Raw genomic sequence first — 97,572 nt, 5'->3', positions numbered from 1 at the left:
AAATGGACCGTTATATAAATCCGGTAATACCAAGGGTTTTGATTGACGGTCCATTTTGCATAAAACATAAAACCCATCATTTTTTTGAACTTATGGGACACCCTCTTTTTAATTAACTTTCGGCTCTTGTTCCATTTCCCAGAGCTTTTCAAAGAAGGGCTGTCCTTTTATTAGGTTTTCGCATAAGGACAAATGCTTCCCGGACCATCCGTTTCTCGTTTCTTCATATAAGTTCTGCCATACTTCTTCAAATGACATTTGCTGCGTTTTTTGATATTCTCCAGGATTCCACTCCGTGTACCAGTAACGGACTTGTGCAACATTTTTAGACGTATGAAGCTGATCTAAGGCCATGAATAACAATTGCTTTAATTGCCGTTCTTTTCTTGTCAATCCTCTCATCGTCTCTGGTGACGGTGATAAAATATGATGTTCCTTATTTGTTAGTTCTCTTTCATCAAACTCATATACTGTCACATCTTGTTCTTGAATCATTTCATACACAAGTTGCTCTTGCCTTGGAATCAAACGACTCTTGCGAATAGGAATGTGATATCCCATTGTATCAACGGCTAGGATTTCTTGCCCGTCTGTTACCACAAAACAATATTCTAGTTGAATTCGCTCATGGTTTTTCCGGATATAAGCTTTTTGATAGACATCGTTTAGTAATTGTTGAGGTAACTCGGATAAATCATTTTCAATGTAATGAAACAGAAGTGGCTGAACTTTCAATAAAGGAGTCTGGTCAAGCAGTTCAACGCAATCATCCTTACGCCACTCATGAAAACTGCAAACATTATAACCATTTTCCTCACCTTCGAACCAATTAACCCATACATCATGAAGATACAGCATTTTTACCCCTCACTTACTAACTGTTTATTAACAATCAGTATAGGCAGATAAAGGTAATTTTATTCCAAATGATGTTAATTGATTTTATCTTTTCTATTATGGCTTCTTGTTTGCGGAGGCATAGAAATGGCCAGATAAAGAAACAAAAATCCACACAACGATAAATAACATTCAGGTCTTTCTTTTATATAAAGTAAATACTCCTGGTAACTGTATCCGGCTGTTAATAAGTTCAAATAAGCAATGACACTCACTCCTCCCACTACAGCAAAACCAAAGCCGGTTAATAATAAGAAGAATCGAATCAATCGTCTTCAAACCCCATCATCGCTCATCTCTCCCTCTGTCATCCTTGTCCAGTTCTTTACTATATTCTATGAAGAAACGGATAAAAGATGTTCGTTATAGGGCAGAATGGATGTTTGTTCTCTTTCACTTTTTCTTTTTTGACATGCCACGATGAAGGCGGAATAGCCAGAATATGCAGCTCCCTCTGCAACCCGCCTCTAAATCTAGCATTTTATTACATTTTGGGTTTGTGTCCTTGATTGTAAAAAGCCTTTCTTTACATTTGCAAGCCGGATTTCGCCGCTATTTCTTCTGCAGGAACATGCAGCAGTTTTCCTGATGGGAGCTCCCGGGCTTCCGTATATCCTGCAACAAGATGAAAGCCTACGCTGTAACCGACCATTTTCGGATACCATCTCATTCCGTACAGTAATTCATCATGTTTTCTCTCTTCTTTTTTTATATGTCGGTTTGGTTTAATGTATTTATTCCAATAATGGGCAGCCTGCTTCCGTTGATAATAATTTGTCCATGGTGCAAGATATTGCTTTCCTACTTGCTCCTTGACGGCATGCTCCGCTAACCCTTCCATCACTAAAGTATCGAGCAGGGTTAGCTCACCTTCTTTTTTCTTCATTGCCTTTAAACGGCAAATATGATGATACTCATGTGTCAAAACGGCCAGCAGTTCATTCTTCTCAATATCCTCATTTGCGAACAAAAACAATTTATCAGAGAATGCTACCCCCGACTTGCCGTTAAACTCCCTTTGAATACGACGATTCATAGAATTAGAGGGAAATAACAAAACAGGAATATCCGGACCGCTCCATAATGTTTGAAGCTTGTTATAGTGAGGAGCTATCATTTTCCACAAGTTTTGTTTAGTAAAAGCTTCAATTCGCATTGGCGGTTCTTTTCCTACATGAAACATGCCATGGCTCACTAATAAAGGGATCACTTCCTTTGCCGATACTTCCGGAAAATAAGCGGTTAATTTTTGAACAAAAGAATGAGGTCGCTTTACGAGTTCAGCCAGCCACTCGTCTGTCGCAACAATTGGCATAACATCTTCCTTTCTTAAAGATTCTTCTCTTTATCATATGAGGTCTTATTCTTTAATTACCTAATTATATGAATCCACATAAATAATGTAACATGGACAAAAGCGGTCCATGTTACATCATTTACGCATAAGGCTTCGCCCATTTCCCTTACGGGCCCTTGCCGAAGCCTTATACGAGAACCTTTGTAAGCTCATTCAAGATGAGAGAACAGAAAGGCGCGAATAAAAGAAAGCCCGGTGACAGAGGTTAAAAAATTAAATGGGACTCATATATATAAATCCACGTAAAGAATTTGCCAGTTTACATGAAGCTCCCTTGCCAAATGCTTATACGAGAATCCGTGTAAGTCCATTCAAGCTGTAAGAACAGAAAGGCCTCGAATAGAATAAAAGACAAGGGCTGATGCTGAAAAATTAAATGGAATGCCAAAAAAAGAGGCTGGTCTGTGAAGCAGCAAGAACAAGCTTCACAGACCAGCCTCCCGAAAATAAATCCTCGAGAGAGATTCCGGACCAATCAAGGGATTGCCGGACAGTCCCCTTTAACCTTCGTATTTTTTTAAAATAATAGTTGCGTTATGACCGCCAAAGCCAAGGGAGTTACTTAGCACTGTTTTCACTTCCTGTTTACGCGCTTCATTTGGAACGTAATCCAAATCACAGTCCGGATCCGGTGTTTTATAGTTGATGGTTGGAGGAATGATTCCATTTTCAATGGTTTTAACACTGAAGATAGCTTCCACACCGCCGGCTGCACCAAGCAAATGACCTGTCATGGATTTAGTTGAGCTGATTGCAACTTTGTAAGCATGGTCTCCAAATACTTCTTTGATAGCCATTGTTTCGTATTTATCATTGTACTCTGTGCTTGTTCCGTGTGCATTGATATAATCGATATCACTTGGCTGCAATCCTGCATCATTAATCGCCTGACGCATTGCACGAACGCCGCCTTCTCCGCCTGGAGCTGGGGCCGTAATATGATACGCATCGCCTGTGGCACCATAACCAACGATTTCAGCATAGATTTTTGCACCGCGTGCTAATGCATGCTCCAGCTCTTCTAAAACAAGGACACCAGCACCTTCTCCTATGATAAAGCCGTCACGGTTTCGATCAAACGGGCGGCAAGCCGTTTTTGGATCCGGGTTCGTCGAAAGCGCTTTGTTTGCACAGAATCCGGCTACTGACATTTTCGTAATAGGCGCTTCTGTTCCACCTGTCACCATAACATCCGCATCACCGCGTTGAATGACTTTAAACGCATCCCCAATAGAGTTTGTCCCTGTCGCACAAGCCGTTACCGTACAAGAGTTGATTCCTTTTGCACCTAGGGCAATTGATACTTGTCCGGCTGCCATATCCGGAATCATCATTGGAACGAAAAACGGGCTGACACGACGATACCCTTTTTCCAAAAATGTTTCATATTGACTCTCAAACGTTTCCATACCGCCGATGCCTGAACCGATCCAAACTCCTACTCTTGGGGCAATTTCTTCTGTAATATCAAGGTTGGCATCTTTGACAGCCATTAGTGATGCCGCTACTGCATATTGTGTAAAGCGGTCCATTTTTCTCGCTTCTCTTTTATCAAAATAATTTTCCGGTTGAAAATCTTTTAATTCTGCTGCTACTTTTGCTGAATACTCATCCGGGTTCAATCTTGTCAACGGCCCAATGCCTGAAACACCCGCAATAGCATTATTCCACGCCGTATCTACATCATTTCCGATTGGTGTTACTGCTCCTAGGCCTGTTACAACTACGCGCTTTTTTTCCACGTCACTCACATCTCCTTATCTAAATTTATCCATATATAAGCTCATGAATGATTATTTCCCCCAGCGCATGGCGATTGCTCCCCATGTTAGACCACCGCCAAAGCCAACCATTACAATGACATCGTCCTCTTTTATTTTACCATTTTCCAGCTCTTCCACGATTGAAATCGGGATGGAAGCCGCTGAAGTGTTTCCGTATAAGTGAACAGTTTTCGACATTTTTTCTTCCGGCAGTTCTAATCGTTGTCTTGCCGCTTCCATGATGCGGATGTTGGCTTGATGCGGAATTAAAAAGTCGACGTCCTCCTTAGACAATCCTGCTTTTTCCAATACGTTGATACTGGATTCTCCCATTTGGCGAACGGCAAATTTAAATACTTCACGTCCGTTCATGAAAATGTATTCATCCTGATAAAGGTGCTTTGCTCCTGTACCATCTGCTCCAAGTTCAAATGCCAAAATACCATGTTCTTCACCGACAGGCCCCATTACTACAGCTCCAGCTCCATCACCGAATAAAACAGCCGTGTTGCGATCTTCCCAATTCACGATTTTTGAAAGCTTTTCTACTCCTACTACTAATACGTGTTTATAGACGCCGCCTTCAATAAACTGCTGTGCCGTGATCATACCATACATAAAACCTGCACATGCCGCACTCAAATCAAAAGCCGCTGCTTTCTTGGCGCCAAGCTTTTCTTGAATCATGCAGGCAACAGAAGGGAATGGATAATCAGGGGTAACAGTCGCCACAATGATCAAATCAAGATCTTCCGCTGTTAAACCAGCATCCTTCAACGCTTTTAACGACGCTTCATACGCCATATCGGACGTATCGACCTCATCTGATGCAATACGCCTCTCCTGAATACCCGTTCTTGTACGAATCCATTCATCAGAGGTATCCATCATTTTTTCTAAATCAGCATTTCTTAAAATTTTTTCCGGTAAATAACGTCCAATACCGACAATCCCAGCGTTCATATTAACATCTCCTTTATTGGAAGGGTAAGATCTGTTTTATACATTCTATTATCAATTATTATGACTTGGTACTAATTTTAAGTTATTTTTTTTTATTTGTCTAGGTGTTTGTCCTGTTCACTTTTTTCTTCTCTTTCATATAGTAGTATTGTCGGCAGGATAAGTTTAGTCATTTCCAAAGAATAGAGGTGAGAGCATTGGAAGAGAAAAAGGACCCTTTTACACAATTGATGTTTGGCAGCCACAGAAAAAGCAAAGAACAAGAAAAGCAAACAAAGGAGGACTTCTCCCCTGGCACGGATTGGAATCAACTCATAAATCAAATTCAAGAAATTGCCGCGTCCATACAAAGCTTGAAGCCATTAATTAAAGAATTCTCTCCTTTACTCGATCTTTTTCAAAAGAAAAACAAATAAAAAAGCTATCTTCGATTTAAACGAGATAGCTTTTTTATCATTATTATTGAGAGTTCTCCTTTAAAGCATCTTGTTTGCCAAGTTCATACGCATCAGCCATTACCTTCGTTAATAAAGACATCATCGGCTGGAGATGCTCCATGCTTAATTCAATTCCTGTTTGATCCAGTAATTGCTTTGCTTCCGGCAAATACTTCATCGCAATCTGCATAAACTGCATATTTTGCTGTTCCATTTTTTCGCCCTCTTTTCCAGTGATTTTTGCAACCAATATCATATCATATTTCTACGTACATCACCTATTGGCCATTTAAGGTTTTTGATTCGGAAGCTTGCCTGTTTCTTTATATTCTTCAATGTATTTTTCCAGTTTATTCCGATACTCCTCCTTAACCAGCGGGCTGAATTCCCCCATAGAGATAACCCCGTCCTGGAAATCATAAAATAGGGTTCCGGACTTGAGTTCTCCGGCATTAAATTGTTTGGCCACTACCTCATACAGTTGATCAACATGCTGGACTGTACTCGTCAGCACGGTGTTCTCACCTAAATCAGACTGTTCCGATACATAACCAATTGCATAAAGCCCTTTTTCTTTTAGATTTTCAATTAACGGAACATTGAAACCATCTCCAGCGGGATATACAACATCCACTCCCTTTGCTGTCATTTCTTCCAAAAAGACAAGGGCTGTCTCTATATCGTCCCAATGTTGAACAAATTTCACCTCTACCTCTACATCGGGGTTTTCGTATAATGCTCCCTCAAAAAATCCATTGACCTCAGGCTGCCATTCGAATGCGGAAATGACACCAATCTTGTCTGTCTTGGTCATTTTTCCAGCAACCATTCCTCCAAAAAAACCCATAGCATGCCCTTCAAAATTCAAGCTTGTCACGTTTTTCCCCTTTGCCTCTCCGTTAAAGCAAACAAAATGGATGTTTGGATAATCCTTGCTGATTTTATTGAAATACTGTGCATATTCATCGCCATGACCGAATATTAAATTCACGTCACGCTCGTTAAATTCCTTTACAGCCCGTCTTACAACCTCTTCTGAATCCATGTGTTCTTTATAAAACACGTCAGTATCGAAGGAGGATTGTATTCTCAGCATCCCGGTATAGCCTTTGGTTCCCCATACTTGATCATTGATTGTTTCAGGAACTAAAAGACCGACGTTTTTTAGTTCTCCTTTTATAGGTTGTCCACAACCAGATAAAAGCAGGAGAATAAAAACGAATAACCAAATCGGCTTATTCATTTTTGTACCTCCTTTAGCAGTCACGCTTTCACCAAAATATTCACCCTTCATTGTACCCTGCTAAATTAAGGTTTGTAAAAGAAAATTTTCCAATGCTCTTTTTCACAAAAAATGATAGTGTGAGAATAATTGCCTTGTATGATGTTTTTGCCGTTGGACTCCCTCCCGGATGCTTGTATAAGGCGCAAAAGGTTTCTCCCGTCTATTTAGGCCGTCTGTTATTCCCTCAAACTTGCTCTCTCTGGGTTCATAGGAAATGTTCAATAAATCCGCCCCTTGTTCCCATTGCGAGTGTTGACCGCTGTATAAATGAATAATAGAAGATGAAGGTGAGGCATCCGTACACTTTGCGACAGTGTAAACTACATCATCAATAAACAGTACATCCCTTCTATCTTCCTCCACTTCAATAGCCTTCTCCTCTCTTGTTACAAGCTGGATACATGCCTGCTGATAAGCAGCTGAAAAAGGCTGCCAAGGTCCATACACGGTCGGAACACGTATAATGACGTAGGAAAGAGCTGACTGTGTAAACTTAGTGACCATCTTTTCAAAATGGAAAAACAGTCTCCCTTCTCGATGGTCGGGATTAGGGATAATTTTTTCTCCAATGACTTCTTGTTTTGTACCATACACACGAAGGGAAGAAAGAAAAACAAGTTTTGCTTTGGACTGCAAACAATAGGAAATACAGTCAACGAGCGCTTTGTGCCCCTGCTTGATTTTTTCACGAAAAAAAGAGGCATCCCGGAAGTCTCCTTGATCGAAAAATGTAAAGTAAACCGCATCAAATTGTTCTTTTGGATAGAATAATGGTTTCTTCTCTTCCATTCTCTCGCTGGTAAAGTTAGCGTTTCTTCCTAAAAACAGCTCCATTTCTTCTTGAAGTGCTGTTTCATAGTCATGGGCCTGATGGATATACCCCGTTACCTCTAATCCCTCTTTTAAAAAATGATCACATAAACAAAACCCCACAAACCGATTGGCTCCGATAACTGCTACCTTTTTCATCACAAGTTCCCCCGTCTAAATAAAATAGCCTCTTAGATATGTATAATCAAAGAGGCTTTGTTATAACACTTTTTCATTTTCTTCAAAGAAATGGACAAGTGATCTTTCAAATAAATACTTCTGTTCAGGCAAGTAAAGAGAAAGAGCGACAGGGGAACCGAGTTTTAGGCGGTGCTCTTCATAATGTCTTCTGTGAAAAATAGGGTAAGAGCTTATGTTATTGGTCATTGCCCATATTTTAACGGGAATTGTAGATTGGTAGTCCGTTAATTGTGGCAGTTTGTTTAGAAACTCATTTAGCTCCTCTTCTTCTATCCCGTAGGCCTGCCTTATCTCTTTTATAAGTTGTTTATAGAAAAGCTTATTTTGCTTTTCATGCTCTACATGTGCTCGAAAATCCAAACATGGGTTTAGCAAGGCCATACCTCGGAAGAAATCTTCATTGCTTTCCACCAATCGAAGGGCCAGCAACGCTCCCATTCCTTCTGCCAATACATGTATCCGTTTATTTAAAATCTCTTGTTTCATGACTAAATGATAAAGCTGTTTGGCTAATCGCAATGATTTATCGCTTCCCCAATGGCGGCCGTATAAATTAGAGTAAAATACCGTATATCCTTTATCCAATAAATATCGGACAAGCTGCGAGCGCCCGATATGTTGTATCCATAAGCTTGTAGATCCCTCTACAAAATGATCCTTGTCTCCTAATACCAATACGCCAAATCCATTCGGTCTTTCAGGAAGATGAACAACGTTCCATTGATTGTCTAAACTAAAAAAGCGGGCATTCATTCAATTCGTCCTCCGATTCATTAACTACTTCTTTCACTATTTACATTGTATGAACGAAATTAAAAAAAGAAAGGGGGAATGCCCATTTGTAATAGCTATCCCTCCCTTTCCTCCAAATTTTTCTCTTTTTTTAATCGTTCTAATGTTTCCATGCCCAATTGTGTTAAATTGGACGCTTCCTGTTCAAGAAGCAGATCAAGTTCACTCATTTCTTCTTTTTCCATCACTTATTCACCTGCCCTATCTACTTTCACTTTCTCTTTTTTACTATTTATTTCCTTTATCGATTATTAGTATATGTAAAAATTTTACGAAAATAGCCTTGTATCAGAAAAGAAATCACAAAGAACATACAGGCTACTTATTACTTGTCTTCCCCTTTAATCGACGTGAGTGAAGTGTAGTTTATTCAAAAATATACAAATAATTCTCAACAGTACTCTTTTGTCCAATTCCTCATTTCTCCCTTTTAATTTTATTGAGCTTTTTGTACTGTCAAAATATCATTTATTAACTCTTGGATTTATGATAAAATATAAACAAACTGTTTGTAAGATGAGGTGAAAAAAATGCAATTTCTTTCGGCTATCTTTTGGGGCTTTTTACTTGTAAACATGGCTGCTTACGTTATTAGTTCCATGCAAGGTGCTACATACAATTTTGCAACCGCTTCTATTTTCTCTGTGGTATTTGCAGTGCTTGTAGTGTTGATTGGTACACTTATTCCGAATGATCCAGTTGATCACCATTAATAATTATATACATTCAATTTAATGGTTCAACATCATTTGTCGTTTTGAGCGTTATTTATAGCTTTTCTGCTCCGACAGCCTTGAATAAGCGAAAAAAGGCTCTTGTATAAGGCTTCGACAAGGGCCCGAAAGGAAAATTGGGGAAGCCTTATGCGTAAAAAATGGGGCATGGATGGCTTTTTATTCATGTCCCATTTTTTATGTGGATTTATATAGTAAAGAGGAATAAACCCGCTTAGCCTCATAGGGCATGGGACTGGACAATTTCAAAACACAATCTATGCTTTCTGATACGGCAAAAAAGAAGGTGGGGCAACCCGGGGAAATCCCTCGATTGCCTCACCTTTCTTTATGACCATCGTTTATGTTAATAATAGGAAAATCATGGCCGTTTAACTTGGCTTGCTTTTTCTGCCGCGCTTCTCATTTCTTTGACTGGTGATGGTGTTCATAAAACGCTCGAATGCCTGTTGTCCTTGATTGTTACGTTTGAAGATTCCTGCATGTTCAAGAATCGTCGCAAATACTTTTCCGATTTCTTCCTGCAAAATGGAAAGGGCATTTTCTTCTGAAAGCTCTCGATGCTTTTCTTTCAACGCCTTTGCCCACTCTAAATGCTTGACGATGTCTTCATTCTTCTTGATTTCCTCTTCAAAGTTTTCTGCTGTAAGAACTGATGCCAATTCATGCATTTCTTCCTTTAAACGACCCGGCAAAACGGCCAGACCCATGACTTCAACTAATCCGATGTTTTCCTTCTTAATATGATGCACTTCAGCATGCGGATGGAAAATACCAAGCGGATGTTCATCGCTTGTGCGGTTGTTGCGCAGTACTAAGTCGATTTCAAATAACTCACCGCGCCTTCTCGCGATTGGAGTAATCGTATTATGCGGTGTTTCACCCGTAAAGGCAAAAATGTCCACTTCAGCATCACTATAATGCTTCCACTCTTGTAAAATATCATCCGATAATTGTATAAGGTCTTCCCGATCTGCGCTTTGTAAACGAATAACGGACATCGGCCATTTCACAATACCTGCACGAACGTCCGGATAGTTCGCAAATGTAAACTCATGCTCAATCTCTGCTTTTGCCATTGGAAATTCATGATGTCCACCCTGGAAATGATCATGGGTTAAGATTGAGCCGCCCACGATCGGCAAGTCAGCATTTGACCCAAGAAAATAATGCGGAAATTGATTGACAAATTCCAATAAGCGTACAAATGTTTCTTTTGAGATTTTCATTGGCACATGTTCGCCCGCCAGTACGATAGCATGTTCATTGTAGTATACATAAGGCGAGAATTGTAAGAACCATTGCTCATTATTGAGTTCAACTGGAATGATGCGGTGGTTTTGGCGGGCCGGATGATTGACGCGTCCCGCATAACCGGCATTTTCCTTGCACAATAAACACTTTGGATAAGAGCTTTGTTTCATATTTTTCGCTGCTGCAATCGCTTTTGGATCTTTTTCCGGCTTCGATAGATTAATCGTCATTTCTAAATCTCCATATTCGGTTGGAGCGAGCCATGCTTCATTTTTAGCAATGCGATCTGTACGAATATAATGAACGTTTTTTGAAAATTGATAGAAAGAGTTTGTTGCCGATTGCGGGCCCTCTTTTTCATATCGCTCATAAAATTGACGGTTCATTTCAGAAGGAAGCGGAACGAAGCTTGCCATGATTTTTGTATCTAATAAATCGCGGTATGTAACCGTGTTCGCTTCTAGACGTCCGTTCTCAGCCGCCCAGTCTAAAATCGCTTCTAAAATTGCCACTGGTGTGTCCAGCTGTTGTTTTTCTATTTCCACTGACTCAAACTCGTCAAGTTCTAATACTTCTAGTATCCTGTTGCGGACAACGTCTACATCCCATTTTGTAATGAGTTCTTTATTCAACCCGTACTGAATTAAGCGCTCAATTTGTTCATGAATGCTGATAGCCATTTAATCGTGCTCCCTTCATTTTGAAATGAGGAAAAGAAAAAAACACATGATATTCATTCTCTAAAGACCTTTGGATCAGCCGGTTAGGCGAGCTTGCTGTGCATTCCTTCCTTGTCCGGCTGCAGCTCCTTCTCAGAAGTTCCAATGCCTCTCAAGCCTTAACAGTCGCTTCCGCTTTTCTTATTGTCCAGCTGCAGCTCCTAGCCTTTCGGTCATTTCACTTCTTCCCACGGAACGAAAAAGCCGTTCCTCTGTCAGAAGTTCCAATGCCTCTCAAGCCTTAACAGTCGCTTCCGCTTTTCTTATTGTCCGGCTGCAGCTCCTAGCCTTTCGGTCATTTCACTTCTTCCCACGGAACGAAAAAGCCGTTCCTCTGTCAGAAGTTCCAATGCCTCTCAAGCCTTAACAGTCGCTTCCGCTTTTCTTTAATAACCTTCCGGGTGCGTCTGGAACCATTTCCATGCGCTTTCGATCATTTGTTCAAGTGTTGTATAGCGCGGCTGCCAGCCTAGTTCTTTCATTGCTTTTTCAGAAGAAGCCACAAGTTTTGCCGGGTCTCCCGCACGTCTTGGTGCTACTTGTGCCGGAATCGGATGACCTGTTACCTTACGTGCCGCCTCGATGACTTCTTTTACCGTAAAGCCGTTTCCGTTTCCTAAGTTATAAGTACCGCTTGTGTTGTCACGGTGTAACTTCTCGATTGCTAAGATGTGGGCATCCGCCAAGTCAGTCACATGAATGTAGTCACGAATGCATGTACCATCATGCGTGTCATAATCTTCACCGAAAATGCTGATATGCTCGCGTTTTCCTAATGCTACCTGCAGGATGATGGGAATTAAGTGTGTTTCTGGTGTGTGATCTTCCCCGAGCTTTCCCGCCATGTGTGCGCCCGCCACGTTAAAATAACGCAATACAACATATTTTAGGCCATATGCTTGTTCAGACCATTTCAACATCTTCTCGATCGCTAATTTTGTTTCACCGTAAGGATTGGTCGGCTCTGTCGGATCATCTTCTAAGATGGGGAAGTTTTTTGCTTCACCGTATGTTGCCGCTGTTGACGAAAAGACCATTTTCTTTACATCATGCTTCACCATTGTACGAAGCAGGCAAAGGGTACCGTACACGTTATTGTCGTAATACTTTAACGGATCTTCTACACTTTCTCCCACTAAAGAATCTGCCGCAAAGTGAACGACTGCCTCAATACGGTTATTAGTAAAAACCTCGTCTAAAAACGTTTCATCACGTAAATCGCCGATACAAAGCTTGGCACTTTCTAATACAGCTTGTTCATGGCCTTTTTGCAAGTTATCTACCACAATCACTTCTTCGCCTTTATCAAGCAACTCCGAAACCGTGTGACTCCCAATGTAACCTGCTCCACCACATACTAAAATAGCCATTGAATTTTCCTCCTCACATGTTAAACCGTTTCAGCAGTCAATTCCTTTGCACCGCTTCCTACTTGTACAACGTAGAAATTCGCTGTTAATCCGGTATTGTCTGTATAGTGTTTTCCTGCCTTTTCTATAAAGCTCTCAATTTGATCATTTTGCACAATGCTGATGGTACATCCGCCAAATCCGGCCCCTGTCATACGTGAACCGATAACACCTTCTTGTGCCCAGGCAGCCTCCACTAATGCATCTAGTTCTTTCCCCGTCACTTCATAATCATCCCGTAAAGATTCGTGAGATTGCTTCATCAACTCACCAAATCCGTTGATATCACCTTTTTGAAGCTTCACGACCGCTTCTTTTGTGCGAGTATTCTCGTAGACTGCATGTTTTGCTCGTTTACGATCGATGTCACTCTGAATAAGGTGCTTATGCTGCTCAAATTGTTCTGGTGTTAAGTCTCCCAATGATTCAATCGTTAATTCGGCTTGCAATTGTTTTAATGCCCGCTCACACTCACTGCGTCGTTCATTGTATTTCGAGTCCGCCAATCCCCTTCTCTTATTCGTATTGGCAATGATTAGAGAAGCATGCTCAAGTTCAAGTGGACTATACGTATAATCTAAAGTTTGGCAGTTTAATAAAACGGCATGATTTTCTTTTCCCATTCCAATGGCAAATTGATCCATAATACCACAGCTTACACCAATGAATTCATTTTCTGCCTGTTGGCTCATTTTGACCATGCTGATCATATCTGTATCTAATTGGAATAACCCCTTTAATAGTACTGAAGTTGCCAATTCAATGGAAGCCGATGAAGATAATCCTGCACCATTTGGGATATTGCCGTAAAATAAGACATCAAACCCTTTCTCAATGGCATAACCGTATTTTTGGAATATATCGATGACTCCCTTCGGATAGTTCACCCAATCATGGGCTTCTTCATACTGGAGGTTCTCAAGCGAAAACTCGATTACACCCAGGTTTTCAAAGTTGCTGGAATACATTCTCACCATGTTGTCTTCCCTTTTCTTCGCAATTGCATATGTGCCAAGACTTAACGCACATGGGAAGACGTGTCCGCCGTTATAATCTGTATGTTCTCCGATTAAATTAACCCGGCCCGGTGCAAAAAACACCCGAATTTGATCTTCTGATGCCTGAAATATTTTCATAAATCGATTAATTAAATTTTCTATCATTTTTATCACCTATCTATTCTATCAATGTTCAGTTTAAAATAATCCACTTCCGAAAACGGATACAACTTCATTTTATGATTCCGTTTTATCATTTCCAACAGAAGACTCCTACCTCAAGGAATGCGAAGGGCGCAGCCCAATGAGTAGGTGGGAGATGAATGGCGGTTGACATTAGCCAAAAAAAACAGTGAAATCACTTCCTGAGCTAAAGAAGCATTACTCTTTTTTGAAAGAAGTAGATAGTATTGCCTTGCAAAAGTCAGTAGAGAATTTAGCTGATTCCTATGACCGCTATTATAAAAAGCAAAAAAAGACAATAAAATGGGTCTCTTTTTGCTTTTTGGTCCATTTTTAAGCTTTTTTTATCACAAATGTATCATCTTCTACGTCAATGATCACTTGATCATGATCATGAATGGTTCCTGCAATCAGATCACGGGCAAGCTTTGTTTCCACATGCTTTTGGATAAAACGTTTTAATGGTCTTGCCCCGTATATAGGATCAAACCCTGCAGTTGCAATATAATTTTTTGCTGTATCAGTCAGGTGGACTGAAATATGACGATCAGCCAATCTTAATTCAAGATGCTGCAGCAACTTTTCTACAATGCCTTTTACTTCACTCGTCGTGAGTGGCTTAAATAAAATGACATCATCTACACGGTTTAAAAATTCCGGGCGAAAATGGCTGCGCAGCTGGGCCATTACTTGCTCTCTCGCACCCTCCGTAATCTCCCCTTCTTCTGTCACGCCGTCCAGCAAGTAGTGGGAGCCAATGTTAGATGTCATAATAATGACAGTGTTTTTAAAATCCACCGTTTTTCCTTTTGAGTCGGTCACACGCCCATCATCCAGAATTTGCAGCAGCACATTGAATACTTCCGGATGAGCTTTTTCAACCTCATCAAGCAAAATGACAGAATAAGGATTACGGCGAACTGCCTCTGTTAATTGCCCTCCTTCTTCATAGCCGACATAGCCCGGAGGTGCACCAATTAGACGGGACACGGCATGCTTTTCCATATATTCAGACATATCGATGCGAATGATATGTTCTTCACTATCAAATAAGGCCTGGGCCAACGTTTTCGCCAACTCCGTTTTCCCTACTCCCGTCGGTCCAAGGAAAATGAAAGAACCAATCGGACGACTCGGATCTTTTATGCCGGCACGGGCACGCAGTACCGCATCTGTTACAAGCGAAACAGCTTCTTCCTGTCCGATGACACGCTCATGGAGGATGGATTCAAGACGAAGCAGCTTTTCACGTTCTCCTTCTACCAATTTAGAAACCGGAATCCCGGTCCAGCGGCCTACAATCTCTGCAATTTCTTCTTCTGTCACTTCCTCGCGCAGCAAGCGGTTGTCACTTTGTCTCTCGGTTGAATGCTGTTCCATTTCTTTGATTTCTTTTTCTAACGATGGAATGATTCCGTGACGAAGTTCAGCCGCTTTATTTAAGTCATATCGATTTTCTGCTTCTTCTAAATCCCTCTTTGCTCTTTCAAGCTTTTCTCTTACTTCCTGCACTGTCTGAATTGATTTCTTTTCTTGCTCCCATTGAAGTTTCATGGCATCGGCCTTCTCTTGTAGATCGGCGATTTCTTTTACAATGGCTTCCAGCCGCTCTTTACTTACTGGGTCTGTTTCTTTTTGCAGTGCGGCTTCTTCAATTTGCAGCTGCATGAGCCGTCTTGTGACTTCATCAAGCTCAGAAGGCATCGAATCGATCTCTGTTCGAATGGTGGCACACGCCTCATCGATTAAATCAATTGCTTTATCGGGCAAAAAGCGATCGGTGATATAGCGATTGGACATCGTGGCTGCCGCTACAAGGGCACGGTCATGAATGTTGACTCCATGATGAATTTCAAAACGCTCTTTTAGTCCACGTAAAATAGAAATCGTATCTTCTACGGTCGGTTCACTCACTAATACTTGCTGAAAACGCCGTTCTAAAGCAGGATCCTTTTCAATATACTGCCGATACTCATCCAGAGTGGTTGCACCGATACAGTGAAGCTCTCCACGTGCAAGCATCGGTTTTAATAAATTGCCTGCATCCATCGCTCCCTCTACACGACCTGCTCCTACAATCGTATGAAGTTCATCAATGAATAATAAAATGTTCCCTTCGCTTTTCTTCACTTCTTGCAAAACTGCCTTTAGACGTTCTTCGAATTCTCCCCGAAATTTCGCTCCCGCTACGAGCGCTCCCATATCAAGCGCAAAAATTGTTTTATTCTTAAGACCTTCTGGTACATCCCGTCTAACAATTCGCTGGGCCAGCCCTTCAACGATCGCGGTTTTACCGACCCCAGGTTCCCCGATTAAAACAGGATTGTTTTTTGTTTTTCTCGATAAAATGCGGATCACACGGCGAATTTCACTGTCTCGGCCGATAACAGGATCGATTTTCCCCGCACGTACTTCAGCAACTAGATCACGGCCGTATTTTTTTAATGCTTCATATGTAGCTTCCGGATTTTGACTTGTCACGCGCTGATTCCCCCTGATCGATGTTAATACTTGCAATAAACGATCTCTCGTCAGCCCATTTCGCGAAAACAGCTGGCCAATATCTGAAGATGATGATTCCGTTAAGGCTAAAAACACATGCTCAACAGAGACATATTCATCTTGTAATCGCTTTGCTTCTTCTTCAGCTTTTGCTAATACTTGCTGCAGTCTATTTGTAACATAAATTTTTCCTGATTCAGTACCTGATCCCGTGACAATCGGGCGTTTTTTCAAGAGTTCATGCAACTGTTCTTTAAATAAGTCGACCGAGACATTCATGGATGCTAAAATTCTTGGGCCAATCCCTTCGGACTGATTCACTAAAGACATTAATAAATGACCTGTGTCAATTTCCTGATGATGCTCTTTTACTGCAAGAGATTGAGCATCCAGCAATGCTTCCTGCAACTTTTGCGTCATTTTGTTGATGTCCATTAAATATCCTCCTATCAAAAAATGTCTGACCTTTTTTGACCTTTATATTTATTATACCCGTTTTTGCACAAAAAAAAAACTCGTCGATCGACGAGTTTTTGACAATTAGGGCTTGCGCAAATATGTCCAATGGCGATTATGATTGGATGTTTCAGGGAAGCGGTCTCCTGCTTTAAGTTTTAGCTTTTGCGGATTTTTCACGTTGCTTCCCGTTTCTCCGATTTCTATATAAATGCCGTTATTCGGCGCCTTCTGGCCAGGTGTAAAGTGGCGGTTTTGACCCATTGTTAGTGCCTCCTTTAATAAGGTGGTTCACTCATTATCTTATCCGCTTTTCGTTTTTTCATGAGTATACATGCTTCCTTTATGAAGAAAAGCGTGCTTTCCAACATTTTACCTTTAAAACGAAAGAAAAACGTCCAGAAAATACATTTTCTCATCAGTTTTCCTTTCGTTTTATTCAAATGGGCCAAAAATCAACACTAAACTTTAACACAACCTTATTTTAAAATAGTTTATTTAGGAAAGAATAGCTTGTAATAAGGCTTTTTGGACATGCATTCGATTTCCGGCTTGTTGAAATACAAAGGAACGAGGACCGTCAATCACTTCTGCCGTTACTTCTTCGCCTCGATGGGCCGGGAGACAATGAAGGAACAGATAATCACTTTTTGCTTGTTTAACTAATTCTTCATTAATTTGATACGGGGTGAAAACAGCCAGGCGTTCTTTTGCTTCTTCTTCCTGCCCCATACTTGTCCATACGTCCGTATACAATGCGTCTGCATCTTTGGCTGCTGCAACAGGGTCATGACAGATGGTAATGTTGGCACCTGTCACTTTGGCCACCTCTTGTGCGTATTTGACGACAAATTCTTTCGGTTCGTACCCCTTTGGACATGCAAGTGTAAAGTCCATTCCTACTTTTGCACAAGCAATCATAAGTGAATGAGCAACGTTATTGCCGTCTCCAATATAAGCCATTTTCAATCCTTTAAAGGCCTTCTTATGTTCATAAACGGTCAACAAATCAGCCAGTGCCTGACATGGATGAAAATCATCTGTTAAACCATTGATGACGGGAATAGAAGCATGTTTAGCAAGCTCTACTACTTTTTCATGTTCAAACGTGCGAATCATAATAACATCAATGAATTCGGAAAGAACCCTGGCTGTGTCTGCAATGGTTTCTCCTCTTCCGATCTGTAAATCGTTTCCGTTTAAGTAAAGGGCATTTCCCCCTAGTTGGAGCATGCCGGCTTCAAATGAAACACGAGTGCGAGTAGAGGATTTTTCAAAAATCATTCCCAGCGTTTTCCCTTTTAAGGAAGAAACGACCTCACCGTTTAAATGCTTTGCTTTCAGCTCAAGGGCACTCTCCAATAAATAGATAATCTCATTTGTCGATAAATCCATTAACGTTAACAAGTTTTTTCCCTTTAGCTGGATTTGTTCTTTCTCAATTGACACTGCTCCCATCATATGGTCACTTCCTTTACTTGTTGATCGTTCTGTTTCCAGTTTTGTAATGAACAAACATCGTATTGTTTCTGTTTGAAGGCTTTTATGAATAAATCTACCGTTTCTTTTTCTGTCATGACGAGTAACCCATGCTTTAAGGCGGTTAAACGTCTTTGCTTGGCTTCTTCCCCCGTGCCTAAACTTATAAAGAGCAGGGCTTCCTGTTGGGAAGCCCAACGGTTGATGTCATCCTCTTTTACTACTTTTACACCATGTTCTTTAAGTTCGTTAAGCCATTGCTCATCGGTCTCGCCATCCACACAAATTTGATTTGCTTGAGGATGAGCCATTAAATAACTATAAAATACTTTTAAAGCGGCTTCCTCCATGGTTGAGGCAATGGCAATTCCTTCACCTGTCGATTTCATTTCCGGCCCAACAAGGGGGTCGACTCCTGCCAGTTTATTTGTAGAAAAAACCGGAAACTTAATGGTTTGGTAAGAAGGGGCTGACAATAACCCGGTTTTTCCATGAATTTCTGTCAAAGATTTCCCAAGCAATATTTTTGTCGAAAGCGCAATAAGCGGTATACCTGTGACTTTGCTCACGAGGGGAACAGTACGACTTGCTCTTGGATTCACTTCAAGAACGAGCACATCGTCACCATCTACTAAATATTGAATGTTCATCACGCCTTTATAGGAAAGTTTGCAGGCGATCTTCTTAGCATACTCGACAATTTTTTCCTCAACCGCTTTGTTTAACGTTTGAGATGGTAAGTAAGCATAGCTGTCACCGGAATGTACACCCGCTTTCTCTACGTGTTCCATAATGGTCGGAACGAGAATATTCTCTCCATCTGTCACTACATCAATCTCCGCTTCCTTTGCTGGTAAATAAGCATCAATTAAAATCGGGTAATGACCAGGTTCAATCATTTGGATATAGGAAGCCAATTCCTCTTGACCATAAAGAGTCATCATCCCGCGTCCGCCAATAACATAGGAAGGACGAATCAGAATCGGAAAACCGATACTCTTTGCTTTTTCCATTAATTCTTGCTCGTTTTCGGCCATTTCCCCTGGTACATGTGGGATATTCAGTCCCTCAAGCAATTGGTAAAATTTATCGCGATCTTCCAATGCATCAATGACTTCTTCAGTGACCCCTAGAATGGAAACGCCTGCTTCTGTTAACCCTTGCACGAGTGAAATAGCGGTTTGCCCCCCATATTGAACGATAACATGGTGAACGCCTTCCGCTTCGAGTACGTTCAACACGTCCTCTACCGTAATCGGCTCAAAGTACAAGCGATTGGCTACCTGAAAGTCGGTGCTTACCGTTTCCGGGTTATTATTAATTAAGATCGTCTCATATCCTTCTTCTTGTAGAGCATAAACACCATGAACGGAACTGTAATCGAATTCGACTCCCTGGCCGATCCGAATGGGACCAGAGCCGATGATGGCTACTTTCGTTTTATCCGACTCCAACAGTTCGGTCTCCCCGTAATAGCTGGAGTAAAAATACGCAGTTGTTGATTTAAACTCTGCTGCACATGTATCGACCATTTTATAGCTTGGAACAATCTGCAGTTCTTTCCGTTTTTGGCGAACTTCCTGCTCTTGAACATTCCAGATAGAAGCAAGATATTCGTCCGCAAACCCTTTTTCTTTTGCCTGTTTAAAAAGCTGAGGATCGATCGTCTGGAAACTTAACGTCTTTAGCTCTTTTTCAAGCTCAATTAATTGGGCAAAATGTGTTAAATAAAAGTAATCGATTTTCGTGATTTCATGAATATGTGCTACCTCATATCCACGACGAAGCAGTTCAAAAATCACAAATAAGCGTTCATCGTTTTGTTGACTTAATTTTCCGGTTAATTCTTGTTGCGGACAATCCTTCAAGGCCGGAAGTTCCAATCCATTCACGTTTATTTCCAACGAAGAAATCGCCTTTTGCAAGCTTCTTTCCAGATTGCGGTCAATCGCCATGACCTCGCCGGTTGCTTTCATTTGCGTTCCCAATTTGCGATCAGCCTGTGCAAATTTATCAAACGGCCAGCGAGGAAACTTCACTACCACATAATCCAATGATGGCTCAAAACTTGCATATGTGTCGCCGGTTACCGGATTCAAAATTTCATCGAGCGTGTAGCCAACCGCTAATTTGGCTGCAATTTTCGCGATTGGATACCCGGTTGCTTTAGAAGCAAGAGCGGATGAGCGGCTGACACGAGGATTTACTTCAATCAAATAATATTGTTTGCTTGCCGGGTCGAGAGCAAACTGAATATTACATCCGCCGATGATACCCAGTGCGGAAATAATTTTGATGGAGGCTGTCCGCAGCATTTGATATTCTACGTCTGTTAATGTTTGAGAAGGAGCCACCACAATAGAATCCCCTGTATGAATACCGACAGGATCGATATTCTCCATATTGCAAATCGTAATGCACGTGCCATTTCCATCGCGCATCACTTCGTATTCCACTTCTTTGTAGCCGGCAATGCTTTTTTCAATCAAGCATTGGTGAATGGCACTTTCACGAAGGCCATTTGCTGCTAAAAACGTTAGGTCTTCTGTGGTATAGGCAATTCCGCCGCCTGTTCCGCCAAGGGTATAGGCAGGGCGGACAATCACCGGAAATCCGATTTCTTCGGCAAAGGCAAGCGCTTCTTCCACTTTTGTCACAATTGTACTCGCTGGTACGGGTTCATTCAGTTCCTTCATCAGCTGACGGAAATCTTCCCGATTTTCTCCCTTCTTAATGGATTCAATCGGTGTTCCAAGCAGCTTCACCCCATGCTTCTGCAAAACCCCTTTTTCATGCAGCTCGAGTGCCAGATTTAACCCCGTTTGGCCTCCCAATGTCGCCAGCAATCCATCCGGCTTTTCTTTTTTCATGATTTTATCTACACTATCTACTGTCAGAGGCTCAAAATAAATAACATCTGCCACATTTTCATCTGTCATGATTGTTGCCGGGTTATTATTGACCAGGATGACTTTGTATCCTTCTTCTTTTAAAGAAAGGCAGGCTTGTGTTCCTGAATAATCAAATTCTGCTGCCTGGCCGATAATGATAGGCCCTGAGCCAATGACTAAAATGGTTTTTAACGATGTATCTTTAGGCATACACTTTCTCTCTCCCTGCTTGCTTCACGAGTGTTAGAAATTCATCAAAAATGTAGCTGCTGTCGCTAGGGCCCGGATGTGCTTCAGGATGATACTGCACGGATAAAACCGGTAATGTTTGATGCATAAATCCTTCGACAGATCCGTCATTTACATTTTTAAAACGCACTTTCAGTTTCGTATTTTTTATGCTTTCTTCATCTACCACATAGCTGTGATTTTGAGACGTCATATACACTTTCTTCTTTACCAGATCGATCACCGGCTGATTGGCGCCACGGTGGCCGAACATTAATTTCTTTGTTTTTCCTCCGCATGCAAGGCCGATCAATTGATGGCCAAGACAAATTCCCAATGTCGGATAAGATTCGATTACTTTTTTCAACGTTGGGAGCTGGAAGTTCAATTGGACCGGGTCTCCAGGACCGTTAGACAACACAATTCCATCCGGCTTTAATTCGGTTAATTGTTCCAAGGAAATGTGATAAGGCACGACCGTTACTCGACATTGGCGCTCCACCAGCTCTTGTAAAATGGATTTTTTGTAGCCAAAATCGATGAGAACGATATGCTTATCTCCGCTTCCGTATGTTTGTACACTGGGAGTCGACACTTCCTTTACAATAAGACTTTCTTGTTCTTTAAAGACACCCGGTAAAGCGGATGTTTGTGCCGAAACGAAAGCTTGCATCGTGCCTTCATTTCGAATGCGCTTGACAACCGCGCGCGTATCGACATGTGTAATAAGCGGAATGTTCCATTTTTTTAAATACTGCTTTAACGTATATGTGGCTTCATAGTGAAAACCTTGATCCCAGCACTCGTAGACGACGACACCGGCGACATGGGGTTTTTTGCTTTCGTAATCCTGCTCATTGATTCCGTAATTTCCGATAAGCGGGTATGTGAACACAATAATTTGATTTTTATACGACGGGTCTGTTAACACTTCTTGATAACCTGTCATGCCTGTAAAGAAAACAATCTCTCCTGTTATCTCTTTTTTTGTTGATGTATCCTCTAATGTTCCTTCAAACGACTCGCCGTTCGCTAAGTGAACATAACCTTTCATAATAAGCCTCCGAACGAATTTTTATTTATTTAATAGAATTTTTATACATATATATTATAAAAAATCACCACTGTTTACAATGAAATTTTTTCGTGGCAGCACACATTCTCAATAATCGTTAATGCTGTATTCATTTCTTCCATAGTGACAGTTAACGGCGGCAGCAAACGAATAACGGATGGACCTGCCCCAAGGACAAGCAATCCTTTTTCTCTCATTTTCCCGATAAGCTCACCCTGCTTCTCAGCACATTCGATTCCGATTAAAAATCCTTTTCCTCGAATATCCGTGATAAATGGGATGGACGACAACTTCGTTTGGAGTTCCTTCATAAAATAAGCTGCCTTTTGTTCCACTTCTTTTAAAAAGGCTTCCTGGAAGATGACGGTCAATGTTGCTTTTGCCGCTGCTAATGCAATTGGATTCCCTCCGAATGTCGAACCATGGGATCCAGGACCAAACGCTTCTTTTAAATGATTTTTACCGATAAGCGCTCCAATCGGCAATCCACTTCCTAATCCTTTTGCCACTGTGGTAATATCAGGTGATAATGAATAGTGTTGATACGCAAATGGCTTTCCTGTGCGTCCAATACCTGTTTGTACTTCATCGACAATAAACAATGAACCATTTTCCTGACAAAGCTGCTGGACCCCTTCCAGAAATTCCGCTTCCGCCGGAACGACTCCGCCTTCTCCCTGGACAATTTCAAGCATCACTGCTGCTGTTGTTTCATCCATTTCTTTCTTTACAGCTTCTATATCGTTATAAGGTACATACACAAATTCCTGCAGCAATGGTCCGAAGCCTTCGTGTATTTTTGCTTGGCCTGTTGCCGACATAGTTGCAAACGTTCGACCGTGAAATGATTTTTTGAAGGTAATGATTTTATGGCGTTTCGTATACTTTCGTGCCAATTTAATGGCTGCTTCATTCGCTTCCGCACCACTGTTACAGAAAAAGACGGCATCCCCGCATGAATGCTGGACAAGCAATTCCGCCACTTCTTCTTGAACACTCACATGAAACAAATTCGATACATGCCATACTTGTTTCAGCTGTTGTTCAACCGCTTCTTGTACAGCCGGATGGCGATGTCCTAAGTTGCATACAGCAATACCGGAAATAAAATCCAGATACTTCTGGCCGTTTTCATCCGTCAATTTTGTTCCGCTCGCGCTTTTTACTTTCACATCAAATCGTTGGTATGTTGGAAATAAGTAACTCATCTGCCGATCCCTCCGTTTCTTCTTTTCCATATTTGATAGTGGTACCTATCCACTCTCCGTTTTCCGTCATAAATGAAGCTTTGCCGCTTACAATCTGCACCTGATGAAGAGATGGCGATAAAGCTTTGATTGCCGCTTGCACTTTCGGGATCATTCCGCCGTAAATAACTCCGCTTTTCATCAGTTGTTCAACATCAGCAGGGGTCACTTCGGGCAGCAGCTCATCGTCTTTTAAAATCCCTTGCACATCTGTGACAAATAGAAGCTGCTTTGCCCCAAGCGCCTGCGCGACCGCACCGGCTGCCAAATCAGCATTAATATTAAAACTTTCTCCCTCTTTGTTCACTCCAATAGATGAGATGACCGGTACATATCCTCCATCCATCAAATGATTGAGCAACTGATCATTTACATCTACCACTTCGCCTACATACCCTAGTTCCTCATAGTTGATGGCTTTCGTTTCGAGAAGCATTCCATCACAACCTGACAACCCTACACTATTCAACCCATATGTTTGCAGAGAAGTGACAAGCTGTTTGTTTACTTTTCCGGCTAACACCATTTTGACCACATCCAGCACTTCTGCAGATGTTTTGCGTAATCCGTTAACAAACTCGGATTGGATATTGAGCCGCTTTAATAATGCTGCAATATCCGGTCCGCCGCCGTGAACGATCGCTAGACGATATCCTTGATCCGCCAAAAAGGATAGACTTTGAAAAAAAGAATCGCTTAACTCATTCATAATGCTTCCACCGCATTTAATCACAATTGTTTCCTGATTTCCCATTATGTCTCTCCCTTATGTGCGATAACTCGCATTGATTTTCACATAATCATATGTTAAATCACAGCCCCACGCTACTCCATTTTCCTTTCCTTCGTAAAGCTGTACGGTAATGACTATTTGAGATTGCTGTAAATAGGTTTTAGCTGCTTCTTCATCAAACGCTTGAGGCTGACTGTTTTTCAGCATATTAATTTCTCCCATGCTGACATCCACTTTATCAGGATTGACTTCCACTCCGCTGTAGCCAATTGCTCCAATGATTCGCCCCCAATTTGCATCCGCTCCATATACAGCTGTTTTAACAAGATTAGACCCAACAATTTGTTTGGCAATTTTATTGGCATCTTCTTTTGTTTTCGCTCCATTGACTTGAACTTCAATTAGTTTCGTGGCCCCTTCTCCATCACGGGCAATTTGTTTTGCCAAATCTTCACATGTTAACTTTAGCGCCTCATAGAACTGGAACCACTGCGGATGACTAGGCGTTAACGGAGCATTTTCGGCCATTCCGTTTGCCATGACAATGACCATGTCATTTGTCGACGTATCTCCATCCACTGTAATCTGATTAAATGTCTTATTGGTAATGGAGCGCAAAGCTTCCTGCAGCACATTGGAATCGATTGCTGCATCTGTTGTAACAAATCCAAGCATCGTCGCCATATTTGGATGAATCATTCCCGATCCCTTTGCAGCTCCTCCGACAGTAATCGTCTTACCGTCAATCACCGTTTCATAGCAGGCTGTCTTCATGACTGTGTCGGTTGTTAAGATGGCTGTTTGGAACTCCTCTGCAGCACTTTGATCATTGCCTGGCTTCAAATTTTGAATGCCTTTACGGATTTTATCCATATTTAACAACTCACCGATGACTCCAGTAGAAGCAACCGCTACATAATGAGGCTCTAATTGAAATTTCTCCGCAAACAGCGTTCTCATTTCATAGGCATCTTTTAACCCCTGTTCACCTGTACAAGCATTTGCACACGCACTGTTTACAATGATACCTTGCAGCTTTTGCTCTGCCGCAATACTTTCTTTTGTGACATGAAGCGGAGCTGCCTGAAAGCTGCTTTGTGTATAAACTGCCGCACAGCTTGAGGGTTGCACGCTCACAATTGCTCCTACATCTTTTTTCTCATAACGCAGTCCAGCATGCACACCTGCCGCCAAAAATCCCTTTGGCGTCACAATTGTTCCGTTCTCTATCTTCTTTACCGTTGTTTTCTCTTCCGTCTTAATCACACTTATTCCCCTCTCTTATTTCTCTTATGGATAAACAGGAATAAAGTTTAGACCTGTCTGCTGTTCATATCCCATCATGATATTAGCGTTTTGCACAGCCTGCCCTGCCGCCCCTTTTACAAGGTTATCGATCACTGACACGATGGTGATACGATTCGTTCTCTCATCAAAAGCAACTCCGATATCACAATAGTTAGATCCGCATACCTCTTTTGTTGACGGGAATTTTCCTTTTTCTCTTATTCTTACAAATGGAGCAGCTTTATAACTTTCTAGATAAAGAGCATATAAGTCTTCAAGTGTCATCCTGTCTTTTGCCCGTGCATATACTGTGCTCATGATGCCTCTTGTCATCGGCACCAGATGTGTATTGAAAGTAATTGGTTGGATGTTTTCATTCCAGCCCTTCAACACTTGCTCGATTTCCGGAATATGCTGATGCTGATTGACTTTATAAATTTTAAGATTTTCATTTGCTTCGGCATAATGTGTCACACTCGATAAGCCTTTTCCGGCACCAGAAACCCCCGATTTCGCATCCACAATAACTGAATCTTCTTCAATCAACCGACTCTTTACAAGGGGAGCCAATGCTAACAATGTAGCAGTCGGATAACAACCCGGATTGGCAATAAAGGAGCTTTCTTTCACCTCTTCGGCAAACCACTCGGATAGTCCGTACACCGCTTGATGTAAATAAGACTTTTTAGCAGAAGGCTTTTGATACCATTGTTCGTATAGATCTTCTTCCTTTAAACGAAAGTCACCGGATAGATCGACTACCTTAAGCCCTGCATCAACTAAACCTGGAACAAGTCGGCTCGAGATTCCGGATGGAGTGGCAGTGAACACTAAATCCACTTCTTGTGCCATTCGGTTTGGATCGATATCTTGCAAACGCCAACTTTCATGCGATAAATGTGGATAAATATCCTTTATCATCGTTCCTTCCTGTGAAGAAGAATAAACTGAATAAATATGAAAATGTGGATGGGAAGAGAGCAATCTGATCAATTCTATCCCACCATAACCTGTCGCTCCAACGATACCTATCTTACTTTTTTTATTCATTTTAAACTTTTAACGCTCCTTCATATCTATTAAATTACTAATCATTATAATACTGTATAAAAATAAAATCAAATGAATATTTAGTTATTTTTTTAATTTTTGGGCTTCTGTTGTAAACTACACGTCTTTCTGTCTGTTTTTTAGTGTATTTAAAATTTGTAAGGATACTGATTACCCGATGACATTGAACTTTTTGTTCATGGGAGCCGCCATTTCATGTCAAATTGCATGCTGAATGATGACAATAGATAAAACTTTTCCATAAAAGTAAAGTTTTGTGATTGATTGAAGACTTTTGAATCATCCGGAACAGCGTCAGCCATCATGGAAAATCGATTTAATCCAAAGGCTTTCCTAACGATACATTCAGTTTTAAAAATTTTTGAGCTAAGTAAGCTGCCTCGACGATCATATCCCGCTTTAACGAATCCCCAACGCAATTTTTGCATAACGCGACATCCGGTCCTTACTCCAGGGCGGATTAAAGGTAATGCTTACTTCCACATTCTTTACTTCCGCTAATGGAAGTAGTGCTTTTTTCACGTCTTCTGTAATTGTTCCGGCAAGCGGACATCCAATAGACGTAAGAGTCATGGTTACAATTGCCGTTCCTTCTTCCGTTAACTCTAAATCATATACCAATCCTAAATTGATAATATCTACACCTAATTCCGGGTCTTTCACTTCTTCTAATGCTTCCATTATCTTTTCTTTTATTTTTTCATCCATTTTCTATCCTTCCTTCCAGAATACGTCTTCCTAGTTACTTTCATTACACACATTTTGCTTATTATACGCATAGGAAAAATTTACGGATTGCCAAGTCTGCCAAGGGGGAGCATAGAGGATAATCGTTCTTTACTTATACTAAAATTCGCTTCTTTATCGCTCCCTGCTGCTGTGCTGCCCATACGTTTCGTAATGTATAAATAAAAAGACCTGCGGGACACATAAATATAATTGTGTTAAAGTAAAATTAACTGATCAATACCGTTGAAAGGAGCTACTATGAGCACGAAACCGCATTTAATCGCACTTGATCTAGATGGTACATTATTAACCGATAAAAAAACGATTTCCCCCAAAACAAAAGCCATCCTCGAAAAAGCGAAACAAGAAGGGCATATCGTCATGATTGCGACAGGCCGCCCTTACCGTTCAAGCTCCATGTATTATTCAGAGCTGCAATTGAATACTCCTATTGTGAACTTTAACGGTGCACTTATTCATCATCCTCTCCAACAAACATGGGGTGTGCACCATAGCCCGCTCCACCGTCATACAGCCTATGATATTGTAGAAGCTATGGACAATTATGAGATTAACAACATTCTTGCTGAAGTGATGGACGATGTATATTTGCATTATGATGATCGGGAATTAATCGATGTTATTAATTTAGGGAATCCAAAACTTCAAACAGGTGACTTGCGTGTTTACTTACAGCATGATCCTACCTCCATTTTAATCCATGCTGACGAATATCATGTGGACGATATTCGCCGGCACTTATCGGAAGTGCATGCAGAAGTGATTGAACATCGCCGCTGGGGAGCTCCCTGGCATGTGATTGAAATTGTCAAAAAAGGATTGAATAAAGCAGTCGGTCTTCAAAAAGTGGCCGATTACTACAACATTCCCCAAGAGCGAATCATTGCATTCGGTGACGAAGATAACGATTTGGAAATGATCGAGTTTGCCGGTCATGGTGTAGCCATGGGAAATGCAATTGCCCAGCTAAAGAACCTTGCAAGAGAAACCACGCTGTCAAACGAAGAAGACGGCATTGCCCTTTACCTGCGAGACGTATTAAAACTCTAATATCCCATTTCCTAAAAGCCTGATCGCCGACTGATTAGGCTTTTTATATATATAGGATGCTTTCCTGTTGACCGGATTACTCGGAAAAGGGAATTTTTTATGGCTATAGCTCTTCAAAAACTACACAAACTACAATTGACACAAAGAATAGTGTCAATTTCGTTCAAATCAAGGAGGAATGTGTAATGGGTAGAAGCAATAAATCAAGACGCTTTGTTCAGCAAGGTGCTGACGCGGTTCAACTTCATGATCAGCGAATCCCTTACCGTATGACACTGGCAGAAGCTGAAAAGCTGAAAGCCAAAAATGGTCAATCCTCTTTTAACGGAGGTCGTGCGTGATGGCAGACTCTTTATTTCAGCAGGCAAAACAAGTCTTCACTAACGTTAGGGGAGCATTTTCTTCCCCCGGCGAACAAAAACAGCAATCCTCTAATCATGGACAAGCCAACACGGGGAAGTCAAATAAAGAAGGTTCTTTTGACATGGGGATGATACAATCCCTTTTATCTGGAAGCATGTCAACAGGGGAGCAACACCAGGGTCAGCAGTCACAGCAAGAACCGCAGGCAAACCACCAGAATTCTTCTTCTCCTAGAAATCATAACGGGAAGATGGATATCGCAGGAAGCGTGGTTTCTTCTCTCATGAATCAAGCATCACCAGGGGAGCAAGAACAAATTCAGCAATTCCAGCAAGCATTGGGTATCGAAAATCAGACTGGTGACTCAGCCTTAACTAGTGGAGGTCAAACAAGCATTAAGAGCCCCCAAGCTAATCAGACAGACCATTCGGCCTTACTCAATGAGGATCAAAAGAGCATTAAGAGCCGGCAGGCTGATCAGACAGATGACTCCGCCTTAGTCGATCAGGGGCAAATGGGCATTGCACAAGAAACTCTTTCTTATGCTGCCAGCCAAGCTACTCCCGAAGAAAAAGCACAGCTAGATGGGTTAGCAGATCAGTTGGAGGGCAAAACAATGTAAAAAAGTCCCGAAAGCCTGTTTTCCAGGCTTTCGGGACTTCATATTAAAAGCTATTTATCCATTTATCGGGATTTCACTTTCTAGTCTTTACGGAAGAACCCCAAGATCCCTGTTGTCTGCACAACATTTGTAAATGCATTCGGATCTACTTCTTTAATAATCCGCTCCAAATCAAACAACTCATATCTTGTAATGACGATAATCATCATTTCTTTTTCTTCGTTTGTGAAGGCCCCTTTAGCTGGAACAGTTGTAATTCCGCGTACCAATTTAGCATGGATCGCCTTTTTCAATTCCGCACCTTTTTTTGTAACGATCATAGCCGTTAGCTTTTCATGACGAGTATGAATGGCATCAATCATACGTGTAGAAACATATAACGCAACAAGAGTGTATAAAGCTTTCTCCCATCCGTATATTAATCCTGCTGTTCCGATAATGACAGCATTGATGGCAAAAAAGTATGTACCGACCGGTTTATCCTTCATACGAGACAAAATCATGGCGATAATATCAAGTCCCCCAGTTGAAGCTCCCCACTTTAATGTGAAGCCGATTCCTACAGCAGCAATGACACCGCCAAACACCGAGTTCAATAAAATATCTTTGGAAAGGGGGTAAACGGGAAGCAATTCCAAAAATACAGTTGTTGCCGCAACACTTAAAAAGCTATATAAGGTAAACGACTTCCCTACTTTCATCCAGCCTAAAATCGCGACGGGGATATTAAACAAGAGCAATAAAATACCCGTTGATACGTGAATGGGCGTGTAGTCCGACAGCACATTTGAAATAAGCTGGGCCGCGCCGGTAAAGCCGCTGGCATAAATATTGGCAGGGATTAAAAATAAGTTTAAGGATAACGCACTCAGTAAGGCCCCGAGCAAAACAACAATTAATTTTTTCGTTTCTAACCAAACCATAAGAATTTCCTCCCGTCAAGCATATACATCTAATAGTAGTATGGTCTTTTCATATTAATTCATTAATAACACTTATGTATGGCAGAATGGATTTAGAAAATTGGCGTATACCAAACCCGCCAAGCAAACATCGTCCGTTTTATCGTACCCGCAACAATCCTCCCCTGAAACAACCGTCCCGTCATCTTACAATAAAAAGCCGTACATTTATGCGCTGATCAGTCGAAAAAATTGTATGTTTGCCAAACAATCTGTAAACTATTCATATCATATAAAAGCAATAGGAAGGTGACAATGATGTCAATTAAAATCGTAACGGACAGTGCAAGCGATCTGCCATTGCATTTTTTCCAGGAGCATGATGTTCAATTGCTTCCCCTTCGTGTTCATGTTAACGATAAAGAGTATTTAGATTTAGAAACTATCCAACCGCATGAAGTATTTGAATATATTCGCCACGGTGCACATCCAAAAACATCCCAGGCTGCACCTAATACAATTTACGATACATTTGAATCGATTGTGAAAAATGGGGATGCGGGCATTTATATTGCATTCTCCTCCCAACTATCCGGTACATACCAGACGTCTGTCATGATGCAGCAAGAAATAAAAGAAAACTATCCCGATGCTAAAATCGAGGTAATCGATACGAAGTGTGCTTCCCTCGGTCAGGGACTCGTCGTTCATTACGCTGTCCAGCTGCTTAAGCAACAGTTGCCGTTTGAAGAACTTGTTGAGAAGATTAAAGCTTACAGCCATCACATGGAACACATCTTCACGGTCGACAATTTAGATTTCCTTGCAAAAGGCGGCCGTGTCAGCAAAACATCTGCTTTTGTCGGTGGCCTTCTCAATATTAAGCCCCTGCTTCACGTCGAAGACGGAAAACTCATTCCAATCGAAAAGATACGCGGACGTAAAAAAGTTTTAAAACGAATGGTTGAACTGATGGAAGAGCGCGGGCAGGATTTAGCTTCACAAACAATCGCCATCAGTCATGGAGATGACGAACATACTGCACTCGAACTCAAACAGCTCATCACAGAAAAGTTCGGCTGTCAATCCTTTATCATCAACAGCCTCGGTTCAGCAGTCGGTTCTCATGCAGGACCAGGTACAATTGCTCTTTTTTTCTTGAACGATACGCTGTCATAAGTTGCCTACATAAATTAGACACTCCAGGCTAACCTTAATATCATCACCAGGTTAAAGGAGTGATTTCGCATGACAAAATCTCACACAAGCGACAATGATAAAAAAGCAAGAGATAATAATGCAAAACGCCATGAAAAAAATATTATGAGAGAGCATAACCGTGAATTAGGGAAAAATTCTTATTCAAAAAAAACCGATCACCTGTAAATAAAGAAAAGGGGGCTCAACCAAGAGCCTCCTTTTTATGCTGTAAAAAGCTTTTTGTCAAATAAATCGTCACGAAAATTCTCAGTTTTATGGATTTTCCACGATGATTCATTTGATTTTACGCCCAAAACATATGCCTTTCCGTGTTCCGGGGCAACCCCCTTTCTTTTTATTTATCACCTGTTTCTTCTTTCTTGATATAAGTCCAGCCTTCTTCTTGATACACTTTGTTCTCCTTCATGAGTTTTCCAAGAGCGCGCTTAAAAGCAGCCTTGCTCAGATTGAAACGCTCGCGAATGTCTTCCGGAAAGCTTTTATCCCAATAAGGCATCGCTCCTCCCCTGTTTTGCAAGTAAGCATAAATTTCATCCGCATCTTCAGACATGCTGTCTTGTTTTCGAGGTATTAATGATAAATTTAATGTTCCATCTTCTTTTACATGAATAACACGTGCTTGTACTCTCTCTCCTAAACGAGGCTCTTCCTTTCGTTCCGTTTCATGAATAAAGCCCAGATAACCTTCATCCGTGATTAAAAACGTTCCGACTCTTAACACACGATAAACGGTCCCGGTAAGGCTTTTATTAAACAAAGATGCCGGCGCTTCTTTCGCAATTTCCTGCATGACATCTTCTGTTGCCGGCTTCCCGTATAAAAGACCGCGTCTTGTCACTTTGATCGTACAATATAACAAATCCCCTTCAGCCGGCCATAATGACTCAAGGGCAGGCAAATCATTTTTTTCTACCAGCAAATCCTTGTTCAGGCCGATATCTACAAACACGCCAAGACCCGGTTGGGTTTCAACCACCTTTACCCACTCATACTTCCCTTCCTCAATAGTCGGAAGCGTCATTGTAGAAGCCAATCTTCCTTTTTGATCTAAATAAACAAAGACTGCGGCCTCTTCTCCTTCTGCCAGCTCCTTTGTCGCTTCATTTCGATGAAGCAGCACTTCTTCTTTTCCGTCCGTTAACATATATCCTAAAGGTGTTTCACGTTCTACATGAAGCACCAATGTTTTTCCAGGTTGTAATTTGCTCATTGTTTCGATCCTTTCTTCCTTTCAAAATACAAACATATGGTGATTGTACCAATTCCTGCTCAGCCATTCAACTTTTGGCACGGTTGTACTTAATGTAGAAGTTGTTTATAATGATTGCAAGAAAATTTTTACAAATGAGGAGGAACATATGTCTAAAGAAAGCTCATTTGATATTGTGTCCAAAGTTGACTTATCTGAAGTCACGAATGCGATCAACATTGCCATGAAAGAGATTCAAACTCGCTACGACTTTAAAGGAAGCAAAAGTGATCTCTCTCTTGATAAAGAAGAGATTGTGCTCGTTTCAGATGATGAATTCAAACTGAATCAGCTGAAAGATGTGCTTCTTTCCAAACTGATTAAACGGGGTGTCCCAATAAAAAACCTATCGTACGGAAAAATAGAAAATGCTTCCGGCGGAACAGTGAGACAAAGGGCAACATTAATCCAGGGCATTGATAAGGAGAATGCCAAAAAGATCAATACGATCATCAAAAATGCGGGCTTAAAAGTCAAAAGCCAGATTCAGGATGACCAGCTGCGTGTGTCCGGAAAAAGTAGAGATGATTTACAAAAAGTGATTGCCGCAATTCGCGAAGCCGATTTGCCAATTGATGTTCAATTCATTAACTATCGTTGAACAAAAGCGCAAGCGCCTTGCTCAGCCCCGACAAGCGTGAAGGGCCCGCCGGTGAAGTTGTTCTTTGACTTCATTGACAGGACCGAAGCGACTCGAGGGGCTAGGCGCTGGAGCTGGACGATCACCCAATCACTCACAAAGTGATCGACGGGATGAAAGTTTATAATTTTCCAAACATGAAGAAACAAAAGGAGACGACACACCGTCTCCTTTCGTTTTTTGTTTTACTCCTCTTCCTAAGGAATGTAGTCTACCTGCGCGATATCCTCCGAAAGGATAAAGGAAACTTCCATCAGCGGGGGCCTTACTGCCCGTTAATGTGGGATAAAATTTTTTTACCTTTCCATACTAACAAGGGAACTATTAGACAAGGAGGAAGAACAATGGCTAACCAACAAAACCAACAACAAACATTCCCGCCCCAACATCAAAACAGGCAGCCGGGAATCGAGTCCGAGATGAATCCGATTCCTGTTGCAATCAGCAGCCAATACAAGGCAGCAGGAAAGCTAAAAGGAAAAGTGGCTATCATTACAGGCGGTGATAGCGGAATTGGCCGGGCCGTTTCCTATCATTATGCGAAAGAAGGAGCCAATGTGGTCATCGTTTATTTAGACGAACATCAAGATGCAGAGGAAACGAGAAAACAAGTAGAACAGTTTGGAGCCCAATGTTTACTTCTTGCCGGAGACATTGGAGATGAATCTTTTTGTGAGCAAATCGCCAAAGAAACAATCGCCAAGTTCGGAAAAATTGATATTCTTGTCAATAATGCAGCGGAGCAACATCCAAAAGAAAGCCTCCTGGATATTACGGCAGAGCAGCTTCAACAAACATTCCGCACCAATGTGTTTTCACTCTTTTATTTAACTAAAGCTGTCCTTCCATACTTAACGTCAGGCAGTTCCATTATTAACACGGCGTCTATCACGGCTTATGAGGGAAACGAGCAGCTGCTTGACTATTCCTCTACAAAAGGGGCCATCGTCGCGTTCACTCGTTCTCTCTCCCAATCACTGGTTGGAAAAGGTATTCGCGTCAATGGAGTCGCACCCGGTCCCATTTGGACGCCGCTCATTCCCTCTACTTTTGCAAGCGAAAAAGTATCAACATTCGGAGCCGACACCCCAATGAAACGGGCAGGTCAACCTCATGAAGTCGCAACAAGCTACGTGTTTTTAGCAAATGATGATTCTTCCTATATAACAGGGCAAATGATTCATGTAAACGGCGGAACGATTGTAAATGGATAATCAAAAAGCCTCCCGGAGGCTTTTTGATTTCGTCTTTCCTTACACAGAAGTCTCAGCGAGCTCTTCATTTAATCGTTTGCAAGACTGTCGCTCTATCATTTGGTAAGGGACTTTAATCTGCTCGACTACTTTATAAGGAGATTCAAATTGATCGATCAGACACCGAACCGCCTGATAGCCAAGTTCGAAAATATTGATATTGATAGATGTTAAAGCAGGACGGGCAAGCTCGGCGATTAAAAGATTGTTGAAGCTCACAATGGAAATATCACCAGGGACGGATATACCCATTTCATCTAATGTGTTCAATACGCCAAGTGCCATCAAATCGTCCGCCACCACTAACGCCGTTGGACGCTTTTCAAGCGACATCAGCTTGCGAACCGCTTCTTTTCCGCCTTCACGTAAAAATTCTTGGTGGATGACATATTCATCGCGATATTGCAGGCCCGCAGCACGAATAGCCTTGTCATAGCCCGTTAAACGGTCAATTGTTACAACAAGGTCCAAGTCCCCGCCAACAAACGCAATTCGCTCATGGCCCAGCTTAATCAAATATTCAGCTGCTTCACGGCCGGCACGGAAATTATCATTATCCACAAACGATACGGTCTCCCCTTCTTTAAACGGCTTTCCAATAACCACACATCGAACATCATGTTCTTGTAAATAAGGTAAAATCATATCATCTACTTTCGAGTATAAAAGAACAATGCCATCTACTCGGCGGCCTTGTACCATTTGAACAACTTCCTGAAAAATTTCTTCTTCTGTTTCTCCTGTGGACATATATATAGCATGCTTTTTCTCATGTGCGCCTATACTAATTCCTCTGATGACTTCCGGAAAAAATGGATTTTGAAATACTTTGTCAGCAGAGCTCGGCATTACAACGCCAATCGCTTGTGTCGATTGATTCGCAAGGCTTCGCGCAATAATATTGGGATGATAACCTAATTCTTTCATTGCCAATCTGACACGCTGCTTCGTTTTCTCACTGATCCGCGAGCTATTTGCGATTACTCTTGATACCGTCGAAGGTGCAACTTTTGCTAAATTGGCGACGTCCTTAATGGTCACGCCCATACAAACACACCCCTCTCCCAATTTTATTGATTCCATCATAACATGATTTCAGGTAAAGCCATGTTAAAGTCTGGTGTTACTGCTTCAAGCTACACTACTAAGCGGGATCTCCCTTTACTTGTTTCTTGCTCTTCCACGTTTCCAGGCTAAATAGATAAAAGTCATAAAAGCTCCATAGACTACAACGAGAGCAACAACAAACTTCATGTTTAATCCTGTTTTATCAGCCAATACATAAATATTGGCCTTTTCCCGGTCAAGCGCTATGCGATACCCTTCTTTTGCGGGACGAATAATATCATCTTCTAACAATCCCCTTAATTCTTTCTCTTCTCCAAGCTGTTTTGTTCCTAAATCGATTATTTGTGTTTTGGATGTATTATTGATCGCAATAACAGCCGTCTCACCCTTATACTGACGTTTATAAATCACCATTCCACCTTTTTCATATAACCGTTCAAATGTCCCTCTTCGTAAAGATGGAAGCTGATTTCTAACCTCACTGAGTTTTGTCACATAATCAATCAGCTCTTTATCCACACGGAAATTCATCATCCGATGGTTATCGGGCTTTTCTCCACCGTCTAAGGCGATTTCTGTTCCGTAGTAAACAGTTGGAATGCCGGGAGATGAGAATAAATGCGTTAGCGCCAGTTTCGTTCTCGTTCCGGGATGGCGGCGATGCTCCAGGGCTTTTCTCGTGAAACGAGCAGTATTTTCATTATCAATCATCGTTCCGACTGCAAGCGGATTCTTGTAAGTAGATTCGGTTTGCTGCCATTGTTCCTGTAACATCTTTTGTGAAGAATTGATCTTGCTAAATGTTTCAGAAGTTTGATTATAAAGGCTGTAATCAATTAAAGAATCGAAGCCGATTCGCTCATAGTTTGCTCGGTTCTTTACATCTTCTTCAGGAAGCTCTCCCATTAAGTAAAAGCCTTCTTTCGCCGCTTTTACCTCTTTAACGAACTTTTCCCAAAAAGGCAGAGATGCTTCTTCCAATTTGGACATCTTGTATCCATCAATATTGGTTTGTTCAATCCACCATGATCCTGCTTTTACCATTTCATTTTCATCACTTGATGTGATAAAACTTGCCACGACTTTCATATTACGCTTGTGCGCCTCTTTTACAAGCTGTTTGAATTCTTTCATCGTTCCATAGTGTTCATCCACTTTATAAAAGTCTTTAATGGTACCTCCATCATATGAGTCACTTTTAAACAAAGGAGACAGTACAATGGTCGTAAATCCCATATCGTGAATGTAATCGAGCTTATCCATGATCCCCTTTAAATCCCCGCCATGATAAGCATTCGGATCATTGACATCTATATCACGATCGTTTGCCAACCGGCTATTATTAAAACGGTCGATCATAATGGAGTAGATCAATTCATCTTGCCATCTATTTTCTTCTTTCCCAGCCGCCATAGATGGGAGACTGCCAAAAAGAAGAAACAGGGGCAAAAACAGAGCAACTATTCGTTTATGAATCATCGTCCCTCCCCCCTTCTTTCCTCTCTATCTCTTCATTGGAGGTTTAATGAAATCGCTTGCAACCCACTTATTCTATTATACAAACTAAATAAGGATTCTCAATGTCTTTTTCATAATCCATTTTTGTCCACTTTGTTACAAGCTCTCCCGATGTCCTTGGGATTGACTAGTATCAGAAAAGATTGTTTCAAAAATAAAAGAGGAGGTCCCAAAGGACTAACAGACCTTTGGGACCTCCTCTTTTTTATTTCTCGTTTTGTAACGCATTGCACCCTTCTTCACCTGTACGAATTTTAATGGCGTTGGCAATTTCATATATAAAGATTTTTCCGTCGCCTGGTTTTCCTGTATTTAACACCTGGCGAGCTGTATCAATGACTGATTGTACAGGTACTTTACACACGACAATCTCAACTTTAATTCGTTCATGCATATTCACTTCGCGTTTTACACCGCGATAGAATTCCGTAAAACCTTTCTGCAACCCGCAGCCGAGCACATTCGAAACAGTAATGCCGCTCACACCGATTTTCGCCAATGCTTGTTTTAACTCTTCGAATTTTGTTGGACGTGTAATAATTTCAATTTTCGTTAGCTTATCGCTCATATGATCACCCTTTTTCACATATTTGCTTCATGATATGCTTTTTCACCGTGCATCGTAATATCGAGTCCGAGTGATTCTTCTTCATCATTTACGCGAATATTTACAATAACGTTAACGACCTTAACAATAATATAAGTAGCGACCGCAACAAAGATATAGGTTGCAACGATTGCGGTTAACTGTTTCCAAAGCAGGCTCGCATCACCATAAAACAGTCCATCTGCCCCGGCAGAATTTACAGATGTTGTAGCGAACAACCCTGTTGCAATACCGCCCCATGTTCCTCCAATACCGTGGAGGCCGAATGCGTCTAACGCATCATCATAACCAAGCTTTTTCTTAAGTGAAAAGACACCCCAGAAACAAACAACGCCGCCAATAAAGCCGATTAAAATAGAAGCAACTGGTGTGACAAATCCGCAAGCCGGCGTAATGGCAACAAGACCCGCTATGGCACCAGACAAGGCACCTAACATGGTTGGCTTTTTAGTAGCAATCCATTCAACAAATACCCAGCCAATAATACCAGTAGCTGCTGCTGTATTCGTATTGATAAATGCTGTCATGGCTACATCATTTAATGTTAATGCACTGCCGACATTAAAACCGAACCAACCAAACCAAATTAATCCGGCACCTAGTATTGTAAGCGGTAAGTTGTGCGGAGTTGTTTCGTTTGCGTCTTTTCGTGTTCCCAAAACACTCGCAAGCACTAAACCAGCAACCCCAGATGAAATGTGAACAACGTTTCCTCCCGCGAAATCAAGTGCGCCTAATTCACGTAGCCATCCACCGACTCCCCATACCCAGTGAGCAACAGGAGCATAAACAATAATCATCCATAATATTGCAAAGAGTACAAAAGCTGAAAAACGCATACGTTCTGCAAAAGCCCCGGAAATAATCGCTGTTGTTAAAACCGCAAACGTTAATTGAAACATCATAAAAAGATTATGAGGAATCGTTGCACTGTAGTCAGGATTCGGCTCAAATGAAACGCCTTTTAAGCCCACCCAATCTAAATTTCCAAAGAAAGCAGTTCCTCCTGTGGAAAACGAAATAGAATATCCGACTAATACCCATAAAACTGAGATAATGGCTATTGATCCAAAACTATGCATCGTTGTGCTTAGGACGTTCTTGCTTTTTACCATCCCTCCGTAAAACAGCGCTATACCTGGTGTCATAAGCCATACTAGGATAGTTGCCACAAACATGAGCACTGAATCTCCCATTTGCATGTTTTATTCCTCCCTATCTGTAGTTCTGTTTTTCTAACCGAAATTGATGTTAGTTTTTATAACATCATATGTTATATTACGTATCATAATACCTATCTGTTAGATTTTCAATACATTTTTTAAAAATTCTTATTATTTTTTTTTGATACAACCCTTATCTAATGTCAGAAAACATAACATAAATTCGCGTTTGTCTCAGAAGATGTCTTGTATATCTGTTTCCAGAAAAACAGATGTTACATTTTTTCGCATAACCATCATCGGGTCAATAAACCTATTTCCTGCTGTGCAGGGGATACTCTAATGGTCCGTAAGAAGTCGGTTGGTTCAACTAATCATTAAGCTAAATGTGGTCCTTCTCCCCTGATGGAAGTCTCACTTTGTTGAACTGTTCCTAAAAAACTTCAGTTTAGAACAAAAAATCGGGCACCCCACTAAGGAGTCCCCGATATTTTGACACCATATATCTTTTGAGCACGCGTGGCTACCACAAGCATGTCATCGTAAACAGCCGGCGATGCCTCTACGTTATGTCCGAGTTCTATTTTAGAAACGATTTTTCCGTCCTTCCCTGACAGCATATACAAGCTCCCATTAGCATCAGCTTGAAGGATGTACGCCTTCCCTTTCTCATCATATATGTCTACAGGAGAAGACCATGTATATTTAGGCATCCGCCAGCGCCACACTTCTTTTCCTGTTTGCTTATCTAAAGCCACCATCAATCCTGTTTCAAGAGATGGTGCCCGCGCAACTGTATAAATGATCAAATCCTTTATTGTACGCTTTCCGTTAACAGGGGTAGCCAGCAGTCCGCCATTAACGGGGTTTTTCCCTTTTACCGTCAGAGCCGGATATGCAGTTGACCATATTTCCTTCCCGGTCAAACCATTGAGTTTCCGTAAACGTGCTATTCCTTTATTCCCCTGCTTGTCCACTTCTGTCCCCGTATATAAGTAAGGGGTATTGCCATTTTCCTCATCTACAACAATGGTGGCGTCTGTATCATCCGTTTTGGAAAGAGCCCAAATCGGCCGATTGGTCATCATATCAACCGCTTGTATACTCCCCCCGTTATCAGCAAACCATGTAACATTTTTATAAGCTGCCGGCGAATTTTCAATTCCATAATCAAGGTTCCCTTTAACATGATAACGATACTTCATGACGAAAGGATTCACCGTAATGACCTTCTTATCTCTAAAGAAACGCGTATGAAGCTTTATATGATATAAGAGACCGTTTTCTCCCCCGACAACCATCGTGTCCGTTTTCCGATTGATTAGCGGCGAGCCACCGAAAGCCCCCCATCTTCGGTACGCAAACGGGTCAATTCCTTTAATCATCGCAAGTTGCTTTCCATCAATTAAGCTGAAAATACGTAATCCAATATCTGTTTTGGATGTTTGGGGAACTCCTTGCCCTACGTATAAGAGCGGATAACCCCTTGGATCCAAAGAGACACTTCCCCTAATAGCGTTTCCCATATTAATAGAAGGACGTGATGGCTTACCGGAATGCAAATCAAAAAAGTAAATATGGCCATCCAATGATCCGTAAACGACTTCCACGAATCCCGGATTTTTTTTAAACTCATCATATACATTCATCATCTGCAAGACATCATTGCCCCATTTTATGATGGCAGGCTGTCCTGTCCAGCCTGCTCCTCCTCCCCAATCAGGGCTTCGTTTTGTTGTGAACTCCCATACCTTTGAAAGCTGGGATGCTTGGGAAGGAATATGACCAAATGAAGGTCGATCGCGCAGGTGGTTGCCTCGAAAAGTAAGCACTCCGTCCACCTCGGTATATGTACGCGGAAAGGCAGTTTGAATAGCTTCTTTTGTATCTCCCGCTAGTTTGTATGATAAATAAGGAAGGTTTTGCTGCTTGAACGTGAGAATATTCGAATATGTCCTGACCAATTGATCGTTAACATTCTTATTCTCAAGACCGACTTGAAGTTCCTTCGCATTCTCAGAACTAACATTTACCACCGGAACTTTTACACCTGTTTGCAAAGCCTTATAGCAGCCAAATATGAGTAGTAAAGCGAGAAACAGCATTGGAACAAATAGCTTAATTTCTTTCATTCTGTTTTCCCCCCTTAACTGTATAAGCAACTACCTCTACTATACCAAGTAAAATAAACAGATTGTATCGAAAAACGAAAAAAGGGGACAAATGTCATTTATTTTTCACACCATTATGCCAAAGTCCGGTGTTGATTTCTGGTTTATAGAGTGAAGCAAAAGGGAAACCGGAGAGAAAAGGGCTTTTTTCCATCCTTTCTCTTCATTTCCTCCCCTATCAGCTTTAGCGGGCAATGTGAGAACTGGACATTCTGCGCGAATGAATCCAACATCTAAAAAACCAATCTTGTTCTTTAACAAAAAAGCTGACTTAACAGCGCGTTTCTATACTGTTAAGTCAGTCTCCCTTGAACTACTTCCACTTAGCTAACGCTTGAAGTGAGAGATTCCTGCGAACACTAGCGTATCCACCAGTTTCTTAGCAGGCTACCCTCGTAGTCCCTACGATTGATACGAAATTCGTATGGTCTTGCCGTCTTGTTTTTTGGTTTTTTGACACTTGGTTTTCGTGCCACAAGTTTACCGGTTTCTTCTTTTTGCGACTTTCGAATGGTATAGGCGAACGACAGCCACCAGACAAGTTCTATTTACGCAACTAGCACCACACTAGAATTCGTTCAAGAATATGATACCAAAAACTTAGGCTAACGCCTACCAAAATTCATCTCCCACTTACTCATTGGGCTACGTCCTGCACATTCCTTGAAGTGGGAGTATTCTTTCGGAAAATGATAAATAGCTTCCTTTGATGTTAAGCGAGAAGCAAGCGGATATGAATCCATTGATTGAAGTCCTCTGCCACACAAAGGTTATACACGCTGTTATTCAATAACCGTTACATTGTATTCTTTAAACCAAACATGCATTTGTGCAAGATGGGCTAGCAGTTGCGGCCCGGTCATCAGCTGTCCGAACCACGGTACTTTAAATTCTCTTCCCTCTGATTGGATAATGTCTGTTAACTTTCGGGCATCGAAAAACTCATGCAGGACAGAGCTTTTATCAGCCAACAATTCTTCAAGCCATGTTTTAACCGCCTTTGTATAAGCCGGATTATGCGTTTTGGGATAAGGACTCTTTTTACGATAAAGTACATCATGCGGCAATACCCCTTCTAAGGCACGGCGTAAAATCCCTTTCTCGCGGTTGCCGGCCGTTTTCATCTCCCACGGGATGTTCCACACATACTCTACAAGGCGATGGTCTGCAAATGGAACGCGAACCTCCAAGCTCGCTCCCATGCTCATCCGGTCTTTTCGATCAAGCAGTGTGGTCATAAACCAAATCATATTTAAATAAAACAGTTTACGGCGTTGCGCTTCCTCTGTGGATTCTCCATCTAAAAGCGGTGTTTCTTTTACGGTTTCTTCATAACGGTTTCGTACATACTCATTTAATTTCAATTTATTTTTCCAGCTATCCGTCAGCAAATCCACACGGGCGCCGACAGACCTCATCCAAGGGAATGCGTCAGACGCCAGATCATGCTGGCGATGGAACCAAGGATAGCCTCCGAAAATTTCATCGGCACACTCTCCGGACAGACTCACTACAAATTCTTTCTTGATCTCCTCACAAAACCACAACAAAGATGAGTCGATATCGGCCATTCCCGGTAAATCTCTCACTAACACAGCATCTGTTAAATAGTGAACAAGGCTGTCCGTTTGAATGATGCAGCGATGATGGATCGTGTTAAATTGCTCCGACATCTTTTGAATGTAAGCTCCATCCGAGTTTGGCTGGAATTCATTTGCCTTAAAATATTTATCGTTATCTTCATAATCGATGGAATAAGTATGAAGCTGTCCCTTTCCTTCTTTTTCAAACGCATTGGCTGCAATCGCTGTAATGGCACTGGAATCCACTCCTCCAGATAAAAATGTACAAAGTGGAACATCTGAAACGAGTTGTCTTGTAATAGCATCTTTTACTAAAAATTGCACCTTTTCCGTTGTTTCATCTAAGGTTTCTTTATGTTCTTCACTTTCCACATTCCAATAACGCCATACCTTTAAACCATCTTTCGTAAATGTTAGCGCATGAGCAGGACGTAATTCGTCGATTCCTTTAAACACCCCATGACCCGGAGAACGGGAAGGACCAAGTCCGAATACTTCCGCCAACCCATCCAAACCGATTTCCGTCTTCACTTCCGGGTGCGCTAAAATGGCTTTTAACTCGGAACCAAACTGAAGTCCTCCATTACAGGTGCGATAAAAGAGAGGTTTCACTCCAAGGCGGTCACGCGCAATAAACAATTTTTGTTCATGTTCATCCCATACAGCAAATGCATAAATTCCATTTAAATACTCCAGGCACTCTTCCTTCCATTCCATGTATGAGGTTAATAATACCTCAGTATCGGAATGACCTTGAAATGTATAACCGCGTTTGAGCAGCTCTTTTCGAATATCTTCCGTGTTATAAAGTTCACCGTTGTAGCAGATTGTATAGGTGTATTCTTGTTTCTTCCTTGTCATTGGCTGTTTTCCACAAAGGGGATCCACTACAACTAGACGCTTATGCCCGAAAGCCACATGGCGCCCCATCCATACATTCGTATCATCAGGTCCTCTTTTTGACAAGGTTTCTGTCATTTTACTCACTATTTGATTCTGATTGGATAAATCACGCTGAAAGTCAATCCATCCTGTTATTCCACACATACCTTCCTCATCCTTTCCTCTATAACGGGCATTTGCCCATGCTGAATAGTGACATTTTATGCTTAGGCAAACAATCCGTTGCTTTGTCCAGTTGTATTTGTCAAAGAACAAGTTATAAAGCTCTTCTTTTTGGGCAATAAGAATATATAGGAAATATTCAAAGACCTTTTCAGCCCATTCAAGCTGTAAAAACAGAAAAACCATTTTCACGATAAAAAGCTAAGACTGATGTTAAAAAATTAAGATGTACTTGCATAGTGAATATTTATATTTTCTGAAGATAGGGGAGATCTGATTGAGCTATCAGTCTCGTTTGCACTTTTTAAAAGAGCAGCCGCGTGCATTTGTTTGTGGTACGATAGACCGTATTGATACACAGTGGGTATTTTTTGACGATGAAAATGATGAAGCATTCATGTTGGATGAAATCGCGGATGATTCATTGGAAGTTTATTTATCGCACCGATGGCACAAAGCAATGTGGGCGGGGGACAATATTTTGCAGATAAACGGCCAAATCCACATGCTAAAAGAAGGAGATTACATTCGAGTGCGCAAAACGCTGCAGCATGCATATGAAATGCTGCTGGAGGAGTTCACATTCGAGGCGTTGGCCCGATTCACGCAGCATTTAAACAATCTAAACTTTTCTCTTTACGATTGTATTTACTGTTTTAACAGTTTATGTTTCCAAGAAAACGCTTCCTCAAAAAACGGGGTAAATTTTCTTATTTTCGATAATGAAGAACATATTTGTTCCATCCATCACTTCTTTGAGCGCAACCTTCAAACGATGGACCGATTTGAATATACTCTCAATAACGGAAAACGCCTGATGACCATGTCTCTAAAATAAGTCATCAAGCGTTTTTTACTGTTGCGGCCGGTTCTTTCTTGGTACGATATATACCACCGCCATGTATGCAGCCATCAACCCAATAACAGTTGACAGCATGAACCATTTTATGCTAACGGAGCAAAGCCCATGGGTAATCTGAGTCCGAGATATAAAACTACAAGCAGCGCAATGACAAACTGAATCCAGCCTGCATTTGCGTTTTTCCCTTTATTTGTACGGATCAATATCATTTCCATCGCACCGATTACCCATAAGCCGACAAGCATTTTAATGCCGTACCACATGTGGATATTGCCCGCTGCTGTTTTCATGATAGATTGGTAAAGTAAAAACCCAGTTATTACAATAATAATATACATGAGACGAGTAATCATATGTACCATTTTTGCTTTAGAATTTTTGTTTCTGTACATTGCATACGCAACAAAAAACAAGATAATCCCAATAGCCCAAGCTGTGATATGAGCATGTGTCATCAGAGAAAATCCTCCCTAGTCCAAAATATTTTCCTCTCCATCATATCATGTATCAAAGTGTTAGCGAAATAATTCGTTCTTTAATTTTGTCATAAGGAAAAACAGAATTCTATATCATACAGCAGCGGACATTGCAAATCATTACTCTATATGATGGCTTGTCTATTTCACTGTATTGCGCAGCGTACCGATTTTCTCTACCGTTATTTCCACTACATCTCCCGGCTTTAAAAAGCGCGGCGGATTAAATCCTTTTCCTACCCCAGCCGGCGTTCCTGTTGCAATGATGTCTCCCGGCTCTAACGTCGTTCCTTTTGCAATGGTTGCAATAATCGTTTCAATCGGAAAGATAAATTGCTCTGTATTGCCTTTTTGGCGCACCTCTCCATTCACTTTTGTCTCAATCTCAAGCGTTCCCGGATTTTTGATAACGGATTTATGGACGATAACCGGCCCCATTGGACATGACGTATCGAGGCTTTTTCCTAACAAAAACTGTTTATGTCTCTCCTGCAAGTCCCGCGCTGTGACGTCATTGATAAGAGTATAGCCAAACACATAATCCATTGCTTCTTCCTCTTTGATGTTTTTGCATTTCTTTCCAATAATGACAGCCAGCTCACCTTCATAATCCAGTTCTTTCGTAACGTCTTGATGATGCAGGACGATTTCCTCATGGCCCACTACCGTAGTCGGTGCTTTTGAAAACAGCATTAAATGTGTTGGAATATCGTCTTTGCCCCCAAGTTCAATCGCATGATCAGCATAATTCTTTCCGACGCAAAAAACATTTTTGCGCGGCCGCGGAATAGGAGCTAACCATTTGATTTCCTCCAGCGCATGTATCCCTTCCGCTTTCGGAGCTTCTTGTCCCCATTTATGAATGGCTGCTAATTTCCCTGACAGTGTTTCATACCGTTCGATGAGCTCAACCATAGAAGATGGCAGTTCACTCGTATTAAACAACTGTTCCTCGCCTTTACGTAAATCAATAATGCGGTCATCAATAAGCATGCCTACAAACACATGCTCTTTGTGTGCAGCCGTAACAAACTTCATCATCCATTCCTCCTTGTATAACAATCATTGCTTCCTTCGACAATTCCTTTCATATTTCCTCCAACATGAGAAAAACCGCTCACAAAAAAGAAATCACCATTTTTCTCTCCCCCATTGATTTTTTCAATGGTCGAAAGAAGACAGTGATTTCTTGACTGAATGTTAATGGGTGTTTCAATGCTCCGAAATGTTACTTTAATAAAAAGTCAACGGCTCCTTTAAAAAGAGTAACCATCTCATTTGGAAGTGTAATAAAGGCCATTAAAGATGAAACTGAGATGATCATAAAGACTAAAGAATATTCAGATATTTCTCGTTTTGTCTGCTTAAGGGGTGATTTTCCTGTATCGTTCATATCTACCATCCCTTTCATCTTTACAGGGTTGCTGTATTGTAATCCCCAATGTTTCATTCAACTACTTCCATCATAAAATAGTTTCTTTTTCTACAAAATCGACCAACTTTCTTATTTTCTAAATCAATCATTCGAAAAAGAACATAAGTAGCCAGACAAATGTCCTAATTTTCGCAAAATCAGTCATTTTTCGACCTGAGTGAAGATGATTCCCACAAATAAGCAAAGAATTCTTTTATCCTTTCTTATTACCAGGCACCTCACCCTTCAATTTATCTTTTAGGTTGACAAATTAAGCCTGCTTTTTGTACTAGTTGATAAATCTTCCAGCTTTCCCGGCCGATTCCCAATATTGATTTCGCAAATGAACTTTTTGAATTTTTCCAGAAGCGGTTTTAGGCAGTTCATCGACAAATGTAACACCCGTAACTGCCTTAAAATGTGCAAGCTTTTCCCTTGAGAAAGCGATGAGTTCTTTTTCCGTTACTTCGGCATTCGGGCGGAGAACTACAAAAGCATGTGGAGTTTCTCCCCATTTTTCATGAGGGGCTGCTACGACTGCCGCTTCCAATACACCATCATGCTCGTATAAAACTCCTTCTACTTCAATAGAAGAAATATTTTCACCGCCGCTGATAATGACATCTTTTTTACGATCCACAATATCAATGTGGCCATATTCATCGATTGTGGCCATATCACCCGTATGAAGCCACCCATTGCGAATTGCTTCCATTGTGGCCACGTAGTTTTTCCAATATCCCTTCATTACGCCATTGCTTCGTACGATCACTTCACCGATTTCCTTTCCGTCATGAGCAATCTCTTCACCGTAGTCATTCACGACCTTCACTTGACACCCAATCATAGAATGGCCTGCTTTTGCTTTAATGCGATACTGATCACTTAACGGTAAGGAAGTCAGGGTAGAACGAATGGTTCCTGAAAGGCTGAGCGGGGAAGATTCTGTCATTCCATACACTTGAATGAACTCCCATCCGAGCTCTTTCTCTACTCCTGTGACAAATGCAGGAGGGGGTGCAGAGCCCGCAATCACGACACGAACATCTTGTTCAATTTTAGGAACGTGTTCTTCGTAATATTGCAACAAAGCATTCAAAACGGTAGGTGCCATATGCATCACTGTTACACCGTGCTTTTGAACCAAATCGAAGATAGCGGATGGCGTTGCTTTACGAAGGCAGACATGAGTAGCACCGTTCGCTGTATAATAAAACGGACTCCCCCATCCATTGACATGGAACATCGGCAAAATGTGCAAATATATATCATGGTCGCTTACACGGATATGATGCATTGCACTTAAAGCATGTAAGTAGTTATTGCGATGTGTAAGCATGACCCCTTTCGGATTTCCAGTTGTACCACTTGTGTACAGCAAACTGCATACATCGTCTTCATCAAGCTCTTCCCTTTCAAATGGCCTTCCATCAAATCGGAAGAGCCACTCGTCATATTGAAGGTCTGTCCCATTTAAGGCCTGTCCGTGCACAATAATGGTCTCCACCGTTTGAAGCTGGTCTTTAACAGGAGCAATATTCTCATATAACTCGTAATCGACAAACAAGATTTTGCTCTCGCTATGATTTAAAATGAATAGATAATCCTCCGGCTTTAAACGAATGTTTAACGGGACCATAATAGCCCCTGTTTGAAAAATGCCGTAAAAGCCTTCCAGCATTTCAAGTGTATTAGGAGCTAAATAAGCTACACGATCTCCTTTCTTTATCCCTAACGAACGCAAGCCGTTGGACAGTTGATTGACACGTTCTTGCAGCTGCACATACGTAAAGGATCTTTTCCCATCGATGACGGCCGTTTTTTGTCCGTACAGCGAAACAGCACGGTCTAAGAATTCCGTTAATAGAAGTGGTACACGCATAAGAGCATCCCCCATTCATTTATATGAACAATTCCGAATATAAAAACATTTTAGCACAGGTGTCATTTTTTGTCACAAGAAAATGTAAGCGTTTTACATTTTCTGCTATTAACATCTTAGACATCCTGGGCATTCACCCTTATAGCCCATCTTACATATGATGGTAGCAGAAAATGATTAAAAGGATGTTTTATATGCCAGCATTTGTAGGGGCAATCAGTATCGTGAATATTGGTAGTGCAAGTGTTTTCCATATTGGGGATGTATATGCCATTTCTCCAAAAGCCACAGCCAAAACATTTGCTGGTGCAGGCTCCTTCAATACAGGGGATGGCTTACGCGTTTATAACCAGCAAAGCTCGACTAATGTCAATGATAAAGATGTTGCAGATCAAAATATTGCCGCTAATGCTTAGAGTAACCATGCGGCATCCTTGGCGCCGAAGGAGGGAATCATTTGAACTTTTATGTCAACCAAAGCATATGCATTCATTCCTTGAGGATCAATGCGGTTACAAATGCTTCTGTTTTACAAATTGGAAGCTCCGGACTGGTAAGAACAACAGCCAATTTATTTAATACGGGAGGGTTTACAGGGCCTGCACCTGAGGCGAAAAAGCTCCAGGCCCCTCTTATCCCGCTTGAGGGCGGACAACAAGTACCGGGATTGATTCCGTTTACAACGACCCCTCCCGGTCGTTAATTGATGCTCATTTATTCTCTTTTCGCGTCATATGTTAAGGTATCCATGTACTAAATGGAAGGATTGATTCAATGGATTACCTTCAACAACTTCACCACTACGTTCAGCAGCTAGCTGCCTATATACAAAGACAAAATGACAGGATTCAAAATTTAGAGCAGAGTATAGCGCAATTGAAAAATCAGGTAAAAGAATTGGAAGAGAAACCAACAACACAAATAGAAAGAATTGAATATAAATTTGATCAACTAAAAGTTGAAACGCTGGAGGGAACTCTTAATATCGGGTTAAATCCTACAGTACCGGAGAGTATTGAGGACTTCAATATCGGGACGCAGCTTCCTCCAGGAACCGTTGACGCTGAGGCACAGATCCCTCCAGGGTCTATCAGTCCAGGTTTTTCACCTGGTACAAGGGAGATTCCGACAGAATGGGTCGATGACATTCATGAACAAGTGAAAAGGGAATTGGAAGAACAGGGAACAGACATTATTAATGCCGTCTTAGAAGAACGTCAACTAAAAATCGCCGATCCTTATTATGAATTCATTATTGAAGATATTAAAAAACAATTGAAGCAGCGTGTTGTTTTTCACCTTCAGGAGCTTGATCCCGCATCAATCAATATAAATGAACAAGAATTAAAATTGAATATAATAGCAAAAGTAAGAGAAGAAATTACCAGAGGAATCCACGCCTTTCTAACCTATCTTCCTGATTCACTAAAAAAAGGAGGTTGATAGCATGAACTTTACAGTCATCAATCGAGAATTATTGGTAGGCGATATCAAGCTGGTAGCTGTTTCATCATCATCCTTGTTTTTTGTGGGGGATACGCAAAGCATGACACTTGCTTCTGCATTTGATACTCCCGCTGAATCGCTCATCATTGGCCCGTTTGTCCCATTATCAATCTCATAGGGATGGTTATTCATGCAAAAACGTATGTCTTGTGTTAATAAGCTTGATATTATTACGATTCTTTTCGGTTCCATCTGTCAGATCGGTGATTCTGTTTGCGTAGATGCCAATTCAAAAGTACTGGCTGTCCAAAGGGAGTATCCTCTTTTTTATGGACGCGAAGGAAGATTTGAAGATTATACTGTTTTCAGGGAGCCCTTTACTCCTCCCAAACCCAGGTTTATTAATATGTGCGTTCAAAATGAAATTCCTGTTATTAAAGTCAATAATATAAAACTCACCGCCTTATCTACATCGTCCATTGTGCATATCGGCTCAAGCGAAACGGTCAATATGGAAGCCCGCGTTAAAAATATTCGTCAATTGATTGGGGAACGTACTCCTCCAAACAACCCGTAAAGGCGAACATCTACAAGTTTCATTCATATACTAAACTAACACGAAAGACGTATTAAAAAACAAAGGATGTTTAATTATGCCCGCAATTCTTGGTCCAGTACAAATTAACCACGTCAGTGGAGGTGCAGTTGTGACGTTCGGAGATACATTTTATGTCTCCCCCAAAGAAAACTCTAAATCAGCACTTGGCGCAGGGGCATCTAATACGGGAAACTTTTTCGTTGTAAACAATGGACTTTCAGCTACTAATGCGATTGATCCAGACCTTGCCGATCAAAACTCTGCTGGAAATGCCTAAAGAAAAGAAGCCCCATTTTCAAGGAGGCTTCTTTTCTTTAGGTCATGTTAGGATTGTTGTTCTTTTTTCGCCATCTTCCTTCCATCTTTCGGCTCTATCCATCCTTACAACGTTTCAACCGTTACTCTCGTTCCTCTTCCTGACGGCTCCGCAGGATCTACAATAAGCCGCTTCGGCAGTCTTGCCCTTAGCTCTTGAACATGACTGATAACCCCTATCGATAATTGCTTAGATTGAAGCTTTTCAAGCGAGGTTACTACCGTGTCCAATAACTCCGCATCAAGCGTACCGAATCCTTCATCAAGGAAGAAAAACTGCAGAGGATATTCCCCTCTCAATTGAATTTGAGCGGAGAGCGCCAGTGCAAGAGCCAAAGAAGTCAAAAACGTTTCTCCACCTGATAACGTCGTAACGGGGCGCTTCACACCACCGTTTGCATCGTCTCTCATAATGAAGCCCCCCTGTGAATCGACTTCAATTGCATAACGCTGTCTCGTCAATATCCCAAGACGCTGAGACGCATCGCGACTTACGCTCATTAGCTGTTCTTCTGCAATGAACTCAACAAAACTGTTTCCTTTAAACACACTTTGCAGCTTTTGATGTTGAACAAGCAAAGAGTCTAGACGTACACGCTCAGCATCGAGCTCCTGGAACCGTTCATGGCGGCTACGGATATCCTGCAGCGCTTTTTGAGCCGCTCCTTTTGTCTGAACCGCTTCACGAACACTTTCCTGCAATTCTGTACGAAGCTCTTTCAACTCAGTCCATTGCTGAACTGTCAATATTTCTCCCTGCAGCCGCTCTTCTAAACGTGCAATGACATTTTGAAACTCTCTTATTTTATCCCAAAACTCATGAATGGTTTCTTGTAAAGCTTCCACTTGTTCTTTTGGAATAAACGCTTGTTTCACTTCTGCCAAAGAAGCGAACATCGTTTCTTGGCATTTGCTTTCCCACGTTTGTTTGGCCTCTTCGTATTGAGCCTTCAGCTCTTGAAGGGACTGCTCCAACGCTTTCGTCTCACTGTCTACTTGTTGGTAAATGCGCTGGTTATACTGCCATTTTTCATATGCTCGTTCTTCAGCGGAAGACAAGGCCTCAATGGCTTGTACGGTTTTCTTCCATAATACTTCGGCATTCTCTTGCCCCACAATTTTTTTTAATTGAGCTTCTTTCTCTGCCCGTAACTCTTGCTTGCCTGAAAGACGAGCGGTCAGCTCGATATTCTGTCGGTCCAGCTCATTGTTTTCTGCTGTTAGCCGCTGAATTTGCTGTCTCTTTTGTTCCAAGAAGGTAACACTTGTCTCAAGGCGTTCTTTTAACTGCTGCTGTTGGTGATCTTTTGCTGAAACCTCTTGCTGCAGCTTTTCCATATGATCCAGCTGAAATGGCGCAAACTGCTCATTCCAGGCGGCAGTCGCCTGTTCAATATTATGTTGAATTTGCTTCACTTTTTCTTTTCGCTCCTGTAAATCCTCTTGATAAAGAGCGAGATGTGATGCGAACTGTTCTTGTTTGGTTTTTATCATGCGAAGCTGTTGAATAAAATCCTGATTATCTTCTTTCAATTTTAAATAGTCTTGCTGCAATGATTTTGCCTCTGTTTGAAACGCGTGAACCATGTTCTCTATCTGTTCAGGCTCCAGCACTCCCAACGGCTCAACCGCAGGCAAAGCAGCGAGACTTTCCACGTGTTCTCCAAGCTCTTCTGTCATCTGTTGTGCCGCTTGCTCAAACTGCATCTTCAATGAAGTAAAACGGGACTTTTCTTCCCGTAATACCATAAGGGATGTTTCTGCTCTTTTCAGCTTTTCCATGAGCTCTTTAATTAGTGATTGTTCTTTGTGTTGAGCGGGTGAAGGATGATGCATGGAACCGCAAACCGGGCAGGCTTTACCCTCCGCCAGCTTTTCTGTCAGCTGCAATGCCAAATATATGGATTTCTCTTCTTCCGCCTGGTGCTTCAGTGTTTGAATATACTCTTCACTCGCGGCTGTGGCTTGTTCGAATTCTTTCTCCCGCTCGCAGACAACATGGTAAGCCTGCTGCAATCGTTGAAATAATTCATTCCCTCTGACAATAAGTGACTCATATTTTTCATTGGTCGTTCCTGCTGCTCGCTCTGTTGATTTTATTTGTTCTTGTTTTTTTATGAGGCTTTCTGTCGCTTCCTTCAGCATTTGGCGCAGACGGGTCAGATTATGCATTTCATAAGAGGCCTGCTGTATTTTCTCACGATAATCTGCCGTAATTTCTGTTTGTTTCATTTCCTCTTTCAGTTGTTTTTGTTTTTCTGTTCCCTTTGTAAATAGGCTTTCTGCTTTCACTAATTCTGCTCTTTTTTCTTCGATGCACAGCTGAAGCTCCTGTTGCTTTTGAACGAACTGGTCAATCTCTTTGGCTAATTCATCGACAGACTGTTGCCATTCCTTCGCCTGTTCCAACTTTTCTTTACGTGCCGTTAATCCGGGCTCTTCTCTTAATCTCGCTTCTCTTTTTTCCTTGTACAGCATTGTCGCTTCTTCATACTGCCGCTTTGCTTCTACTAATTGTTCCTTTAGCTGCTGAAGATGCGCTTGTGCTTGGGAGCATCGCCTTTGAACTTGTTCGTATGCTTCCATATACGGCTTTAAGCCCTGTGCCCGCAATGCTCTTTCTAGAGTGTGTTCCTGTTCTCGGATGGCCTCTTTCTTCTGTTCTAGAACGGCAAGTTTATGCTGCATTTTCTCTTTCTCTTGCTGATATTCCCATTGCTGCTTATATTGCTCATATTTTTCTTCTACTTCTGCCAATTCTCTCTCCCTTTTTTGCAGCAATACATCGCAGCTTTTCAACTCTTCTTCCGCTTCTTGCAGACGTTCTGTGGATGCATCTCCCAGTCCTGCCTGCTCAGCTGTTACCTTATCTAAATCACTGCTTAACTTTTGCACTTTTTCACGAAGCTTTTTATTGAGACGGTCTCCGTATTGTTCCAAATTAAATAAACGCTGGAGCATTTGCCGGCGTTCTACACCTTTTAAGGAGAGGAATTCGGCAAACTTCCCCTGTGGCAAAACGACCGCTCTTGTGAAATCATCGATCGTCAAACCGAGCAAATCTTGCACTTGCTGATTAACATCATTGGTTTTATCCGCTAGTACAAAACGCTCTTCCTGCTCTTCGATCAAGCGGCTTGTCGCTGATTTCACACGCAGCTCATCCGCGCGTTTAAAGCTCCGCTCTACCGTATATCGCTTTTTATTTTCGGCATTTTCCAATTCGAATGTAAAAGAAACTTGCAATTCTTTTTCCGCATGATTTAAAACACCTTGCGTATTGTTTGCCGCTCTTTCTACTTTTCCGTATAATGCCAAGGTCATCGCATCCAAGATGGAAGATTTTCCACTTCCCGTCGGTCCAAAAATCCCGAACACGCCGCCGCCGCAAAGTGTTTCGAAATCGATCACTTGCTTTTCACGAAAACTATGAAGCCCTGCAATCGTTAACGAGATTGGTTTCATCGCTCCTGCTCCTCTCCATCTGATAATTCTTCATGGACTAATGATAAAAACAGCTCAATGAGCCCATCGTCCGGTTGTGCACCGCCTGTTTGGCGTCCGTAGAACCTTTTAAATAATTCGTGGATGGGAACGTTTTGCTGAGCGTTGGATGTCTCCTGCTCGTTTACTTCTTCAAATATTGGACGAATATGAACAAATCCACTGTGCAATTTACGCAAGCGATGAATCTCTTCAATGGACAGGGCGTCCTTCAAATGGATTTCCAAATCAATCCATGCTTCTTTGTCCCGCCCTTCGTCAATCCAGCTGTACACTTCCGCTAATCCATTCTTTGCCTTCCATCTCACAAGCGGCTTTCCGCTTGTTAAATACACTTCTGTCAACTCGACCGGTGTGTTGGGTTTCGCTTCTATAATAGTGACAGACTTGGTGTATCCTGATTCGGAAAAACTGTATGCAAGGGGTGAACCTGAATAACGTGCCATTGTATTGGCCCGCTTAATGTTTTGCGGTCGATGTAAATGTCCGAGCGCTACATACTGCGCAGCTTCCGGAAGACTCGAAGCGGCTACAGTATATGCGCCCCCAACCTCAATCGGGCGTTCTGAATCGGTGGAACTTCCCCCCGCTACATAAATGTGGCTCATAGCGACATGAACCGCATTAGAAGTAAATTGTTTGCTCATCGCCTGAAAAATCCCTTGAATGCGTTGGTCATAAGAATTACGAATGGTCAATTCATCATTTTCGTCGGATAAGAGCTCTTTTAATCGCGATTCCGATGGATATGGCAGCGCAGCTACTTCAAGCAATTCTCCTGTTGTCGGAATATGAATAGATTGAATGTTTGTTGTCGGCAATCCCAGCAACGTAATGTTTTGCTCTGTCGCCAATGGTGTAGCTGCTGCCAGGCGATCCGGACTGTCGTGGTTTCCTGAAATCACCGCAACAGGGCGCTTTCCTTTACTCGACAGTCGAGAGATGCTTTCATAAAAAAGCTGTTCAGCCGCTGCGGGCGGATTCACCGTATCAAAAGCGTCCCCTGCCATAAGGACCACATCTATTTTTTCTTTTTCTACCATCTCTGCAAGCTCGTCCAAAAACTGCGCTTGCTCATCAAGACGGTTGCGTCCCTCTAATGTTCGACCTAAATGCCAATCGGCTGTATGCAAAATGCGCACATTTTCCTTCTCCCTTCTTCCAACCACTTCATTACTTGTATTTTATCATACGAATTTGAGTCATAAGCTAAAAGAAATCATCGCCCACAGCCATGGTTGAGTTTCAACGATTCGGCGTGAATGATGATTTCTTATGTCCGCACCTTTATAGTTCAATCGCCTGACTGCCATCGAAAAAGTACAAATAACGCGCTGCAAGGGGACGCTTTAAGATACGCTCTATCGCCCTGGCATATAGGCTTATTTGTATCTGATAACGATCAAGCAAATACGGCTTGGCCCGCTCAAAGTCTCCCTTGAATCGATCAGAGACGTTATCTGTTTTAAAATCAACCAGCACAAGCCCTCCTTCATCTTCGAATAAACAATCGATGACCCCTTGAACAAGAACAGTTTCTTCTTTTGGTGCACTCCATGTCGCATATGCTTCAGAAGCGGGCAGCGATAAACTGAACGGCATCTCCCGATATACATGTGTGGCACACTGAAGTCTTTTGCCGATATCAGTTTGAAAGAATGCAACAATACTTGCAACATCGATTTCAGATGCCTGTTCTGCTGTCAGCAGCTCTCTCGTTACCATCGATGCCACCAGTTCCCTAACGAGATCAATCGTTATATCCTTATGCAACGGTACATGCTGCATAACAAGATGCATCGCGGTTCCTCTCTCAGCCGCTGTTAACGATTTTTCCTGCATAAATCTCGGGCGGTCTGTAAGCGGAGCACGGAACTTGCGAATAAACGCTTCATCGCTGCTATCTTCTGTTAACTGGCGCTGATGTTTAATTTCAGATACAGACTGTTTTGAACGATGGACAGCAGCAGCTTGAAATGCATACTGCCACCTTAATCTCGTTTCCACTTCGTTCTTTTTTGCCCCTTCAAGAGGGACACGTTTTCCTTCCTTCAATGCCTTCAAAAGCTCTTCATGATCGAGCTGATCTTGATGAGTTTCATCAGCAAGATGCGAGGCATGAATCACCTCAATTTTCCATGAAGAAGGATGTTCATATGCTTCTTGTAAGGCGGGAGTTTCTTCTTCTCCCAGTAACAGCCCGCTATGCTGATGACGGATAACTGAAGGTCCAATCCAATCTAAATATGACTTCGCTCCAGTCCGTATATGAACGGGCAATATCCATTCCGGATGCTGCAAGACGCTTTTCCACTTCGTTAATGCATTTGACAGCTGACCGACAGTCCCAACTAACAAAAGCTTTTCTTTTGCACGAGTGAGCGCAACATACAGAACGCGCATTTCTTCAGCCATGCTTTCCTTTTTCATTTTACGCTTGATTGTCTGCTGAAGAAGCGTTGGATAGCTGACTCTTAATTTTGGATTAACAAGCTTCGATCCAAATCCCAACTCTTTATCAAGCAAATACGATTGATGCAAATCCATCATATTAAATTGTCTCGACAGTCCGGCCACAAAGACAATCGGAAATTCCAATCCTTTACTACTGTGAATTGTCATCAGTCTCACGACATCTTCTTGTTCCCCAAGAGCTCTTGCAGCTCCCAAGTCATCCCCGCGCTCGCGCATCCGTTCAATGAAACGCAAGAACCGAAACAATCCTCTAAACGATGTTGATTCATATTGGCGGGCACGATCATACAACGCCCGTAAATTAGCCTGGCGTTGCTTTCCACCCGGCAGACCGCCGACAAACTCAAAGAAACCTGTATCACGATACAATTGCCATACAAGGGAAGACAATGCTCCCTGGCGCGCTTCTGTTCTCCATTTTTGCAGTGACTCGTACAAGCGGAACACTTTTTCATAAAGAGTATCATCTTTCATGGCCTCTGCCATGAAAGCTTTCATCGCTTCATAATACGTGCCTTTTTTATCGGCAAGACGGATGCGTGCCAGCTCTTCATCTGTCACACCTACAATCGGGGAACGCAACACGGCGGCAAGCGGGATATCTTGATATGGATTATCGATGACTTGCAATAAAGACATCATGATGGTCACTTCTGTAGCATCAAAATATCCTTTCGCCAAATCTGCATAAATAGGGATACCATGCTGTTTAAATTCCTCCATGATTTGCGGCGCCCACGGCATGGAACGAAGCAGAATGACAAAATCACGGTATGTCACGTTTCTCATCATATCTAACTTACGATCATACACCTGAAATCGATTTTGAACCATTTCTTTGATTTTACGTGCCATTACCCGCGCTTCAAGCTGGGCTGTCTCCAGTTCCGCTTCCGAAAATCCTGCCTGAGCCTGGTCACCTTCCTCTTCACCATCAGCAGGCAGCTCCGGCTGATCTTTCGTCACAAGCAGCAACTCCGTTTCCATTCCTTCTGTTTTTGGATAGCTTGCTCCTAGCTTTAAAAACGCATCATCGTCATACTGAATTTCTCCGACTGTTTCATCCATAATTTGATGAAACACAAAGTTTGTTGCATCCAACACTTGCGAGCGGCTGCGGAAGTTTTTATTTAAATCGATTCGCAGTCCGGAATCATCTCCCTGCTGGGTAAATCGTTTATATTTACTTAAAAACAAAAACGGCTCGGCTAAGCGAAAACGATAGATGGACTGCTTTACATCCCCTACCATGAAAAGATTCCCGGTCTCTTCTTCATCCTTTGTCACGAGCCGAATAATCGATTCTTGGACCATATTTGTATCCTGGTACTCATCTACTAAAACTTCTACAAACTGTACACGGTACTGTTTGGCTACTTCTGAAGGAATCAGCTCTTGCCCGTTACTGTTTTCATCCCTCAGCACTTGTAAACAGTAATGTTCCAAATCAGAAAAGTCCACAAGTCCTTTTTCTTTTTTCACCGCTTCATATCGTCTTCCATATTCTCTTACGAGTGAAACGAGCATTTCCACAACAGGTTTCATCGTTTTTAAGTCTTCCAGATAGGCATAAAGAGGGCGTGCAAATAGCTCGCTCTGTATTTTTTCTAAGGAGGCCTTTGCCTTTTTTCGTAAATCCGCCATCTTGTCAATCAGCTCCGAATCAAAACCATCTCCTTTGCAAGGCTTTAATCTTGAGAAAGAAAGGGACTGAAATTGTTCGTGGAGCATAGAAAAAGACACATCGGATGCTTCTATTAATCTTGTGACTTGTTGCAAATCATCCTCGATATTAACGGCACGCGGTGTCGGTCCACCTGGTACTTTTGTCAGCATTAACGCTTCTTGCAGCACCGCTTCTATACCTTGAAGCTGCATCCGTACTTCATCTAGCAAAAAGGCTATAAACGGAAGAGAATCTACTGTCGTCTCCTCTGTCACTCCATATTGACTGATGAGCTGCTGCAGCCAGCGGTCAGGATTGGGATTCGCTCTTGCAAAATCATAAAGCTTGCGCACGATTACTTGAATATCATTGTCACTGCGGTCACTCGTGTAGCGATCGATGACATCAAAAAATCGTTCATTATCTTCTATGCTGTATTGCTCTTCAAATAGATCATCCAGCACTTCTTCCCGAATCAATTCAGCTTCTGTATCATCAGCAATACGGAAACCCGGATCCAAATCAATCATGTAATAATACTTGCGAATCACTTCCAAACAGAAGGAATGCAAAGTGGAAATCGAAGCGCGGTTTAACAAGCTTAACTGGCGTCTCAGATGAAGCGATGAAGGATTTTTCTTTAATTCTTTTTCAATCGCTTCGCCGATTCGATTGCGCATTTCTGCCGCTGATGCATTTGTAAATGTCACAACAAGCAAACGGTCTACATCAATCGGATGCTCGTCCGATAATAATTTTCGAATAATCCTCTCTACCAGGACAGCCGTTTTTCCCGAACCGGCCGCTGCCGCCACCAGAATATCCTGACCTGACGCGGCAATCGCCTTCCATTGATCATCTGTCCACTGGCTTCCCTCCGGTTTAGGCATCCATTTACTCATGCTCGGTTTCCCCCTTTCTCAATTTTTCTAAAATCAACTCGGGCCTCTCTGATTTCAAATGGCGGTAATCATGCTCTTCCATTGATTGATCAAACTGACAGACAGAACGGAACGCACAAAACTCACAAGGTGTTTTATCCTTCAGCTTATATGGAGAAATGTCGATAATTCCGTCTGTAATCCTCGTGCCAATGTCTGTAAATTGGCTGCGAATATGTTTTCTCAAATCGTTAAATTGCTGTTCATCCGCTACCGAAGAGTTGGAATAAAAGCCTCCGCCTTTCTTCAGGCCGGCAGACACAATGCGTGAATGCCCCGTCTCAATTGTTTGGTCCATTAATCTTACGGCTTCTTCGTCACCCAATAGCAAGCCTTTCATCTTAAATCGTTTGAAGATTTCTTCTTCAATTTCATCCAAAGACAATGCTTTGGAGCTGTTAATCATCGGATTGTGAACATGGAAATATAAGATACCAGCCGGTAAGGCACTTTGTCCATTTCCTAACAGCTTCTCTGCATACGTGATCACGACATCCAAATAAGCAAGCATTTGAAGAGCTAAACCGTAATACACTTCTACTAAATTCAGGGCTTTATCGCTCGATTTGTAATCCACGATCCGCAGTAATACACCTTTTGAACTTTCTGCTTTATCAACCCGGTCAATCCGGCCGGCCAGCTCCATCGTACTTCCATTCGGCAGCGTAAACTGCATGGCCGGCAGCGGCTGATCCGGACCGAATGCGAGTTCCAAGCCGATTGGAGCAAAACCGCTCGCTCTCGCATGGTCGCTTAACACAAGGGAAGCTCGCTCAATAATCTGCTGAAGTTTATGCTTTAAATAATGGTGACGATTGGAACTTAATAAAATTTCATTTTGCAGCTTTGGCGCAAGCTCGTCCACCACATGATGGGACAGCTGTTTACATTCGCTGTTCGTTAAATGACGCCAATCGCGCTGATTAGCCCGGAGCTCTTCTGCCATCATTTTTAATGCAGCATGGAACAATTCCCCGATATCAGGCGCCTCTAAGCGAAACACTTTTCGCTCTTTTAAGCGCAAACCGTGTGAAACGAAATGCGAAAACGGACATGCCTGAAATTTCTCCATTCTCGATACACTTGCTTGAATGTGTTTTCCGTATAAGGATATACTCGTTTCCTTCGTCAGACTTTTTGCTTCATTACGGTAAAATAAGCTGCTTAGTACACGGCGACTATAAGTATTCCATTCTTCATCGTCCGCATAAAAGTTGTAGGCGTCCCACCAAATGTCATCAACTGGATATTGTTTCTTCCATGACTGTAATTGCCCTGCTAAATACGTTAACGTCATAAGCGGATTGGAAACATACTGAAGCTGCTCTTCTGGTGCCAATTCAGCCGGCTCTTGCATTAGAAGCTGTTCTTCGATGAGAGGGAACATATCTTTCAAACGGTTCACCACCACAGATGGAAGAAGCGTTTTTCCCTCTTCATTGGCTAGTGGATAGCTTATATAGAGCCTTTTGGACGGACTGACAAATGCTGAATAAATATAAAACTGCTCATCAAATAATTGCTGTTTACTGCTTGGAGCCAATTTAAATCCCGACTGCCATAAATATTCACGCTCTTGATCTGACAAAATCCCATCTTCTTGCGGTTTAGCCGGAATAACCCCATCATTTACCCCGAGGACAAACGTAGCTTTAATGTTTGAGAAACGGGATCTTTCAAAGCTTGCTACTAGCACTTGATCAATCGCAGGAGGGACTAAAGCAAATTGCATCGTATCCAATCCGGTTTCCATGACGCTTGTAAACAAATCGACAGAGATCTTTTCATCCCCCATCATCTCCACAAACTGATCAAACAACTCAATGACTGCTTTCCAGGCCTGGTCATGTCCCCTTGAAGAATCCAAATCCCCTTGCTTCTCGGACTCATCTCGCCATTTTTCCATTTTCTTTGGAATATCAAGCATCACTAAATAGGAGTAAAGCGCCTCACACATCTCTCTTCCCGATTTTGCCTTTTTCAATGAATCTTGCAGCTGTTTGAGCGGTCTGACAATGAGCTGGCGCAATTCGTTGATTTTCTCCTCAAATTCACGCTCTTCGTCTGTTTGCGGAATATCCATATCTTCGAGCGAGCGGTAACGACGGTATTTCCAGTTCTCCTCCATCGTCCATTTCATTCCTTGAATTCCATAGCTCAATACGTAGTTTTCGAGTCGATCCATCTCTTCCCTTAATAAGGATGCATTAGCATCAAACGGAAACAACAAATCGGTTTTAACACAGCGAAAAATCGGCTCATATCGCCATACTCCATTGGCCACTTCAAGGCTTGCTCGGATGAATTCAATAAGAGGATGATGAACCATTGCACGCTTTCGGTCTTGGAAATAAGGAATCTCATAGTCCTGGAAAATCGTATCAATTAAGTCACCATAGTCATGGCCATTGCGAACAACAAGAGCAATATCACGATATCGATAGCCCTCTTGACGAACAAGTTCACGAATTTCACGTGCCGCTCCTTCCACCTCTGCACGGCGGTTGACAGCGGACATGAGCTTAATGTCCCGTACAGGCTGCTCAAATGGAGCAGTTGGTCTGTCATCAAAGTATTTTTCCAAATGATACAGTCCGGGAGCTTCTTCAAACCGGACTGCTTTAGTCAATGTAATTGGCTCTTTCATCTCGACTTGCTGATCATGCGCTAGCTGACAAATCGTCTGATACGTTTGGGCCGTCATGTGAAACAAATCCATTTCATGCGGCAGTCGATGTTCGTAGCCCGGATCGACTGTCAGTGCGATCGTGACAGAGGGACATGTTTTCATTAGTTGGGTGATGACTTCCAATTCTTGAGGCGTAAAACTGTGGAAACCATCAATGTAAATTGAAGCATTCTCCAAATAAGAAGAGTGTGGAACCTTCTCTGCCAATAAGCGCAAATAATCCTCCGAATCTATATATTTATGCAAGAGCTGTTTTTCCAGTTCATCATAAATTAGTTGAAGATCATGAAACTTATCCCCCAATACTTTTTGTGAATCGTGAAGCAGCTCTTCCTGTTTGTTTTCCAGTGCATCGGCATTTAAGCAGTAACGCTTGAATTCTGTCAGCATCCGTTCCAAGTTTTCAATGAACCCCGTTTTTTCAGAAGCGTTAGCAAAGATTTTCAGTTCTTGCTTACGTTTTTCAATGATTTTCCTAAGCATCATGCTGATGCCGGTACTATCTACATGATGGCGGCTCATCCCGCCCACTTCCTGTAAGATGCGCCAGGCCAATCGAGTTAAGCTGAATACTTGCGCACGCATCATTCCGTTTAAACCAGGCGTTTGAATGAGCGCATATTCAGATTGGAAAGTCATTTGCTCCGGTACAATATAAATAATAGGTGCTCCGAGCGGCTCATGCTGCAACGTTTGGCGAATGGCATTTAAACAATGTTCGGTTTTGCCGCTTCCGGAACGACCAAGTAAAAACTGAAGTGCCATAAACATCCCCCTTTTGTTTATTACGATCTATAACCATTAACGACTTCAATCCGGGCTTTTATGGGCTGTTATCACCCGCTTAGCAAAGCTTGAAGCGGAGGCCTTACTACTCGTTAGAGCGGGATAAAACCGATAAACGTCACGCATGAAACGTGACATAAGAGAATGACTCAAAAGGTGTAAGAAGCATACCCTTTGAATCTTCCTCCTGAAAGGACCCGTCATGAAAATCCAGCAACATCAAGGGATTCAGTGACGGGTCCTTTCAATCAAAATCAACTTTTGTGATTGATTGGAGACTTATGGGACAGCCTCTTTTTATTTATATGTTCAAAAGCGAATTTGGCAGCATCGGTTCATCTATTCTCGCATTATACATATCTCCTATTTTACTAAACTTATCTCCCTAATTCCATGCTTTGGTCAATACCAAAAAAACACAGAAATGATGAGTAATATATAATCATTATAGCACGTATGTTCGTTATTTTTCCAAATAAAAACCCTTTTTGTTCCATGTGAACCATTGCACCATTTTCTTTTTTGCCACATAACGTAATATAGCCGAACCATTAAAAGATGAACATCAACAAATTATCAAGCTTAAAAAAGGACCGGTCATTTTCCAATGACCGGTCCTTTTAATTACACTGGCTCTATTTTCTTTATAAGGGCATATTTCATGTTACTGTTTGCTTATCAATATTAGAGACTATCCCTGTTTCATGTGAGCGGATTCTTTTTTGTGCATCTTACTAAAGGGCTTCAATGAATAAAGTAGCCCCCATTCCGCCTCCGACACACAAAGAAGCAATTCCTTTTTGTAGTTGTCTGCGACTGAGCTCATGAATGAGGCTAACAGTAATTCTAGCACCTGTACAACCAATTGGATGACCAAGGCTAATACCGCTGCCATTGACATTTACTTTCTCCCGATTTAAGCCAAGCTCTTTCTCTACCGCTAAATACTGGGCGGCAAATGCTTCATTTATTTCGATTAAATCGGTTTCCTCCAATGACCATGCTACTTGTCTTAGCCCTTTTCGGATAGCAGGAACGGGGCCCCTTCCCATGACGGATGGATGGACACCCGCTACCGAAAACCCGACAATGCGGGCGAGAGGCTTAATGCCTTTTCTTTTCGCCATTTCTTCTGTCATTAAAACAAGGGCAGCGGCTCCGTCATTTAAGCTGGAGGCATTACCTGCTGTAACCGTTCCGCCTTTTCTAAATGCAGGACGCAAGCTTGCCAATTTGTCGATCGTCACATCTTCCCTAGGGCTCTCATCTGTTGAAACGACTGTTTCTCCTTTTCTTGTTTTAACAGTAATGGGAACGATTTCTCGCTCGAAATAACCTTCTTTGATTGCATTAACAGCACGTTGGTGGCTTAATAGCGCGATTTCATCTTGTTCTTCTCTTGTAATTTGGTGTAAATCCGCCAGGTTTTCAGCTGTTTCCCCCATCAAAATATGGTGGATAGGATCCTCTAGAATCTCCCACACCGTGTCTGTTACTTGCCCATGTTGCAACCTTCCTCCCCAACGGTGCTGCTTTAATACATACGGACTGGAGCTCATCGCTTCTACTCCCCCGGCTACTACTGTGTCACATACACCAGCTTGAAGCTGCAAGAATCCCGAGATAATAGCCTGCATGCCGGATGCACATTGGCGCTGGACCGTATACCCTGTCGTTGTATCAGCAAAACCGGCTAATAAAGCTGCCGTTCTTGCAATATTTGGCTCGTCCGTTCGTTGTATACAATGTCCTAAAACGACTTCATCAATCTCATCTTCACGCACATTACTGCGTTTAATCGCTTCCTTTAATACAGGGACCATCAAATCAGAAGGCAATAAGTCTTTAAACACCCCTCCAAACGCCCCTATCGGTGAACGTACTGCAGATGTAATCACAACATTATCCATGTCTCTTTCTCCCTTCCCTCGTTGGACTATATGAATTCACATAAATCAATGGGCGTGAATAAAAGACATTCACGTCCATTGATTTACGCATAAGCGTTTGCCAATCTGCCTTACATTCTCTTGTCAAACGCTTATGCGAAGACCTTTTCAGCCTATTTAAGTTGTTAGAACAAAAATACTCTGAACAGGCTTAAGGACAATGACTAATGTAAAAATAAACAAGGATGATATAAAAGGATTTTACGCTCCCGAGCCGCCCCCCTTGAATGAGCCTCTTTTCCCTACATCATAATTCCGCCGTCCACATGTAAAACAGTCCCATTTACATAGTTTGATTCATCAGACGCCAAATAAAGGTAAGCATATGCGATGTCTGAAGGCTGGCCTAGACGCTGCATCGGAATGGTGCTTTTTATTTGATTGATCACTTTTTCAGGGACTTGCGCTACCATGTTTGTTTCGATAAACCCAGGTGCAACAGCATTTACATTAATTCCTTTACGTGCTAATTCTTTTGCCCATGTTTTAGTCATCCCTACTACGGCTGCTTTAGCAGCGGCATAGTTGGTTTGACCAATATTTCCATAAACTCCCGAGACGGAGGAAGTGCTGATAATTTTTCCTTTTCCTTGATCGATCATATGAGGAACAACCGCTTGTGTACAATGAAATACACCTGTCAAGTTTACATCGATGACTCTTTGGAAATCTTCTACCGAAAGCTTCGTCAAAAAGCCGTCTCTTGTAATACCTGCATTATTAATTAGAATATCGATTTTGCCGAAGCGATCAACAACTCCGTTAACCATGGCATCCACATCTTTTCGGTCAGCAACGTTTACTTTAAAAAACTCCACATCTCCGCCGGCTTCCCTTAACTCTTCTGCTCTTTGCCTTCCTGTTGTTTCATCAAAGTCAACAAGCGCTACCTTCGCGCCTTCTTTTAAGAATATACGGACAGCTTCTAAACCTAAGCCATTTGCAGCACCAGTGATAATCGCTACCTTATTTTCTAATCTCATTTCGTTACCTCCTGATGTTTTAAAAATTCTGAAATATGATTTGTCAATAAGTCTAAGTTATCTACCAAAGGTGAGTGCCCGCAATGTTTTAATTCCACATAGGTGGCACGTTTTCCTAGATCCTTTAAAATTTCTTTTGTCATTTTATCGGTCACAACCAAATCATGATCACCGCGAAGCACTAAGACCGGAATATCAATCTTCGAAACTTCTCCTGTCCCCTTTGCCGCTTCATTGTTGATATGACTTATATTAAAAACATTCAAACAATGATAAACATCTGCTAAATTTCGCTGTGTCAACATATCATCGAGATATTCCCTATATTTTTCTTCAGACGGCTGATTTGTCCGGTAAACCAGCATATTCCACATTTGTTTTAAAAAAGCTTGGTTTTTCGTATCATAAGCTGTTTGCACAGGAATTGTCTTTCCTGTATCTCTTTTCACTTCTTCTTTTGTCTTCAAACGTTTGGTCACGTCTGGCTGCCCTAAGGCATTTGTACTGTAAAACGGATAACCCCTTGTAGAGGCAGAGGCCAATAATACAAGTTTTTCGCAATACCCCGGATAATCGGCAACAAATTGCATACTAACAGCTCCGCCTGTTGACCAGCCTATTAAGCTAAATTTCTTTAATTGCAATTCATCTGCAAAAAGCTTAAGATCTTCGGCAAAATCACGAATGCTGCTTACAGGCGTATAATACGTCGATACTCCAAATCCTCTCATGTCCACAGCATACAGCCTGAATGATTCATCCATGTTTTCTAATAATAAATCCCAATGCTTTGATGATGTCATGTTGCCATGAACAAGAATAACAACATGTTCCCCCCCCTCTCTTTCACGGTATCCGATTGTTTCACCGTTTTTTAACTGGACGGTTTTCAATGTTACCACGCTCATCCCCCCTTTGCGATATCACTTCTATTAAAAGTGAGCCTTTCTTCATTTTTAGTCCATCACTTATGAAATCATGTGTAAGTTTTTCCTTTTTTTACATTTCCTGATTCTTTTCCGAATTTTTGATAAGGAAAGGCATGCTACCACAAAGATGATGAATGAACATAAATAGACAATGTCCACAACTCTCTCCATGAATGGAGCTGCATCAAGAAGGCGTTTGAAATTTTCACCATTGTGAACATTGCCTTATATAGGCTAATTACACCTATCTTATATAAAAGCGGTTACATAGAAGTTACAAAGTCCCATCGCTTTCCCCTTCACATGTTTTTAATCATTTCATGCACTTGCTCTGTTTTGGCCATCGGCTTAATTTCAAGTTCTTTTTTCAATTGCTCGCAACATTTTCGATACACCTTCAATGCTTGCGGACGGTTATTTTTTTTGGTGTAACAGATCATCAATAATCGATAAGCTTCTTCCCATACAACATCTTGTTCTAAAATTTTTTCACACCAATGAATGGCTTGATCATATTGCTTTTCATCCATTAAAAGCCTGGCAAGTTTTTCGGCACCGCGCAAGAAATACAGCCTTAATCTTTCTTTCTCATGGATACACCAATCCTCATACCGTCTATTCGCCAAATACTCGCCCTTATAGATTGCCAATCCTTTTTGCAGGAATCGCATCGCTTTTTTTTCATTCCCTTCTTCCAATCCTAAATAAACCCATTTCTCGAATTCTACTGCATCTATTTCGTAATCCGCTTGTTCGTTCAAGCCGTATGAACTTTCTATTCTCCGAATATAGAACGTATTGCTTCTTGCTTTGCGATTTGGTTCAAGCACATTGTTGAGGGCATTTAAGGCTACCTTTAAATCTCTTAAAGCTGTTCCCTCCTCAACATCTGCCCATAGCGAAGCAATGATCTCTTCCTTTTGTAATAACGTGTGCCTGTTTGTAACAAACAGCTCGAGCAACTCCTTTGCCTTGGCTCTTTGCCAGTCCCGATCTTGAATTTCTCGATCGCCCAGCCATACTCGGAATGATCCAAAGGTTTGGATGCGAAGAGTGTAGCCCGGATGATTCAGCGCATCTCCTATTCCGCACTTTTCCAACAACCTTATCATTTGCTCCTCATGAATGTGCCGTCTTTGCCCCTCAAGCAAAATAGGAACAAATCGTTTCAAATCCCTCGGCCCAAACATTGTTCGTTTAAATAACAAATATTCATAGTTTCCCTGTTCGATTAATTTCCAAAAAGAAGACAGCGACTGCTCAAAACCTTCCCATTGTCCGCATTCGTAATCCGTGAACGTTCTCCACATGTAAACGAGCGTTTGTCCATAATCATCACCGCATTCCACAAATAATTGACGTGCTTTCATTAAAAACTCATTTCCTTCTTTCCATTGCTTATTGTGGATAGCAGCGATTCCCATACAAAGTTGAATCAGCCCTGATAGCCAGGCATCTTTAACAAGTTCCGTTTCTTTCAAAGCTTTTTTTCCTTGATGAATCGCGGTTTCATAAAAACCAGCAAACCCGTGTAAAAGGCATAATCCCATAAGAGCTTCTGCTTTTCCTTTCGAAACCAATAATTCATCCATCATTTCCAGAGCCGTTTCGTAGCACTTTTGAGCAAGCTCTGGATTATAACGTTCAAGGAGCTGAACTGCATGCCCTATTCTTATCCATCCACACGCCTCCAAAAAAGGCGCCTTTACATGAATCCCTTGCTTAATTCCATCATCTGCCAGCCTTTTCGCCTCTTCTGCGTTTCCGATCCATGCTTCAATCAATGATAAAAGAAGAACATTTTCCCGATGGGATTGCTGCAGATGTAAAACAAGCCCGTTTGAATCTCTTTCCTTTTCGATTAGTTTTTTTCGTGCCTCTTCCAGCTTTCCGGTTCTTAATTTTAGTCTGATTTCTAAAGACGTGTCATTCAATTCTAAATTCATCGTCTTTCCTTTTTCATACCACTTCCTTGCTTCACTTGCTCTTCCGGCATTTACTAAATTCTCTGCCATTAAATAATAAAGCCTTGCTCTCTCCTTTACCGAAGATGTGCTGCTCTTCTCGACACATGTGATGGCACGTTTTAAAAAACGCTCAGCTTTTCCAGGCTGAATGGTATCCAGATAAATTTTCGCCTGTCCTTCCGCCGCCTTTCCTTCACCGTTTATGTCGCCTGAAGCACATGCTATCTTTTCTGCTTTTTTATAACATTCTTCCGCTTTTTGATAGATACAATAATATCGATTGGCTTCACCTTCGTAATACCACACGAGGTAATATTGATCTTTGATGGAATCCGGTATTTGTTCGACCATCTCTTTAAGTTGATGTAAATATCCTTTTTCAAGCATTATCTCTCCATGCTTTCCAAGGAGAAGAGCCATTTGTTCATATTCATCGATGGCTTTATAATGCTGTAATGCCTGCCAATATTGTTGTTGCTGCAAAAAGTAAACGGCTGCATGTATATTCAACTCTGTATAAAGCAAGGGATTTTTCTTTAGGTGCGTTTCTAAAAGCTCCTTGAATAAGGCATGGTAACGGAATTGATTTTTTCCATCCATCAGGAGAAATAAATTTCGACTTTGAAGGTCCTCCAATATAGGAAGTGCATCCGGGATGTTTAGTACATGCCGGCATAATGAGGGGTCGATTCGTTCAAAGATAGATGTTTTCACTAAAAATTCTTGTGTCTCTAAAGGTTGATTCATGAAGACCTCCATAGCTAAAAAGGAAAAGAGTTCCTCTAAGGAATTTTTGTTTTGTAAAAATTCCACCCCATGGTCTGCTTTGCTAAGCTGCTGACTAATCATCTGTACAGCCAGAATCCATCCTTCTGTCACATTCGAAATCACTTCGATATCTGCAGAACAGAGCGGGTAATGGTAGTAATCGTTCACTAAGACCTCAATTTCTTCTTTTGTAAAGGCCAAATCTTCCTGATTAATCTCAAGAACTTGTTTCTTAACTTTCAATGAAGAAAGAAAGGCCCAGTTAATCTTTATGCGGCTGGATAATACAAGAAAGAGGTTGGAAGGTTGATGTTCTAACAGCCATTGTATCCACCGTTGAATATCTATTGATGGGAGAATATGATGAACGTCATCTAAAACGAGTAACACGTTTTGGCCATAAGCAGAAACCTCGTTAATAAACAAAGCGCATAAAAAGTGTATATCCTCTTCATGCAAATAATGATCAGGATCGTGTATATATGTCAGTAACTGCTCACCAAAATTGGGAATCTGTTTGCGAAGACTGCAGGTGATATAACGCAAAAAAGGCAGTAAATTACAATCGTTCATATCCAGCATATACCAGCCGTATGTCACTGTTGCAGAATGGATAAAAGACACTAAAGCCGCGCTTTTTCCATATCCTGGACCGCAATGAATGATAGTCAGCGGATGACGAAGTACTTGTTGCATTTTCTTCATAAGCTGCGGTCGTTGAAGAATAGGCTCTTTCAAATCGGGAGGAGATATTTTTGTTTCGATAATATACGTTTTTGGAGGCATGATAGGGACACCTCTCATTTCTTAATATTCTTATAATATTTTATCATATAGATGTGAATTACACCTATATAAATGCTTTTAAAAGCGAAAGCACCTCTCTATCCAAAGATTTTTTGATTCGTCACACACTTGCAGAAGAAAATTGTAACGTAACAAGCATGGGTTGTCGGGCGGTGCAAGCACAGAATCCATACCGTAATCGGTCTCTGTTTTTCCTTATTAGTAAGAAAAAGACGGACATTTCACTGGAACATCCGTCTTTTTTAAAGAAACTGCTTGTTACACAATAGACGAAAAGCAGCTCTTTTATTCATAATTTCTTTGTTTAAGTTTGTAATTCAAGCGGACTTCAATTCGTTTTCCAATGAACCAAAGCGCAAAAATCACAGCCGCGACAACAGCCGTTCGTATTGGCTGTACAAAAAACGATTTCAAGTCTGCCCCTATAAAGCTCATGATAAAAATCATGACCATTTTTCCGCCTAACACAGCTAAACCAAATTGGATCATGCTGACACGCGAGAGCCCGGCCACTATATTAATGGCTGCGGATGGAGTAAACGGGAAACATAACATTAAAAATAGAGGACCAAATCCATGGCGTTCCACCCATCCCATAATTTTTTGGATTTGTCCATGTCGGCTTAAGAATGAAAAAAATTGTTCTTGACCATATTTCCTAACAAGGAAAAATACCAAAAATGCTCCTATACATGCACCGATCCATGAAATTAAAAAACCTTGCCACAACCCGAAAGCAGCCGCATTAGCCATCACGAACGCAAAAAGAGGAAGGATAGGCAAAAAAGCTTCAAGCATTGGCAGTAAAAGCCCTGGAACAGGCCCAAGCGCCCGATAATCCTCCAATAACTTTAAAATATATTCCAACGAAAAAAATTGTTGTAGTGATTCCATTCAATTTCTCCTTATTACATACTCGTCCATTCTACATTCTATTTTACAACCAATTCCCTCTTTAAAAAAATTTAATCGCAAAAAAATTTCCACTCTAAACAACACTTGCTCAAAACTTAAGGAAGAAAAGACAGGACGCCGCCTCTTCTTTCTCGTCTTAAAGGAAACACAGAATGCTTATTATAAGAGCAAAATAATTTTTCTAAAAAATCAGAAAAAAGTTGTTTTTTGCAATGTGGGTCTATATAATAATAAAAAGGCTTCAGGGGTGATTTCTCATGAAACATGAAAAATCTTATACGGAAATGATGAAGTCGTTAGCTCATGCAAAAATGGAAGCGAATGTAAGGAAAATCCTCGATGTCTATATTGACATGGTGATTGATGAATCGATTTTTCTCCATCAAAAAGAAAGGTTAGAAAGCCAAATTAATGATGCACTCGACATGAGAGACAAACAGCAATTTGAGTTACTTTCTACAAAATACAAAACTCTATTAGCAAAAGCAACTTAAAAAGAGAAGCTTTTCAGTCAATAAAATTTAGAAAAACCTTTGATTCGCCAAATCTTTTAGGCGAATGCCTTCATATCCTTATTCGGTTAAGAAGGGAGCCATATCCTCGCTTATTAGCCAATAAAAAAATCCTTCACGCTTTCGCATGAAGGATTCTTTTTGTGCCATGTTTTATGCTTTTGTAAATTGTTCTTCCTCCGTTGACCCCTTTAACGCCGTTGTCGAAGAGGTTCCCCCCGATACTACCTGTGCCACTTGATCGAAATATCCTGTTCCCACTTCACGTTGATGTCTTGTTGCTGTATAGCCGTATACTTCACCTGCAAACTCTTTTTGCTGCAACTCCGAGTATGCACCCATTCCTCTTGTTTTATAGCCCCTTGCTAATTCAAACATGCTGTAGTTCAAAGCATGGAAACCGGCCAATGTAACGAATTGGAATTTATATCCCATTTTTGCAATTTGCTGCTGGAATGTTTCAATTGTTTTTTCATCCAATTTTTTCTTCCAATTGAAAGATGGAGAGCAGTTATATGCCAGCAGTTTTCCAGGGAACTTGGCATGAATCGCATCCGCAAACTTCTGCGCTTGCTCCAAATTCGGCTCCGATGTTTCGCACCAGACCAAATCGGCATACGGTGCGTAGGCAAGCCCCCGAGCGATTGCTTGGTCAATTCCCGCCCTAGTGCGGTAGAAGCCTTCTGCCGTGCGTTCACCTGTAATAAATTCACGATCTACAGGATCAATGTCGCTTGTAATTAAATCCGCTGCGTCGGCATCTGTACGAGCGATTAATACAGTTGGAGTCCCCATGACATCTGCTGCAAGACGAGCAGAGATCAAGTTGCGCACTGCCGTTTGTGTTGGCAGCAATACTTTCCCGCCCAGGTGGCCGCATTTCTTCTCAGACGATAGCTGGTCCTCAAAGTGAACGGCCGACGCACCTGATTCGATCATCGCTTTCATAAGTTCAAATACGTTAAGCTGACCGCCGAATCCCGCTTCAGCATCTGCCACGATCGGGAGGAAGTAATCGATATCTCCTTCTCCTTCAATGTGTTGAATTTGATCCGCACGTTGAAGGGCTTGATTGATACGTTTTACAACATGGGGGACACTGTTAGCCGGATACAAGCTTTGGTCCGGATACATGTGACCGGATAAGTTAGCGTCAGCCGCTACTTGCCATCCACTTAAATATATCGCTTTCAAACCGGCTTTCGCTTGCTGAACAGCCTGGTTACCCGTTAAAGCACCTAACGCATGAACATATTCCTCCGTATTAAGAAGGTTCCAGAACTTTTCTGCTCCACGGCGTGCTAATGTATATTCGATATCGATAGAACCTCTTAAACGAATCACGTCTTCAGCCGAGTAAGGTCTTGTAATCCCTTTCCAGCGCTCTTCGTTTTTCCAGTTCTCTTCAAGTTTTTGGATACGTGGATCTCTCATCTTAACATCCCCCTAATTATTTTGGTAGTTTAATATGATCAAAGAATTTCATCCCCTCTGATCATGAAGAAATCATGGACGTTTCAACTGTCGCGGCATCTTCCATCAAGGGATCAATCGGTGCCGCTCCGCGTCAATCTCTCCTTGCCTTATTTTTCGATTTTGGAGTAAGTCTTTTCTTGTTGAGTTGAACTTAAGCTGAAGTAGTTTCAAAAAATTGAAGCGCATCTGGTGTTAAGATCTTGAGGCAATCTGGGGTAGTTTACCGATAATTTATCTGCCGGTTGTATCAATCTTCATTCAATAAGCCAATAAGCACTCTCCTTCCTATTGTTATAATACAGTTTTTTCTCTACGTTGTTATTATATAACAGATAACGTTAAATAAAAAGCCTATTTTTATATTTTTCACAAATTTTTTCCTGTTCTATTACAGCCTTTCTCATACGTACGCTGGAGAGTTCCCTTTTACCACAAAATTTTCATGCCTTATGTGTTTTAACAAGCAAATAAACAAACGGAACTGTCTTATAAGTCCTAAAAAGAAAGATAATCTTGTTTATTAACTAAAAAATGAACCGTCAAGTAACTCCTGATTTTACTGAGTTTCTCATGACGGTTCATCCCCCATCTTCATACTTCTCAATAAAGTCAATGCGTTCTAGAATAGTTGGATGACTATAACGGAAGATTTTTACGAGCTTTGGTGGATTTACCTGGCTTAGGCCCGCTTTTGTTAACTTTTGAAAACTAGAAACCGCCGCTTGTTTATTCCCTATCATCTCAATTGCATACTCATCTGCTTTATGTTCCTGAAAACGGGAGACAGCGTTTGTAAGCGGACTTGCGGCAAACGAGAGGATGGAGAACACCAGTAAAAGAAGAGGCAAAGAAGATATGTCTGTGAAATCCTTAATGCGTAACGTATCTTTTCCTCTTCTAAAAATCCAAACCACCAAATGTCTCGTTATATAAAGCCCTATTAGGGATAACAACAAATAGCCCCCAACCCCAAAGTAAATATGCTTCATCACATAGTGTCCCATTTCGTGACCCATAATAAATAAAATCTCATCTTCTTTCAGTTTATTTAAGGTAGTATCCCATAAAACAATGCGTGAATTGCTTCCGATTCCGGTGACATAAGCATTTAACGAATTGGTTTTTTCAGACATATTGACTTCATATACATGTTCAGCAGGAATATTAGCCTCTTTTGCAAGCGCCAATATTTTCGTTTCCAGCTCTTTATTCTTCAGTGGATAGAAGTCATTGTAAAGAGGATCAATAATCACAGGCCGAATAAAGGTTAAAAAAATCGTAAAAGGGATGGATAACAGCCAAGCATAAAGCCACCAGCGCTTTTCAAACTTACGGATAAGTATATACACTACAAACACAATAACCAGCATCAATCCATAATTTAACCAAAAGGTAGTCATTTGATCTTTCATCCAGTCTTGAAAAGTCTGAGTTGTAATCCGATACCGTTTGGATACCTCATAGCCAAGAAAATCAAGTGGAAAAAACAAAATAAATGTTAAAAAAGAAAACCAAAATACATAAATCGCTGTCTGAATAAATGATTTACTGCTGATGGCGGCTGCCCACGTGCTAAACTTACGTGAAAAGCCGAAGCAAAGAATCAAAATGAGAATCAACCACTTATAAGGAATGGCGATAAAAAAGAGCAAATTTTTAATTTGCGAAAATTCCTCGCTTAGTAAAAGCTCCCTTGGTGTCATAAATGTTGCAGGATCCACACTTGACCCTTTTAACTGGGCAGGTATGGACGTATCACTCAAATAAAATAAATAAACGCACATAAAAACGGTATATGCCAAAAAGGCAATTGCTGCCCAGCCTATGAGTTTTCTCATGTTATCCCCCCTTTTGTACAACCTGTTTATATTATATATTGTAGGTCCCCCAATTATTTTTAGAACTATATAAATTCACATAAATAATTTGACATAAATAATGGGACACGGATGTCTTTATCCGTGTCCCATTATTTATGTGGATTTATGATATTATACAAGCAATGCCCGGTCACTCGATAATTGTGTCCCACGAATACGCTGGAATTCTTGCAGCAATGATTCAATGGTCAGTTCTTGTTTTTGTTCGTCACTCGCTTCAAAGATAATTTGCCCTTTGTCCATCATGATGAGCTTGTTCCCTAAATATAAAGCTTGCTGCATATTATGAGTTACCATTAAAGTCGTTAAGTGAAGGCGTTCGACAATCTCTTTTGTAAGCTGTGTAATAAGTTCCGCCCTTGAAGGATCCAACGCTGCCGTATGCTCATCCAACAGCAAAATACTCGGCTCTGTAAAAGTAGCCATCAACAAGGAAAGGGCCTGGCGTTCCCCCCCTGAAAGCAGTCCTACTTTTGCATCGAGCCGATTTTCCAATCCGAGTTGGAGACGTTCTAGTTGTTCTTTGAAAAAAACAAGCCGCTTTTTCGTCACCCCGAAAGTCAATGTTCTCCTTCTTGTTCTTGCATATGCAATCGCTAAATTCTCTTCAATGGTCAAATAAGGAGCTGTGCCGGCCATCGGATCCTGGAAAACGCGTCCTATAAGGCGGGCCCGCTGGTGCTCTGGAAGGGATGTAACATTTTTATCGGCGATGACTACCTCTCCGGTATCTGTTTGTAAGCGGCCGGAAATAATGTTCATTAATGTTGATTTTCCTGCCCCATTACTCCCGATAACGGTAACGAAATCTCCTTTTTTTAAGGAAAGAGAGAGATTTTGCAAGGCTATCTTTTCATCTGATGTTCCTTCATTAAACACTTTATAAATCTGATTTAGTTGCAACAATTCTCTCACCCCTGTTTGCAATCTTCACTTTTTCTGCCAATCTTGCTTTTTTCCGTTGCTTTTCCTGATAATTAGCCATCATTTTTGGAAGAAGCAGCGCTAAGATAACAATTGCCGCTGTAATTAATTTCATATCCCCGGTTTCCAAAAACTTGACGCGTAACGCCAGACTTACTATTAAACGGTAGATAATGGAGCCTCCAATGACGGCAAGGGTCGCTCTTGCTATTTTTTTCGTGCCGAAAATGGCTTCACCGATGATAACAGAAGCAAGACCGATGACAATCATCCCGATTCCCATTCCGATATCACTAAAGCCGCTGTACTGCGCTACAAGCGCTCCTGAAAAAGCAACCAGGGCATTGGAAATTCCAAGGCCTACAATAATATATGAGTCCGTATGTCCCCCAAAGCTGCGGATCATATCTAGATTGTCTCCTGTCGCCCTTAGTGCAAGACCTACTTCTGTTTTGAGGAATTGGTCGAGCACAGTCTTTAAGATTGCAACTACCATGATCATCAAAAATGCAATCGCCCACGTTTTTGGAATAAACCCTGCTAGTCCTGCTTGAGCCAATAAGCCATTAACGCTCTTATCGACAGTACTAAACATATTGGTAATGGATGTAAAGATGGTTTCTTCCTGCAACATCGGAATGTTCGATTTCCCCATAATTCTTAGGTTGATTGAGTAAAGGGCAATCATCATTAAAATCCCGGACAGCAATGCATTAATCTTTCCCTTTGTATGAAGAAGACCTGTGATACTTCCCGCTGCAAAGCCACCGATCAGCGCCAAAATAGAAGCGAGCACCGGATTAACCCCGTTTACAATACAAACAGAGGCGATGGCGGCCCCTGTTACGAAACTGCCATCTACTGTTAAATCAGGAATATTTAAAATGCGAAATGAAATGTAAACACCGAGTGCCATAATAGCGTACATAAGACCCGCTTCCACTGAGCCAAACACGGCTGTAAACATGTTTCTCCCCCGTTTCTCCTAGATGATTATCTTCATATTCTATTCAATGTATTCTGCTTCGCTATCCCATTCTTTCAATAATTCAACTCCCATATCACTAGCGGCTTTTTTATTGATAAGAAGCTTCAATTTATCCGGATACTGAACCGGGATGTCAGAAGGCTTTTTCTCCCCTGTTAAAATGCTTGCTGCCATTTCCCCGGCCTGGTAGCCAATGTCATAGTAGTCAAAGCCGTATGCCGCAAACCCTCCGCGCTTAACTGAATCCAGCTCGCCTACATAAAGCGGAATATCTTCGTCACTTGCCACTTTAATGACAGACTCCAGGGCCGATACAACCGTGTTATCTGTAATGATATAGATCACGTCAGCACTTCCAACGAGTGATTCTGCTGCCTGCTTCACTTCAGCCGACGTAGAAACCGGGGCTTCGATAAGCTTCAAATCCGTTCCTTTTATCGCCTTTTTCACCATATTTATTTGTGCCACAGAGTTTTGCTCACCGGAATTGAAAATCATCCCGATTTTCGTTCCCTTTTCATATTTATCAATAAATTTAATCGTATTCGGAATGGCATCCGGATGCGTATCCGTTGTACCTGTAATGTTGGTGCCAGGCTCTTCAAATGATTTCACGAGCTTGGCTCCAACCGGATCCGTTACAGATGTAAAAACAATCGGAATATCTTTCGTTGCGTTCAGTGCTCCCAGCGCACTAGGTGTCGAGTTTGCAAAGATTAAGTCCACATCGTCACCGACAAAATTTTGGGCAATCGTCTGATTGTTGTTCATATCACCCTGAGCTATTTGCACATCATATTCTACTTCCAGCCCTTTGTCCTTTAATGCGGCCTGAAAACCTTTATACGCTTCATCTAATGAATCATGTTCCACAATTTGTGTAACCCCGATTACATACGAATCTTGCTTTTTTTCTCCTTCATTTTTCGCTGTCGTATTCGTACTTGAATTACAGCCGGATGCGAGCAATAACATTGCTAATGCCGCACCTGCCATGGTTCTTTTTCTCTTTATCATCCCATAATTCCCCCTACACGCACTTTTTGACTTTTACACGTCTATGCTTTTATGCGATAAATTATAACCTATACAAAAATAATTTCAAGAATTTTTTAAAAATTTTAATTATCATTTTCCTACTTTTACGCTCTAACTATATGAATCCACATAAATCATGTAGCACGGACAAAAACGGTCCACGCTACATGATTTACGCATAAGGCTTCGCCCATTTCCCTTGCGGGCCCTTGCCGAAGCCTTATACGAGAACCTTTTGAGTCTATTCAGGATGTTCAAACAAAGGAACATAAACGGGATAACAAGCGATAGATGATGTTAAAAAATTAAGTTGAAGTTATATATAAGTCCTACTTAATTTTTTAACCTCTGTCATCGAGCCTTCTTCAATTTGCGCTTTTCTGTTCTCTCACCTTGAGCAGGCTTACAAAGGTCTTCGTATAAGCGGCTGGCAAGAATCCGTAAGGGAGCCTGCCAGCCGCTTATGCGTAAATCATTGAACATGAGAGCGCTTTTTGCTCATGTTCAATGATTTATGTGGATTTATATCCTGGTCTGTGAAAAAAGACCGATCGTAATAAAAAAAATCGTCATGGAAATTTTAGATTCTCCACGACGATTCATTTTGTGAGAGGCCCTGATTCCACATTTCTTTCCATAGTGTTAGAGCTTTTCCTTATTTTCCTTTGAATACAGGTTTTCTCTTTTCGCCAAAAGCCGTTAATGCTTCCATCCGGTCTTCCGTTGGAATGGTTAGTTCATATGCTTTTCTTTCAATATGAAGACCTGTTTGTAAATCTACCTTCATTCCTTCCTTAATGGCAAACTTTGCTTGCTGCAGCGCAACCGGCCCATTTTGCAGCATTGCATCCACTAGACGCTGAGCAGATTCCTCCAGCTGTGCTGGAGGTACAACTTCCATAAACAAGCCGTATGTATATCCCTCAACTGTGGAAAGCTTACGGGCAGTCAAAATCAACTCCAGAGCTCTTGCTTCTCCAATTAAGCGAGGAAGACGCTGGGTACCTCCCGCTCCTGGAATAATAGCCAGACTTGTCTCTGTTAATCCAACAAGCGTATTATCAGCAGCAATCCGGAAATCACAAGCAAGAGCCAACTCCATCCCCCCCCCAAATGCATAGCCGTTCAAAATGGCAATGACAGGCTGAGGCAGCTGTTCAATCTTTGAAAATACTTCGCCAATTTTATAAATATTTCGTTTCACTTCTTCAGGAGTCAATGATTTTCTTTCTTTCAAATCAGCACCCACACTAAAAGCCTTCTCCCCGGCTCCAGTTACAGTGACAACGCGTATGTCTTGATTGAGGCGAATAGCCTCTACCGCTTCCTCTAATTGAAGCAACATTTCATAATTGAAGGCGTTCAATGCTTCAGGACGATTTAATGTAATGCTCGCAACATGCCCATTTACCTCATATCGTATAGCACTCATTTTTCACACCACCTTTGTTAGCGTTCACAATATTGTTTCTATACGAATGAACAAAACCCTTTTTCACCGGTAACTCTTTTGTCATCATTGCTCCAGCAACTGTTGCTTCAACGCTCTTCGCAAAATTTTTCCTGTTGTATTTTTCGGGAGCTCATCCAAAAAGTCAATTTCACTCGGAACCTTATATTTTGCTAGGTGCTCACGGCAGTAGGCCATTAACTCCTCTTCTGTCAGGGAAGCATCTTTTACGACCACAAAACACTTCACCGCTTCCCCGAAGTCCATGTCAGGAATCCCGATGACCGCTGCTTCTACAACAGATGGATGCCCGTATAGTACTTCTTCCACTTCACGCGGATAAACATTATATCCTCCAACAATGATCATGTCTTTCTTACGGTCGACAATATAAAAATATCCGTCTTCATCCATCCTTGCCAAATCCCCTGTATACAACCAGCCCTTCTTAATTGTGCGGGCGGTTTCTTCCGGCATTTTATAATACCCTTTCATGATGTTTGGGCCGCGGACGACCAGCTCTCCAACTTGTCCTACCGGTACCTCCTCACCAAACTCATCCACTACTTTATTTTCTACATTGACAATATTCATCCCGATGGATCCCGGTTTACGCGGTTGATCAAGCGGGTTGAAACATGTAACAGGCGAGGCTTCAGACAGTCCATATCCTTCTGAAATAATGACATTGAATTTTTGCTCAAATGCTTTCAATAGCGCTGCAGGCATAGAGGATCCTCCAGAAATACAAAGCCGTAACGTCTGAACATCTTCTTGCTTCCCCTCAGGATATCGCAGCAAAAAATTATACATGGTTGGAACACCGGCAAAAATCGTAGCCTTATGCTTTCGAATCGTCTCAAAAACGGCTGCCGGACTAAATCTCGGCATAATGATAACGGTTCCCCCATTCATTAAAGGGGCATTTAATGCAACGCTTAAGGAAAATACATGAAACATCGGCAATACAGCCATGACCCAATCTTGCTCATGTATATTTAGGAAGTCAGCGATATCTTTTGCATTCCTGTATAGGTTTTTATGCGTTAACATCGCCCCTTTTGGTTTACCGGTTGTCCCTGATGTATATAAAATAACAGCAGTTTCTTCTTCTTCAACAGCTGGAGGTTCAAATATTGCCTCTCCTGAGGATAACAATTCTGTAAACGGTTTCATTTTTCCGAAAAATGATGATTTCTTTTCATACTGGGTGTCTTCTTGCTGCTGGGGTGTTTCACATGTGATGAAATGATCGACACTTGGAAGTAGCGGTTCAATATCTTGCAACAGAGGAGTAAGCACATCAAGTGCAATGACGGCTTTAACGTCACCATTGTTCAGAATGTAGGTGATTTCATCTGCTGTATATACGGGATTAATAGGAATAACAGTTGCACCTAAACGCAATGCACCATATAATCCGACTACAAAATAGGGCGAGTTTTCTAACAGCATAGCAATATGATCGCCTTTTTTCAAACCCATTTTCTCTAGTCCACCCGCAAATTGGGACACGGCCGCATCTAACTCTAAATAGGTAACAGCTTCGTCTTGAAACACGTATGCATGCTTGTTTGCATGTTGAAGAGCAGTAGCATGCAATTGTGATGATAAATTCACACTCTCACTCCCTTTGGTAGTTTAATGAATGAATAATCATTCATTAAACTATCTTTGTATTATTAAAATATTCTAAATATATTATATTTAACAAAAACTAACATAACAAGATAGCAAAGTGAATCTTTTTACGCATTTCAAAAAAGTGGTCAAGAGTCTTCCTCCTAACCACTTTTCTCCTTCATGTATTCATGATTTTCTCCAAAGCCTTGATTTTGTTGCCTTTCCTTATTAAACAAACGTTTGATTAAACCCGCCTGTTTTTACTAGCCTAGCAGTACCAAAAATATCTCCGTTTCTTCCTTCTTAATTTTTAAAGACAATCTCTCTTTTAATAAACTAATTCAATGAATTGCTCTTTTGTAATATTTCCGAAATAATGTCGGATATCAACTATTCTCTTCCCCATACTAATCCGCTCTTCGCAAGCGTTATGCGTCCCCCAAATTGCTCTTTCGCTTCTGCCACAAGCTGCTCAAGCTCGCCGTAATGAGGCAAGTGGGTCAGCATCAGTTCTTTTATCTTCGCCTTTCGGGCAAGCTGTCCAGCTTCTTTACTGTTCATATGGCCGGCATTTGTTCCATCCTGTTCTTTATAAAAGTTGCATTCACAAATTAATAAATCGGCATTCTCGGAAAATGAAACAAATTCTTCCATATAGCTAGAGTCCGCTGTATACACAACGGTTTGTTCAGCTGCTGTAATTCTCATGGCAAAGCAAGTGACCGGGTGCTTCGTTTCTAGAAAGTTGATTGTAAACGGCCCAATCTTTTTTGAGTGTGCCAAATCATATGATAACGCTTTTGTCACTTTAGGCATCTCCAAACGAGCAAAACCGTTCTCATCATATACATGTCCATACACGGGAAGCTCTGGAACATCTTTTCCGAGATAAGACTGAATGAGCCTTGCATATTGTAAAACGCCTACATCAGCGACATGATCATGGTGATAGTGGGAAAGGATCATCGCATCTAAATCAATTGGCGATACATAATTTTGAAGCTGTGCAACTGCCCCGCTTCCGCAGTCTACCAGCAATTTAAATCCCTCATGTTCAAATAAATAGCTTGATGTTGCCTCGTTTTTTTCCGGGTATCCTCCCCAAAAGCCTACTACTGTTACCTTCATTCTTTTCACCTTTTTCTGCTGTTTTAGTGTTAGCCTTCCCTCATTTGAAAATAAAGAAAAGCGGAGCCGGCTGTTTGGCTCTGATATGCGTTGGCGGACTAAGAACGCGACGAGTATATGCTAAAGATTAGTATAACCGAATTGAACTAAAAAGACGTATTAAAACGCTTATCAATTATTTGATTCTCCCTTCCCTGTTTTATAACACATTCTATTTTTTGTTATAAAACATTGTTGACAACCATACACCTGTTATAATACAATTAAACCAACAAAGATAACGGAGGCGAGTTAAATGTTAGTAAAAATGTCGGAATTTTTCAAAAACCTACCTACAAAAAAATGCGTGGAATGCGGAAAAGAGATTGAAGAGCAGCATGAATGCTATGGTAACAAATGTGACCATTGTTTACATGTCGTTGATTGATAGACTCACTTTCTCTTAAACTATAAAAACAGACCTGTGTTATAACACAGGTCTGTTTTTATATATGAGAAGCTCTATATTCATTAGGGGTAATACCTTCTATCTTTTTGAACACCTTACGAAAATATTTATCATCTTGATACCCAATCATGTTGGCAATTTCATAAATTTTCAACTGACTGTTTTTCAGCAATGATTTTGCCTTATTCATTCTTATTTTTACTAAATAGTCGGAAATATTTTCATCAAATTCTTGTTTGAATTTCCGTGAAATATACTCCCTGCTTAAGTAAAAACGTTCAGCTATTTCCTGAAGTTTGACATCCCGATCAAAGTTGGCTTGAAGATATTGTTCAATTTCATAAATGACATTTTTGTTCTTTTGAAGGGAGTGCCGTTTAACAATCTTTAAAAAGAGGGAAATCTCCCGTTTTTTCCGGTCTATATATTGATCTAATTGAAAGGCCCCATTTTTATCGAAAAAGAAATCTATTTGTTTTTCAATCTGGTCTGTCACAGAGTAAGGAACATGATACTTTTTCAGCCATCGATGGCTCATTACCTGATATTCTTTCTCGAAATGCAAGAGCTGTTTGAGAGATAAAAAGCCTGTTTCTTTAAATTCTTTTAAAATCTGTTCGATGACCTCGTCAAATGCCCTCATTTCACCTGCCTGTACAACCCGCTCAATCGAAGAAGAATAATCCATTAAATTGGTTAAAGAAGCTTGTTCCTCATTTTCTTTTATATACACTCTTTGTTCTTTTTGATCCAACACATTCCGACTCAACAACACCTGCTTGGCATGTTTATAAGAATCGATGAGTTTCGAGCTTTGATGGACAAGTTTCCCTAAAGCCATGGGACATGATACCTTAATTGACCGCTTTAAAGCATCATAAATACATCTTAATATTTCATCCCCCTGATCAAATTTATCCCAAAAGATAATGACGATTTCCCCTTTATTGGATAAATAGCGAAAGCCAATGCCGCATTGTTTTTCACTTAATATCTCATTAATAACATTTAGCACCGTGAAATACGCTAAATCACGATCTCCTTGAAACGCTTCAATTGTTTTTCCGTTTACCCGGACGATGGCCACTTCGTAATTTTGGGCAACATGAAAGCTAAACTCCTCATACAGAGACTTATTGACTTCTTGACTATTTAGCAAATGAGTTAATTTTCGATCACGGTATACAGGCTTCATTTCATTCATCAACTGATGACTGCTTTTATCTTTTTTACGGCTTGCCTCTTCTTTCTTCCAATCCGCTACGGCACTTTCCAGTGTATGGTTTAAAATTTCTGGATCAATCGGCTTTAAAATATAATCCGCACTGCCAAAATGAATCGCTTTTCTCATATAGTGATAATCATCGTATCCTGTGACTACAATTGTTTTACTGCTTGGCTGATTGTTTTTGATCCATTCCAAAAGCTGAATTCCGTCCATTTTCGGCATTTTCATATCTGTAAAAATAATGGCCGGCTTATATTGTTGGATGAGGTCAATGGCTTCTTCCCCATTTTCTGCTTCAAAAATTTCCTCAATCCCTTGTTCATCCCATTGTCCCAGTAATTTGATTCCTTCACGAACGTGTTGTTCATCATCTACGATTAATGCTCTCATGAAGGCTGCACCTCCTTACTCATGACTGCCGGCACTTCAATGATGACAGTAAAGCCGTCGTTTTCATTGCTTTCAATCGTCATTTTTGCCTGATGACTATAATAAATTTGCAGGCGATCATAAATATTTTTCAACCCGATTGCTTCTCTCTTTTTACTATTTAGATGGTTTATACCCATTATCTCACTTTGAATGCTTTTTAACTCTTCCTCATTTACTCCTTTCCCATTATCTTTAACGGAAATGCAAACGCTTCCTTGATCTTTCAGAAAAGCATCGATATAAATAAGTCCTTTCTCCACCTTCTGATCAAACCCATGCTTAAAGCAATTTTCTACAATTGGCTGTAAAATCATTTTCGGTAAGAGGATGTTTTTAACTTCATCTCGAATGTTCAATTCATACTCAAACCGGTCATGAAATCGCTGTTTTTGCAGAACTAAATAAGATTTGACATGTTGTACTTCCTGGATAAACGAAACAACATCTTCTTTCATATTCATGCTGTATCTCATGATGTTTGATAATGAAGTCAATAGTGAATACACTTGAACCGCTTTGTGCTTTAAGGCCAATGTCCCAATTGACTGCAATGCATTATAAAGAAAATGCGGGTTGATTTGTGACTGCAATACACGCAGCTGCGTGGATTTATTTTCAATTTCCAATTTATATTCCCTTTGAATCAAATCATTGATAGTCGTAATCATTGATTTAAAATGCCTTCCCAGCATGCCGAATTCATCATTTCCTAACGAATCAAAGTCGGCTTGAAATTCACCTTTTTCCACCCTTTTCATATTCTCGATCAGCACTTTAATAGGTGAAGTGAATTTAATGGAAACGGCCATTGTGGCCAGTACAACAATCATCAATGTAATGATGCCAATTAAAATATTAATAAAGGCAGTGTCTCTGGCACTTTTATAAAGAAGGTCATAAGGAATTCTTTTTACGATAACCCAGCCTTTGAAGGGTGCGGGAAATTTTTCATGCACAATAACACCCGAAAATTGGTCATCTTTCCATTCCAAGTTATGACTTGATGAAGAGGCTTTTTTCACATGTTGAAACCACTCTTCTTTATTTTCCTCTCCTATTAATTTTTGTTCAGAAGAGTAAACGACAATCCCGTCTTCATTCATTATATAAAAATCTTCTGCTCCTTTCGTATATAAACGATCGGCAATGGCTCCCAATTGTGAAAGGTTAATATCAATAGATAAAAAGCCTAAAAAACGATCTGACGGAACATCTCTTATCATATTATGAAAGCTTAAAACGTTTTTCATTTCAGACTCTGGGATAACAGACAAATTATTATAACTGTAAATCATATGCGGCGGTTCTATTACCGTATAATCGTTGGATTGCCCTAAACGAAAATAGTACGGATGCGTATAGACTTCCTCATACTTACCGCGGCCGCTTAACCTTGAATGATAGATAGTATATGAGTCGTTGTCTTTATGAATATAAAGGTGCATTTGTTCTATTTCCGGCCGTGTATGAAATAAGTACATAAGGATCCGGTTCACTTCTTCCTGGTTTTGGCGCAAATCGCTGGAAACCCCGTACCTTAGCACATTCATAAACGGATTATACCCATAAAGCCTTGAAGTTATCTGGGACATATCCCGCAAGTATGTCATGATATCATCTTTGCCGTTTTCAACGACATGATAGTTCGTAGATAAAAATCGATCCTTTAAAGACTCCTTTGTATGATAATAAGTAATGGCGATTGATGCTCCAAAAGGAAGAACTGTTACAATCATTAGAAAGATAATAAGTTTTTTACGAATGCTCCATCCCATATAATCCTCCTTCGAAACACTTTCATTCTTTATTAACATTCTATATCATTGTAACAAGAAAAGGGAGAGGGCTTATTTATTGTACAATAATTCCATTGTTCCATTACAATAAAGCTTTAATTACCAGAATTCAATATATCTTTCCTATAAAAAACTCCCTTTCCTGGAGGAAAGGGAGTTTTTTATACTTTGTTATTATTTCAACTTAGCCCAAGTGGCGTCGAAAGCCTTAAGCATCTCTTCTTTAGAAGTTTGGCCTCCAACATAAGCTTGCATTGCTGCACCAAATTCTTGTGTTGCACCATTCGGGAACTTGAACCAGTTCCAAGAAAGTGTTTTATTTTCGTTAGAGTATTTCACAATATCTTCACCTAATGGCCCGATTCCTTTTGCTTCAATCATTTTGAACGCAGGGATGAATTTGAAATCTTCAACTAAAGCTTTTTTACCGGTTTCGGATGAAACCATCCAGTTTAAGAAGTCTTTTGCTGCTTGTTTGTCAGCATCCGGTGCATTTTTATTGACTACCCAGTTGTTTGGTACGCCGACTTGTAACTTATCATTTGCTGCTGCATCATCATTGATCGGCATCGGAATGAAGCCAATGTTCATATTTGGAGTGATTTTGTCGATCATTGGCTGTACCCAGTTGCCCTGTTGTACCATTGCTGTTTCACCAGCGGCAAATTGTGTTACCTGAGTATTGTAATCAGTTGTTAAAGGATTTTTGTTACCATATTTCACGGTTAAGTCTAATAGGTTTACAAGTTGGTCAAATTTTTCATTACCAGCAATTTTAGCTGTACCTTCATCCAATCCTTTGATGAATGCATCTGGATCCTCTTGTTGGGCAAATGCTAGGTTTAACAAATGTTGACCGATTACCCACCACTCGCCGTAACCGACTGAGAATGGAGTGATGCCTGCAGCCTTAAGCTTTTTCGAAGCTGCTTCTAACTCTGATAACGTTTTTGGTGTTTCTGTAATCCCCGCTTTTTTGAATAAATCTTTATTATAAATAAATCCGTAGCCCTCAAGGTTCAATGGTTGTCCGTATACTTTACCGTCCATTGTCATGGGCTCTAATGCTGTTTCATATGCATCCTTTACCCACGGTTGATCAGATAAGTCTTCTAATTTTTCTTTCCAAATCTTAGCTTCTTGATAACCGCCGTTGTTGAAGATATCAGGTTCATTACCAGACGCGAATTGAGCTTTTAGCGCAGCAGCATAGTCAGCACCGCCGCCCACGGTTTGGATATTGAATTTCACATTTGGATGCTCTTTTGTATACTCATCTGTTAGCGCTTTCAATTGATCGGCAATCTCAACTTTGAATTGGAACATATCAACGACTACTTCTTCCCCTTTGCCGCCTGAAGCTTTTTCTTTACCGCCAGATGCTTCATTATTAGAACATGCAGTTGCGAAAAGAAGTGAGAATGATAACATACCCGCTACTAATGGAAACCTTTTCATTTTTGGTGACATTTTTGTTTACCCCCTGATTTTTAAGCTTGTCGCTTTAATAATATTGTACTAATATCCTCCCCTTTGAACAGGTGACGATATTGAACAATAGAGTGGAATATATTGATTTCGTTATTTTGTTGGTTTACTTGTAGCATGCTTGATCATGCAGAAATTTTAGAAAGAAGACGCTCCCCTTTCTGAAGGAGAGCCTGTGATTTACCTACGGTTTTTTCAAGCTTAGCCCAGCTGCTGTCCAAAGCTTTTCCTTAGAGAAGTGTGGCCCCCGATGTATGACTGCAGTGCTGCACCTATCGTATCATGATCATTCCCTGCCCAAAGGGGATGATCGTGAACAATAGAGTGAAAAATGAACAAAATTATTTGATTGATCCGCTTGTAATACCTTTAATAATGTGTTTTTGCATCGCAAAGAAGAAGATTAATAATGGAATGATGCTGATTACTAATGCTGCCAGTGCTAAATCCCATTGTTTTGTATATTGACCAAAGAAGAAGAACGTTGCTAATGGAATCGTTCTCAATTCAGGATCCTGAAGCACAAGTAATGGCAATAGGAAGTCATTCCAAATCCATAAGCTGTTTAAGATGACGATTGTGACGGTAATCGGTTTTAATAACGGGAAGACAATTCTCCAAAATACGCCCAATGGTGAACATCCATCAATAATCGCAGCCTCTTCAAGCTCTACTGGAATCCCCTTAATAAAACCGTGATATAAGAAGATTGTCATCCCCGATCCAAAGCCTAAATACATGAACACCAGGCCCCAGATGCTGTTTAATAATCCCATGTTACCCGCTACTTTTACAAGCGGAATCATGATAGATTGAAAGGGGATTACCATTGCTGCTACGAAAATCATGAAAATGACATTACTGATTTTCTTTTTAGTTCTTACAAGCATGTATGCTGCCATTGAACAAAATACAACGATGATTACGTTACTTGCTACTGTAATAATGAGCGAGTTTGTGAATACTTTTACATAATTCATTTGCTGGAATGCATTCACATAGTTTTGAAACTGTAATACCGACGGTAAAGCTGATGTGTTTGTCAAAATTTCAGCAAATGGTTTCAAGGAGTTTGATACAACATAATAGAATGGGACTAGAAACACAAGGCCAAGTAGAATTGCCAAGATTTCAAGGATGAATGTTTTTCCTGTATACTTGTTTTCCATTATGACTCAACCTCCTTCTTCTTCGTGTACATAACTTGAATGGTCGTAATGGCTGCTACTACGATGAAGAAGATTAAAGCCTTTGCTTCACCGAGACCGTAACGGTTGTTTACGAACGCTTCTGTATAAATGTTAAGCGCTAACATTTCTGTCGATTTAAATGGACCGCCATTTGTCAGCGATAAGTTTACGTCAAAGATTTTAAATGACCATGAAATCGTCAAGAATAGACATACCGTCACAGCCGGAGCTACCATCGGCATCGTAATGTGACGAAGAATTTGCCATCTGTTGGCCCCGTCAATTTTAGCTGCTTCAATTAATTCTTGCGGGACATTCTGTAATGCAGCTGTATAGATCAACATAATATAGCCTGCACCTTGCCATACACTTACGATCACGATACCCCAGAAAGCGGTTTTGGCGTCCCCCAGCCAAGGTAACTCAAAAAGAGAAATACCTGTTAATTGTCCAACTGACGCAAAGCCCTTTACAAAAATGAACTGCCAAACAAATCCTAATAGAAGACCACCAATTAAGTTCGGCAGGAAAAATACCGTCCGTAACATATTTCTTGTTTTCAGCATCTGCGTAACAAGCAACGCTAATCCGAATCCTACAATATTGGTTAATATAATGGCAACTACCGTGTATTTAGTTGTAATCCAGAAGGACTTCTGAAATTGCTTGTCCTCTGTAAATAAATATTTAAAATTATCAAATCCGACCCAGTGAATATTTCCCGTTACACCGTTCCAATCTGTAAAGGCATAATAAACACCTGTAAAGAAAGGAATTAATACAATGATGGTAAATGCTAAAAAGGCCGGACCTACAAATAGGGCGAACAACCCTGCCTTTTTCAATTTCCTCTGACTATTTGTGTTAACTGCCTCCTGGCTTTTCACTTTCTTCTGATTATTCAAGGGAACTAACTCCATATTTTCCAACTTACTCTGATTATTCATCCTCTTGCACCTCCCATATCTTTATTTTAGTGAATTGAAATTTTTATGAAACTGCTTACATTGACCGATAGGGTGGAAAATATTGAACTCATAATAGGATCGTCCCTTTCTAAAAAAAGGGAACGGACCTATCATGAATAAAAAAAGAAAATGATTACACAATTTTTCCGTATATAATTGAGCCACAGATGATTAAAAACAATATTTTACACCCGTAAATAAAAAGCTCTTTCCCATTTTCAAGGAAAGAGCTTGTTTACTTTTAAGAATTGATTGTATTGCCTTTTTCCTCAACCATTGCACTAAATTTACGTTTGTGCTGTATGGTCAAGTATGTGATTGTACCCGCAGCGGCAATGACCAGGAACATGGATAAAACCGTTGCATTGTTCCACATGAATGCAAAGTCACCACTTGAAATGACTGCTTTAAATCCAGCCACTGAGTAGGACATCGGCAGCCAGCTATGGAAAGGCTGGAGCGCAGCCGGTATTAATTCCAGAGGGAAAGTTCCTGCACTTGTTGAGAGCTGCAAAATTAAAATGATAATCGCTATAAATCGTCCCGGATTGCCTAAAGGGGTCACAAGCATTTGAATCAGCGCCATGAACGTCAGACTCGTGAAGACACTAAATAGAAGGAATAGCGGAACACTTTGTACTTCCATGCCTAAACCAACTAATAAGATTGCGTCTACCAACAATGCTTGTATAACTCCTACTACAGCAAGGATACCAAACTTTCCGATAAACCAACTAAATCCATTCTTCGGAACATTGGCCGGCTCATAAAACGGAAAGACGATTGAAATTACTAAAGCACCGACAAATAAGCTTAGTGATACAAAATAAGGAGCAACCCCTGTACCGTAGTTTGGAACTTTGTTGATTTTTGTATTTTTCACATCCACAGGGTCTGCAAACATATTGTACACCTCATCATTTGCTTTTACATCACTCATTTCTTTCGCACCATTAGAAAGCTTGGAAGCCAATTCGTTTGAGCCTTCCGATAGCTCGTTCATCCCATTTGCCAGCTCACCGGAACCGTCTGATAACTTGTTCATCCCATTTGCCAGCTCACCGGAACCGCTTGATAGTTTGTTCATGCCGTTTGCCAGCTCACCGGAACCGCTTGATAGTTTGTTCATGCCGTTTGCCAGCTCGCCAGAACCGTCTGATAACTTGTTCATCCCATTTGCCAGCTCACCGGAACCGTCTGATAACTTATTCATCCCATTTGCCAGCTCACCGGAACCATCAGCTAGCTTGCTCATTCCATTGACAAGTTCACCAGAACCTGAAGCAAGTCTATTTGTACCATCCTGTAGTTTAGCTGAACCAACTGCCAATTCACCTAGTCCTGAAGATAGCTGTTTACTTCCATTTGCTAACTGTTCTTGCCCCTGGATTAAACGCTTCATTCCATCACCGAGCGCTAATTGTCCTTGATGAAGCTGATTGGCTCCTGCTGATAGACCCTCTGCTTCGTCTTTCATTTTTGAAGCAGAAGCTGACAACTCGTTTAATCCGCCCTCTACCTGCTCATTTCCAGCAGCTAACTTGGTCAAATTATCTTTCATTGATTGAAGAACTGCTTTTTGTTGGGGGTCGCTTGTTTGAGCGATCATACCACCAATTTTTTGAATCATTTCATCTAGTCCTGCACTCACTTGGGCAGCACCGTCTTTTACACTTTGTGCACCTTCAGTCCATTGAGTTAAAGAAGATGCCAATTGGCCGGCTCCTTCGCTTACTTTCTCGGAACCACTTGTCAATTGCGGCAATTTGCCATTCAGCTCATTCATCCCGGCAAGCGATTGATCTAATCCAGAAGAAATAGTTTCTGCTCCGCCTTTGGCATCCTCAATACCTATATGAAGCTTGCCGGCTCCCTCACTCGTTTCATTAATTCCTTTATTAAGTTTATCCGCTCCACTTTTTGCTGAGTCAATCCCATTGTAAAGATTATTTGCTCCATTTTCAGCTGAATTAATGCCATTATGAAGCTCGTTCACTCCGCTTTTAGCGTTGTCAATTCCTCCGTGGATTTCATTTGCCCCGTTTTGAGCTGAATCAATACCATTGTGAAGCTCGTTTACTCCATTTTTAGCCTTATCAATTCCTCCATGGACTTCATTTATTCCATTCTTGACTTTATCGATTCCTCCTTGAAGGTCATTTGCTCCATTTTTCGCTGAATCGATTCCATCATGTAGCTTGCCGGCTCCTTCGCTTGCATCTGCTAATCCTTTTGATACATCTTTAATATCCGCAAAAACTGTCTCCGCATAAGTTTCTGTTATATTATTCGACACTTCTTCCTTGATCCGTGCAATGGCTGAATCCCCGATTTTAGTAGATAAAAAGTTAGATCCTTCGTTTGCTGTGTAAATCAGATCTAATTTCTTCGGATGTTCCTCTTTCAGAGTTGTAGCATTTTGAGAGAAGTCTTTCGGAATTTCGATTATCATATAATACTTTTGGCTGGTAAGTCCTTTTTGGGCTCCCTCTTTGCTTACAAACTTCCAATCGAATTTCTTCTCTTCTTTTAAATTGTCAATCAGCTCATCCCCTATATTTAGCTTTTCGCCATCCATTGTTGCACCCCTATCTTCATTTACCACGGCTACAGGCAATTTATCTACATGACCGTATGGATCCCAAAAAGCCCATAAAAGCACGCTGCTGTAAAGCAAAGGGACGAATAACACACCAATAACAGAAATTAAAATTTTACGATTTTTAACCACTGCTGAAAATTCCTCTATTAGCGTTGACAAACCTTTCATGACAAACCTCCTGTCCTCTCGAATAAGAAAATATAACCTATTTATTCATTGAATTTTTCACCTTTCAACATTTGACCGTTTTATTCATTTGGTCATTTTAAACCATAAAAGATGGACCATCTACATTGATAATCCACGCAATAAATAAAATTCAATTAATTGTGCAATCATTTCTTTAGATAAAGGTTCGTGACGCTTTTCCCAGTCCGAGACAAGGGCAATATACATTTTAATGAGGAGAAAAGCCGTAATCTCAGGATCACATTCCCGGATTTCTCCTTTTTGAATCGCTGCTTCAATCTTTTGCTTGATATAAGAAACGATGGCAATCTCAACCCGCTCCATCACTTCTTGTACAGCTGGTGTGCCCATTTCCTTTTCTTCTTGTGTCAGCTTAATCATAAGCTGATGTTGTTTTCGGAACTCTAGAATACAATAAAGCGCCTGGTGGGCATTTTCGAAAAAAGATCGATCACGGTCCATCACCTGATCTGCTGCCTCTTTCATTTCCATAATCATGGATGATACAATTTCATCAAACAGCTCCTCTTTGTTTTTAAAAAATGTATAAATGGTCCCTTTTCCGACATTGGCCAATTTAGCTACCTGATCCATTGTGGTTGCTTTATAGCCAAATAAGGAAAAGGATTTTGTCGCTGCTTGAATGATTGACTGTCTACGATCAATCGCCACTTTTCCGCCTCCACTCTGACCAAAATAACAAAATGGTCAATTAGTATGTTTATAACGATATCATGGTTTTATGCTAGATGCAACTATTGTTATTCTTTTATTAGAATACGCCTTCTCCCTGTATATGAATCCGAGAACCTTTGTAAGCTCATTCAAGATGAGAGAACAGAAAGATGCGAATAGAAAAAAGCCTAGTGATAGAGGTTGAAAAATTAAGGAGGCTGTCCCATAAGTCTCGAATTAATGATAAAAATTGATCTTTACTGAAAGGACCCGTCACGGAATCCTCTGATTTTGCTGGACTTTCATGACCGGTCCTTTAATTTTTCAACATCAGTTTTTACCGTTTATGCTATTCATGGCCTTTCTGTTCTGACATCATGATATTTCAAGTCTCCCAAAATGAAAAGAGTGTAAAGAAAAAATCTCCCTTTCTCTACACTCTCAGCTTAATCATGATCAGGCTTTGTAATCTAAATTATACTTTAAATTTGTACATGAGTTCTTGTAAGTTCATCGCCATTTTGGATAAGGAGTTAGCCGACGCTGTAATTTCTTCCATGGAAGCCAACTGTTCTTCCGTTGAAGCTGCCACGCTTTGGGAATGCATGGAGGTTTCCCTTGAGATGGTCGTGATACCATCAACAGTTGCACTTACCTCTTGGGCACCAGCTGATATTTGCTCTGTCGTTGCCGCCATTTCATCAATCTGTGCCCCTATTTTCTCCATTGAATCAAGGATTTCTTTAAAACTTGCCTGAGTCTTTTCGACAATTCCCAGTCCATCTTGCACATCTGCTTTCACTTGGTTGATCGAATCAGTTGAACGGGCCATATCTACTTGAATTTCTTTAATGAGTTCCGAAATTTGAGTAGACGACTGCTGAGATTGCTCGGCAAGTTTACGGACTTCATCTGCCACAACCGCGAATCCCTTGCCATGCTCCCCGGCCCGTGCAGCTTCAATTGCTGCATTTAATGCTAACAAGTTGGTTTGATTGGCAATGTCTGTGATAACCTTTGTGATTTTGCCTATTTCCCGCGATCTTTTATCCAGCAACTCAATGACTTCTCCGCTTACGTCCACGGATTGATGAATCGCATTTATTTGTTGCGCCGTCTTCCCTACATACTCTCCGCCCTGTTTAGCTTGTTCTGTTAACTGTGTACCAGATTCTGCAATGGATGAAGAATTTTCTGCAATATGTTGAATGCCAATGGTTACCTCTTCTAAGGAATTTGCACTTTCTTCTACATGTACCATTTGGGTTTCAGCCCCATTAGCTACTTCTTGAATCGCTTCTGTGATTTGTTCCGTGGCCTTACTTGCTTGCTCAGCACCGGCAGTTAGCTCTTCCGATGAAGCTGCAACTTGTTCAGATGTTTGCAGTACTTCATGAATCATGCTACGCAGGTTTTCTTTCATAGAATTATAGCTGTTCGAAAGATCGCTTAGTTCATCTCCGGCATCATCTACAACGTCCGTTGTAAAGTCTCCCTTTCCTGCCATATCCAATGCATGTGAAATGGCTGTTAATCTCTTCTTTAACCTACGTGTGAACCATAACGTTACCAGGACTGAAAGGAGAATCACCACAACCAGCACCATGACAAATATCTTGAGAAACGAGGCTATCGTTGTATCGATAATTTTTTGGGAGGCTCCTACATACAAAATTCCGATTGCCTCTCCGTTACGGTCCTTAAGGGGCATATAGGCCGTTTGATACCAATTCCCTGCGACCTCAGCTTCTCCATAGTAGTTTTCACCCCTCTTCAATACGGAATTTGCTACTTCTGATGATACTTGTGTTCCGATAGCCCGCCCGCCATCTTTCGTGACGTTTGTTGATATTCGAGTCTCTTCTTGAAAAATCGTGACCGTATCCCCGGTGTCTTTCCCTATTTTATCAACGACCTCGAAATTTTCGTTCATAACGGTTGAGCCTTTATATAACTTTCCGTTTTTAATCATCCACTCACCAGGGTATTTATTTTTTATGTACCGATGGGCTAAACCTAAATCTCCTTTTGCCTTTTCTACCGCAAACTGTTTTATTCCTATCGTTACTTGCTGAATAACAATAGTTGCTACTACTGACGATAAAAATAGGATAATTCCTAAAACGATTAAATTGATCTTTGTTCCTAATTTCAACTTTAATTTGGACTTACGGTTTCTTCTGTGTTTTTCCTCTTTTGTTTGAAGTATCATATTTTCCCCTCTCAAAAACTTATCTTTATACCCATTCGTTTACGCTGTGACACCCTCATGAATTTGAGCTATTTGGCTTCTAATGGACTCTATGTCACTTAAGGATGCAAATAAATCTTCCATGAATACCTATAATCCCCGCCATATATTCTGGTACCTATGGTATTTTCGTTGAACGCTCATTGCTGAACGATCTAATTTAATTCAAATTCTGTATTAAAAATCATAGTGTTACATATCCAATATAGGACTTTATCAAATAAATAAAAAACGCTTACTGTTTGTAGATTTTCCACCTAGAAACAGAAAGCGTTTTAGTTCTTCTGCAGGTCCCTTACAAAAAAACCAAAATTCTTCATTTATGATAAAGTACTGTTTAACTGGTGACAGGCACTCTGTTTCCCATCAAACTGTGGTACCTTTCTTCCTTATATAATTGGTACTATAAACCTATTGCAAAATTATTTTTTTTAATCTCGATTTAGATTATATCAATTCAAATAAAATTTTCAATGTTTTTTCGACAAAATAATGCAAAAAAATCATTATTTGTCATTAATAAGAGCAAGATCTATAGCAAATACATCTGAAATATATAGCAAAATAATACTAAAAATTAAATGAATCAATTTCATAATAGTTTCATCCGTACTCTATACGAACCGAATTTTTGACGTTCTATTTTTTTAAAAAAGGTATTTGTTAACAAGTGCAAGAACTTTCTCAACAGTCAAAAAAAGCATTGAGTGAGTACTCACTCAATGCTTTTTTAATTAGCTCATATATAAATTAATGGGCCTAAATGGACTTGAACCATCGACCTCACGCTTATCAGGCGTGCGCTCTAACCAGCTGAGCTATAGGCCCATAAACAAAGGAAATAATAATTGAGCGGGTGATGGGAATCAAACATCCTAACGGTACGGCAGTCATCTACCGCTGAATTTTAAGTCCTGTGCGCCTTCTGACAAGTTCCGGCACACCCGCAAGTGATATCTTTACTAATGGTGGTGAGCCATGAAGGACTCGAACCTTCGACCCTCTGATTAAAAGTCAGATGCTCTACCGACTGAGCTAATGGCTCATCAATGAATAATGAATGGCTGGGCTAGCTGGATTCGAACCAACGCATGACGGAGTCAAAGTCCGTTGCCTTACCGCTTGGCTATAGCCCAATATAATGGTGGAGGATGACGGGATCGAACCGCCGACCCCCTGCTTGTAAGGCAGGTGCTCTCCCAGCTGAGCTAATCCTCCGATGCACAGGATGTGCAAGTGCAGACGTTGCGGCAGGGACGTCGCGAACTTAGTCTGCCATCCTTTAAGATGACCCGTACGGGATTCGAACCCGTGTTACCGCCGTGAAAGGGCGGTGTCTTAACCACTTGACCAACGGGCCAAATAAAAACCATAAAAAACCCCCAATCATTAAATATAGGGGTTTCAATAGCCTGGCGACGTCCTACTCTCACAGGGGGAGACCCCCAACTACCATCGGCGCTGAAGAGCTTAACTTCCGTGTTCGGCATGGGAACGGGTGTGACCTCTTCGCCATCATCACCAGACTATATGAAGGTTGTTCCTTCAAAACTAGATAACACGTTGCTGAGGAAAGCGTGTTGTGCTTTTCATTGTCCAGTTGCGCAAGCTATATCCTACGGTCATTTCGCGTCTTCCGACGAAACCAAAGAGCGGTTTCTCTGTCAGAAGCTCCAATGCCCTATGGATATGAGCGAGCTTTCTCCGCTTTTCTTGATTGTCTAGCTGTGAAAGCCAAACCGTACGGCTGTTTCGCTTCCTCTGTTGAGACTATCGTCTCTTCCGCCAGAAGCTCCAACATCCTATCGGTTTAAACGAGCTTTCTCCGCTTTTCGTTTAGGTTAAGTCCTCGATCGATTAGTATCAGTCAACTCCACGTGTCACCACGCTTCCATCTCTGACCTATCAACCTGATCAT

Annotated in this window: 79 protein-coding genes, 5 tRNA genes and 1 rRNA gene; 18 read left to right on the top strand and 67 right to left on the bottom strand. The window is 41.1% G+C overall.

Annotated features, from left to right (window positions below; translation table 11 throughout):
* Window positions 1-108: 108 nt before the first annotated feature.
* The 5 genes from ACFOU2_RS09445 to ACFOU2_RS09425 all read right to left on the bottom strand — a co-directional run bounded on the left by ACFOU2_RS09445 (window position 109) and on the right by ACFOU2_RS09425 (window position 4,980).
* On the bottom strand, window positions 109-858 hold the full coding sequence (locus ACFOU2_RS09445) for a YjbA family protein (protein ID WP_377914482.1): 750 nt from the start codon (window positions 856-858) through the stop codon (window positions 109-111).
* A gap of 74 nt (window positions 859-932) precedes the next feature.
* Window positions 933-1,166, bottom strand: a complete 234-nt coding sequence (locus tag ACFOU2_RS09440) for a hypothetical protein (protein ID WP_377914481.1) — start codon at window positions 1,164-1,166, stop codon at window positions 933-935.
* Between the two features lie 257 nt (window positions 1,167-1,423).
* Complete coding sequence (locus ACFOU2_RS09435; protein ID WP_377914479.1) at window positions 1,424-2,212, bottom strand: DUF2268 domain-containing protein; 789 nt, start codon at window positions 2,210-2,212, stop codon at window positions 1,424-1,426.
* A gap of 542 nt (window positions 2,213-2,754) precedes the next feature.
* Window positions 2,755-3,996: a beta-ketoacyl-ACP synthase II gene (gene fabF / locus ACFOU2_RS09430; RefSeq protein ID WP_377914477.1), complete on the bottom strand. Its 1,242-nt coding sequence runs from the start codon at window positions 3,994-3,996 to the stop codon at window positions 2,755-2,757.
* 51 nt (window positions 3,997-4,047) lie between these two features.
* On the bottom strand, window positions 4,048-4,980 hold the full coding sequence (locus ACFOU2_RS09425) for a beta-ketoacyl-ACP synthase III (protein WP_377914475.1): 933 nt from the start codon (window positions 4,978-4,980) through the stop codon (window positions 4,048-4,050).
* A gap of 197 nt (window positions 4,981-5,177) precedes the next feature.
* On the opposite strand from ACFOU2_RS09425, the gene ACFOU2_RS09420 reads away from it, so the two are divergent.
* Window positions 5,178-5,396 carry a hypothetical protein gene (locus tag ACFOU2_RS09420; RefSeq protein WP_377914473.1) on the top strand — a complete coding sequence of 73 codons (219 nt, stop codon included), beginning with the start codon at window positions 5,178-5,180 and terminating at the stop codon, window positions 5,394-5,396.
* A 43-nt stretch (window positions 5,397-5,439) separates the two neighbouring features.
* On the opposite strand, the gene ACFOU2_RS09415 is transcribed toward ACFOU2_RS09420, so the two are convergent.
* The 5 genes from ACFOU2_RS09415 to ACFOU2_RS09395 all read right to left on the bottom strand — a co-directional run bounded on the left by ACFOU2_RS09415 (window position 5,440) and on the right by ACFOU2_RS09395 (window position 8,690).
* Window positions 5,440-5,631 (bottom strand): ComZ family protein, encoded by a 192-nt coding sequence (locus ACFOU2_RS09415; protein ID WP_377914471.1) that lies wholly within the window; start codon window positions 5,629-5,631, stop codon window positions 5,440-5,442.
* A 75-nt stretch (window positions 5,632-5,706) separates the two neighbouring features.
* On the bottom strand, window positions 5,707-6,660 hold the full coding sequence (locus tag ACFOU2_RS09410; RefSeq protein WP_377914469.1) for a BMP family ABC transporter substrate-binding protein: 954 nt from the start codon (window positions 6,658-6,660) through the stop codon (window positions 5,707-5,709).
* Window positions 6,661-6,762: 102 nt separating this feature from the next.
* Complete coding sequence (locus tag ACFOU2_RS09405; RefSeq protein WP_377914467.1) at window positions 6,763-7,671, bottom strand: NAD-dependent epimerase/dehydratase family protein; 909 nt, start codon at window positions 7,669-7,671, stop codon at window positions 6,763-6,765.
* 60 nt (window positions 7,672-7,731) lie between these two features.
* A complete protein-coding gene (locus tag ACFOU2_RS09400; protein ID WP_377914465.1) occupies window positions 7,732-8,466 on the bottom strand; it encodes an alpha/beta hydrolase in 735 nt (244 codons plus the stop codon).
* Window positions 8,467-8,561: 95 nt separating this feature from the next.
* Entirely contained in the window at window positions 8,562-8,690 is a 129-nt protein-coding gene (locus ACFOU2_RS09395) for a hypothetical protein (protein ID WP_377914463.1), read from the bottom strand.
* Window positions 8,691-9,035: 345 nt separating this feature from the next.
* Between ACFOU2_RS09395 and ACFOU2_RS09390 the strand changes: the two genes are divergently transcribed.
* Complete coding sequence (locus ACFOU2_RS09390) at window positions 9,036-9,218, top strand: YjzD family protein (protein ID WP_377914461.1); 183 nt, start codon at window positions 9,036-9,038, stop codon at window positions 9,216-9,218.
* Between the two features lie 392 nt (window positions 9,219-9,610).
* Here the strand turns inward: ACFOU2_RS09390 and galT are convergent, their stop codons facing one another.
* The 13 genes from galT to ACFOU2_RS09325 all read right to left on the bottom strand — a co-directional run bounded on the left by galT (window position 9,611) and on the right by ACFOU2_RS09325 (window position 27,479).
* A complete protein-coding gene (gene galT, locus ACFOU2_RS09385) occupies window positions 9,611-11,173 on the bottom strand; it encodes a UDP-glucose--hexose-1-phosphate uridylyltransferase (protein WP_377914459.1) in 1,563 nt (520 codons plus the stop codon).
* 425 nt (window positions 11,174-11,598) lie between these two features.
* On the bottom strand, window positions 11,599-12,582 hold the full coding sequence (galE, locus tag ACFOU2_RS09380; protein ID WP_377914457.1) for a UDP-glucose 4-epimerase GalE: 984 nt from the start codon (window positions 12,580-12,582) through the stop codon (window positions 11,599-11,601).
* A 20-nt stretch (window positions 12,583-12,602) separates the two neighbouring features.
* A complete protein-coding gene (locus tag ACFOU2_RS09375; RefSeq protein ID WP_377914455.1) occupies window positions 12,603-13,784 on the bottom strand; it encodes a galactokinase in 1,182 nt (393 codons plus the stop codon).
* 351 nt (window positions 13,785-14,135) lie between these two features.
* Window positions 14,136-16,739 carry an ATP-dependent chaperone ClpB gene (gene clpB, locus ACFOU2_RS09370; protein WP_377914453.1) on the bottom strand — a complete coding sequence of 868 codons (2,604 nt, stop codon included), beginning with the start codon at window positions 16,737-16,739 and terminating at the stop codon, window positions 14,136-14,138.
* A 105-nt stretch (window positions 16,740-16,844) separates the two neighbouring features.
* Window positions 16,845-17,024, bottom strand: a complete 180-nt coding sequence (locus tag ACFOU2_RS09365; protein WP_377914451.1) for a YjzC family protein — start codon at window positions 17,022-17,024, stop codon at window positions 16,845-16,847.
* Between the two features lie 234 nt (window positions 17,025-17,258).
* On the bottom strand, window positions 17,259-18,221 hold the full coding sequence (gene argF / locus ACFOU2_RS09360; RefSeq protein ID WP_377914449.1) for an ornithine carbamoyltransferase: 963 nt from the start codon (window positions 18,219-18,221) through the stop codon (window positions 17,259-17,261).
* On the bottom strand, window positions 18,218-21,340 hold the full coding sequence (locus ACFOU2_RS09355; RefSeq protein WP_377914447.1) for a carbamoyl phosphate synthase large subunit: 3,123 nt from the start codon (window positions 21,338-21,340) through the stop codon (window positions 18,218-18,220). Before ACFOU2_RS09355 ends, argF begins: the two co-directional genes overlap by 4 nt.
* Window positions 21,333-22,412 (bottom strand): carbamoyl phosphate synthase small subunit, encoded by a 1,080-nt coding sequence (locus ACFOU2_RS09350; protein ID WP_377914445.1) that lies wholly within the window; start codon window positions 22,410-22,412, stop codon window positions 21,333-21,335. Before ACFOU2_RS09350 ends, ACFOU2_RS09355 begins: the two co-directional genes overlap by 8 nt.
* 74 nt (window positions 22,413-22,486) lie before the next feature.
* A complete protein-coding gene (locus ACFOU2_RS09345) occupies window positions 22,487-23,641 on the bottom strand; it encodes an acetylornithine transaminase (protein WP_377914443.1) in 1,155 nt (384 codons plus the stop codon).
* A complete protein-coding gene (gene argB, locus ACFOU2_RS09340; protein ID WP_377914441.1) occupies window positions 23,607-24,434 on the bottom strand; it encodes an acetylglutamate kinase in 828 nt (275 codons plus the stop codon). The genes ACFOU2_RS09345 and argB overlap by 35 nt, the downstream gene beginning before the upstream one ends.
* 12 nt (window positions 24,435-24,446) lie before the next feature.
* Window positions 24,447-25,679 (bottom strand): bifunctional ornithine acetyltransferase/N-acetylglutamate synthase, encoded by a 1,233-nt coding sequence (gene argJ, locus ACFOU2_RS09335; RefSeq protein WP_377914439.1) that lies wholly within the window; start codon window positions 25,677-25,679, stop codon window positions 24,447-24,449.
* Window positions 25,680-25,703: 24 nt separating this feature from the next.
* A complete protein-coding gene (gene argC, locus ACFOU2_RS09330; RefSeq protein ID WP_377914437.1) occupies window positions 25,704-26,750 on the bottom strand; it encodes an N-acetyl-gamma-glutamyl-phosphate reductase in 1,047 nt (348 codons plus the stop codon).
* Window positions 26,751-27,170: 420 nt separating this feature from the next.
* Entirely contained in the window at window positions 27,171-27,479 is a 309-nt protein-coding gene (locus tag ACFOU2_RS09325; protein WP_377914435.1) for a metal-sulfur cluster assembly factor, read from the bottom strand.
* A gap of 279 nt (window positions 27,480-27,758) precedes the next feature.
* Between ACFOU2_RS09325 and ACFOU2_RS09320 the strand changes: the two genes are divergently transcribed.
* From ACFOU2_RS09320 to ACFOU2_RS09310, 3 genes are all read left to right on the top strand, one after another.
* Entirely contained in the window at window positions 27,759-28,571 is an 813-nt protein-coding gene (locus ACFOU2_RS09320) for a Cof-type HAD-IIB family hydrolase (RefSeq protein ID WP_377914433.1), read from the top strand.
* Window positions 28,572-28,756: 185 nt separating this feature from the next.
* Window positions 28,757-28,912 (top strand): hypothetical protein, encoded by a 156-nt coding sequence (locus ACFOU2_RS09315; protein WP_377914430.1) that lies wholly within the window; start codon window positions 28,757-28,759, stop codon window positions 28,910-28,912.
* Window positions 28,912-29,556, top strand: coding sequence for a hypothetical protein (locus tag ACFOU2_RS09310; protein ID WP_377914428.1), 645 nt, complete (start codon window positions 28,912-28,914; stop codon window positions 29,554-29,556). Before ACFOU2_RS09315 ends, ACFOU2_RS09310 begins: the two co-directional genes overlap by 1 nt.
* 80 nt (window positions 29,557-29,636) lie before the next feature.
* On the opposite strand, the gene ACFOU2_RS09305 is transcribed toward ACFOU2_RS09310, so the two are convergent.
* Window positions 29,637-30,479 (bottom strand): YitT family protein, encoded by an 843-nt coding sequence (locus ACFOU2_RS09305; RefSeq protein WP_377914426.1) that lies wholly within the window; start codon window positions 30,477-30,479, stop codon window positions 29,637-29,639.
* Window positions 30,480-30,776: 297 nt separating this feature from the next.
* On the opposite strand from ACFOU2_RS09305, the gene ACFOU2_RS09300 reads away from it, so the two are divergent.
* Window positions 30,777-31,637 (top strand): DegV family protein, encoded by an 861-nt coding sequence (locus tag ACFOU2_RS09300; RefSeq protein WP_377914483.1) that lies wholly within the window; start codon window positions 30,777-30,779, stop codon window positions 31,635-31,637.
* 69 nt (window positions 31,638-31,706) lie between these two features.
* Complete coding sequence (locus ACFOU2_RS09295; RefSeq protein ID WP_377914424.1) at window positions 31,707-31,844, top strand: DUF3941 domain-containing protein; 138 nt, start codon at window positions 31,707-31,709, stop codon at window positions 31,842-31,844.
* Between the two features lie 169 nt (window positions 31,845-32,013).
* Here ACFOU2_RS09295 and ACFOU2_RS09290 read toward each other — a convergent pair whose 3' ends face one another.
* A complete protein-coding gene (locus ACFOU2_RS09290; protein ID WP_377914422.1) occupies window positions 32,014-32,889 on the bottom strand; it encodes a CvfB family protein in 876 nt (291 codons plus the stop codon).
* 148 nt (window positions 32,890-33,037) lie between these two features.
* Between ACFOU2_RS09290 and ACFOU2_RS09285 the strand changes: the two genes are divergently transcribed.
* Window positions 33,038-33,529: a YajQ family cyclic di-GMP-binding protein gene (locus ACFOU2_RS09285; protein ID WP_377914420.1), complete on the top strand. Its 492-nt coding sequence runs from the start codon at window positions 33,038-33,040 to the stop codon at window positions 33,527-33,529.
* Between the two features lie 383 nt (window positions 33,530-33,912).
* Entirely contained in the window at window positions 33,913-34,782 is an 870-nt protein-coding gene (locus tag ACFOU2_RS09280; RefSeq protein ID WP_377914418.1) for an SDR family oxidoreductase, read from the top strand.
* 39 nt (window positions 34,783-34,821) lie between these two features.
* Here ACFOU2_RS09280 and ACFOU2_RS09275 read toward each other — a convergent pair whose 3' ends face one another.
* The 6 genes from ACFOU2_RS09275 to asnB form a co-directional block, all read right to left on the bottom strand.
* On the bottom strand, window positions 34,822-35,868 hold the full coding sequence (locus tag ACFOU2_RS09275; RefSeq protein ID WP_377914416.1) for a LacI family DNA-binding transcriptional regulator: 1,047 nt from the start codon (window positions 35,866-35,868) through the stop codon (window positions 34,822-34,824).
* Window positions 35,869-35,982: 114 nt separating this feature from the next.
* Window positions 35,983-37,368, bottom strand: coding sequence for an alpha-amylase family glycosyl hydrolase (locus tag ACFOU2_RS09270; RefSeq protein ID WP_377914414.1), 1,386 nt, complete (start codon window positions 37,366-37,368; stop codon window positions 35,983-35,985).
* Window positions 37,369-37,612: 244 nt separating this feature from the next.
* On the bottom strand, window positions 37,613-37,975 hold the full coding sequence (locus ACFOU2_RS09265) for a P-II family nitrogen regulator (protein ID WP_377914412.1): 363 nt from the start codon (window positions 37,973-37,975) through the stop codon (window positions 37,613-37,615).
* A 14-nt stretch (window positions 37,976-37,989) separates the two neighbouring features.
* Window positions 37,990-39,216 carry an ammonium transporter gene (locus ACFOU2_RS09260; protein WP_377914410.1) on the bottom strand — a complete coding sequence of 409 codons (1,227 nt, stop codon included), beginning with the start codon at window positions 39,214-39,216 and terminating at the stop codon, window positions 37,990-37,992.
* 434 nt (window positions 39,217-39,650) lie between these two features.
* Window positions 39,651-41,309 (bottom strand): outer membrane protein assembly factor BamB family protein, encoded by a 1,659-nt coding sequence (locus ACFOU2_RS09255; RefSeq protein WP_377914408.1) that lies wholly within the window; start codon window positions 41,307-41,309, stop codon window positions 39,651-39,653.
* Window positions 41,310-42,130: 821 nt separating this feature from the next.
* Window positions 42,131-43,978 carry an asparagine synthase (glutamine-hydrolyzing) gene (asnB, locus tag ACFOU2_RS09250; protein WP_377914406.1) on the bottom strand — a complete coding sequence of 616 codons (1,848 nt, stop codon included), beginning with the start codon at window positions 43,976-43,978 and terminating at the stop codon, window positions 42,131-42,133.
* Window positions 43,979-44,273: 295 nt separating this feature from the next.
* Between asnB and ACFOU2_RS09245 the strand changes: the two genes are divergently transcribed.
* On the top strand, window positions 44,274-44,834 hold the full coding sequence (locus ACFOU2_RS09245; RefSeq protein ID WP_377914404.1) for a DUF2777 family protein: 561 nt from the start codon (window positions 44,274-44,276) through the stop codon (window positions 44,832-44,834).
* Between the two features lie 107 nt (window positions 44,835-44,941).
* Here the strand turns inward: ACFOU2_RS09245 and ACFOU2_RS09240 are convergent, their stop codons facing one another.
* From ACFOU2_RS09240 to ACFOU2_RS09225, 4 genes are all read right to left on the bottom strand, one after another.
* Window positions 44,942-45,313 carry a YisL family protein gene (locus ACFOU2_RS09240; RefSeq protein WP_377914402.1) on the bottom strand — a complete coding sequence of 124 codons (372 nt, stop codon included), beginning with the start codon at window positions 45,311-45,313 and terminating at the stop codon, window positions 44,942-44,944.
* A gap of 162 nt (window positions 45,314-45,475) precedes the next feature.
* Window positions 45,476-46,372, bottom strand: a complete 897-nt coding sequence (locus ACFOU2_RS09235) for a fumarylacetoacetate hydrolase family protein (protein WP_377914400.1) — start codon at window positions 46,370-46,372, stop codon at window positions 45,476-45,478.
* 190 nt (window positions 46,373-46,562) lie between these two features.
* Complete coding sequence (locus tag ACFOU2_RS09230; RefSeq protein WP_377914398.1) at window positions 46,563-46,784, bottom strand: hypothetical protein; 222 nt, start codon at window positions 46,782-46,784, stop codon at window positions 46,563-46,565.
* Window positions 46,785-47,037: 253 nt separating this feature from the next.
* Window positions 47,038-48,630, bottom strand: a complete 1,593-nt coding sequence (locus ACFOU2_RS09225) for a long-chain-fatty-acid--CoA ligase (protein ID WP_377914396.1) — start codon at window positions 48,628-48,630, stop codon at window positions 47,038-47,040.
* A gap of 194 nt (window positions 48,631-48,824) precedes the next feature.
* On the opposite strand from ACFOU2_RS09225, the gene ACFOU2_RS09220 reads away from it, so the two are divergent.
* From ACFOU2_RS09220 to ACFOU2_RS09195, 6 genes are all read left to right on the top strand, one after another.
* Window positions 48,825-49,046 carry a spore germination protein gene (locus ACFOU2_RS09220; protein ID WP_377914394.1) on the top strand — a complete coding sequence of 74 codons (222 nt, stop codon included), beginning with the start codon at window positions 48,825-48,827 and terminating at the stop codon, window positions 49,044-49,046.
* A gap of 41 nt (window positions 49,047-49,087) precedes the next feature.
* Window positions 49,088-49,333 (top strand): spore germination protein GerPB, encoded by a 246-nt coding sequence (locus tag ACFOU2_RS09215; RefSeq protein WP_377914392.1) that lies wholly within the window; start codon window positions 49,088-49,090, stop codon window positions 49,331-49,333.
* A 71-nt stretch (window positions 49,334-49,404) separates the two neighbouring features.
* Window positions 49,405-50,073 (top strand): spore germination protein GerPC, encoded by a 669-nt coding sequence (gene gerPC, locus ACFOU2_RS09210; RefSeq protein WP_377914390.1) that lies wholly within the window; start codon window positions 49,405-49,407, stop codon window positions 50,071-50,073.
* 4 nt (window positions 50,074-50,077) lie between these two features.
* Window positions 50,078-50,254: a spore gernimation protein GerPD gene (locus ACFOU2_RS09205; protein ID WP_377914388.1), complete on the top strand. Its 177-nt coding sequence runs from the start codon at window positions 50,078-50,080 to the stop codon at window positions 50,252-50,254.
* Window positions 50,255-50,266: 12 nt separating this feature from the next.
* Window positions 50,267-50,653, top strand: coding sequence for a spore germination protein GerPE (locus ACFOU2_RS09200; protein ID WP_377914386.1), 387 nt, complete (start codon window positions 50,267-50,269; stop codon window positions 50,651-50,653).
* A gap of 76 nt (window positions 50,654-50,729) precedes the next feature.
* Window positions 50,730-50,951 carry a spore germination protein gene (locus ACFOU2_RS09195; protein WP_377914384.1) on the top strand — a complete coding sequence of 74 codons (222 nt, stop codon included), beginning with the start codon at window positions 50,730-50,732 and terminating at the stop codon, window positions 50,949-50,951.
* A 104-nt stretch (window positions 50,952-51,055) separates the two neighbouring features.
* On the opposite strand, the gene ACFOU2_RS09190 is transcribed toward ACFOU2_RS09195, so the two are convergent.
* The 9 genes from ACFOU2_RS09190 to ACFOU2_RS09150 all read right to left on the bottom strand — a co-directional run bounded on the left by ACFOU2_RS09190 (window position 51,056) and on the right by ACFOU2_RS09150 (window position 71,347).
* Window positions 51,056-54,454: an AAA family ATPase gene (locus ACFOU2_RS09190; RefSeq protein ID WP_377914382.1), complete on the bottom strand. Its 3,399-nt coding sequence runs from the start codon at window positions 54,452-54,454 to the stop codon at window positions 51,056-51,058.
* Window positions 54,451-55,635 carry an exonuclease SbcCD subunit D gene (locus ACFOU2_RS09185; RefSeq protein ID WP_377914380.1) on the bottom strand — a complete coding sequence of 395 codons (1,185 nt, stop codon included), beginning with the start codon at window positions 55,633-55,635 and terminating at the stop codon, window positions 54,451-54,453. The genes ACFOU2_RS09190 and ACFOU2_RS09185 overlap by 4 nt, the downstream gene beginning before the upstream one ends.
* A 145-nt stretch (window positions 55,636-55,780) precedes the next feature.
* Entirely contained in the window at window positions 55,781-59,536 is a 3,756-nt protein-coding gene (gene addA, locus ACFOU2_RS09180; protein WP_377914378.1) for a helicase-exonuclease AddAB subunit AddA, read from the bottom strand.
* A complete protein-coding gene (gene addB / locus ACFOU2_RS09175) occupies window positions 59,529-63,029 on the bottom strand; it encodes a helicase-exonuclease AddAB subunit AddB (RefSeq protein WP_377914376.1) in 3,501 nt (1,166 codons plus the stop codon). Before addB ends, addA begins: the two co-directional genes overlap by 8 nt.
* 755 nt (window positions 63,030-63,784) lie before the next feature.
* Complete coding sequence (locus ACFOU2_RS09170) at window positions 63,785-64,960, bottom strand: thiolase family protein (RefSeq protein ID WP_377914374.1); 1,176 nt, start codon at window positions 64,958-64,960, stop codon at window positions 63,785-63,787.
* A gap of 281 nt (window positions 64,961-65,241) precedes the next feature.
* Complete coding sequence (fabG, locus tag ACFOU2_RS09165; RefSeq protein ID WP_377914372.1) at window positions 65,242-65,982, bottom strand: 3-oxoacyl-ACP reductase FabG; 741 nt, start codon at window positions 65,980-65,982, stop codon at window positions 65,242-65,244.
* Entirely contained in the window at window positions 65,979-66,890 is a 912-nt protein-coding gene (gene phaZ / locus ACFOU2_RS09160) for an intracellular short-chain-length polyhydroxyalkanoate depolymerase (protein ID WP_377914370.1), read from the bottom strand. Before phaZ ends, fabG begins: the two co-directional genes overlap by 4 nt.
* Window positions 66,891-67,210: 320 nt before the next feature.
* Window positions 67,211-70,432: a BTAD domain-containing putative transcriptional regulator gene (locus ACFOU2_RS09155; protein WP_377914368.1), complete on the bottom strand. Its 3,222-nt coding sequence runs from the start codon at window positions 70,430-70,432 to the stop codon at window positions 67,211-67,213.
* Window positions 70,433-70,738: 306 nt separating this feature from the next.
* Complete coding sequence (locus ACFOU2_RS09150; protein WP_377914366.1) at window positions 70,739-71,347, bottom strand: TVP38/TMEM64 family protein; 609 nt, start codon at window positions 71,345-71,347, stop codon at window positions 70,739-70,741.
* 278 nt (window positions 71,348-71,625) lie between these two features.
* Between ACFOU2_RS09150 and ACFOU2_RS09145 the strand changes: the two genes are divergently transcribed.
* Window positions 71,626-71,862, top strand: a complete 237-nt coding sequence (locus ACFOU2_RS09145) for an IDEAL domain-containing protein (protein WP_377914364.1) — start codon at window positions 71,626-71,628, stop codon at window positions 71,860-71,862.
* A gap of 171 nt (window positions 71,863-72,033) precedes the next feature.
* On the opposite strand, the gene aceA is transcribed toward ACFOU2_RS09145, so the two are convergent.
* From aceA to ACFOU2_RS09100, 9 genes are all read right to left on the bottom strand, one after another.
* Window positions 72,034-73,314, bottom strand: a complete 1,281-nt coding sequence (gene aceA, locus ACFOU2_RS09140; RefSeq protein ID WP_377914362.1) for an isocitrate lyase — start codon at window positions 73,312-73,314, stop codon at window positions 72,034-72,036.
* A 105-nt stretch (window positions 73,315-73,419) separates the two neighbouring features.
* A complete protein-coding gene (locus tag ACFOU2_RS09135; protein ID WP_377914360.1) occupies window positions 73,420-73,542 on the bottom strand; it encodes a hypothetical protein in 123 nt (40 codons plus the stop codon).
* 392 nt (window positions 73,543-73,934) lie between these two features.
* Complete coding sequence (locus tag ACFOU2_RS09130) at window positions 73,935-75,194, bottom strand: M48 family metallopeptidase (RefSeq protein WP_377914358.1); 1,260 nt, start codon at window positions 75,192-75,194, stop codon at window positions 73,935-73,937.
* 153 nt (window positions 75,195-75,347) lie between these two features.
* Window positions 75,348-76,142, bottom strand: coding sequence for an ABC transporter ATP-binding protein (locus ACFOU2_RS09125; protein WP_377914356.1), 795 nt, complete (start codon window positions 76,140-76,142; stop codon window positions 75,348-75,350).
* Complete coding sequence (locus ACFOU2_RS09120) at window positions 76,117-77,127, bottom strand: ABC transporter permease (protein ID WP_377914354.1); 1,011 nt, start codon at window positions 77,125-77,127, stop codon at window positions 76,117-76,119. Before ACFOU2_RS09120 ends, ACFOU2_RS09125 begins: the two co-directional genes overlap by 26 nt.
* A 39-nt stretch (window positions 77,128-77,166) precedes the next feature.
* On the bottom strand, window positions 77,167-78,165 hold the full coding sequence (locus ACFOU2_RS09115) for an ABC transporter substrate-binding protein (protein WP_377914352.1): 999 nt from the start codon (window positions 78,163-78,165) through the stop codon (window positions 77,167-77,169).
* Between the two features lie 676 nt (window positions 78,166-78,841).
* Window positions 78,842-79,618, bottom strand: coding sequence for an enoyl-CoA hydratase-related protein (locus tag ACFOU2_RS09110; RefSeq protein WP_377914350.1), 777 nt, complete (start codon window positions 79,616-79,618; stop codon window positions 78,842-78,844).
* An 84-nt stretch (window positions 79,619-79,702) separates the two neighbouring features.
* On the bottom strand, window positions 79,703-81,256 hold the full coding sequence (locus tag ACFOU2_RS09105) for a fatty acid--CoA ligase family protein (RefSeq protein ID WP_377914348.1): 1,554 nt from the start codon (window positions 81,254-81,256) through the stop codon (window positions 79,703-79,705).
* Window positions 81,257-81,649: 393 nt separating this feature from the next.
* Window positions 81,650-82,387, bottom strand: a complete 738-nt coding sequence (locus tag ACFOU2_RS09100; protein WP_377914346.1) for an MBL fold metallo-hydrolase — start codon at window positions 82,385-82,387, stop codon at window positions 81,650-81,652.
* 295 nt (window positions 82,388-82,682) lie between these two features.
* Here ACFOU2_RS09100 and yhfH point away from each other — a divergent pair, with 295 nt between their 5' ends.
* Complete coding sequence (yhfH, locus tag ACFOU2_RS09095; RefSeq protein WP_377914344.1) at window positions 82,683-82,814, top strand: protein YhfH; 132 nt, start codon at window positions 82,683-82,685, stop codon at window positions 82,812-82,814.
* Between the two features lie 58 nt (window positions 82,815-82,872).
* On the opposite strand, the gene ACFOU2_RS09090 is transcribed toward yhfH, so the two are convergent.
* From ACFOU2_RS09090 to rrf, 14 genes are all read right to left on the bottom strand, one after another.
* On the bottom strand, window positions 82,873-84,453 hold the full coding sequence (locus ACFOU2_RS09090; protein ID WP_377914342.1) for a response regulator: 1,581 nt from the start codon (window positions 84,451-84,453) through the stop codon (window positions 82,873-82,875).
* On the bottom strand, window positions 84,450-86,270 hold the full coding sequence (locus tag ACFOU2_RS09085) for a sensor histidine kinase (RefSeq protein WP_377914340.1): 1,821 nt from the start codon (window positions 86,268-86,270) through the stop codon (window positions 84,450-84,452). The genes ACFOU2_RS09090 and ACFOU2_RS09085 overlap by 4 nt, the downstream gene beginning before the upstream one ends.
* Before the next feature lie 195 nt (window positions 86,271-86,465).
* Window positions 86,466-87,761 carry an ABC transporter substrate-binding protein gene (locus ACFOU2_RS09080; RefSeq protein ID WP_377914338.1) on the bottom strand — a complete coding sequence of 432 codons (1,296 nt, stop codon included), beginning with the start codon at window positions 87,759-87,761 and terminating at the stop codon, window positions 86,466-86,468.
* Between the two features lie 359 nt (window positions 87,762-88,120).
* Window positions 88,121-88,948, bottom strand: coding sequence for a carbohydrate ABC transporter permease (locus tag ACFOU2_RS09075; protein ID WP_377914336.1), 828 nt, complete (start codon window positions 88,946-88,948; stop codon window positions 88,121-88,123).
* Window positions 88,948-89,916, bottom strand: a complete 969-nt coding sequence (locus ACFOU2_RS09070; RefSeq protein ID WP_377914334.1) for a carbohydrate ABC transporter permease — start codon at window positions 89,914-89,916, stop codon at window positions 88,948-88,950. Before ACFOU2_RS09070 ends, ACFOU2_RS09075 begins: the two co-directional genes overlap by 1 nt.
* A 262-nt stretch (window positions 89,917-90,178) precedes the next feature.
* The gene (locus ACFOU2_RS09065) at window positions 90,179-92,707 is read right to left on the bottom strand and encodes a YhgE/Pip family protein (protein WP_377914332.1); all 2,529 of its coding nucleotides are present in this window, start codon (window positions 92,705-92,707) and stop codon (window positions 90,179-90,181) included.
* 120 nt (window positions 92,708-92,827) lie between these two features.
* On the bottom strand, window positions 92,828-93,400 hold the full coding sequence (locus ACFOU2_RS09060) for a TetR/AcrR family transcriptional regulator (protein WP_377914330.1): 573 nt from the start codon (window positions 93,398-93,400) through the stop codon (window positions 92,828-92,830).
* A 478-nt stretch (window positions 93,401-93,878) separates the two neighbouring features.
* Window positions 93,879-95,615: a methyl-accepting chemotaxis protein gene (locus ACFOU2_RS25690; protein WP_449237047.1), complete on the bottom strand. Its 1,737-nt coding sequence runs from the start codon at window positions 95,613-95,615 to the stop codon at window positions 93,879-93,881.
* Window positions 95,616-96,408: 793 nt separating this feature from the next.
* Window positions 96,409-96,482 (bottom strand) — tRNA-Ile (locus ACFOU2_RS09045).
* A gap of 141 nt (window positions 96,483-96,623) precedes the next feature.
* Window positions 96,624-96,699: transfer RNA gene (locus ACFOU2_RS09040), tRNA-Lys, on the bottom strand.
* Window positions 96,700-96,715: 16 nt separating this feature from the next.
* A tRNA-Gln gene (locus ACFOU2_RS09035) sits at window positions 96,716-96,790 on the bottom strand.
* Window positions 96,791-96,796: 6 nt separating this feature from the next.
* A tRNA-Val gene (locus tag ACFOU2_RS09030) sits at window positions 96,797-96,872 on the bottom strand.
* 70 nt (window positions 96,873-96,942) lie between these two features.
* A tRNA-Glu gene (locus tag ACFOU2_RS09025) sits at window positions 96,943-97,014 on the bottom strand.
* Between the two features lie 50 nt (window positions 97,015-97,064).
* Window positions 97,065-97,180, bottom strand: a 5S ribosomal RNA gene (gene rrf, locus ACFOU2_RS09020).
* Window positions 97,181-97,572: the final 392 nt, after the last annotated feature.

Origin of the sequence: Bacillus songklensis (genome assembly GCF_042649685.1) — a bacterium.
Taxonomy (GTDB): Bacteria; Bacillota; Bacilli; order Bacillales; family Bacillaceae_H; genus Bacillus_BA; species Bacillus_BA songklensis.
This window is presented reverse-complemented; position numbering and strand designations above follow the sequence as displayed.

Excerpts from the sequence above, each read along its gene's own strand:
- ACFOU2_RS09425 (WP_377914475.1), bottom strand. The coding sequence starts at position 4,980 with ATGAACGCTGGGATTGTCGGTATTGGACGTTATTTACCGGAAAAAATT.
- ACFOU2_RS09070 (WP_377914334.1), bottom strand. The coding sequence starts at position 89,916 with ATGAATAATCAGAGTAAGTTGGAAAATATGGAGTTAGTTCCCTTGAAT.
- ACFOU2_RS09150 (WP_377914366.1), bottom strand. The coding sequence starts at position 71,347 with ATGGAATCACTACAACAATTTTTTTCGTTGGAATATATTTTAAAGTTA.
- ACFOU2_RS09290 (WP_377914422.1), bottom strand. The coding sequence starts at position 32,889 with ATGAGCAAATTACAACCTGGAAAAACATTGGTGCTTCATGTAGAACGT.
- ACFOU2_RS09375 (WP_377914455.1), bottom strand. The coding sequence starts at position 13,784 with ATGATAGAAAATTTAATTAATCGATTTATGAAAATATTTCAGGCATCA.
- ACFOU2_RS09280 (WP_377914418.1), top strand. The coding sequence starts at position 33,913 with ATGGCTAACCAACAAAACCAACAACAAACATTCCCGCCCCAACATCAA.
- ACFOU2_RS09230 (WP_377914398.1), bottom strand. The coding sequence starts at position 46,784 with ATGAAACATTGGGGATTACAATACAGCAACCCTGTAAAGATGAAAGGG.
- ACFOU2_RS09115 (WP_377914352.1), bottom strand. The coding sequence starts at position 78,165 with ATGATAAAGAGAAAAAGAACCATGGCAGGTGCGGCATTAGCAATGTTA.
- ACFOU2_RS09225 (WP_377914396.1), bottom strand. The coding sequence starts at position 48,630 with ATGCGTGTACCACTTCTATTAACGGAATTCTTAGACCGTGCTGTTTCG.
- ACFOU2_RS09350 (WP_377914445.1), bottom strand. The coding sequence starts at position 22,412 with ATGAAAGGTTATGTTCACTTAGCGAACGGCGAGTCGTTTGAAGGAACA.
- ACFOU2_RS09390 (WP_377914461.1), top strand. The coding sequence starts at position 9,036 with ATGCAATTTCTTTCGGCTATCTTTTGGGGCTTTTTACTTGTAAACATG.
- ACFOU2_RS09155 (WP_377914368.1), bottom strand. The coding sequence starts at position 70,432 with ATGCCTCCAAAAACGTATATTATCGAAACAAAAATATCTCCTCCCGAT.
- ACFOU2_RS09200 (WP_377914386.1), top strand. The coding sequence starts at position 50,267 with ATGCAAAAACGTATGTCTTGTGTTAATAAGCTTGATATTATTACGATT.
- argB (WP_377914441.1), bottom strand. The coding sequence starts at position 24,434 with ATGGGAAATCAGGAAACAATTGTGATTAAATGCGGTGGAAGCATTATG.
- ACFOU2_RS09110 (WP_377914350.1), bottom strand. The coding sequence starts at position 79,618 with ATGAGTGCTATACGATATGAGGTAAATGGGCATGTTGCGAGCATTACA.
- ACFOU2_RS09310 (WP_377914428.1), top strand. The coding sequence starts at position 28,912 with ATGGCAGACTCTTTATTTCAGCAGGCAAAACAAGTCTTCACTAACGTT.
- ACFOU2_RS09285 (WP_377914420.1), top strand. The coding sequence starts at position 33,038 with ATGTCTAAAGAAAGCTCATTTGATATTGTGTCCAAAGTTGACTTATCT.
- ACFOU2_RS09135 (WP_377914360.1), bottom strand. The coding sequence starts at position 73,542 with ATGCGCTTCAATTTTTTGAAACTACTTCAGCTTAAGTTCAACTCAACA.
- ACFOU2_RS09355 (WP_377914447.1), bottom strand. The coding sequence starts at position 21,340 with ATGCCTAAAGATACATCGTTAAAAACCATTTTAGTCATTGGCTCAGGG.
- ACFOU2_RS09305 (WP_377914426.1), bottom strand. The coding sequence starts at position 30,479 with ATGGTTTGGTTAGAAACGAAAAAATTAATTGTTGTTTTGCTCGGGGCC.
- galE (WP_377914457.1), bottom strand. The coding sequence starts at position 12,582 with ATGGCTATTTTAGTATGTGGTGGAGCAGGTTACATTGGGAGTCACACG.
- ACFOU2_RS09270 (WP_377914414.1), bottom strand. The coding sequence starts at position 37,368 with ATGATTCATAAACGAATAGTTGCTCTGTTTTTGCCCCTGTTTCTTCTT.
- gerPC (WP_377914390.1), top strand. The coding sequence starts at position 49,405 with ATGGATTACCTTCAACAACTTCACCACTACGTTCAGCAGCTAGCTGCC.
- ACFOU2_RS09320 (WP_377914433.1), top strand. The coding sequence starts at position 27,759 with ATGAGCACGAAACCGCATTTAATCGCACTTGATCTAGATGGTACATTA.
- ACFOU2_RS09100 (WP_377914346.1), bottom strand. The coding sequence starts at position 82,387 with ATGAAGGTAACAGTAGTAGGCTTTTGGGGAGGATACCCGGAAAAAAAC.
- ACFOU2_RS09415 (WP_377914471.1), bottom strand. The coding sequence starts at position 5,631 with ATGGAACAGCAAAATATGCAGTTTATGCAGATTGCGATGAAGTATTTG.
- ACFOU2_RS09410 (WP_377914469.1), bottom strand. The coding sequence starts at position 6,660 with ATGAATAAGCCGATTTGGTTATTCGTTTTTATTCTCCTGCTTTTATCT.
- fabG (WP_377914372.1), bottom strand. The coding sequence starts at position 65,982 with ATGAGATTAGAAAATAAGGTAGCGATTATCACTGGTGCTGCAAATGGC.
- argC (WP_377914437.1), bottom strand. The coding sequence starts at position 26,750 with ATGAATAAAAAAAGTAAGATAGGTATCGTTGGAGCGACAGGTTATGGT.
- ACFOU2_RS09435 (WP_377914479.1), bottom strand. The coding sequence starts at position 2,212 with ATGCCAATTGTTGCGACAGACGAGTGGCTGGCTGAACTCGTAAAGCGA.
- ACFOU2_RS09365 (WP_377914451.1), bottom strand. The coding sequence starts at position 17,024 with ATGGGTCAAAACCGCCACTTTACACCTGGCCAGAAGGCGCCGAATAAC.
- addA (WP_377914378.1), bottom strand. The coding sequence starts at position 59,536 with ATGAGTAAATGGATGCCTAAACCGGAGGGAAGCCAGTGGACAGATGAT.
- ACFOU2_RS09205 (WP_377914388.1), top strand. The coding sequence starts at position 50,078 with ATGAACTTTACAGTCATCAATCGAGAATTATTGGTAGGCGATATCAAG.
- ACFOU2_RS09255 (WP_377914408.1), bottom strand. The coding sequence starts at position 41,309 with ATGAAAGAAATTAAGCTATTTGTTCCAATGCTGTTTCTCGCTTTACTA.
- ACFOU2_RS09265 (WP_377914412.1), bottom strand. The coding sequence starts at position 37,975 with ATGAGCGATAAGCTAACGAAAATTGAAATTATTACACGTCCAACAAAA.
- ACFOU2_RS09345 (WP_377914443.1), bottom strand. The coding sequence starts at position 23,641 with ATGAGTTACTTATTTCCAACATACCAACGATTTGATGTGAAAGTAAAA.
- ACFOU2_RS09300 (WP_377914483.1), top strand. The coding sequence starts at position 30,777 with ATGTCAATTAAAATCGTAACGGACAGTGCAAGCGATCTGCCATTGCAT.
- yhfH (WP_377914344.1), top strand. The coding sequence starts at position 82,683 with ATGTTAGTAAAAATGTCGGAATTTTTCAAAAACCTACCTACAAAAAAA.
- ACFOU2_RS09295 (WP_377914424.1), top strand. The coding sequence starts at position 31,707 with ATGACAAAATCTCACACAAGCGACAATGATAAAAAAGCAAGAGATAAT.
- addB (WP_377914376.1), bottom strand. The coding sequence starts at position 63,029 with ATGGCACTTCAGTTTTTACTTGGTCGTTCCGGAAGCGGCAAAACCGAA.
- phaZ (WP_377914370.1), bottom strand. The coding sequence starts at position 66,890 with ATGAGCGTGGTAACATTGAAAACCGTCCAGTTAAAAAACGGTGAAACA.
- ACFOU2_RS09090 (WP_377914342.1), bottom strand. The coding sequence starts at position 84,453 with ATGAGAGCATTAATCGTAGATGATGAACAACACGTTCGTGAAGGAATC.
- ACFOU2_RS09405 (WP_377914467.1), bottom strand. The coding sequence starts at position 7,671 with ATGAAAAAGGTAGCAGTTATCGGAGCCAATCGGTTTGTGGGGTTTTGT.
- ACFOU2_RS09275 (WP_377914416.1), bottom strand. The coding sequence starts at position 35,868 with ATGGGCGTGACCATTAAGGACGTCGCCAATTTAGCAAAAGTTGCACCT.
- ACFOU2_RS09260 (WP_377914410.1), bottom strand. The coding sequence starts at position 39,216 with ATGCAAATGGGAGATTCAGTGCTCATGTTTGTGGCAACTATCCTAGTA.
- asnB (WP_377914406.1), bottom strand. The coding sequence starts at position 43,978 with ATGTGTGGAATAACAGGATGGATTGACTTTCAGCGTGATTTATCCAAT.
- ACFOU2_RS09130 (WP_377914358.1), bottom strand. The coding sequence starts at position 75,194 with ATGAGAAAACTCATAGGCTGGGCAGCAATTGCCTTTTTGGCATATACC.
- ACFOU2_RS09190 (WP_377914382.1), bottom strand. The coding sequence starts at position 54,454 with ATGAAACCAATCTCGTTAACGATTGCAGGGCTTCATAGTTTTCGTGAA.
- ACFOU2_RS09075 (WP_377914336.1), bottom strand. The coding sequence starts at position 88,948 with ATGGAAAACAAGTATACAGGAAAAACATTCATCCTTGAAATCTTGGCA.
- ACFOU2_RS09195 (WP_377914384.1), top strand. The coding sequence starts at position 50,730 with ATGCCCGCAATTCTTGGTCCAGTACAAATTAACCACGTCAGTGGAGGT.
- ACFOU2_RS09445 (WP_377914482.1), bottom strand. The coding sequence starts at position 858 with ATGCTGTATCTTCATGATGTATGGGTTAATTGGTTCGAAGGTGAGGAA.
- galT (WP_377914459.1), bottom strand. The coding sequence starts at position 11,173 with ATGGCTATCAGCATTCATGAACAAATTGAGCGCTTAATTCAGTACGGG.
- ACFOU2_RS09120 (WP_377914354.1), bottom strand. The coding sequence starts at position 77,127 with ATGTTTACAGCCGTGTTTGGCTCAGTGGAAGCGGGTCTTATGTACGCT.
- ACFOU2_RS09240 (WP_377914402.1), bottom strand. The coding sequence starts at position 45,313 with ATGACACATGCTCATATCACAGCTTGGGCTATTGGGATTATCTTGTTT.
- ACFOU2_RS09235 (WP_377914400.1), bottom strand. The coding sequence starts at position 46,372 with ATGAAGTTTGTTACGGCTGCACACAAAGAGCATGTGTTTGTAGGCATG.
- ACFOU2_RS25690 (WP_449237047.1), bottom strand. The coding sequence starts at position 95,615 with ATGATACTTCAAACAAAAGAGGAAAAACACAGAAGAAACCGTAAGTCC.
- argF (WP_377914449.1), bottom strand. The coding sequence starts at position 18,221 with ATGATGGGAGCAGTGTCAATTGAGAAAGAACAAATCCAGCTAAAGGGA.
- aceA (WP_377914362.1), bottom strand. The coding sequence starts at position 73,314 with ATGAGAGATCCACGTATCCAAAAACTTGAAGAGAACTGGAAAAACGAA.
- clpB (WP_377914453.1), bottom strand. The coding sequence starts at position 16,739 with ATGGACATCAACAAAATGACGCAAAAGTTGCAGGAAGCATTGCTGGAT.
- ACFOU2_RS09080 (WP_377914338.1), bottom strand. The coding sequence starts at position 87,761 with ATGTCACCAAAAATGAAAAGGTTTCCATTAGTAGCGGGTATGTTATCA.
- ACFOU2_RS09400 (WP_377914465.1), bottom strand. The coding sequence starts at position 8,466 with ATGAATGCCCGCTTTTTTAGTTTAGACAATCAATGGAACGTTGTTCAT.
- ACFOU2_RS09085 (WP_377914340.1), bottom strand. The coding sequence starts at position 86,270 with ATGGGATGGAGCATTCGTAAAAAACTTATTATCTTTCTAATGATTGTA.
- ACFOU2_RS09220 (WP_377914394.1), top strand. The coding sequence starts at position 48,825 with ATGCCAGCATTTGTAGGGGCAATCAGTATCGTGAATATTGGTAGTGCA.
- ACFOU2_RS09145 (WP_377914364.1), top strand. The coding sequence starts at position 71,626 with ATGAAACATGAAAAATCTTATACGGAAATGATGAAGTCGTTAGCTCAT.
- ACFOU2_RS09170 (WP_377914374.1), bottom strand. The coding sequence starts at position 64,960 with ATGGATAATGTTGTGATTACATCTGCAGTACGTTCACCGATAGGGGCG.
- ACFOU2_RS09395 (WP_377914463.1), bottom strand. The coding sequence starts at position 8,690 with ATGGAAAAAGAAGAAATGAGTGAACTTGATCTGCTTCTTGAACAGGAA.
- ACFOU2_RS09325 (WP_377914435.1), bottom strand. The coding sequence starts at position 27,479 with ATGGATGAAAAAATAAAAGAAAAGATAATGGAAGCATTAGAAGAAGTG.
- ACFOU2_RS09315 (WP_377914430.1), top strand. The coding sequence starts at position 28,757 with ATGGGTAGAAGCAATAAATCAAGACGCTTTGTTCAGCAAGGTGCTGAC.
- ACFOU2_RS09065 (WP_377914332.1), bottom strand. The coding sequence starts at position 92,707 with ATGAAAGGTTTGTCAACGCTAATAGAGGAATTTTCAGCAGTGGTTAAA.